Genomic DNA, 115,343 nt, shown 5'->3' on the forward strand with positions numbered 1-115,343 from the left:
ACGCGGCTATACTCAATCTGCAGCTCGTTGCCACTGATTTCCGTTTCTAGCACCTCCAGAATGTTGCGCTGGGCTTCTACCCGCACCTGTTGCTGCGGGCCCTGCGTCAGGATAACCTCGCCGTCAATTTTCATCTCCACCCGGTTGAAGCTGCTGAGGGTGCGCTCCTCTGTTTCGGTGGGGCCCGTGCCACGTACCCGAGGGCCCGTGATGCTGTTGTCGCAAGCAGTCAGCAGGAGCGCCGACGAGAGCATGAGGGAGAGCAAGTTTGTTTTCATAGCGGTAAGCAGATATGTGGTTAGGTTCTGCTTATAGGAGTCATAACCTGCCCCGTACCCCTACGCCGGCTCAAAAAAAAGTTGAAAATATTTCTAACACGATGATTATCAACCCTGCAAAAAGCCCTTTGAGGTGTTCTCGCATGAGCCGCAGAGCCTTGCCCATCTGGTTTTCTACGGTTTTGGGTGCCACGTCCAGGGTTTCGGCAATCTGTTGGTAGCTAAGCCCCTCCTGCCGGCTCAGCAAGAACACGGCCCGGCACTGCGGCGGCAGCGTAGCCAAGGCAGCAGCTATAGCATGCTCGGCATCCTGCCCATCTAGCTGCTCGGCAGTGGTATTGGCGCCCATATCAGGCACGCTGGCATCGTCCCAGGCCACTTGCCGCTGGTGGCGCTGCTGATAGCGCACGGCGGCGTTCAGAGCCGCGCTGTACAAATAGGCTTTGTAAGTGGTACTGATGACCAGCGTTTCGCGGTTGTTCCAAATGCGCATGAATACGTCTTGCAGCACGTCTTCTGCCACTGCCCGGTCCTGCACCACCCGGAATACCACATTGCCCAACGGCCGGTAAAACTGCCGAAAGAGCAATTCCATAAAGGCCTCCCCATTGGCGCGCTGCAGCTCCGCCAGCCGGGTTTCAAGCGCATCATGAGTAGCAACTTCGGACATAACCGCGGAGAACGGGTGGTATCTGGGGTGGCGCTAGGCCACTTTCGCCCTGCAAAGCTACAGTTCCCGCCATAATATAGCCGCTGCTTAGTATAGTCTTGTTCTTATACTACTTCATTTCTGTACAGCAGGTAGCTTACAACGGCCAAGCCCCAACGCGAAAGAATCGCGTTGGGGCTTGCAAAGTGGCCTAGGCGGCTGAGCGAAGTACGTTTTCCCCTACTTGGCCTTACTCGCCGTTCGTGAGGGAGTCACGTACATCTCGCACGGCCCCGGCCACGGCAGTAGGCACTACTACATCGGGTTGCAACAGGCGCAGCAGACGCTGGTATTTGGCCCGGCCTTCGGCCAGCATATGCGGGGGCACTTCAAACACAAATAACTCGAAGGGCTCTACCTTTTGCACTCCTACCAGTAGGAACCGGTCGGCGCGTAGCGCATCGGAGTAGAAGGCTGCCTGACGGTCGTAGTCGTAGCCGCTACACTGCGCCACGAAATGGCTGTAGTCGCGGGCTAGCGTGGTTTTAAAGTCAATTATAGTGTAGGGTTCTCCCGGCCGGTCAATAACCAAATCGGCACGGAGCTTACAGAGCGTACCGGTCGTAGGTTCAGTGAAGATGCAGCTTGGCTCAGGGGTTCCAACTTCTAATAAGTGGTTTACTTCCGCGTTGAGCTTCACGCCGTCTACCATCCACCAAATGAGGGTATCGTTGATGCCGGGCAAGCCAGGTTCGTACAGCTCAGGCTCCAGTAGAGCCGTATGAAACGCCGTACCCAGGCCTAGCGCCCCAGAGTTAGACGTAACAGGACGTGGCGGACGCCCATATAAAGCATCACGCAGCCGAGACAAATCGGAATTGGCTATGGCAGGCAGAGCCCGGTAATCGTCGTATGGGATGCGCAGCAGATCGGGCCGCGGAGTGGCAGTAGCAGTGGAATCAATCACGAAACTAGAACAGCAGAGCCCACAAAAAGGCTCCGAAAAACAAGAAAGGCAGGCTTTGAATCAGGAGTATACGGATTTTCTTGGTAAGCACCGCCGCACGGGCACCACCTGTGCTACCTCATAGCCCCAGGATATGGCCTAGCGCATGCTCAAGCAGATGATTTAAAGTCCGTATCCGCTATGCCAATCAACTATTGCTATAACCGCTTGCCTCCAAAAGCATGAGGTGCTTTCCGCACTTTGCTAGGCCACTCCCCACCCGCAGCACATGCATCAGTTTTTGAACAAACGAAAGCCCCCACTCCGTAACTCCGATAAACTATCGAAGCATGGAGTGGGGGCTTACACTGTAGCTCTACCGAGCTGAGGAGTTACTTAGCTACTACAATGCGCTGGTTGAGAACTTCTGTTTCGGTAGTCAGACGCAGAATGTAGGTGCCAGTGGGCAAACTAGAAGCTTTAAGAAGTGCCTGACGGCTTACACCAGCTTCCATTGTTCCGGCGTATACCTGCTGCAAACGACGGCCCTGCATATCAAAGATTTCGACGGTTGCATTACCTGCCTTGGCCAACGTAAACTCGATAACGCTTTCGTAGGTGACGGGCATTGGGAAAGCTACGAGCTCCGTTTTAGCGGCACCCATGCTTACCTTCTGCTCTGGCATACCAGACAGGGTAGCATTCGAAGAGCTGCTGGCAGTCAGGTTAGCCCCTGGGATGAAGGGCGACAGGTAGCGACCAGGGATTGGACCTTCCATGGCACCGCTGGGCAGTTGCCAGGCAACTGATACGTAGTCGTCGCCAACCTGCTCCTTGTGCAGAGCTTCCACATAGTACCGGCGGCCAGCTACTAAAGCTACCGGAGCCGATTGCTGCGAAGCATACTTATTCCATACTCTCCAGCCCGTGCTGCTGCTTGAGAAGGCAATACGCTTCTTATTAGCAGGGTTATCATCGGAGCTGATGTAGAGTTCTGTAGCTTCATCACCGGCAATCCAGAAGATGTAGTTACCCGTCTGCGGAGCGCAGATGTAGCCACGAATACGGGCACCGTAGTTGTTTCCAATATTACGGTCGCTCTCGAAGATAGTGAGCTGACTGGTGCTCGATGGCGTGTTCTGGACGGGGATATTGCTGATGTTCTTGCCATTCACGTTGTTCCACTGCTCACGCAGAATAGTGCCGGTAGCAGAGCAAACTGTCGGAACAGGCGTAGGGGTTGGTGTCGGCGTGGGAGTCGGCTCAGGCGTGGGGGTAGGCGTTGGTGTAGGAGTTGGGGTTGGCGCGGTGGTGCCAGCAACTACTACGAACATCGGCGTTTCCGTTACCTGCAACGTCAGCTGGCCGTTCTGCAGCGTCACGCGCTGTGGCGTCATCGACTGGGCACCGCTGGTTGGGCGGTATACATCGGCGTAGGTAGCTGTTCCTAGATTCAGGGTGTACTGCGCCGTGCGGCCTTTTTCGTCTGGTACTACCAGCGCATAGGCAGAGTTGCCATTTAACTCGTAGCGGTCTACAATAGGGTCAGCATTCAGCGTCTGTTTGAACACGTACTCCCCCAACAATTGATTGGTCTGGTTGAGGTACTGCGTAGCCAGGCGTGGAGTACGGTCAGCGTTAGTCAAACCCATAGTGGCAAACTGCTGTGAGCTACCGGGGTTATCATCATAGAGCTGATAGAAGAAGTTACGCTCAATTCCTAAGCGAGCATACATCAGAGAAGTACGCAGGATCCAGTCGGCCTGAGTTTCTACAATGGAGCGGTTACCGACAGCAATGGCTTTGAGGGGGCTACCCTGGTTCGTGTCGAAACCAGTTTCAGTTACCCAAACCGGCATGCTGCCAGCATAGTCTCGGGCCATTTGCATGAAGCTCTGCCCGATAATGGCAGCACCCGAAATTTCAGGAGCTTGACCGCGCGTTGAGGTTCCCGTCTGGGAGCAATTATCGTTGTTAGAGTACACGTGATAGTTAATCACGTCCCAGCAGAGGTTCACGCTACCATCGGCCTTATAGCCGCGGTTTTGCTTACACCACTCAATCATGCCCTTTACATAGTTGGGATCTGGAGCAGCTAGGCCTGCCATTACCACTTGCATGTTGGGGTCAGCATTTTTTACGCCTACGCCGGGGCCCATAGTGTTCTTGTGGCCATCGTAGTAAGCGGAGAGGTTTGCTGCATATTGAGCGGGGCTCTGGTAAGCCTTTGCACCTTTCCACCACTTGTCGCGCTCGTTGTCGCACTCCATGTACTGAATCAGGTTCAGGCCAATTTTCACCTGGTTAACACCATCTCCCGTCCAACGGGGCGTGCTGTTTACGCTGAGCAGGCTGGGATTCACGTTAGGGTTGCTGCCATAGCGGGCGGCAAACTGGAAGGCCAATTTAGCTTGCTCTATATAAGAGGTAGGCTTTCCGAAGTCATTGCCATACCGAACGGGCACGTTCTCGCTGTCACGCTCTGACTCCGGCCAGGAGGCCAGCATCCAGCTAGGAACGGTCTTGATGCAGGCCAGTACTTCCACCCCTTCGGCCTTAAGACGGGCGTACATTTCATCGTAGCCCCAGCCACCGTTATAGCTTGGGTTGAAGGTATAGCTACCTTCCTTCGCCTCCAAACGCTCCCAATCAAGATAGTGACGGATGCCGCTGAACTTCTTTATAGCAGGTAAACGAAGAGGATCAACCTCCCACGGGCGGTTAGGATCTTCTACATCCCATTCAAAGGCATTTACTGCAAACTGCTGCTTAAGCTTACGCTCACGGGCAATGCCATTAGTTTGAGTAGGAACTGGTATTACTGTAGGCACTGGCTGCACTGTAATGGGCTGCGCCACATTGGTTGCAGCCGTAAACGAGCCACTAGCGGCCTGTGATGCCGTGATAGTAGCAGTACCAATAGCTACTAGGCTTGCCATCCACTGCCCCGAGCTGTTCGAGACGGATACCACCCCTGGATTAGAAGAGGTGAATGTAATTGGCGAGTTGGTATTGTTGCTGGTGGCCGTAAGAGCAAAAGGTGCAGCACCAATGATTTTCGTACCTAAAGCACCAAAGTTGATAACGGACTGTACCGAGACTGGGTTAGTGTAAGTTGGTGCAATAGTAGATGCTACGCCATACACCTGAACTTTCTGCGGAATGTTATTTCCAATCTTGTGAATGATGATAGCATCGGCTGGCACTGCGGGACTAACCGACATGTCTACCCATTGCAAATACTGCTCACCCGTAAATTTCCCCAACAAAACTTTTTGGGTTCCGTATAGAGCATATACAGTAGCTGGATTGTCCGTAAAAACGCCCTGATGATCATACAAACGAATTTGAGTAACGTTCGTTTGCTGGGTTAGCTTTAGTGTTACATCAATGTACTGGGAGTTGATGGGCATCCATACTTCCTGTACCAAACTACTCAAGTCGTCATTCAACCAAGGTGAATAGTCTTGACCTGTGAAAACACTAGGGCTAATGGAGGTAACTGCGACGCGAGAAGCTGTTTGCTGACCATAAGCAGTAACAGCCCAAAAGAAACTTACCAGCGAGGTAAGCAAAGAAATTGGCTTGAAAGAGTTTGCCATTAGTTAATGGTTAGGTGTTTGGACACGGAGGCGCAGCAGCTCCAGCTTGTGGGGTTGCGGATCGCTGATCCGAGCGTAGGTTGTGTAGGTTGTGGTAGCTGGATGCCACCGAAAAAGTACAATGCCCTTCAAGTCAACACCTTGCATGCTAAATAGAGCAGCAAGACTTAAATCAGCAGCCAGCAACTTGGCTTTTTACAATCCCGGTTAACCCCCCTGTTAATCAGACAGCTTAATTTTTTGGCTGTTTACCGAGTCGTGCACTCGGCCGTCATTCTCATTCCCTCCCTTTTCTCTGCCTCTAATGAGGCGATAAATGTCCTTTTGCGCATTAAGGACATTCATCTTGAAGCGCAGTAATCTGATTTTTGAGGGATGCTTGCCTGTTAAAGCAAGTAGCGGTAAGCCTTTACTGCTACTCCCTGCTTGTTTTAATGAAACAACGCAAAATTTGCATTATTTCACTATTACTAAGTTCATAGTATTTTACTGTCTATTGAACTTTTATTGCAGACTGGTCTCTGCACAAAGATATATAAAAGTACTAACCCAAGTACCCGTGCTTTGAAAAATATTTAATATTTCTGTCTAACAGCCATTTAAAGCATATACAGGCCCTAAATGCAACCTTTTTCTATCACTTTTCCGCAAGAGCTCATACCCTCACAATATGATTTTATTCATAATGTCTATACTTATTATTTTTCATTGATATTGAATTTATAATATAGCATTCAAGCAGCAAACTCATTTTATTGTGTACTACTGATATATTCTTACTTCGTACACGAGCAATAAAGCTGAACAGTATGAATGAGAGATGCCAGTAAATCAATATTCATGTACCTACTTATAATAATTCGTCTTCGTACACCAATAGAAACTGTAAAGCAGTATATTAACTTCTCTAGGCACAGCAGTACCTATCTTGTATTGACAGCTAATTCCCAATACGCAAATGGCCTAGTACCGAAAATATCCAAATACCTATTTTGATACTTAGACTTCGATATAGAGTACATTAGGCCACAATATCTTCTATAATTATAATTTCCTCTCTGCTCGTATAGTTACCCCTTAAAAGTCAGGTTAAGAGCAGTCATACCCCAGATTTATGATCCATCCTAGATAACCTACGTTGCTACAGACAATGCAGGGCTTAAGCATATTGTACAGGTTAGGTAGTCGAGGGCATAAAAAAAGCTACGGGCAATCCGTAGCTTTTCTCTTCATTTAAACAAGCGAATACTAAGCCATAACGCGCTATCCGTTTGAGGCAAAGCCAGGGTAGAGCGTCATGCCTCCATCAGCAAAAAGAGTAACACCCGTAACGTAGTCCGACTCATCAGAGGCCAGCCATACTGCAGCTTTACCTATATCGGAGGGTTCACCAATTCGGCCGTATGGTATTAGGGTTAGTAGTTTTTCGGCGGCTTCGGGCGTATCCCAGGCTTCTTTGTTGATAGGAGTCTTGATAGCGCCGGGCCCAATACTGTTAACCCGGATTTTGTGTGGGGCGAGTTCTTGGGCAACGCTTTTCATCAATAGCATAATCCCCCCTTTACTGGTAGCATAGTTTACATGACCGGCCCATGGAATCACCTCATGCACTGAACTCATGCAGATAATTTTTCCCGTAGCGGCCGAAACTTCGGGCTGTGGCCCGCGGCGAATAAATTCTCGGGCGGCCTCGCGGGCGCACAAGAACTGCCCCGTTAGATTTACGGCTATTACTTTCTCCCATTGCTCAAGCGTCATATCGAGGAATGGGGCATCTTCCTGAATACCGGAATTATTTACCAAGATGTGAAGCGTACCAAACTCCTCTCTAATCTGGGCGAACATGCTTTGCACATCAGCTTCTTGGCTCACATCACATTTAATAGCGACAGCCTTACCACCAGCTTTTTCAATAGAAGTTACTACCTCTTCAGCCCCCTCGGGGCTATGGGAATAGTTTACGACTACGGTAGCCCCTTCAGCCGCCAAAGCGAGACTAACTCCAGCCCCGATTCCGGAACTTCCGCCCGTTACGAGGGCAATTTGATTGCGAAGACGTTGGGTTGATGCAGATGTAGACATAGCTCAGAGCAACTTTAATGGTTGCTCTATAGACTACCATACGCGCTTCTGGGTTACAAAAAAGTAAGCCGGAAGGCCTAGCATGCTGGGCTAGTGGCCTAGCTAACCTATGCAATCACCCTTTGCTATGCATTGCTTCACAACTTGCGAAATCCTACTAAGCCTGACATCAACTGACTCGGATCAGTAAATAAAAAAGCCTTGTTTGCTACTTGCAAACAAGGCTTTTGAAGTGATTCCGCTGGGATTCGAACCCAGGACCCATACATTAAAAGTGTATTGCTCTACCAGCTGAGCTACAGAATCGTTTCCCTTTGTTCGGTGGTGTTCTCCGTGGAAGGGATGGCAAAAGTAGAAGGTCAATTCGGCTTGTGCAAGTCTTGCTTTGCATTAAATGATCTGAGTGGGGCCATTAACTGCCTATTCCAGCTCCTAAAAAGCTCAAAAACAGAAGGTAGAGCAGAGTAAAAAAATGGAAAAATATTTTCTCGCTTATACTATTTCCTCCCAATCGGTAAGTCAACGAGGCGGTATAGCTTCCATCGTGCCCAAACCTACGCCTGCACCCAGCTGCTCAGATATCGGCTAAATGCGGCGCAACCACGCGGCTGCTTCCTGCTCGTCGCCGAAGATATGATAGACCAAGATGCCTTCCCGCGTCTCGTTCATCACTAGCTTCATTGATAGACGAGCAAATACGTCTTCGGGCAGTAGAACAGCTGCCAGTAGTTCGTGGCTTACTGCTTGGGGTCCCGTTAACCATGTATCCCGGATCCATAGCCGCTCCTCTTGCGTGAATTGCGACATCTGCCGTTGATCGGTCAACATCTTGTACCAGCCCCGGCGGCGCAGTAGCTGGGCCAGATGCGTAAGAAAGGCTTGCAAGTCGGGGAAGGCTCGCTTACCCGACTTGTACTGTACGAACGCATAGCTGTCCGCCTGTTCGTACAACTTTCCTACTGCATTCTCAAAATACAGTGAACTGGCTAGAAAAGGCATGTAAACAAAGCTAAAATCGGGGGCTAGCGCCAATGATTTATGCTAGACCAACAAACGAAGTTAACCACTCCCCTACCCTGCGACAAGCCGAACAGCAGCACTTTTAGCTATATGTACATGCACAATACATAAGAAACAGGGCTTGCAAAGCGTTGCTAAACGCCTATTCCTAGGTTAATGCAGGAGCCAATAAGTTCATAGGTGCGTGCTCACGGATGCTGCGCAGCCAACATATTGGCAAATAAAAAAAGCCCCTGACGGTTGTCAGAGGCTTTTGAAGTGATTCCGCTGGGATTCGAACCCAGGACCCATACATTAAAAGTGTATTGCTCTACCAGCTGAGCTACAGAATCGTTTTCTTTGCAACGGCGAACGTTTTTCGCTGATTGTGGCACAAAAGTAGTGGGCTACTCTATATACTCCAAACGTTTTGCAAAAAACACGCGCTATTTTTTTCTGCTTTTTTGCCCTGCTTTGCGGGTTTTGCATTCAAGCTTCTCAGGCCCAACCGGTTAATCAGGCTTTAAAAACAGCAGATTCTTTGTTCGAGGCAGGGCAAGTTGCTCCAGCCTACAGGCAGTATCGCTTAATTCGGGAACACCAGGAGCAACAATCGGCGCGGCAACTGCTCCGTATGGCTTACGTGCAGGAGGGCTTAGGCCACTATCCAGCGGCTTTATATTATCTGAGCGTAGCACAAGCTGGATCGCCCCGGCATGCTAATTGGCGCAAAATGGTGGCGCTGGCTCAAGCTAATCGCCTAACTGGCTACCCGGATACATGGCGTCAAAGCTTGGCCATTACTTTTCAGCGTTACTACAACCGGCTGCTCCAAGCGTTACTGGCCGTGGCAGTAGTGATTGGTACCTTGTTGCTGGTACGCCGGAAAACAGCTGGCAAGGTATGGTGGACCATGTATGGGGTGTATCTGTTAGGCGTTACTGTTTTTCTTAATTTATTGGCTCCCGCCCGAATAGGCCTAGTGGCACGTCCGCACGCGGCCCTAATGGCAGGCCCCTCAGCCGGCGCTGCTTGGCTAACCACAGCCGCCGCTGGCGACCGGTTTGAGGTGCAGAGCCAACAGGATATCTGGTACCGAGTTAAGTGGCAAGGCCAGGACGCCTATATCCGGCGCCCCGATTTGCTGCTGGTTCAGTAATGACCACCGATAACCAGAAAAGTCCCACAAGTGAGGCCTAGGCTTCTCTTGTGGGACTTTTCTGTGCTTACCTCTACCTACAGTGGCCTAGGCCTGCTTCGTTCGAGCTAGGTACATTTACACATTAAAGTCAGGCTCTTCCTTGCGAAAATGGTTCAGCACAAGCTTATCGGTGAGGCCTGGCAGCCATTTATTCAGAAACACAGTCAGCTTGCCCTGGCCGGTGAGAACCAAGTCGCGGCGGCGGTGCCGCACTGCATCTACCAGGTAGCCGGCTACTTCTTCGCTGCTCATCATCTTCTGCTCATCGCGAGGCGACTCGCCCTGCTGGGAGCCATCGGCAGCTAGTGCGGTGTTGCGAATATTAGATGCCGTGAAGCCTGGGCAAGCTAGTAGCACGTGTACCCCCTGCGGGAGGAGTTCCGTCCGAAGTGCTTCCAGAAAGCCATGCATGGCAAATTTAGAAGCCGAATACCCTGTACGTCCTGGCAAGCCCCGGTAGCCGGCAATGCTGCTAATACCTACAACGGATCCTTTCAGTTTGGTAATGTGCGGCAGGGCAAACTTCGTGGTGTACACAGTACCGAAGAAGTTAGTCTGCATCAGGCGCTCAATTACCGCCAAGTCGGCATCCCGAAAGAGAGCCCGCATGCTGATACCGGCGTTGTTAATGAGTACATCTAAGCGCCCAAAAGCGGCCACGGTCTCCTCAACGGCGCGTTGTGCCTCTTCCTGCACGCCTACATCGGCACGTACCGTGCGGTGGCTGATATTTAAGCGAGCTAGTTCCTGAGCGGTGTCCTGCAGGCGGGCTTCGTCGCGGCCGGTTACAACTACGTGGGCACCCGCTTGGCCAAATGCCAGGGCTGTGGCCCGGCCAATGCCGGAGGTACCGCCCGTGATAAGTACTACTTTATCTTTCATGAGGGGAAGGAGAGCTGGACTACACTGCCAGCCGGAGAAGATGCAAAACTACAGCAAATATTTGCAGCAGACTTGGGGCTTACGTCTCGTTTACGCCTGCATCTTGCGGACGAAAACAACTGAGCTATACCCTCTAACTACCGACTCAGAGTATTGTATTTTGCGCGTCGTTGTTCCTACATTTAAGTTCTCCTATTTCGCAGCTCTATCGACTTTCTATGACCCAACTTTTACGTGCTCCCTGGGGCATATTAAGCCGCTGGCTACCCCTCTTCTTTCTCTTTGTTGGCCTGACTTCAACCAGTGCATTGGCTCAGTGCCCACCGGCAGCCAGCGCCTGTACCCCAGGCTCGGCCCCTGCTACTAACGCTGCTTTTGTCATGGGCATTTTCAACGTTACGCTGGCAGGCATTAATAACACCACATTGGGTAATGTGGAAGGCTACAAGGACTATTCCTGCACCTATACTGCGGCGCTGTTAGTAGGTACTGATGTTCCGATCAGTATTAAAACCAATACCAATGCCGATGAGAATGTGCGCGTGTGGATTGACCTTAATAACGATGGGACCTTCAACACCACTACGGAGCTAGTTTTCAGCTCTAATGCTTCACGCACGCATGCGGGTACTATCCGGCTTCCGCTCACTACTGTCACAGGAGTACGCCTGCGCCTACGCGTAGCGGCCGACTATACCAACTCCCCTATTCCTACGCCTTGTTCGACCCCTCTATATTCACAGACGGAGGACTACTCTGTGCTGCCCAGTGTGAGCACAGTTGCTCCGGTTGCTGAATTTGTAGCGGCCCCTATCCAGACCTGCTCCGGCACGGTACAATTCACCGATCAAAGCCAGAATGCACCAACCACTTGGCTTTGGAACTTTGGCGACGGCGCTACCAGCACCCTACAGAATCCTAGCCACCAGTACACCACTGGCGGCACGTACACGGTAGCTCTAACGGCTACTAATGGTAACGGCAGCAACACCCGGACCCGCACCAATTACATCACCTTCGACAGCGCGGTGCCAGTGGCTGCAGCCTGCACCCCACAAACCCAAGCCTACTGCTGCAATTACGGCATTACCCAATTTACGCTAGGCCCTCTCACCAAGACTTCAGCCAATGGGCAAGCTGGCTATGAAGATTTCACTTGCGCTAGCAAAGCTACACTCACGGTAGGCAACCGCTACCCCATTAGCATCACCACGAACCCAACTTCGGCTCAAGATACCCGGGTATGGCTAGACTTGAACAATGATGGGACGTTTACGGCGTCGGAGCTGATTTACCAGGCGTTGAACACGATCAACCCTAGCGGTACCCTCTTGGTCCCTAGCTCCACGGCTCTAAACCAGCCCCTGCGGCTGCGGGTAGTTTCTGATTATGTAGGCTCGCCGTTTACGGCTTGTGGAGGCGTGCAGTACGGCCAAGCCGAAGACTACACTATCACGCTGCAGGCCAATAGTAGTGCCCCAGCCACCGACTTTACTTCAAACTTTGTGGCTGGCAGCTGCCAAACTACGGTGCAGTTCACTGATCAAAGCCAAAATGTACCTACCCAATGGCTTTGGAACTTCGGTGATGGTACTACCAGCACCCTACAGAATCCTAGCCACCAGTACACCGCAGCGGGTAGCTATGCGATATCGCTGACGGCAACTAACGCCATAGGGGCCCAAACGAAAACCGTAGCCGACTATGTGCTTGTGGTATTGCCCTGCTTTCAATACTGCACTTCCACGGGGCAAAACCAGAACTTCTGGATTACTAACGTGACGCTGAGCGCCTCAAACAATACCCTGTTCAGCAATACCTCTGGGGCTGATGCTAATGGGTATGGCAACTATGTAAACCAGCGGGTGCCGTTAAAGCTGGGGCAGACATTCACCCTCAGTGTGTCGAGCAACAGCACTTCGCAGCGGTATACCTCCGTCTGGATTGATTGGAACCGGGATGGCGCTTTCTCAACGGGTGAACTAGTGGCTTCTACCATAGGAAACAACCCCTCTTCCATCACCTTTCCAGTGCCTAATCAAGCCACGCTGGTTGGCTTCACCCGCATGCGCGTGATGGCCCGGCTGAACGCCAACCAGACGAGTGCCTGCCAGCTGAACCAGGTCAATGCCGAAACTGAAGATTACACTGTAGCTATCACGGCGCCCGTGACGGCAGCAGCCACTGCTAAAGAGCTGACTGGCCTAGAAGTGTTTCCAAACCCAGTGAGTGCTGATCAAGCTCATGTGCGCTTGCTGGATGCAACAGCCGCTGGGCGCTATACCGTGCACATTGAAAACTTAGTGGGCATGCGGGTACTGGACACGACCCTGCGGCTGCAACCCGCACAAGATGCTGACCTTGATGTGCGTAGCCTCCCAACCGGCCTCTATATCCTACGCTTGCAGGGCCCGAATGGGCACACTGCAGTGCGCCGTCTGGTTCGCAACTAGTTAGCTAAGCCTCCTTAATACCTCGTGGCTCCCACCTCCGGTTAGAACCTACTGGCCTAGAGGAGCCTACTCTTCATTATGTTTTCCTTTTTCTATGCGAACAGCTTTACTCCGTAGCTGCCTTCTAGTACTACTATTTTTGGTGATGGGAGCATTACCTGCGGCAGCAACCCATCTGCTAGGAGGAGAGATGAGTTACCGGTACTTAGACGCCAATGGGCCTAGTAGTGCCCGGTATCGCTACCGCGTAACGGTACTCATCTACGTGAATGCCGACCCCAGTACCTCACAGGTTGCGGCTGGACGGGAGGCTATTGAAGTCGGTTTCTACAACAAATCGCAGAACGGCAATCTAATTACTCGCCTCACGCTACCTCGGCTTAGTAATAACATCATCACCCCAGCTCAACCGGGCGGTTGTACTACCCCAGGCACGCAATCATTACTGGTTCGCCTCTGCCGATACGAAACCATTGTTAACCTGCCAGTTTCGTTTGATGGATACTATGCGGTGTATAGCGATGGAAACCGTAATGCTGGCATCACAAACCTGCTGAATTCAGACCAGTATGCTCAGCAGATTTACGTGGAAATGGCGCCGCCACTGCTGCCCAACTCCTCCCCTACTTTCTCGGATACTGCAGTAGCAGTAATTTGCCAGGGCGATACCAGCATTCTGGTTAATAACGCCGTTGATCCTGATGGCGACCGGCTTATTTATTCCTTCAGCCGTCCCTATGGTGGTACGCAGACGGGCGGAGGCGCTATTTTGCCCGCAGTCTTTCAGGGCACTCCACCTACCGTTCCGTATAGCACAGGCTATAGCCAAACCAACCCTTTTGGGCCCGGGCCTGGAAGCTATGCTTACTTAAACGCCAGCAACGGCTTAAGCCGCTACGCCGCGCCGCGTTTGGGAGCTTACGTAGTGGCTGTGGAAGTGAAGGAATACCGAACCATTAATGGGGCGGAAGTATTAATTGGCTCTACCCGCCGCGAAATACAGCTGGTGGTCAGAACCTGCCCGGCTAACAATTCACCCGCTTTCACCTCAGCCTCCCAGGCCACGCATATTTATACCGTGCAGGAAGGCCAGCCAGTAAACTTCGCATTAGCGGCTACTGATCCGGATGGCAACCCCATCAACCTGAAAGCGAACAGTGTGCTTCTAGATGGCCCTGGTGGCTACGACGCTACGTTCGGGGGTAATGCTGGTACGGTCGTCCCGGGAAATCCTACGGGTAGCGCCACCATTCAGGGCACCGGAGGACGCGTGAACACACAGTTTACATTTAATACTCGCTGCGGTAATGCCCGAGCTACACCCTATGATGTAGTAGTAACGGCCACGGATGTGGCCTGCGGGGCGAAGAGTGTGGCCGATATCTTTCAGATTTACGTCACCAAGGCCGTCGGGCCAAACCGCATCAACGGAGACACGCTAGTCTGCGACCGGAGCCAGGCGTTTGCTTACACTGCGGCCGGGCCAGCAGCTAGTAGCTATACCTGGATTGTGCGCGGCGGCACTATTCAAGGCTCTAACACGGGTAGCTCGGTACAGGTACTATGGGGCTCCAGCGGAGTAGGCCGAGTGGTTTTGCGTGGGGTTTCAGCCTTTGGCTGCGCCACCGACTCAGTAGTGCGCAACATTGATTTGCGCCCCGCCAGCACTCTGGCAGTGTCGCCTAGTGTGAGCATTTGCTTGGGCAGCACCACTACTCTTACTGCTTCTGGCAGTGGCACCTATACCTGGACGGGCGGTGGACAGACCTTTACTGGACCAAGCATTTCTGTTTCGCCTACTCAAACTACCACCTATACGGTTACCTCAACCACTGGGGTGTGCACCACTTCGCGCCAAACGACCGTCACCGTAAACCCGGCCGCCGTTGCTAACGCGGGTGCAAACCAGGGGGCCTGCCCCGGCAGCACAGTTACGCTGGGGGCCGCAGCTATAACAGGGTATACGTATCAGTGGAGCCCCGCTCCTGGCCTCAATAGCACAACAACCGCCCAGCCGGTATTCACCATACCCACTACCGCTACTGCCGGACAGGCCTACACCTTCACGCTTACTGCTACTACGGCCGAAGGCTGCTCCGCTACGGGTACGGTACGTGTTACAGTAAATCCGCCCGCAGTAGCCAACGCTGGCCCAAACGCCACCCTGTGCGACGGGCAGCGTGTGACGTTGGGTACTCCGGCCTTGCCAGGGTATACGTATCAGTGGAGCCCCGCTCCTGGCCTCAGCAACACTTCCGCGGCTCAACCGGTCTTCACGGCTACTAACCGCACGCAGGCCCCACTGACGCTCACGTTCGTACTCACGGCCAGCGCGGCACAAACCTGTCCTGCTACCAGCACCGTGACGGTTACTGTCAATCCGCGCCCCGAGGCTGATAGCATCCAAGGCAGCGTTTCGGTGTGCCCAACAGTTCAGGGAGTGGCCTATGGCATCAAGAACTCTCGTTTCACGGCTTATCAGTGGCTGGTAACGGGTGGTACTATTGCTAGCGGGCAAGGTACCAGTGCCATCACTGTAAACTGGGGAGCGGCAACCTCCACGGGTTCGGTAAAAGCTTTCCAGCTGAATACGTTGGGTTGCTCTTCTGATACCGTGACGCTACCTGTACGCGTGAATCAGCAGTTGGCCACTCAAAAACCCACTGGCCCGCTGCAAGTATGCCTCTCCGATGGCCCCTTCACCTATCAGACGAGCTACACCAACGGCTCTACCTACGCCTGGCAGATCATTGGTGGCACCCAAGTAGGCACCAATCAGGCGTCGGTGCAGGTAAACTGGACCCGTACTGGCCTAGTAAAGCTGGTGGTTACTGAGTCGAGCAACCCCACCGGCGGACGCTGCTTTGGGCAGAGCGATACGCTCTACGTAAACGTGCTGCCTTCGCCGGCTACTAACCTGGCTGTTGCGGGCCCGAGCCGCATTTGTGCGGGCACTGGTAACATCACCTTCTCGCTGCCTGGCGCAACTACCTCTACCTACGCCTTTACCTTAAATGGGGCGGCGGTTACGGGCAACGGCAACTCCATTACCCTGCCCACCCCAGCAGCCAGCGCTGCGGCTTACACCCTTACTATTCGGGAAACGAATGCCAACGGGTGCGTAGGCCAGCCCTACACCAAAACTTTCCTGGTAGTGCCGCCATTAGCTATAACGGGCCCCGCCAGTTACTGCCCCGAGTCACGCACCGGACTGGCCTACGCGGCTACTTCGGTGGCCGGTGGCGCCTACGCGTGGACCATTACGGGCGGCACTATCACCAGTGGGCAAGGCACCAGCGCCGTGCGAGTTGATATTCCGGCTGGCACAACTACCGCTACGCTTTCCGTGACAGAAACCACCAGCACCAGTTGCGCCGCCACATTCACTATCCGACCAGACAACGCAACAGTGGCATTGAACACCGCCTCGGTGGAAGTAGGTGACGACCGTAAGATTACGCTGGCGCTGAATGTGCCCAACAATACCGGCAACGGCAACCGGGTGCAGATTCTGCGCCGCGACGCGGGTAGTACGGGAGCATACACCACCGTAGGCAACACTGCTAACACTGCCACCACGTTTACGGATAACGCAGTAGATGCGGATGCTAAAGCCTATCAGTACCGCATCGACCTAACCAATGCCTGTGGCACCGTGCTTAATAGTCAGGAGCACACCACCATCCTAACCAAAGCCACTGCTACGCAAAGCACGGGCGGACGCAATGTAGGCCAGGCTCAGGTTAGCTGGACGGCATATCAGGGCTTTACGGTGAAGGAATACCGGGTACTTCGGATGGCTGATAACGGCGGGGCCGAAGTGGTAGGAACCGTTCCGGCCTCTACTCTGCAGCTTACGTTGCCAACAAGTGCCGTGGGGTTCAATCAGTGTTTTCGGGTGCAAGCCATCAGTACCGATGCTACGGCCCGTACCTCTAACTCCAACGATGCCTGCGTGAACTTCAATAACCCGCTTGCCTTCTACAACATCATCACGCCCAACGGCGACGGTAAAAATGACGTGCTGACCATCGATAATGTAGCACTATACCCCAACAATACCTTTACCATCTTCAACCGTTGGGGCAAGGAAGTCTACTCCACCACCAACTACCGCAACACCTATGGCGGACAAGATCAGGGGGCTGGTATGTACTACTACCTGTTTAAACTGCAGGATGGCACCACCTACAAAGGCTGGTTTGAAATAGCTAAGTAAGTGGCAATAACCCAGCGCAAGGCGCCGTTCGGCAATGGCCGGGCGGCGCCTTTTTTATTCTCTACAGCTACTATTCTAGCCATTCTATGCGTCTGCTCTACCTGCTTCTTTTGCTCTTCTTACCACTTACAGTGTCTGCTCAAGCTCGCCTCAACCTGAGTTTTGAACCAGATGCTAATGTTCACCAGCCGCTGCTTCTTTGGGTCAGCCGCCATAATGGAGTAGCCCCTCGGGAAAACCAAGTACTGAGGGTTGATACGGTGACCAAAGCCGCTAGTGGGCGTGGCAGCCTCTTACTAGATGTCAGTCGGTTTGATGAACCCGTAGGTGGTGCATTTTATACCAGCATTGCGCCGGTAGATTCCATGCGCGGCCAAACCGTAACTATCAGCGCCAGCATGCGCACCGAAGGATTCACCGGCAAGGCTTTTTTATACGCTCATGCCCAAACGGATAACAGTGGGGAGAATTTAGCTAGCAATGACAACTTCAACTCTCCGGCCCCACCAGCTAACTCCGGCTGGCAGCGGGTACAGATACAGCTGCCCGTGCCCACTGCCGCAACCAACTTACTCTTTGGCCTCCGGTTTCAGGGGCAGGGCAAGGTATGGCTCGATGAGGTGCGAGTGGAATGGGGCAACGGGCAACGCTACCACGACCAACTGCTCCCTGGCACCGAGCCACTGGTGCAGAGCGTGGCCGCCCGCCGCGCCAACTGGGACTTTGAACTACCTAGGCCACTACTGCCTGACTCGCGCTACCTAGCTCAGCCTGACTCAGTAACTCCGGCTCACCACGGCGGCCACAGCCTACACCTGCGCCCTGCTGCCGGCTCAAGAGCTCCTTATGCCTACCTAGGCCAGGTACCGGTTGATACAGCGCTGCGCGGTAAAACCCTGGTAGTTCAAGGATACGTCCGGGGAGCAACTGCTCCGGCGGCTTCCTTTTACTATGCCCTCCTCAACGAAGATAACCGCACCGCCACGCGCCGGGGTGCGCGCAGCCAACTTCAAGAGTTGCCACTACCTTCTGCCACAGCTTCCTCTACGGAGTGGCGGGCGTTCAGCGTGTCGATACCCATTACCTGGAATCAATATTTCACGCAGCTGGCACTGGGGGTGCATCTCGGCAACACCGGCGAGTTGTGGATAGATGATCTGCATCTGCTTATTAATGGCAAGCCTTATGCCCCACCCGCCGACCCTGCCGCTGTGGCCCTGCCTACTGCGGCGGAGCTAGCCTGGCTTCGGCAGGCGGCCCTACCACTGCGCACTGTGGCGGCTGATGGTGGCGACGTGAAAGACCTGACCGCTTTCGGAGCTTTAGCTGGTAAAGCGCAGATTATAGCCTTAGGCGAGGTGACGTATGGCTCGCGGGAAGTAGCCCAGCTGCGGCACCGGCTCACGCGCTACCTGGTAGAGCAAAAGGGCGTACGAGCCTTGGCACTGGAGACCGATATGGGCGCCTGTTTGGCACTGAATAACTATTTACAAACTGGGCAGGGCAATCCGCGCCAGCTCCTAGGCCAGTTAGGCACCTACAACTCCGTTGAGACCCTGGCGCTGGTGCAATGGCTACGGGCCTATAATGAGCGCGCTACCACAAAGGTGCAGGTATGGGGCCTAGAGTGCCAACGTCCAGCCGAAGCACTGACCTGGCTGCGGCAGCTATTGCCGCAACGTGCGCCCGTACCGCAGGCGCAGTTAGAGCAGTTGGCTTCGCAACTTCGGGAACTGCCCACTGCTGGCATTCGCCTGAACCCATTCACCATGCCTGGCACTACGGAGCCGCGCTTGCTAGCCGTTCGTAACACCATCCGGGAAGTACGACAGGGCTTTGATGAGCGCAACCGCCTACGGGCTGGCGCTGAGCTACCGCTGGCTGATGCCGCCATTCAGCGCCAACTGTTGCAGCAATTAGAGCAGTACACCACCCTCCAAACCCTGGACCCTGATTTGGTTCCTGCTTACCGAGGCGCCAGCCTGGCCGAGAACATCTACTGGTGCCGTACCCAGCAGCCAAGTGGCAAACTGCTGGTGCTGGCTCATAATACTGTGGTGGCAGCTACTGGCACGGCGGGCCAGCTCTTACGCGCCACTTACGGGCCAGAGTACGTGACGCTGGGTACAGCCTTCGCCACCGGTAGTTTTCGGACAGACGATGGACAGGGAGGTAAGCTAACCGTAACGCCAGCCGCTGCAGCCGTGCCAGGCAGTTATGAATATTATTTCCAGACGGCCAAACTGCCTCTCTCCTACCTCGACCTGCGCACCCCTGCACTGATGCCCGGTACTCAATGGCTGTACCAGAACCTGCTGTTGCGCGATGTAGGCCACTCTCTAGCTCCTGTCTCCTTCTTCCACCACGATCTGCGGCGAGAATTTGACGCTCTACTGTTCATCCCGGCCACCACACCACTCCAGACCATTCGCTAGGCCAGTTAGCACAGCTCCAAAGCCCAAGCTCGCCCAGAGACAAATCCGCGAAATCCGGGAAATCCGTCTCAATCCGTGCTTACCTTTGCGTTTGTGAGGAAATCAGCAAAAAACATTCCGGCGGAGCTGCTCCGCGAAGTTGAAATCACCGATATGGTGGCCGAAGGCAAGTGCTTAGTGCGCCGCGAGAACCTGGTCATTTTCGTGACGCAGGTAGCTCCCGGCGACGTGGTAGACCTGCGCGTGACAAAAGCCAAAAAGAACTTTCTGGAGGCCGTGCCCACCAAGTTCCATAAGTATTCTGACCTGCGCGTAACGCCATTCTGCGAGCATTTCGGCACCTGTGGGGGCTGTAAATGGCAGCACCTGGCCTACGAAACGCAGCTTAAATTTAAGCACCAGCAAGTAGCCGATACGCTGCAGCGCATTGGCAAAGTGGCACTGCCCGAGATACTGCCCATCCAGGCGTCGCCTGACCAAACCTACTACCGCAACAAGCTCGAGTACACGTTTAGCCACAATGGCTGGCTTACGAATGAGCAGATTGCCAGCGGCCACAATTACGAGCGGCGCGTGCTCGGTTTCCACACCCCGGCCCGCTTTGATAAGATTCTGGACATCAACCACTGTTGGCTGCAGCCCGACCCGAGCAACCAGATCCGTCTGGCCGTGCGCGATTATGCCCTGGAGCATGACCTGCCCTTCAACAACCTCGTAACCCAGGAAGGCTTCCTACGCAACCTCATCATTCGGACGGCTAATAGCGGCGACCTAATGGTGATTTTGCAATGCTATTATGCCCATGATGCGCTGCTGCCCCTGCTGGATTTCATTTACGAGCGGTTCCCACAGATTACGTCGCTCAACTACGTACTCAACGACAAGGGCAACGAGACCTTCCACGACCTAGAGGTGGTGTGTTACAAAGGTGAGCCGTACATCCATGAGGAGATGGAAGGCTTGCGCTTCCGCGTGGGTCCGAAGTCCTTCTACCAGACGAACTCTGAAGGGGCCTACAACCTCTACAAAATCACGCGCGAGTTTGCCCAGCTCACCGGCTCAGAGCTGGTGTATGACCTTTACACCGGCGCTGGCACCATAGCCAACTTCGTGGCTCGGCAGGCCAAGCACGTAGTGGGCGTAGAGTATGTAGAGTCGGCCGTTAAGGACGCCTACATCAACTCCGAAATCAACGGCACCACCAACACGGAGTTCTACGCCGGCGACATGAAGGACGTGCTCAACGCCGAGTTCATCGAGAAGCACGGCCGCCCCGACGTTATCATCACGGACCCGCCCCGCGCCGGCATGCACCCCGACGTAGTGTCCCGCCTACTGGAAATGCGCGCCCCACGAATTGTGTACGTCAGCTGCAACCCCGGCACCCAGGCTCGAGACCTAGAGCTACTGGATCAGGCCTACAAAGTAGTGAGAGTGCAGCCCGTAGATATGTTCCCACACACCCACCACGTAGAGAATGTGGTGCTGCTGGAGTTGAAGTAAGGTGATGTTTGGGATAGAAGAGTGGAATGCTGGTACCACAACCGGCGTTCCACAACTACTCTGCCCCGCAGAACCGGTTGCTCATTGGGAAGGAATAAATGTTCCATCTAGTGGACGAATTGTTGAGTCTGATTTTCGCAGTTCGGGTAATCTGAAAGATCCTGCCACCGATTATGATCTGGCCTGTTCCATTGCTATGCTTCCGCAAGAAGCTGGCTTGATTACCGTTGGTCAGGGTAAGGCATTGGTTGTATGCGGAGAAATACCGTTTGCAGCTTGGCTTCCTGCCAACAGCTTCTTGGGAGGTTATATTCTTGTTCCTGAGTTTTGGACCAAAACAGAAGCTGATTGTCAGGCTATCCTACTTGGAATTGAGGATGCTGCTTACTCAAATACTGGCCTAGCATTGACCTCAACAGGACTAGGCTTTATGCTCTTTGCTGCAACTGATTGCAGTACCGATTCTGATTTTGAAAATATCCATGCAGATTGTCCGGCAGGAATATATGGGGTAGCTACCCACGTATATGACGCTCCTGACTTTCAACTTCGAATTATACGCTTAGAGCAACTACTGGAGTAGAGACTGTCACTCAGCTTAAATAACCAACACTACCTATATTAACTCGGCCACCCTATCTCGCTCGACATTTACCATCTTACTTCATGCGCAGAATTGAGTATCTCGATAGTGTCCGCGGGCTGGCCGCTTTTGCGGTGGTTATCTATCATTTCACGGGTTGGCGCTGGGCTGAGGCGATGGAGTTTAAGCTGGGCGCTATTCTGTTCAACGGCGCCGATGCGGTATCCCTGTTCTTCGTGTTGAGTGGCCTAGTGCTTTCTTGGAAGTACTTCCACCCCAATGAGTCATTGGCCATTGATGGCGCGCATTACCGGCCTTATGTTATCAACCGGGTGGTGCGGTTATACGTGCCTTTTCTGGCGGCTCTGGCCGTGTACTACTTATATGGTCATCGTCACGACCCGCTCCGCCAATTAGCAGTCGAGTTCGTCAAAAACACCTACCACTGGTTTGAGGAAGCCTTATTGGTGCGCGGAAAGCATGACATCTATGGCCCAGGCTGGACGCTGGAAGTGGAAATGGCGGCCTCGCTGTTCGTCCCATTTTTAGCCTTACTTCTGCGCCGTAGCCGGCAGCTGTTTGTGGGCTTCATGCTGGCAGTGCTCTTCATCGGCTCAGGCCTGATTTTTTGGGGTATTCAGCATTTCTGTCTGGGGATGCTGCTGGCGTATTTCTTCCGCCAAATAGAGGCCTACGACATGCGGCAAGCCTCGTGGTATCGGTACCGGCACTTACTTTACATCGGGGTGTTTGCGCTGTTTTCTATTCGGCACATCACGCGCATTTATCCTCTGGGGGAGAATGTAAACTACTGGCTCGGCATCTTCCGACTCGATCTGTTTCATTTTACTGGTCTAGCCTCGGCCCTGATTCTGGCATTCATCATCAACCGGCCGCGGGTGCAGAGCTGGCTGACCACCAAACCGTTGCTATTTTTAGGTCGCATCTCATATAGCGTGTATCTGGTACACTGGTTTTTTGTAGCCTATGTGATGGATCACTGGGACAAGCTCACCGTGCACCTTTCCACCTCTACTCAATCTTTTTGGGGTATGTTGGGCTTCACAGTTGGGGCTACTCTGCTCACGGCAACGGTGTTTAACGTACTAGTTGAACGCCCAGCTATCCGGTTAGGTCGTAAACTCTCGGACCGCCTCACTCCTCGGACCCAGCGGGTACAACATGCTTCTTAACTTTGCTTTTTCATGGACTACACCAACGACCCTGAACTGAACGGTAAATACCTTGGCACTATTACCAAGGATTTCGCTACCGTTTCTGATACCCTGAGCGAGGCTTCTTCCCAGATCCGCAAGCGGGATATTTCGAAGTACCCTATTTTCGTTTTCGCTCGCCAAGAGGTGCCGCTGGGTGGCCTACTAATCAATGCTGATGAGGCGAACCTGGAATGGCACGTTTTCGCTAGCTACCTAGAGCTATTTGTACAGCAGGGCATTGTAGGCCAGGAAGGCATTGAGGCTTTCCAGAGCACCTACCGCGACGCCGACGAGTATTGCTGCCTTTTTGTGCTGGATGAGGAGTTTACCAACTTCGTGTACATCCCCTATCCCGAGGACTAACATAAGCCTTGCGAGCGGAGCAGTTCTTTTAGCAGCTAAAAGTCATGGAAACAGAAAAGGCCTTACTTCCACTGAGAAGTAAGGCCTTTTGCATAATTCAGAAGGGAGCCAGGACGAAGGGAGGAAAACTCCCTCGTCTTCGCAATTCCATTAATGGCCTAGAAGCTTATACTACAGCGCGCTTCTAACCGAAGTGCTGGAAGCCTTGAGCACGCAGGGGCACCGGCTGGCCAGTTTTGGTGATGAGGTTTGCGCCTTCGCTCTTCTCTACCATGTGACCGATGATGGTGATATCGGGGTGATTTTTGATTTTGTCGTGAGCAGAGAGGGGAACGGTGAACAGCAGTTCGTAGTCCTCGCCGCCGTTGAGCATGCACATGATGGGGTCGAGGTTGAACTCCTCCGCTACCTCCAGTGTAGGATTGGCGATGGGCAGATTCTCCGTGAAGATGCGGGCGCCCGTGCCGCTGGCTTGGCATAGATGCAATACCTCAGAAGCGAGGCCATCCGAAACATCGATCATGCTAGTGGGCGCCACGCCCAAGTCGCGCAGTTCATGTACTACGTCCATGCGGGCTTCGGGGCGGAGCTGGCGCTGCAGCACGTAGGGATATTTGCTTAGTTCAGGTTGCGTTTCGGGGTCAGCTTGCCATGCCTGCTTTTCACGCTCTAGCACCTGCAGGCCTAGATAAGCGCCGCCTAGGTCGCCGGTTACACAGATTAGGTCGTTGGTACCGGCTCCGCTACGGCGCACAGCTTTGCCCGCCTCCGCTTGGCCCAGCGCCGTGATGCCGATGGTAAGGCCTGAGCGGCTACCCGTAGTGTCGCCTCCTACCAGGTCCACATTATAGGCCTCGCAGGCCAACCGTATTCCCTCATAGAGTTCTTCAACCGCCTCAACAGAGAAACGAGCAGGCACACTCAAGGCCACCACGATCTGCGTGGGCAGCGCATTCATGGCGGCAATATCGGAAACGTTTACAGCTACAGCTTTGTAGCCCAAATGCTTGAGTGGGCAGAACGTCAGATCGAAGTGCACACCTTCCACCAGCAAATCAGTGCTGATGACGATTTCCTGACCGGCTGGAGGTGCCAGTATAGCGGCATCGTCGCCAATGCCTAGGACAGTACTAGGTTGGTTGAGGGTAACGGTATTCTGGATTCGGCGAATCAGGCCGAATTCGCCGACTTTATCGAGAGGGGTGATATCACTCATGCTGAGAGGCTTAGGCTTGGGGTGCAGGTTCCGGCGGGCGAGCTGTAGGCCACTGGCGGGCAGCAAAGGTACGACGACAGCCTGTAGTGAGATACCACGAGCCTATGTGAGCCTACTGTTCCGGCTGTACCACTGTACTGCGTACGGGTTAACTACTAGGCCACCTTTCTGGTTTTCATGCGCACAATTGATAGTCAGCTACTGGCTTAAATCTGGCTCCTAGCCGTTTGATTATTGATTGTTTTTGCCAAGATTTTCGTTGGCATCTTGCTGCAACTTCACTTCCTCAATATGAAAAACATTATTTGGCTTCTGGTAGCACTGGCCGTGGCAATTAGTGGCTGTAACCGGAGGCCTAAAGCAATTGATCCGGCCTCGAAGGAGGCGGTTAAAACGCAAGTCAATATTCTGCGTGATACTGTGCAAGCGCGCTGGTCGGAGATGGTAGCTAGCGACGACGACAAGCTGCGCAACACCCAACAGGTACTAACGGCACTAAAGGCCCAGCCCGGCACCGACCCCGCGCAATTAGATGGTTTACAGCGCGCCACGACCCGCCTCAAAACCATACGCTACGATCAGCAAACCATGGCTGAATCGGCTCGAATCGATGCTTACGACAGCGCTCAGGACTCGGTATTGCAGATTGTATACCGCATTGCGTTGCCTACTGACCGGCAGCCCGCCGCGCCCATTAAAACCCTTACGGATAAGATTCAGGATGCCGACGGCGAATTAGTTGGCTTTCGGGTTCGCTACGATCAGGCAGCCGTGCGCCTTAACAATTACTTGCAAGTACATGCTACTGAACTTAATCAGCTAGGCGGCCAATACAGCAAGCTAAAACCCCTCCCCCTGTTTACGCTACAGTAGTGGAGGCCTAGGACCCAGATGCCTCTTATCTTCTATTGTAACTCCGGCGGATATCTGCCGGAGTTTTTTTAACACTGATTATCAGATCATAGCAAAATTATTTCTACAGCATACAACCTTCTTCGCCTCTTACAGCTCATGCATGTAGAACCCCACAATTCTACTCCTTTCATTCATCCTTACCCCACTGTTTTTATTTAAAGCAATTGCTACCTTATAAGAAAAGGCGACCGGTTCCCCGGTCGCCTTTTGCTTTTATTTAGGCTTACACTACTGGCCTAGAGGCGCGTCATCTCGTCGTGCACGAAGTCGGCCAGTGTGCGTAGGTAGGTGGTCGAAAAGTCGAACCGTATTCCGGCCGCCGCGTAGATTTCGCCAATTGGGGCAGTATATCCCAAGGCCAGTGCCCGCTTGTAGGCCTCTAACCCCTCTTGTGGGTTTTGGCGGTAGTTGCGCCACACGGCAATAGCGCCTAATTGCGCCATAGCATATTCAATGTAATAGAAGGGCACTTCATAGAGGTGAAGCTGCTTCTGCCAGAGATAAGGCTTGAAGTTTTCTAGTCCTTTCCAGCTAACGGTGCGCTGGTTGAACTCATCGAAAATTTCCGTCCAACGCTGGTGACGCTCTTCCTCCGTGTGCTGCGGGTGCTCGTACACCCAGTGCTGAAACTTATCGATAGTGGCTACCCAAGGGAAGGTTTCCAGTACGCTTTCCAAGTGAGTTTTCTTGGCCCGGCGCAATTCATCGGGGTCAGTGAAGAAGACGTCCCACTGATCCATGCTCATCAGCTCCATGCTCATAGAAGCCAGTTCGGCTACCTCAGATGGTGGGTGCTTGTCGGCGGAAAGCGGCAAGCGGCGGGTCAGGAAGCTGTGCACCGCGTGGCCACCTTCGTGCAACATGGTCACCACATCACGCAAGGAACTGGTGGCATTCATGAAAATGAATGGCACGCCGGTTTCATCGAGCGGATAGTTGTAACCGCCGGGGGCCTTGCCCTTACGAGACTCCAGATCAAGATGGCCCATCTGCCGCATAGTGCGCAAGCAGTCGCCTAAGAACGGGTCGAGGTTCTGAAATACCGTGATGGTCTTCTCTAGCAGTTCCGCTCCCGTTTCAAACGGCCGCAGTGGGGCTTTGCCCGACACGTCCACATCCAGGTCCCAAGGGCGCAGCTCTGGCAAGTTTAGGTCTTGACGGCGCTCTAGGTCAATATCGTCGATGAGCGGTACTACCGTCTCCCGAATTGCCTGATGAAAGTCAAAGCAGTCTTGCGGAGTGTAATCAAAGCGACCTAGGGCAGCGAACATATAGTCGCGGAAATTGGCGAAGCCAGCATTCAGCGCCATGCTATGACGCAACCCAATGAGCTCTGTAAACAGCGCGTCTAGCGGCTTGGCATCCTGAAGCCGGCGTGCCTGAATAGCCCTCCACGCTTCTTCCCGCACAGCTCTATCCGTCTTCTTCAAACGGTCGGCGGCACGGGGAAGAGTTATTTCTTCTCCATCCAATGTCACCGTCATAGCGCCTACGGTAGCAGCATATTGCTGCTGCTTGGTGCTGGTTTCGGTCTTGAGCGGAATGTTTTCGGAGCGGTAGATTTCCAAAGCTTGGCGCACCGAGCGAATGAACACGCGGTACTGCGCTGGATCGAGGTCAGGCAGGTAAGGCGAAGCTATCAGCTTCTCGTTTAGCGCGTGGTCGTAGGGCGCAACGTGGGGCTCAATTTCGCTCACGAAGTATTGAAAAGCCTCAGCTCGTGCCTGCTCCTGCGTGTCGCAGGTCATGCGGATGTAACGCCAAGCCAGGTCTTCGCTCAGCACAGACTCCAGCTCTGACCGGTCTAGCAGCCAACGCTCTAGCTCCTGCCCCGAGCCGATGGCCCGGTCGCGGAGCTCAATAAAATACGGTTCAATTGCAGCCCAGTCGGTAACGGTGAACGACTCGGGCAGATACTGCCGGGGCGGACGCTGCGTATTGGTAGCCAAGTCGGCAGCAGTGGTGGCGGAAGTTGGTATCATAGAAAGGTTTTGTACGCGAAAACCCGGGGGGCGGGTTAGAAAAAAGGGGCCAAGTGGCTACTTCCTGCTAATCTATTTCAATGACTACATCACTTGTTAGGGGGTGGCCTACACAAGTTAACACGTAACCCTGACTGAGTTCCCGGTCTGAGAGTCCCTCACGCTCATCGAGGTGTACTTTACCCGACAGGCACTTACCCCGACAGGCCGTGCACAAACCAGCTTGGCATGAGTAGGGCAAGTCAATATCCTGATCAAGTGCAGCTTCCAGAATGGTCTGGTTGGGCTCCACTTCAATCTGATATTCAGAGCCCTCGTAATTGATGGTGACAGTGCGAGTTACGATTTTTCCGTCGTCCTCGGCCGTTGATACATCTCCGTGGCCGTTGGGCTGAGCGGCAGAAGCTTCCGCAGTATCAGCAGCAGCTACGAAACTTTCACGGCGAATACGGCTGGCGGGCACGCCCAGCAGCTCTAGGGCCGCTTTGGATTCCGTCATCAGACCCTCTGGGCCACACAGATAATACTCGGCCTGCTCGGCCGGAAACTGGTGGCGCTGTTCCAGAATGCGCAGCAGCATTGTGCGGTTCAGGCGCCCCGTATGCTGGTGGGCTGCTACCGGACCGGTGGGCTGGCTGTACACGTGCTCTACCTGGAACCGGTTAGCATACTGCTGCTCCAATTGGCGTAGCTGCTCCCGGAAAATAACTGATTCCTCATTGCGGTTACCATAAATCAAGAGCACGTAGCTCTTAGGCTCTTCCTGCAATACGGCCTTCAGCATGCTCATGAGTGGGGTAATACCTGAGCCGGCTCCTACCAGCACAAAGGAGCGCGCTGAGTTAGGCGCGGGGTTTAGGGTGAAGTTGCCAATAGGCGCCATCACTTCCATCTGCTGGCCTACGCGCACCGTGTCAAGCAGATAGTTACTCATCAATCCGCCCGGCACTCGCTTTACCGTCACGGCTAAGCGTGGCGCTTCGCCAGGAGTACTGCATAACGAATACGCGCGGCGCTCCTTCTTTCCTCCGGGGCCACAAGGCAAAATCAGGGTCAGAAACTGACCGGGCTCACTAGCTACGGGCTGGCGGTCAGGGCGTTCGAAGTGAATGGTAACGGCGTCGGAGGTTTCCTGGGTGAGCTCGACTACGTTGAGCGTGAGGTACTGACTGCTCATAAGGTGGTGAGGGGTACTAGAAATCGGGGAGATGAGGAATTATTAACAACTCAGGTGGCCTAGGGTTAGCTAGGCTCACAAAGTACGGGATTCTGTAGCGGATGGCTTAGCTTGCGCGGGTCTTCAACAGAGTATAAAATCTTGCGTTGGAGGAGTGGCCTAGAGCTTCCTTTTGATTCCTAGGCCACTTACCCTCTCCTCTCACCTCTTTTCACAGTATGTTAGCTCAGATTCTGGAAACTCATCAGCACGAGTTTGCGGCCGTGCTGCCCGTTGACCTCAATGCCCCCGATGTAGCCCGACTCGATTTTTCGGCTACGAACCCGTTACTCCAGAATGCGAACTTGCGCGATACCGCCGCTTTCGAGGAGTTGGTTAGCCAACTGCTAGAGGCGCAAAATGCACATATTGGAGTAGGCGGCTACCTCGAAAACCGCGTTATCTACCGGCGCAGCGAGCTATTTGGCGCTCCTGATCCGGCCGTTCCATCCCGCTCCCTCCACTTGGGAGTAGATGTTTGGCTGCGGGCGGGCACACCCGTTATGGCTCCGCTAGATGCAGTGGTGCACAGCCTCCAAGACAACGACAACTTCGGCGACTACGGCCCTACGGTTATTCTACAGCACCAGCTCGAAGACACTGTTTTCTATACCCTCTACGGGCATCTCACCCGCCGCGAAACTTTACTTCTCCGCCCCGGCATGGCCATTGAGAAGGGCGAGGTATTCACGGAAGTAGGCCCTGCCCCAGAAAATGGCGACTGGCCCCCTCACCTCCACTTCCAAATCATCAGCGACATGCTAGGCCTGTCGGGTGATTTTCCCGGCGTGGCACTCCCTGCTGAACGCGAGAAGTGGGCCGCCCTCTGCCCCAACCCTAACTTGATTCTGCAAAGCCAGTGGCTCTAGGCCAGTCTGTGACATACCAGCGCAACGGGTCTTGTAACCAACATCACTTGTAGGCCACTCTGTGGATACTAATTGCAAGGTGGCTGCTACCACAGCGCCCACAAAAAAGGCCCCGCACTGTTGTGCGGGGCCTTTTGCTTGGCTAGTGAAATAGGGTTATTGCTTCACAAAGCGGCCAAAGTAGGTCTGCTGGGCGCTGGTTGCGCGTACCATGTACAAACCAGCTTTCAGGAGCCCTACCCGCTGGCTGAGTTGCTGGCTGAGCTGCTCAGCACGGCCAGCTCCCGTGAATACCACGCGGCCATCGGCAGCGGTTACATTCAGGGTTAGTTCACCTACCTGCGTTGGCAACTGCAGATTCAGGCTATTGTGCACCGGGTTGGGGCTGATAGAGAGCTGCTGAGCCAGACGCACCGGCTTGGTGGCCGTAACCGTGCCGAACACGTAGCGGGTTTGCACGGGGTAGTGGTCAGAAGTGGTGTTGGCATAGTTCGGAATCAGAGCAGCTAGGCCAGTCTGAATTTCGGCGGAGTTTGCCAGGTAATTCGCGGCTAGCTCATTAGAAGCTACAGCGTGGTCAATTACGTCGTTATAGCTCGCCGTCGATTTCTTCTTGGCTATGCTCAGCGGAAGCGTCAGAGCTTGATAGTTCGTGGCATCATCAACAAACGCTTTGTACGAAGACTCGGTCGTGGTCAAACCAGTAGTAATAGTCTGATCCAGGTCGTCGTTAAAGTCACCTAAAATCACAAACTTAGAAGTAGGATAGTCCGTGTCTAGTTTGGCTTTGAGAGCGGCAGCTGCATTCTTCCGGCGCTCGTATGAGGTGGCAGTCGGTGCTGTGTTGGCTTTGGCATGAATCAACACAAACATCATCCGATTGGTGGCACCATTTAGTTCCACGTCAGCCTCCATAGCATACGGATAACGACCTGAAGACCAATAAGTGTAGGAATCGCAGGTGGTTACTTGTCCAGGGCACTCCAGCAGAATGCTGAAGGTTGGGTTTTTAATAACACTGGTGCGGTACACAAATACTAGTTTTTGGCTCGTAGCAAAAGTGCCGTTCGAGACAGCTGACGAAACGGAGTACTTATAGCCACCCAACTGCCGCACTATAGTGCCTAAACGTACGGTGTCCACTACTTCGGCCAGGGCGAATACATCAGCATTGAGGCTTGTTAGCATGGTCTTCACATTTTCCTGTTGCAAGTTCTTGTTAGCAGGCCCTTGACCAGCTTCCGCAGAACCAAACCATTCAATGTTCCAGTTTACTACCTCCAATGTGTTGGCTACATTATATGTGTTGCCCGTTAAGTCTACCATCTGGGAAGTAACCCCTGCGCTAGCAATAGTTAAAGAGCCTGTGTAAGCAGTATTGCCCTGAGTTGGGCTGAAGCGCACTGTGATGACCTTTGGGGTAGCGCTCGACTCTGAAGCTGCAAAGCTTACCGAGTTGCTGAACGTAGTGCCGTCTTTCGACACCTGAAAACCAGCACCAGCAGCAGTTACCATAGCATCCGCCGTAAGGTTTCTCAGGGTCAAATTGAGCGTTTGGGTAATAACTGAACCATTAGGGCGGTACCCGAAGGCTAATGAGGCCGTATTGACGAACAATGCTGCTGGAGGCGGGGTGCTGGAGTTGCGCAGACGAATATCGTCGAGCGTCCAGCGGGCAGCTTCTTCGTTGCTAGAAGAATACACAAACGCTACATATAGCGTAGCCGATTTGAACGCCGAGAGGTCAATGTTATCGGTCAGTGTCCAAGTATCAGAGCCTACTTCGGGAAAGTTAGCGGCTACATCGGTCCAGGTGACGCCTGCTGCGGCGGGGTCTCCGGTGCCAGAGTAGTTAGTCGATACCTTCAGGCGCAGGGGAGCACCATTGAATGCCACGCGGCTATAGAACGACAACAACGGATACGTAAAGGAAGAAGTGTTTAGGGCTGGCGAAATAAGCCAGTCCTCGTTAACGATGCTGGCTTGGTTAGCAAAGCCGTTGGCTTGCAGTCCGTTTGGCTTATTGAGCTTGCCCGTAGCATCAGCTGCATTGTGTCCAAACGTAGTACAAGCCCAAACTTGGGGGCCGGCCACGCTAAATTGTGTCCAGCCTTCAGTCGGAGCGCTAGCACAATTATCAAAGGTATAGAGCAGGTTATTTGGGTCGAAACCCGTACCGAATACCGCTTTCGTTAGCGTAATTCCCCCAGGGGTAACGTGCGTAATGTTGCCGGAGAAGGTCCCCGCTGCCGTGGGCAATAAACGGACATATACCGTTTGAGCCGAGGCTAACTCAGTGGGTATGAAAGTAAGAGTCGAGGAGAAGGCCGCGTTATCTTTGGAAAGCTGGAACCCGGCTGGTGCCGTCACCGTCACATTATCGGTAAGGTTCACGGCGCTTAACTGATAACTCTGGGATGCGCTTGCTGTGTTTACTAATTGAGCAGCAAAGGTCAGCGGCGTAGCAGGAACCGAAAGGGCAGGTGCATTTGGAGAAATGCCTTCCCACGAGAGGGAAAAATCATCTACCCCTATCCCGTCATCGGAGCCGGCGGCGTTGAAATCATTCCACCGAATCCAAACGGTAGCCCCTACGGGAATATTCAGCCCCGATACTGTGGCGTTCATCGTGGCTGTATGCAGTGGGGTGCTGACCCCGTTTCCAGCCAACGTTGTGCTGGCTAGGTTGGTGTAGTCCAGCGCATCCACATCTACCCAGGTTCCGGTAGAGAGGGAGGTTGCATTAAGACTATATTGAAAGTCCAGCCGGTCGGCGCGTGTTGTGCCGCCAATGCGCCACGTCTCCCCAGTATAGCCAACCGTAAGGTTAATAAGGGTGGTGCCTGTGTTATTAACGAACGAGGCACCAATGGCAGGAGTTAGGCTGCTGCTTAGCAGAGTACCGAAAGCGCGCTCCGTAGAGGCGTCGGCCCCGAAGCTATATGTATTGCCGGAGTTAAGTGAACCGTTGCTAGCAGCATAATTAGCGTCCGCAGTTGTTCCGGTTCCAGCATTTACCTCCAATAAATCCCAGCCGGTTGGTAAAGTGGTTTTAGCGTTGGTCGTACCAGTGGTTGCCAACGTGTTGAAATCTTGCGCGTACGGTGCAGTTTGTAACGATATCTGCGCCGCTACATTGCTGCTCAGGCCCAGAGCCAGCAGCAACGCAGGTAGCACACGTGTTGAATAGTTGTTCTTCATGTAAGAAGGCAGAGGGTGAAAGAGAGAAATTCAGACGATGTAAAGTACAAAAGTACCTGCAGCAATTGGGCTCAATGTTACCTCATTGTTAACAAATAGGCAGAGAAAAAGCCCATGCCTTACAAGGGTTGTAAAGCATGGGCTCTCAAAAGGGAAAATTTTCCTATATTCTAAAAACTCGCGTCTTTGCTAGTCAAACTTGATAGCTGTAACGGGCTTGATACGGGAGATGAGATAAGTGGGAATCAGCACGGCCAGCAACGAGGTCAGAAAAGTGGCGGCATTCAAGACTACAATGATAAAGGGGTCCCAATACACCGGTACCCGGTCCATATAGTAGTTCTCAGGATCAAGCGGAATGGGGTGAAAGAAGTACTGAATGGCACAGAACCCTAGGCCTACTAAGTTACCATACAGCATGCCCCGCAACGTCAGGCTCAGCCCCCGGAAGAAGAACATGCTTCGGATTTGGTTATCGGTGGCTCCAATGGCTTTTAATACCCCAATCATATTGGTGCGCTCCAGAATCATGATGAAGATAGTGGCCACCATGTTGAAAGTAGCCACGAAAATGATCAGGATCAGGAAAATGACCACGTTCCGATTGAGCAGCTGCAGCCAGTCGAAAAGCTGGGCGTATTGGTCCGTTATTTTATCCAGCTTCAGGTCGTAGCGGAGGTTCTCATACAATGTATCCGCCACTGGGTCGAGGCGGTTAAAGTCCTTGAGCACTACCTCAACCCCACCCACCAGCGTATCAGGCCAAGAGTACAGTTCCTGCACCTGGCGTAAGTCACCGATTACGTACACCTCGTCGAACTCGTCTAGGCCAGTCTGATAGATGCCGCTCACGGTGAATCGCCGGACGCGAGGGGGGTTCTGAATAAAATAGAACAGCGCCTCGTCACCGGGTTTCAACCGCAGCTTGTCCGCAACTTTGCGTGAAAGCAGAATGTCATTACTGGCTGAGTCTGGGAATTCGATAAACTTGCCCGCTACTAGGTTCTGGCGCATCGGCGAGGGGCCAGATTTCTCATCGATACCCTTCAGTACCACGCCTAGCACCTCCTCCTTGGTCTTGATGATGGCGGCCTTACGAGCAAAGGGCTGCAGGGATTTTACCTGTGGGTTGCTCTTCAACTCCTGCAGTAGCTCCGGCGTGGAGATGGGCGCTACCTGCAGAGAATTGTTGGTATCGTACTTGCTGATCTGCAAGTGCGCCCCAAAAGAAAAGATTTTGCTCTGAATCTCATTGCGGAAGCCTTCCAAGATAGCAAACGATACCACCATCACCGCCAGCCCCATGGCAATGCTGATGATGGCTATCTTTGTCACCGACGAGGTGAAAGAACCGGAGTCGGCCCCGTCAATCTTACTAGATATGTACTTCGATACGTTCACTGGCGTAAAGCTACGTGAACCCGACCAGTTTTCCAGCCCGTCTCCTGCCCATGTTTCCAGCCTTTTCTACCAGTCTGCTGAGTCTTTCCCTCCTACTCACCGATTGTACCCGTCCGGCAGCCACTGCCACTTCGTCGACCGCTGATACTATTGCTGCTACGCAAGGCCCTAGTGCTGCTGCTGCTGCTGCTGCTGTGGATGCCCCAAGTAAAGACGCAGCACTTCGCGTGGGTGCCGAGCAGTTTGACCGCTACCTTCCGCTGCTGAAAGGAAAGCGCGTAGGCCTGGTGGTTAACCAAACGGCGCGCGTAGGCAAGGCTTTTCTAGTAGACACGCTGCTGGCGAAAGGAGTAGGAGTGAAAGTTATTTTCGGACCAGAGCACGGGTTCCGGGGAGAGGCCGCCGATGGTGCTACTATCAAGGATGGGAAAGATGCCCGCAGTGGCCTACCGGCTCGTAGTCTTTACGGTGCTACCAAAAAGCCCACGCCCGAAATGCTGAAGGATGTAGATGTACTGGTGTTTGACATTCAGGATGTTGGCACTCGCTTCTATACCTTCATCAGCACTATGCACTATGTAATGGAAGCGGCAGCGGAGCAAGGTAAAGAGGTCGTAATTCTTGACCGCCCCAACCCCAACGGCTGGTACGTAGATGGTCCGGTGCTAGAGCCCCAGCACAAATCGTTTGTGGGAATGCACCCGATTCCTGTAGTGCACGGCCTCACGGTGGGCGAGTTGGCCCAGATGATTAATGGAGAAAAGTGGTTGGCAGGTGGCAAGCAATGCCGCCTCACAGTAGTGCCAGTGCAGGGCTACACCCACGCCACCTACTACGAGCTACCCGTGCGCCCATCTCCTAATTTGCCCAATGCCCATTCCGTAGCGCTCTACCCAGCTATCTGCTTGTTTGAGGGTACTGATGTGAGTGTAGGCCGTGGCACCGACTCGCCATTTGAAGTCATTGGCGCGCCTACGCAGCCTACTACTCGCCCCTACCGCTTCACCCCTAAGCCCAATACAGGCTCACCAACGCCACCCCAAAATGGCAAAGTATGCTACGGCCAGGATTTGCGCCAAACCGGCAATAACATAGGCTTCAGCCTGAAGTATTTGCTGGACTTTTACCAGCAGAGCACCGATAAGGAGCACTTCTTCGGCAAGTACTTTGAGCAACTCAGCGGCACACGCACGCTGCGGGAACAGGTAATTGCTGGTAAATCAGAGGAAGAAATCCGTAAGTCGTGGGAGCCGGCGCTAGGCCAGTATAAGATAATGCGCAAGAAGTATTTGCTGTATCCTGAATCGTAGAACCTAGTCATTAATTACCCTGAGTGAGGGCTTATCCACTGCTGAGCACGTAGCAAATTTGTTTGCTCGTTCAGACAAGGATAGGCCCTCACCTGCTGTAAGGATGGTAGGTTTCATACTTTTGCTGTCATGACACCAACACCTGCCGCTCCGCTCCGCATTATTTTCATGGGCACACCTGAGTTTGCCGTGCCTACGCTTAACGCCCTGCTTTCCTGGCCTGGCTGCCAGGTAGCAGCCGTCATTACGGCTCCAGATAAGCCCGCGGGGCGTGGCCGGCAACTGGCCGAGTCAGCGGTGAAGCAAGCAGCAGTGCAGCACGGCCTGCCAGTACTGCAGCCTACCAATTTGAAGGATCAAGAATTCCAGGCAGAACTACTGGCCTACGCTGCTGACTTGCAGGTGGTGGTGGCCTTCCGGATGCTGCCTGAGACGGTATGGAACATGCCACGCTTGGGCTCCATTAACATTCACGCCTCCTTATTACCTCAGTACCGCGGGGCGGCTCCTATCAACTGGGCCCTCATCCATGGGGATACCCAAACGGGCGTCACGTCCTTCTTCCTACGCCACGAGATTGACACCGGCGACTTGATCTACCAAGATGTGTTTGACATTGCGCCGGAAGATGATTTTGGCTCTCTGTACGAGAAGCTAAAGGCAGCCGGGGCAGCACTTGCCTTGCGTTCTGTACAGGCCATTGCGGCAGGTACCGCACCCAGCATGCCTCAGCCGGAGCTGCCTAACCTGCGCCCAGCGCCTAAACTCCAGAAAGAACTAGGCCGCCTCGACTTTACTCAGTCGGCTCCCTCGCTGGCCAACTTAGTCCGTGGCCTCTCCCCTATCCCTACTGCCTTTACCCAACTGCCCGATGGCCGGACACTGAAGGTGTTCAAGGCGCAGCCCCTCGATGATGAAGATGCCAGCGGCCCCGATACTGGCCTACCGGGCACTTGGTTTACCGATGGCCGCACCTACCTGCGCGTGCAAACCAGCCATGGCCTCCTCGACCTGCTGGATGTGCAACTCGAGGGCAAGAAACGCATGAGCATCCCAGATTTTCTGCGTGGCTTTAATGTAGACCTTCTAAACGCAAGCAAGTAAGCTACCGCTCTAGTCCTTACGTACTACGCATCACTCGTATGACCAATTTAGTAGTAGCCGTAGCCCAGAACGGAATAATTGGGGGCGATAACCGCCTGCTGTGGCATCTGCCTCTTGATCTGAAGCACTTCAAACAGCTTACCCAGGGTCATCCTATTATAATGGGTCGGCGCACGTATGAGAGCATTGGGAAACCCTTGCCTAATCGTACGAATATTATTGTAACCCGGCAACCAAATTGGCAAGCCGATGGCTGCGAAGTGGCTTATTCAGTTCCTCAAGCCCTGGAAATGGCGCGCGTCCTAGATGAACAGGTGATGGTAATTGGCGGAGGCGAAATCTATCGTCAGGCTTTGCCCGCGGCAGAGGTAGTATACTTGACGGAAGTTCATCATGACTTTGAAGGCGACGTAACCTTTCCGGAACTTTCTCCGGTTGAGTGGCGCGAGGAAACCCGGGAGCGACACGAACCCGATGAGAAGCACGCCTACGCCTTTAGCTTCGTGACACTACGGCGCCGGTAGGTCAGTCTCTGAGCCTTTAACACGACTTGCTTGACAGGCGCGTTTTTAGTTGAACAACCCCACGCTAGGCCAGTAATTCTATAGCCACTTAAATAGAGCTAAGCCAAAGTCGGCAGAAGATCTACCTAGGCCACTAAAGGCGCTAGAGCTAAAGCAAAAGAGGCAGCCGGTTTGGCTGCCTCTTTTGCTTTAAACATCCTTCGTGCTTAGCGCAGAAGTACCAGCTTGCCCCACCCTTGCTTGAAGGCTTTGTCAGCCGAGGTAGCCCGATGCTCAAAGGTGTTCTGTGGGTCATCGAGTACTACCCGGTACAAGTAAGTCCCATTCGCAAGTCGGTCCCCGAATTCATCTGTGCCATCCCAGGCGTAGTCCGTCATGTTGTTGCCGACGCGCAACGCGCCCATCTCGCTCATCATGATTTCGCGTACCACACGCCCAGTCAGGCTCATTATCTGAATCTTGATGTTACGTGGCACCTCGCTGCCCGTGATAGTAAACACGAACTTCGCCTTACTAGTAATTGGGTTAGGATACGGAAACACATTGGAGATACCGGAGGTCGTGATAACCTCGAACGTAATACGGTATGGCTCCGAACCCGCTAGTTTGCCGGAACCATCTTTCCCCTGCACTTCCAAGGTATAGATGCCATCCTTTAGCGGTGTGGTATTGCCAAGCTGCACTTCCAAACGGGCTAGGCCCTGGCTTGAGTCGGCGGCGAAGACCACGTTAGCAGCATTCAGATCTAGTGGCACCGAAGTACCCCCACCAGGGCTAGATAGGAACAAGTTAAAGGCTGTCCGATCTTTCACGGGGCGCAAACGGTCTTGGTCGCGGAGCTGCACCGTAATCAACGGCTTCGCTGATACAATGTCGCCGTTTAACAGGTGACGGCCATCGAAAGCTACATCCAGCACTGGCGGTGTATTGCGGTCTTCTACTTCGAAGGCTGGTATGCCTTGTTCATTATTGAAGTAGTACAGTTCAGGCTGCCGATTAGGGCTTGATGATTGGTTAGGGTTGAGCACCACCTGACCCGACAACTTGCCTATTAACTCCCGCACATCCAGCTCTACTTGGTAGGTGCGCTGCGTGTGCGCTGTCAAGGCCGCACTGGGCAGCTTAATATATTTCTCGCGCTGGCCGTTGTTATCGTTGCGCACGAGTATGTAGGCCACTAGTGGTGCTGTAAAGTCGAAGTCGGCTACGTTCTGGAAGGTTATAGGAACCGTAACCTTACCCTGTTGTGTCGCCTGTTGGGTCAGGGTGGCTGCCGTCAGGGCTACTGCTTGGGGCCGTACAACACCTTCTGGTACCCCTTGGTAGGTAATTAGCCATTGTTTCAGCTGCGGTGCTGGGCCGTTGCCCTTAACAACTGCTTGCAGCTGCAGATACGGATAGGTAGTGGCAGAAATAGCACTTAAATCCAGCGTACGGTTGGTCACGTTAGGATTCAGAACCACTGCATTATTAGAGGCATCGATCCCAATCAAACGCAGCGTATAGCTTCCAGAGGGGCTGGTCCGGATAGTATGAGAAAGTGTTTCCCACTGGCGGGCCGGGCCGATACGCGTAGAGGTAATAGTAGCCTGCTGGCTGCCAGCATCAAATACCCATTGCCCACCAGGAGCCGATACTGTAACGCCGGTATTCTCGTCGCGGAGGAACTGGCCTACGTGACTCTGTGACCAGCCACCACTATTACGGCCATTTATGATCCGGAATGAACTGGTAGCCCAACCGGCATCCTCGCTTTGTTGGGGGGTGTGGAAGCGCAAGCGCCAGTACCATACCACACTATCCCGGCTAGCTTGCGTAGGCACGGTCACACTCCACTCCGGCACCATCACCGCTCCAAACGTCGTGCGCTGTACCAGAGGACTATTGAATGTCTGTACGGTATCGAGTTCCATGTCGTACTCGCGGCTCACCGTAGTAGCTAAATTGCTCTGCCCTACCAAACGTACCGTACGAGAGCCAACAATACCAAATTCAGGTGGGCTGAGAGTTGTAACTCCACCCGTTAAGAAAGCATAAGTGGCCGTCCCGCTATTGTTGTCCTCACGTAGTTCATCAATCAGATTGCGTGGGTCTACTTCTGCCAGGAAAGTATTTTGCCCTGAGATGTCCCCAATATTTACGTTCGGAATTGTTAGGCTATAGGTAGTGTCCTGTCGTGCTTGCGGAACGATGAACACGGGCAATGGCAACGTAGTGGTGCCAAACGTACGAGTAACTTTTATCTCCAATGGCCCCGTCAGGATGCGGCCAGGATTGGCTACCCGTACCTGCAACTGGAATTCCGGCGCATTAATTGGCACTACAGCAGGTGCCACCTGCACATTGGTTACCTGGAGGTCTGGCTTGAGTGGAGAGTACAGCTTCAAGGCGGGGTCACCATGCCAAACGGTATTCATGAGCATAGCAGTGGTAGCACTAGGAGCAGTGTTAGCTCCCTGCAACCGGCGAACTGCTTCTTGCTGGATCTCTGCAATAGGCTTACCATACCACTGCTGATCGGCAAACAGCAGGTTCATCATCTGGGTATGCAACTCATGCAGATCATAGGCAAAGCCTAAATCCGACTCGCTCATAAAGCCAATGAAGCCTTTGTCAGCAGCCAACAAATATCTTTCGCCGCCGAAAGAGATACTGGCAGTATAAGCGTTACCAGCTGAACAGCCACTTACATACATTACTGGGTACTTACCCTTATTCGCAATACTGGGACTATTGATATCCGGAATCTCCCAATCTAGATTAGTGGGGGCTCCGTGTCCATAGTAATTGATAAAGGCAAGGCCAGCATTTAAGTCTGGAGCCCAAGGAATAGGTACTCCACCCGGTGTCGTACCTGGAAAATCGGCTCGTAAGTAATGCTTTACCACCCGTCCGCCAAATGGGGGCTTGCGCAAAATTTCGGCGTATTTTTCAACGAAGGAGGCAAATAACTGACGTTCACCAGGTTTATCAGTTCCGCCTGACATATGCAACACATTCTTGCGCCAGTCGGCGTAAACAGGCACCTCGTGTTCTTTAAGCTTATTCAGGTAATTGAGAACCTGTTGTGAGGTTTGGGCAGCAATACGCCCCGTTGCCATGCGAGCAGCGTATTCATTGTTTTGCCAGTTAGCTGTGAAGAACGCATCAGATATGGCACGAGTGCTAGCAGGAACTAAGTCCAGAACTGGGTTATTGCCTGAGCAGTCACCATAGAATTTTGGATATTGACGATGATAAGCTCCACCACCTGGCACTGATCCACAGCCAATTCCTTCGTTTGTTCCAAGGCCTTTACCAAGTAAAAGCAACGACATCGGCCTTGTATTTCGAGCTAACATCCATTGCGCGAACTGCCGAATGGCTAGAGCAGACTTTTCACCATAATGAAATTGATCATACAGTTGATCAGATGTAACTACTAAAGTATCATAGCTACCACCCGCCTGAGATGCCCGGTATTCTGCATAAGCGCGTACAGGATTATTGACGCTACCAACAGGATGCATCAGTACTCGGCTACTTACAATTAGAAAGTTGTGGGAGGCCGGTGTAATCTGACGGAATTGCACTCGCTTCCCTCCCACTGGCACTAGAGCCACATCCGTGTTGGCTAGCAGCAGAGAGCGAGTCCGCCCGTTGGCATTAGGGAACACATAGCCGCGTTGGTTATTACCCAATATCTGTCCTTCAATGCGTTGCACATTATAAGGATCCGTCACATCATAGCCCCGCACAGAGCTCTGCACAGAGTCGAGGGCGTAATATGCGGGCCCATTCAAGGTTGAATCACTAGCAAACAGCACTTGGTTCCGCTTGGAAGACCAACGGCTGTTTTGCGAGAAGGTAACGCGTAAGTAGGCCACACGCGCTATATCCCCACGAGGGCTGCCTGTAGCAGTCTGCTTTACTTGTATTCTAATTTGTCCATTGCTGGTCCTGTCTGAAAGAAGCAAAGGAAATGTCTGCCGAGCGAAGCCAAAATCTGAGAAGCTAACCGTTCCAAGTACACGAGGTCCTCCTGGCGTTAAAACAGATACTTCTGAGCGATGAGCCCCAGTTGTCTTACCAACTAGCTGAATATCTAGCCTTGGTGTTTGACCACCGGACGAAACTGACCAAATTGAATCTACAGTAAACCAATTCTCCTGTCTATTCAGGGGATTTACATACCCTCCACTACCAAATTCATCGCTGAAGAAACCTTCGCCTCGCTCGGCCCAGGGTTGATACACGTTTGCTTCGTCATTTACGGTATTTGCCCGGAAGGCTTCTACGCGCAGATTTTGCTGCAGCCGCGAGCTATGCGGGGTAGTACCAGTTAGGTTCGACTCGGACATGCGCTTGCCGTTGGCTACACCACTCCACGTTAGAAAGTACGAGGCTGTATCCGTGAACAAGCTGTAGTACGGCTGGGCTTGGTCTGCCGCACTGCGAAACATGCCTCGGTCTAAGGCTGCATCATTACGCTGCCCGAAGAACTCAACGAAGGTGGTAGGATCTAGCGTATTCTGGTTACCACCCACATAAATGGCCACTTCCTTACCGCGGCGCCACAGTTGCAACCGCTGGGGGCTTACCCCGTTTGCACCTGCTTGAGTGAGATATTGGTAGTTCAGCCGGTACAACCCCGTACGAGCCACTTTAACCTTGTAATACTGCTGGCCTGGTACAATCCACTCGTTGCCATACGGCCCCGACTGTGCTTGCACTGCGGTAGTACCGCACAGCAAAAACGCCACCACAATAGCCACCCATCTTGCCAGCCTAGTTGTCTGTAAATGGTAAGGTTGTTTCATATAGTATCCTGTAATGTGCTTATCCTGCTTAGCAGCGTGGCTCTAGACCACGTTTACCCAGGTGTATTCTTTATTTAAATCCGTAGCCTAGAGAGACGATGATGGAATTGGCCTGAGAACGTTGACCTAGCTTCTCAACTGCCAGCCGCGAAAGGGCCATGTCGAGCCGTAGGCCACTCAGGGCTACTCCTACGCCTAGGCTAGGCTGGGCTTTCCATTCGTCTTGGCCAGTGAAAGTTTTGATCTGTTGAAAGTTGCCAATGCCGCCACGTAAAAACACCAAGCTGTTGTAACCCACTTCTAGGCCAGCTCTAGGGTCAATGCTTACTGCGCTGCTAGAAATGAGGGTATTCCGCTCTCCATCGGTGGTGGCTTCCAGATCTACGGCTGCCAAGGCGGTGAACTGCCCCGGCAACTTCACCGTGCGCCCTACGCCTAGCACGAGGCGAGGCAGCGTAATTTCAGTGCTGCTTTTTGGAATAGGGTCGTTGGTAATAGCTGAGCCCTTGAACTTATCAGCGTCCACCGACCAAGCATTAAATGTGGTGGTGATGTCGCGAGCCATTAGGCCTAGGCGCCAGTTGCCCCTGTTGTATTGCACGCCGGCATCTACTCCGAAGCCCCAGGCGTTGGCAAACTCCCCTACGTTTCGGTAAATAACCTTCGCGTTGGCTCCAACCTGTAAGCCTTCGATATTGGCTACCTTATAGGCATACGACAGCAGCAGGGCGTAATCAGCCACGGAGAAGTATCGAATTCGGTCGTATTGAACGTATCCGTATTCATTTACTAGGTCGCGCGTATCGGCAATATCGTCTACGCCGAGCCGGATAAGACTAATTCCAATGGCACTTTTCTCGTCCAGAGGCATAGAGAAAGCAGCGTAGTCATTTTTCACGATACCGGAGAAGAGCTCCGAGTGCATAAGCACAGCATCGTACTTGTGCTTTTGGCCTAATAAGCCAGCCGGGTTCCAGTAGCCAGCAGTGGCGTCTTCAGCCAAGCTTGCCTGCACTTTGCCCATGCCCAGGGCCCGGCCTCCTACCCCAATGTTGAGAAATTCATTGCTGTACTTAGGCGTCTTGGTTTGAGCTAGCGCCGGAGAAAGCACTCCTAAGCTGAGGCCCACGCCCAGTAGTAGGGCGGCACTTCGGGTAAAGTGAGGCATAGAGGTTAAAACAAATATTCCGATAGGTAGGTGAAGCCGCAGCAGCAACGCAAGATACTCATTAATAGTGCGTGCCAGCTCTTGTTGATCAGTTATCGTTGATTTACAGCGGTTAAAAAACTCAATATAGTTCTACTAAGCACTAGGTTATCAGCCGGGCTTATTTTCTACCCTGCAGCTCTTCTGCTCAATTATTCCGCAGAGGTTCAAATGGCTAGGCCCATATAATGTGCTGTCGCATCCAGCAATGGTATTCAGTATTTCTAGAGGCCAGTTCTTTACAGACCACTTTTTACACGCCTGAAAGCGCAACAAAAATTTATTTCCAACAGTACCTTGTGTTACATAGTACCTTTTCATATCTTTGACTCATTCTTCACCGATATCTGCCTCAGCCCATGAAAGTCGAGAACACCCAAGTGCAGATGCGGAAGGGCATCCTGGAGTTCTGCATTCTGGAAATCATCGCCCGCGGAGAGGTCTATGCGTCAGACATGCTGGAGGAACTTACCTCCGCCCGCATGATCGTGGTCGAGGGGACGCTCTACCCACTCCTGACGCGCCTCAAAAACGCGGGATTGTTAGATTACACCTGGAAAGAATCTACCAGTGGTCCGCCCCGCAAGTACTACACCCTCACTGAAGCTGGCCAGGAGTTCCTGCACCAGCTTCGTCTCACCTGGGAGGAAGTACAGGATTCCATCCGCATTATCCGCCAGAAGCCTCACTCCAACGGTAGCGCCACTGTGGAAGTCCTGCTCTAAGCAGGCCCGCCCGCTCCCTAGTTTTTCCCGAATAGTTGCAGCACTGAGATGAAAAAGAACATCAGCATCAACCTTCAGGGCATGATCTTCCACATTGAGGAAGATGGCTACGAAGTGCTCGGCCGTTACCTGGCGGAAGTGAAAACCCACTTCAGCGGTTATCGAGGCCATGAGGAAATCGTCGCCGACATCGAAAGCCGCATCGCCGAGCTCTTCGCTGCCCGCCTATCAAGCCTTAAGCAAGTCATCACCTTGGAAGACGTGGAGGCCATGACGGCCAAAATGGGCCGGGTAAGTGACTTCCAGAGCGCCGACGAAGCCGAAGACGACGAGGAAATCCTCGCCGAAGCCGTGGCAAGCGGCACTGCCCAAGGAACCTACACGGGCACCCGAGGCACTGGTAGCGGCTACTCTGCTGGTTCTGGCTACACTACTACGGGTGGCGGCACTACCACGCCCCCAGTAGATGAGCCCGGCACCAAGCGCCTGTACCGCGACATGGCCCACCGCAAAGTGGCCGGTGTGGCGGCTGGCCTTGGAAACTATTTTGCCGTAAATCCTCTCTGGATTCGGCTGGGCTTTCTGGCCTTGATGATTGTATTGCCAATTGCATTGGATAATACTCCCTTCGAGGGGTTCAGCGAGAAACTGCCGGCCATATCCACCTTAACCTACATCGTGCTGTGGATTGTACTTCCTAAGCGCTATGATGCAACACTCGCAGATGAAGATTCCGCGTTCAAGAAGCTCTACCGCGACACCGATAATGGTAAAGTAGGTGGGGTTTCCGCTGGACTAGCTGCCTACTTCCGAGTTGACGTGGTTCTCATCCGGATCCTATTCATCGTAGGCCTGTTTGCGGGGGGCTTTGCCCTTCCCCTTTACATAGTGTTATGGGTGCTCTTGCCGGAGGCGAAAACCGCCTCCGACAAGCTCCGTATGCGCGGCGACGCCGTTACGCTCTCGGCACTTGACAACAATATCCGGAACAACCCTTATGCAGCGGGGTCAGAAACCGGCACGGTGAATAACCGCCCAGTGGGTACTTTTCTGGAAGATTTCTTCACTAATATTCGCCCCCTGATAAACTCGCTGGGGTCCCTGATTCGGGTGTTTGCAGGTGGTATTTTGGCCCTAACTGGCTTCGGAATGCTGCTGGCCGTGACCATTGGCCTGGGAATAGGCCTAGGAATAATCTCTGCTTCCGATGGCCTTGATTATGGCCCGCTGCAGCCTTTCCTGCTCTTTAATGACATTTCGCCCTGGGCGGTACTCGCTTTCTTCTTAGCTACCGGTATCCCTGCATTGGCCCTGATGCTGTCTGGTATTGGCCTGCTGCTGCACCGCTCAGTGCTCTCACGTACGGCATGGCTGTCACTGCTAGGCCTATGGTTGCTGGGTGTAGTCGGTAGCTCGGTGGCGGGCATCCGGTTGGGCCGGGAGTTCCAGCGCGAGTCGGAAGTTACCCAAACCACGGCGCTTGGTGGCCTCACCCGCCCCCGGTTGGTGCTGGAACGCCGCCAGCTCGACGACGACAAATGGGTGGACCTCGACATTGTGGGTATTGACAGTGCGCAGGCTCCCCGCCTGGAGCGCATCATCTCGGCCAAGGGCTCTACCGACTCGTTGGCGCGGCGCACGGCAGCTACCTCGGTCATGCACAACCTACGAGTGCTTAACGACTCGACGCTGAGCGTTGATGACCACTTCACGTATCAGCCTAACGCCCGCTACCGAGACCAGCACATGCAACTGCGCCTGCTAATGCCTCGCGACCGGACCTTCCGCATGACGGAGCAGTTTGCTGATTGGCTAAGAGAAGAGGATTACGTGAACGGACGTGACCCTTACCACCCCGAGAAGTTCCTCTACCGCATGAACGGCAATAAAGTGGAGTGCATTAACTGCACCGAAGCTGACCTGCGTGGTGGCCGTGATTCTGACGACGAAAACAGTGATGACTATGATCAAGGCCGCGAGGACCGCGAAAGTGACGGTGATGTGAACCTTAGCTTTGGCAGCGTTGAGCCGATCAACACCGACGAAAGCTCTTACGGCTCAGAGCGGCAGCGCTTTGATGAAGCCGACTTCGACCACGTGAGCATAGTAGGTGGTTACCACGTGGTGGTGCGCCAGAACGCAAACTACAGCGTGCGAGCTGCGGGTGATGGCCAAGCACTGCGCGACATCAAAGTAGAGCGTAATGGCCGGGAGCTGACCATCAGCCCCCGTAACCGCGACCTATTTGACTCTCACAACAGCGACGAAGACGAGGTGTTGCTCATCATCGAAACTCCTGAGCTTAATGACCTGGGATTAGTAGGTGGTACTCGGGCAGAGGTAAATGGCTTTAACTCCGGCGACCTGCGCGTGCAGCAGGCCGGGGGCAGCCAGCTCCGCTTCCGCGGCGACATTAAGGAGCTGAAGTTGGAACTGGCTGGCGGCTGTCAGGTTGCCTTACAAGGCACCGCCGACAACCTAAAAGTTAGTGGTACTGGTGCCTGCGAAGTTGCCGGCGCTGAGTTTACCGCTCGCCGCGCCGATGTGGATGCTATTGGCGCAAGCAAGGTGCGGGTGCACGTAACGGATGAACTGAAAGCCAATGCCGTGGGAGCTAGCTTAATTGAGTATAGCGGCCGCCCCAGCAGCGTTAAGCGGGAGGCCATTGGTGCCGCCTCAATCCGGGCTGTAGACTAGCATTTTTACGCTGCTAGGCCAGGGTGAACTTACACCGAGCCATCCTGGCCTAGCAACTAACGGCCTGTGCTTTAGCTGGCGCCCTTTTGAGCCAGCTGTTCATCTGGCATTGTAACCCTCAAGGCCTTCATGCGTTTCACATCTACAAACGCAGATATTTCTCCCGCATTTCTATAACGTCTAAAGCAACTGTTTGTCCCGCGCGGGCATCTGTGCTTCTAAAGACGAAATTTAGGGGTCTAACTAGTGAGTGAAAGGTGAGACCCGGAGGAAGCTATCAGCCTACCCCCTGCTGCAACAGGATGGCTATAGCTTCCTCCTTTTATTTTGCAGCTACCTAAGCTAGTAGCATTTCCTACTGAACACCACAAGGAGCTTACCACGCCAGTACAAGCCGCTAGGCCTGTTGCTGTTGCTGGGTAAGCTCCTTGCTATTTCTATGATGCGGTGAGTGTTTAGGCTTGCACCGGGGTCAGACCTTTACGCTGGCCTAGCTCCAACAGTAGGGCAAATGCCTCATCGTATTCATTACGAACGTTGCCGTCTAGGATGGCTTCCAGCAGCGCTTCCTTCAGCTCTCCTACCGCCCGCGAAGGCTGCAGATTGAACGTTGACATAATGATTTCCCCGGTGATAACGGGCTTAAAGTTGCGTAAGTGGTCTTTCTCCTCTACTTCCTTCAGCTTCTGCTCCACCACATCGAAATTGCGCAGGTAGCGCGCTACTCGCTGGTGGTCTTTGCTCGTGATATCGGCTCGGCACAGGAGCATCAGGCGGTCAATATCTTCGCCGGCCTCAAACAGCAAGCGGCGCACGGCCGAATCGGTTACGATTTCCTTTACCAGCGCAATTGGCCGCAAATGCAGGCGCACCAGTTTCTGTACCTGGCGCATCTCTTCGCCCAGCGGCAGCTTCAGATCAGTGAAGATATTGGGTACCCAGCGGGCGCCTTTGTCTTCGTGGCCATGAAAGGTCCAGCCGACGCGCTTGTCGTAGCGCTTGGTGGCAGGCTTAGCAATATCATGCAGAATAGCAGCCCAGCGCAGCCACAAGTCGCCGCCCGCGGCCACTACATTATCCAGCACTTGCAGGGTATGGTAGAAGTTATCCTTGTGCGCGTGCTGGCCTACCTTTTCCACCCCATACAACTGCGCCATTTTGGGGAAGATGAGGTGCAGTAGGCCACATTGGAACAGCAGCTTGAAGCCATAGCTAGGCTTCGGGGCCATAATAATCTTGTTCAGCTCTACCGTAATCCGCTCCTGTGACACAATCTTGATCCGGTCCTTATTGCGGGCAATGGCATCGTAGGTATCAGGCTCGATATCAAAATTGAGCTGGGTAGCAAACCGCACTGCTCGCATCATGCGCAGCGGATCATCCGAGAACGTGATATCGGGGTCAAGGGGCGTGCGGATGATGCGCCGCTGCAAGTCGCCCATGCCATCGTAGCGGTCTACTAGGGCGCCGAAGTCTTGAGGATTCAAGCTCAAGCCGAGCGCATTAATGGTAAAGTCGCGGCGGGCCAGGTCTTCGTCTAAGGTACCCGGCTCCACTTCGGGCTTACGGCTCTCAGCACGGTAGCTTTCTTTACGGGCCCCAACAAACTCTAGCTCAATCTCGGGCGTGGGCAGCATAGCCGTTCCGAAGTTCTTGAACACCGTTACTCTAGGCCGGTTCGGCAGCTTCTTGCCTACGGCTTGCGCCAACTTAATTCCATCCCCAACGCACACCACATCCACATCCTTGCTCTGGCGCTCCAGGGCCAGATCCCGCACATATCCGCCAATCACGTAGGCCGGGTATTGAAGTTCACCGGCAGCTTCGGCAATTGTTTGGAACAAGGGTAAGTCAGGCAGCTGTGGGGTTTTCATGCGTAACGAGTTAGGCCACAAAGGTAGCTACTGGCTCGTAGCAGTACCCAAACGCTTTCCGTTGCTGGCATTCTTCTGCCTAGGGCAGTTTACCCTAGTGGCCTAGCGTACTCCTATGTAGTAGGTAATATGAACTCTTGCCGGTTAGCCGCATCTGCTAATCTCGCAGCACTTCTAGGCCACCATCCGGCAGCAGCCGAACCACGCGCGAAGGCTGGGCTCGGGTAGTATCCTCCTGCCGCCAGCGCACGACGTAATCAACGCCTCGCACAATTTTGGAATCAACTTCAGCATAGACGGCCGGAGAGGGCTCTCCGCTTACGTTAGCCGAGGTAGACACCAACCCATGGCCCAGTCGGCGCAGTACTTTCTGACAGAACTCATCATTCTGCACGATGCGTAGGCCTATTGTGCCGTCGGGAGCCAACAGGTTAGCCGCCACTCGGTGTCCGGCGGGCACTACGTAGGTTGTAGGCCGCTGCTGGGCTGCCAACAACTCCGGCAAATTGGCGGGCACGGCAGCGGCATACCGGGCAAACATCTGCTCATCGGCTACCAGTACAATGGCCGCCTTCTCCGCCGGACGGTTCTTCAGGTCATAGATCTTCTTGACGGCCTGCGGCACTTCTGCGTCGCAGCCTAGCCCCCATACAGTATCGGTTGGGTACAGCATTACCTGTTGCATCAGCAAAGCGTCTACTGCCGATTCTACCTCTTCCCGAAAGAATTTTGTATTCATAATCTTGGGTTGTATTCTCATTAAGAGAGCTGTGCCTCTTCTCTGCCGCCCTTTAGTTGCTAGTCAGGCTAGCCAGCTAACGTATGGTTCAAAGTCAACTTTAGGCTAAACTGTTTCCTTGCCAGCTAGCAGTGGCCTAGCATATGTAGGGAAGAAGCCTAGGCCAGTACTGATTTCTATATCGACTGACACAGCTCCACGAGGACACCATTGGCACTCTTAGGATGGATAAAGCAGACCAACTTGTTATCAGCGCCCCGCTTGGGCTCTTCGTTTAGAAGCGTAAACCCTTCATTGCGGAGGCGTTGCATCTCCGCCCGAATATCATCTACCTCAAATGCTACATGATGAATGCCCTCGGGCTTCTTTTCTAGGTAGCGTGTAATAGCGCTGTCGGGCGAGGTGCCGGCCAGCAGCTCAATCTTGGAACCACCTACTTGAAAGAATACCGTATCTACCGCTTCGCTGGCCACATGCTCGCGCTTATAAGGCTCCTGGCCTAGCAGAATTGTATAAAGAGAGGTGGCGGCTTCTAGGTCCTTTACGGCCAAGCCTAGGTGTTCGAGATTGACGAGCATAGCAGGGGGAAAAACCAGCAGCGCTTCATAGCGCGGCTTGTTTGGATTTGTTCTACTTTTGTGCAGGCAAAGTAAAACCAGTTTCCTGGTTTTCGTGTTCTACCTGCGAATGATTCTCCGCTGAAACTGACCCCCGAGCCATGCTCAAGCTACCTATTTACCTCGACAACAACGCAACCACTCCTCTCGACCCCCGGGTTCTGGAGGCTATGATGCCGTACCTGACCGAGGTGTTCGGCAATGCCGCTTCTCGTAACCACCCTTTCGGCTGGGCAGCTGAAGAGGCTGTGGATTACGCTCGTGAGCAAATTGCCGGCCTGATCAACTGTGATCCTAAAGAAATCATCTTCACTTCGGGTGCTACCGAGTCGGACAACCTAGGCATTAAGGGTGTGTTCGAGATGTACTCTCAGAAGGGTAACCACATTATCACCGCTACCACCGAGCATAAAGCAGTTCTTGATACCTGCAAGCACATTGAGAAGCTAGGTGGCCGCGTAACCTACCTGCCCGTTGATGCCGAAGGCCTTATCAGCCTGGCTGATCTGGAAGCTGCCATGACGCCCGAGACCATTCTCGTAACCATCATGTATGGCAACAACGAGACGGGTACCATCCAACCCATCCGTGAAATTGCCGCTATTGCCCACAAGCACGGCGCTCTGTTCATGACGGACGGCACGCAGGCAGTTGGCAAAATTCCAGTTGACGTAATTGCCGATGGCATCGACCTGATGGCTTTCACGGCTCACAAAATGTACGGTCCTAAAGGTGTAGGTGCTCTGTACGTGCGTCGTAAAAACCCACGTGTTAAAGTAACTGCTCAAATGGACGGCGGCGGGCACGAGCGTGGCATGCGTTCGGGTACCCTCAACGTACCCGGCATTGTAGGCCTCGGTAAAGCCTGTGAGCTTTGCAAGCTGGAGATGGAAGCCGATACGCAGCGCCTCTCTACCATGCGCGACCGTCTGGAGCGTGAGCTTCTAACGTTGGAAGAAAGCTACGTAAACGGCTCGCGGGAGCACCGCCTGCCGCACGTTGCCAACATCTCTTTCAAATACGTTGAAGGTGAAGGCCTGATGATGGGAGTGAAAGACTTAGCCGTGTCATCTGGTTCGGCCTGTACTTCAGCCTCTTTGGAGCCTTCTTACGTACTTAAGGCCCTGGGCCTCAGCGACGATCTGGCTCACAGCTCTCTGCGCTTCGGCCTCTCCCGCTTCACCACCGACGAGCAGATCGATTACGCTATCAACCACGTAAAAGAAGCAGTAACCAAGCTCCGCGAGATGTCGCCGCTGTGGGAGATGTTCAAAGAAGGCATCGACCTGAATTCTATTGAGTGGGCTGAACACTAGAATATCAGCTACCAGTTGTAAGTTGCCAGTAGCCAGAGTTACTTCTGGTGCTGGAACTACAGCTGGCAACTCGTCACTGACAACACACAACTCATAAAGCCATGGCTTACTCCGATAAAGTAATCGACCATTACAGCAACCCCCGCAATGTGGGCACGCTGGATAAAAGCAAAAAGAACGTTGGTACTGGCCTAGTGGGCGCTCCTGAGTGTGGCGACGTTATGCGTCTGCAAATTGAGGTAGACGAAGCCACAAACACCATCACTGACGCCAAATTCAAGACGTTTGGCTGCGGCTCGGCTATTGCTTCTTCTTCGCTCGCTACTGAGTGGCTGAAAGGCAAAACCGTTGATGAGGCGCTAGCCATCGACAACATGGAGATTGTGGAGGAGCTAGCTCTGCCACCTGTAAAAATTCACTGCTCAGTACTGGCCGAAGACGCAATTAAGTCCGCTATCAGCGACTACCGCGTAAAGAATGGTCTTCCAGCACTGGAAGAGTCGAAGTCGCACCACTAATTGTGAGCAACTAAGAATTAGGAGCTAGCAGAACTGCTACTGATCGTTGATGATGGTAGTTCTGCTAGCTCCTATCTTCTAGCTCCTGATTACTTTATGGACGTTACTCCTTCTGACGTACACGTCGAGAGTGCACGAATTCAGCAGCAGATAGAAAAGTATCTGGGCATGGGCTCGGGCAATCTGCTTTTCGAGTTTCGCCAGCTTGATGGTCAAATGCGGCTCGACCTGATAACGGTCAACCCTCGCCATCAGCAGAGCTTCCTGTTTCGTTATGAAACGGGGTACGATAAGCTGGATTGCCTGCGTAAGATGCTGGCCTACGTGAAGAGCTACCGCGATACCGAAAGCTCTTACACCATTCAGTGGGGCACCCACGGCGACCGGGAGCTACAAACGTCTTACTTCAGAGCTCGTAACGCCTATGAGGCGCTTGACAAGCTTTACTTCGGCCGCGATTTGAATACTATTACAGTGTTCAGCGTGGTGCTGAATCCTTCTTCCTAGTTGTTTGTTATATACCTGCGATGCACCGCTGCTTCAATAGTTCTACGAGTGCACAGGCATAACAACCCCCAATTGCCCAGTAACCATGATTACCGTTTCTGATAAAGCGAAAGAAAAAGTTGAGAAGCTCATGCACGACGCTGAGCTGGATGCAACTTATCGGCTCCGGGCTTCAGTAGCCGGGGGTGGCTGTTCTGGCTTGAGCTATAAGCTTGACTTCGACAATGAGGTAAAGCCTATGGATCAGGAGTTCGAGGACAAAGGCATTCGGGTGGTAGTTGACATGAAGAGCTTTTTGTATCTTGCAGGCACCCAGCTTGACTTTTCTGATGGGTTGAATGGCAAGGGTTTCTATTTCGATAATCCTAACGCCTCCCGTACCTGCGGATGCGGAGAAAGCTTCTCTGTATAACCCGCCTATTATCCTTAAATCAGCAGAGGCCTACTAGATGCAAACGGTAGGCCTCTGCTGCTTTTGGGCATACAAAAAGCCCCAGTTGCTACAGAGCAACTGGGGCTTTTTCGTCAAGACATAGCTTGCTATTGCTTCTTAGGAGTTTCCTCAACCAACTTATCAGCTTCTTTATTCTGCACAACAGCCGTATCCCCTTTTTCGGGAGCTATATCAGATTTGACATTATCCGCTGCATTGCTAGTTGCATCTGCTGCTTTATCTGCGGCATTGCTTGCATCGTTGGCTGCGCTTTCGGCAGTAGCCTCTGCATTATCCTGAGTCTTCTGTGAGCAGGAAGAAGTAGCAAATGTGGTGAAAGCGGCTACTGCTAAGAGAGTTTTGAAAGTCGTTTTCATAGGGAGTTTTACCTAAGTGGTTATTGACTGGTAGTGTACGGCAGTTTCCTTATGCTGGTTAAGCTTGTCTACTTATTGATTTGGTGCTGTATGCTTATAGAGGAGCTGTACCCTTCAACAACAAAAAAGCCCTTCCGTTTGGAAGGGCTTTTTTGTTGTTGAAGCACTAGGCTTTTAAAGCTCTTTTACTTCTTTACAATACGCTGAGTGATTTTAGCATTGCCTTCACCTACCGTTACCAGGTAAGTTCCGTTGCGCAAATCACGTACGTTTAACTGACCATCTGCACGCAACACTTCCGTGCGGATAACACGGCCGGAAAGGTCGGTGATGGTTGCCCGCACACCTTCGGTTGAGCCAGCCAGTTGAATGTTCAGGATATCTTCAGCAGGATTAGGATACATGGAAACCTCTGCAGAACCAGCGTTGGTTACTGCTACAGGCGAGCTGTAAGAAGTAGTACCATCGAAGTCAACCTGCTTCAGACGGTAGTAAGAAGTACCTGCCAGCGGAGCGGCGTCAATAGCGCTGTAAGAAGTAGCCTTCTCAGTGCTGCCTTGGCCTGCACGAGACAGGATAGACGTGTAAGTACGAGCATCCTGGCTGCGCTCAACGTAGAACATACCGTTGTTCTTTTCAGTAGCCGTCTTCCAGTCTAGAGCTACTTGCTTGTTGCGCAGCTTAGCCGTGAATGAAACCAGTGTTACAGGCAGCGGTGTGCCAGGAGCGATAATACCTTCAATTACCGTAGGCACAGGCGGAGACAGATAGTTCTCTGCACCGGAAGCAATTACGTTTACTACGTTATCGATGTTGTTGAACTCGAAAGTGAAGAAATAGTAAGTAGTTGCAGGATCTAGGCCATCTATTGTAGCCGTTGCATTTGGGCCTGCATATACAGCAAAGTAGCCCGGAGCAACCTGAGGACCTTGACCGTAAGTCTGGTTACCTGTAGTATAGGAGACGCCATCTGCAGGCTGGTTGCTAGCAGGCAGAGTAGCATTAGTACTAGCTACGATGAGGCGGCCTTCGCCATAACCTAAAGCGGCATAGTTAGCAGGCAGGTTGAAAGTAACTGTGGCGGTGGCACCGCTACGCACTACACTAGCCGTGCTGCGCAAAGTAGGCTCAACGTCAATAGGAAGTCCTGACAATAAAGAGTTAGACTGGAAGGATTGAACACCCTTATTGTCAAAGTCGTTGCTTTGGAATTGAAGCGTGGCAGTACCAGGGCCTAAGTTGGTAGGACGGTAACGAACGTAGATTGAACGATTAATGCTATATGTAGAAGCATTAGGTGTCAGCATCAATGTATCAGACGTGAAGGTTACGTTATCACGAGAGAACTCAAATTGAGAGATATTTGACGGATTAAACGTAGGGTCAGCACTCAGCAGTTTCGAAATGGTAATGGGCTGCAATACACGTTCAGCTACCACTGTAATAGCCTGAGAAGCTGATACTTTGTTAAGCACTATGTTAGTAACTGGCTGGAACCTGTCTTGTAGTATTACTGAAGGCTCACTAGTGCCTTGCACACGAATAGCTACTGTTCTGGCTGGTGAGCTAACGTTTGCAATGCTTGAGGACACAACAAGAGCAGAGGATGGGAAAAACCGCACATACACAGTTACTGCGGTGACTTCGGTACCACTGTTTCTTACAACAGTAATACTGTTGCCTGTAGTTGTGATGCCCGAGAAAGTATCATCAAGTGATACTTGAAAGAATTGTGGAGCAGTTATGGTTATGTCACGTAATAAGTTGGTACCAGTGACCGTATAAGATTGTACTGCCGAGGGGACACCTGGAACGGTAGAAAAAAGGCTAAGGTTAACCCGAGAAGGGTTAATCACTGACTCACCTGTTGTGTTGTTAACACCAGTAAGATTTATTACTCGTGAAGTTGCTCCAGTGCTAGATGCAGTAATGGTGCCACTGAAGTTTCCTTGAGCAACTAAATCAACTAGTTGTACTTCAATGGTCCGGATAGATACAATCCCGTTAACTGGGTTGATAGTTAATGGGCCTCTAGTAAGGCTACCACCTGCTGAAAGATCTCGGAGAGCAATGTTAGTATTAGAAGGAGTCAGCACAAGCGGCGCATTGAGGCCGGTAGCACCAACTTCGAAAGTTAACACTTGTGCAGAACCGCTACCTGAAATCTGACCGAAGTCCAGAGCAGTAGGGTTAGCTGTAATAGTAGGTATATTAGAAGGCTGTGTAGCTTGTCCGCTCACAGCTACTGTTGCAGTTGTAACATTTGGCGAAGCAATTGTTATGCCACCACTCTTATTACCATTGCTGGCGGGCTGAAAACGAGCCTCAATAACCTGGTTAATTGGAGTACCAGTAAAAGGAATAGTAATACTAGCAGTGCTGAATGTACCGCTAGGCAGGCGAATCTGGAAGTTGTTAGGAGGCGTTATAGTTACACTGCCATTGAGGTAGCTAGCATTAACAGTAAACGACTGAATAGCCGAAGCTAAGCCCACATTCGTATCAGGGAAAGAGAGCGAGGTAGGATTAACTGTCAAAGTAGCCGGTGCGTCGCCGGTACCAAATAGATCAACCTTGCGGTCAGTAGCACCTGCACTTGTCAGCGTTAAAAAGCCAGTATAAGGCTGCTTTTCAGTTGGAGCGAAACGCACATACAATGTTGTACTGACAGCTCCGTTTGTAGCAGGCAAAGTAACCACCGAAGTAAAGTTGCTATTGTCTAAGCTTACTTCGTAGCCAAGAGAAGGAGTTACAGTAATAGCCTCTGTAAGAGCCGTTGCGGTTACGGAAACTGATTTGGAAGCTGATTTGGTGTTAATCAACTGTGTGCCGAACACCAATGCCTCCGGATTTACCACGATGTTAGGAGTACCAGCTGTACCAATGCCTACAACGTTGATAAAATTCGAGAAAACTGGTGTATTACCCCCTTGGGAAGTAGCATACAATGAGGCATTATAATCCGTCTCTTCAGTTGGCGCAAAACGAAGGTAAATAGTAGTAGATAAAGAGTTTCCACTACGTGTAAGGTTCAGGTTACTTGTACCAAACGTTACGTTGTTAATACTCCCCTGAAAGCCATTAGGAATTACAACAGTCACGTTTTGGGTAATTCCGCTCGCCGATACAGTGTACGAATTGGAAGAAGAAAATTGTCCAACAGGTATACTTCCGAAATTCTGCGGATTACCAGGGGTAACTGGAGTTATTGTCACAGTTTGGGCAAGGCCTGTAAAGGGCAAAGCCAATAGTAACAACAGCAGTAACCGCATGTGCGGTCTTAGTACCTGCTGTATGGTACTCATGTAAGAGTTTTTCATATATTGAGTGAAGGAAATGGTTACAAAAAAAGGGGCTCAAGGGCCGAAAAATGGGAAATTAAATTATGGATTACATGACGTGCTTACGTAAGAAGCAAATACATAGATTGTAATTATTTCCATTTTATATAAGATATTTTAAATAGTTTCTTGTCTGTAAAAACTACAAGTTCTGATTAGCGTCACATTTCATGCCAAGAAAGGTATATAGATCCTTTTCAACGGTCAATCTTGGCTTTTAAAAGACTAGGGGGCCTATTTTGCGGTTAATCTCATTACAAATGTGAGAGATTATCTCCACAGTTCTAGAGTCCTAACCAAAATAAAGTGCTGTATAGCTTACTCCGCCTTTAAATACCTATCATATAACGATATTATACAATGCCTTAGCTTAACCACTTGAAGATCAAGGCTTAACTATTGCTACCTGACTATATACAGTAAATTCACTGAATTGAGAGGGTGCCCTTTCTCTTTCTACCCTTTACCATGCATATAGAGCACAGCTGTTTCTTGAGCAATACCCGTTGTCATACCGCCCTGATGGCATCTGTGCTGCTAGATGTGCCCAATAACATGGGGGAGAAACTCTGACAGATTGTTGATGAAACCAAGCTCACGTCGGTACCCTATTCCGCAGGCTTCTCCTGCCCAGAATACACCTGCTTGGTACAAACGCTTTTGACTATCAGTGGGTAGCTGCGCATACTGTTGGTATACTGTCGGCTGGTGAGCATAGTCTCCCGGTACCACGGGCACACATGCCCCTTCCTGCACTTCCGCTACATCCTGTCCTTCACGCCCAAATACAGGCTTGCGCACATAGTGCCCAGAAGGCGGCTCCTGTAAGCTGGCCTCTAACAGAAGTGGATGCTGCGGATAACACTGCCAAAGCCAAGCTAAGATGGCTTTACTCTGAAATAACAATGTGTAAGCAGGGTTGGCAATTATTAGGTCTCGGCTTAAGAGCAACTGGCTTAAATCTGCCGTAAGCTCTGGCTCTTCTTCAGCCAAGATTTCCCAGGGCACAAGCTTGAAGAGGAAACTGAACCGCTGCCACTGGTTGTCGGGTAGTTGTACCCAGGCGCCTCGCTCCTCCCCTTCTACTGACACCTGCACTTCGTCAATTGTACAAATGTGCGTGTGCATAAAACCAGCTGCTAGCGCCGCTTCTGCTACCACAGCGCAATTGGCTGCATCTTCGGCACTTTCCGGCAGGTGCACTAATAGCAAGCTAGGCTCCAGATCTGAGTTAAGCTCAAGCCACTGGCCTAGCTGGGTTTGTAGGCCTTCAAAAAGCCCGTTGGCTTGCCGGTCGTCTTGACCTAGGCCAGCAGCTACTAAGCTGGCCCATTGCACAACTGCTACTTCTGGAATGCTGGTAGCAGTGTCGGCATTAAACTCTAGAAGCTTGGGGCCAGCGGGAGTTTGGGCTATATCAAATCGACCATAGAGGTGCCAGTGCCGGTCGTCGTTCCAGGAATGGCGCACGGCTGACCACAGGTTCTGAGGGATGGCTAGCAGGCGCAGCAGATCATCGGGAATAGGATCTGGGATGCTCTGCACCAATAGCTCATATAGTGTATCGGCTGCTTGTAGTAGTGCTTCGGCTTCCGGCTCGGGGAGCTCTACAGCCTCCCGGGCAACATAGTTCTGGCAGGCATCTTCCATAGCCCACTCCCAGCCTAGGCCCTGCAAGGCGGGAGCTACCTCACCGGAGAGGGGCCGCAAACGAATTGTAGATGAGAAGGGCATCTGCAGGGGATTATTGTAGAACTTGATCAGCCACCGAAACCACGACCACCAAACCCACGGCTACCGAAGCCCGAGCTACGGCTTGAGCGCGGAGCACTGCTTCGGATGGTACTACGGCCGTAGCCAGTACTGCGCGTGACGGAGCTGCTAGGGCGGATACCACTGGAGGCAGGTTCTGAACGACTACCGGCGAAACCACGACCATAAAATCCGCGGCCTTGGTCGCGCTCGTCGGCAACACGGCCGCGCCAGCCCATATTTCGCTGCATAATTCCTGGGTTAGCATAGTATGCGGGTTGCGGAGTCAGAAACCGTCCGGCCATGTAGCCTAGGCCACTCCACATGAGCACATCCATCATACTAGTGCCCCCAACCCGGTTTTCGGGGTACTGGCGGCTATAGTTCTGCATTTGCTGCTGCAAGGCTTGCCCCTGCAACGTGTCTACCTTGCCATCGAAGTGCTTTAGAATAGCAGCTACTTCTTCTTTACCGGCTGGTTTCTCAGCCGTAATCTTCCACTCCCCAGGCTTTACTTCGGTCATTTCCGTTATCACTCCCTCGGAGTAAGAATCCCCGGCACCCCAATCTCCTTCCGCCGTATTTTCGGAATCAGAGTTTGAAGAGCAGGCCGGTAGGCCTAGGCCCAGGCTGGCCGCCGCCGTAATGAGCAACACGTTGCGGCGCCAATCGCCGAGGGAGAAAAAGGGTTTGTTCATAGGGGTAGTGGTAGCTGATAAGCAATAGAGTTAACCCTCAGTGGACTTGGAATCAAGCATTTTCAGGAAGCATGTGGCTAGCTTTTCCTGCATCATCTGGAAACAACAAGTTACTCCCACAGTGGGTAATGCTCTAGATGCACCTCTTTGCCAAAGAATATACGGGTGCTTTCCTCGAAAGAACGAGTGAAATCTGATACATAAAAGTGGTGTACTGGGGGAGTTGGCTGCGGCTGTGCGGCTAGGCCAGTGTCCTGCAGATACTGCTTTACGTGAGCGGCCACCACATCGGAGGCATCTAACACTTCCACTCGGCCCCGGTAAAAGTCCGCTATTTGCTCTTTGATGAGAGGATAATGCGTGCAGCCTAGTACCAGCGCCTCTACTCCATCGAGAACTGGATTGGTGAGATAGGCCTGGATGATGTTGTCGCTGATATTGTTTTCAAAGAAGCCCTCTTCAATCATGGGCACTAGCAAGGGAGTAGCCAAAGATTGGAGCTGCACCCCGGCGTCAAGGTCATCTATTTTTTTCCGGTAGACATTGCTGTTAACCGTTTGCTTGGTACCAATAAGGCCTACATTGCGGCCGGCATACTCGTGGCCTACGTGCGCCACAATGGGGTCAATTACATTAAGGACTCGGGCTTTTGAGCCTACGTACTCGCGCACCAACTCATAAGCGGCCGCCGAGGCCGAGTTGCAGGCAATCAGAATCAGCTTGCACTGCTGCTTAAGCAGCAAGTCACAGATTTTTACCGAGTAAGCCTGGATTGCAGCTGTGCTTTTGTCGCCGTAAGGCAAGTGGGCTGTGTCGCCGAAGTAGATCAGGCGCTCATGGGGCAGTACGCGGTTTACAGCGCGGGCCACCGTGAGGCCGCCAATACCGCTGTCGAATACGCCAATGGGGCGCGTGGAGAGGTCCGTTGCAGTTGATGCCATAACGAAGCGAAGGTACAGGGATCTGGGCGATGCGCGAGCAATTATGCTGCGGCACATCCGATAACTGGGGCCTTTGCGCATCCATTCCTTTTCCTATATTGGCCCCATGAGTAAGATTCTGGAGGAAATAGATCAGGCCCTGGCCACGTTCGATTCCAGCCGAGGCCGCCCCGTTGCCATCGAGTTGGGCGAGCGGAAGTACACCCAATTAGTGTTAGATGTGGCCCACCTGCATGCAGCCGGCGGCGAGCTGACTCACAACACTGGTCGGCCTTTGGCTTACCGTGGCCTAGAGATTTTGCGCGACGACCTGCATGTTGATCGGGTGCGGGTAGTGTAGCACGGGCGTGAAGTATCCTTCCCATACGCCTTCTTCCTCGTCAAACGAGACAAACTCTTCTGAGCGTTGGTTTTTCCGCAGCCTGCTAGGCCTACTGGGCCTTGTGCTGCTGGCCCGCCTGACGCTGCTATTAGCCGGGGGCGCCTTAGCTTTCCCCGATGAAGACCGCTATTTAGAATCTATTAAGGCAGCCCAGTTACTGCTAGCGGGTGACCCAGAGGGAGCTGCGCTACACCTAGCCAACACCCAGGGCCGGCCGGCCGATGCACTGCTACGCCTGCCTGTGGCTTTCGTGCAGGTCTTTTGGCAACAGTTAGGAGGGCCGCACCCAGAGGCTCCCCTCTCCTTGCTGTTGCCTCAGCTCATGAACTACTTGGTGCTGGTAGGCAACGTACTGCTTCTCTATTTACTAGGCCTACGCTGGCTGCCCAAAACTTCCGCCCTCACAGGCTGCCTCCTATACGCTGCCTTGGTGAGTTCAAATCTATACCTGCGCCATCTTCTTCCTTACGACCTGGCGCTGCTCGTACTTTTGGTAGCGCTCGTAATCCTAACGAGAAACAGTAGGCCAGTTACTGTTAGCGGCACACGTCAACTTGGGTTGCTAACCGGTGTACTTGGTTGGTTGGTGGTAGCCATTTACCCAGGGTATTATTTTGCGCCTGTGCTTGTAGGGCTATTCCTCTTGGCGCACCTTCCCTCACCACGCTGGCTGCAGGGCATACTATGGGCAGTTGTTGGGGCCCTGTTCGTCATTCTACTACTTGAGCTCATCACCCGATACGGCCATATCTCTTATCTGCGGTCCTTGCAAACCCTGGGGCCCAGCATCATTCAGGGCGACTTCAGTGAAGGCTTCTCCTTTTCAGGCCGGTATTTATGGCAGATAGAAGGCGTATCGGGCATAGCCCTGGTACTACTGGCCCTACCGGGTATGGCATTGCTAAGTCGCACCCGCACAACTGAGACTAGGCCTATGCTGCGCGCTCTTGCTTGGGGTCCGCTCGGCCTTTGGCTGCTGCACGCTTCCCTGGCCTACTTCGCTCACAAGTTTGTTTTCTATGGGCGCATTCTCCATTTCTTCGTGCCCTTTTTGGTCTTGTACGCTGTTTCAGCGCTGGCGTGGCTACCTCCCGTAGGGCGTAGAGTGAGCCAGGCACTAGTAGTAGGCTCTACCCTTTTCGGGTTTTGCCATTTCCTGCATGCATATGGGGGCCTGGCTTACCCGCGTGACGTGCTAGCCAAGCTGGCCGTTCAGCCAATTGACCACCTTACTTATATGAACGAGGGTGGCCTAGGCCATTCCTGGGATTTTAGCCCGCCGCCCGGTTTGGCCAGACCAGCCGCTGTGCCTTCCTCACTACTACTTGTTAATTTTACTTATCCGTATCCGATGCCCCTTACCGGATGCGCTGCAGTTGCGGCCCCTTCAGGTGGCCACCTACTCTATGCGGGCCCGCACTTTCTTACTTTCCCCGCTTACGCTTTTGAAGGCTTCACGCCAGCCGAGCGCCAGCACTTGCGCTCCTGCAACTTTCAGTGCCGGGTTTACCAAAGGTGAGTTGGAGGCCTACGGCCTGCCGTATTAGCTCTGCGCAGCTGGCTCTTTTAAACTCACCACCTCACAATTTCAGCACTTCACAATTTCGCCACTCGTACCTTTGCGGGTATGAATTTGCTTTCTGCTGAGAACCTCTCTAAAAATTACGCCGACCGGTGGCTGTTCCGGGAATTGAACTTCGGACTGCAGCAAGGCCAGCGCGTGGCGCTGGTGGGCATCAACGGCTCGGGTAAGACCACGTTGCTGCGTATTCTGGCAGGCCTAGAGCCGCCGGATACAGGCGAAGTAAGTGTGCGCAAAGACATTCGGGTGTCGTTTCTGGGCCAGCAGCCGGTGTTTGATGAGTCGCTAAACGTAGAGCAAACCATCTTCGCTAGCCAGAACGATACGCTTGCGGCCATCCGCGACTATGAGCACGTGGTTAACGACCCCAACCATTCCTCCAGCGACCTACAGCGGGTGATGGAGCTGATGGATACCTATAACGCTTGGGATTACGATGCGCAAGTAAAGCAGATCTTGGGTCGCCTAGGTATCCTTGGTGATCTGCTGGAGCGCCCCGTTAACAAGCTCTCGGGTGGGCAGCGCAAGCGCGTGGCCCTGGCCCGGGTGCTGATTGAGGAGCCTGATGTATTGATCCTAGACGAGCCCACCAACCACCTGGACCTGGCCACCATTGAGTGGCTGGAAAACCGCTTGGCCTCGCCCTCCCTCACCCTGTTGATGGTGACTCACGACCGTTACTTCCTCGACAAGGTAGCCAACGAAATTGTGGAACTGGACCAAGGCCGCGTGCACCGCTACCAGGGCAACTACTCCTATTTTGTAGAGAAGAAAGCCGAGCGCGAGCAGATGGAAACCGTGGAAGTGGAAAAGGCCCGCAACCTCCTCCGCAAGGAACTGGAGTGGATGCGCCGTCAGCCCCAGGCCCGTGGCACCAAGCAAAAAGCCCGCATTGATGCCTTCTACGAAACCCAGGAGAAAGCTAAGGGCCGCATTAAGGGCCCTGAGATGGAGCTATCAGTAAAGACTACCCGGCAGGGTGGCAAGATCATCGAGGTGGAGCACCTGCACAAGCAATTTGGCGGTAAGGTGGTGCTTGATGACTTCAGCTACGTGTTCAAGAAGAAGGACCGCATTGGCCTTATTGGGCCAAACGGGGCTGGTAAGTCGACGCTGCTGAACATGCTCACGGGCAAACTCACCCCTGATTCGGGGGTGGTAGATGCCGGCCAGACCACAGTGTTCGGCTACTACACCCAGACGGAGCTGGAATTCGACCCTAACCAGCGCGTTATTGATATTGTGAAGGAGGTGGCCGAAGTGGTAGAGATGGCCGATGGCAGCCAGGTAACGGCCTCGCAGTTTCTGCAGCACTTCCAGTTTCCGCCAGCCCAGCAGTACACGCTGGTAAGCAAGCTGAGCGGAGGTGAAAAACGCCGCTTGCAACTGCTGCGCGTCCTCATCAAGAATCCCAACTTCCTGATTCTAGACGAGCCGACCAACGACCTCGACATCATCACGCTCAACATACTGGAAGACTTCCTGCTCAACTTCCAGGGCTGCCTGATTATCGTGTCGCACGACCGGTACTTTATGGATGCCTTGGTGGAGCAGGTGTTTGCGCTGGAGCCCGGCGGAAAAATCAGGCAGTTCCCCGGCAACTACACCGACTACCGCGAGTGGCAGAAAGACCAGGATGCTGAAACGGCCGCTAGGCCACCCAAGGCTACGGCCTCAGCTGCGCCCGTGGCCGTGCCGCCTACTCCGGCTGCCCCGGCCGCTGCCAAGCGCAAGGCAACCTTCGCAGAGAAGAAAGAATACGAAACCCTTGAGAAAGAGCTGGAGCAGCTTGAAACCCTGAAACAGCAACTCATTGAGAAGCTAAACTCTGGCACCGGCACGCACCAGGAGCTAGCCGACTGGGCCGCGCAGCTCAAACGCACCGACCACGACCTGGACACCAAAGGTGAAAGATGGTTAGAACTGGCTGAGTTTGTATAAGTGGCCTAGGTAGTTGAAGCCTTAGACAAAAGCCCCGCTGTTTTCACTACAGCGGGGCTTTTGGTTTTAGTACACTCCCACTAGTTCATCTGGCAGCACTGCCGTACCATCTTGTGCCACGGCAAAGGGCCAGCTCCGACGCACGGCACTGAGAGGCACGGGCGCAAACACATGCGCGAAATGCTGCTGCCGGCTTTCTACCCACTCTCGTTCTACGCGCACCTGGGCAGTCATGAGCATATCTTCATCCCATTCCAGCAGCACTAACTTTGCCTGGCCAGCGTAGTAGCGGCGGGCCGTTTCTAGTACTTGGTGCCGCTCTGAACAGTGAATAAATCCTTCAGCCGCCAAATCAGCGCTAGTAAAGAACCCGGTTTCTTGCGCTTGCTGCCAGTCAAATAGGCTGGCAATTCGGTAAAGCATTTGAGTTCGTATTAAAGTAATAGAGGCTGTTACGCGCAGGAAGGACCTTGCCACGCGGAAGCGACGGTCGAAATCACGACTTGCTTCTGCCTGACAAGGTCCTCCGTTTTGCGTCAGACGCCAGAATCTTATACGCGCTTAGGCTAGTGGCCTAGGCGGTCCAGAGGTCTTGCTGCACACTCTTACCAACCGTTAGCACGATGCGCGTGGGGTTGGGCACCAGCGTGATACGAGCCTCTTTGCCGGGGTACTTCTCTGAGTCGACCCACACGCCTTCTTTGGGGGAAGGCTTACCGCCGGTGCTGGAGGGCAGGTAGGCAGTAGGCAGCAGCACGTCGGTATCGGAGTTCAGATCGTTGTGCACTTTTTCTAGGGCCTCTTCCAGGAAAGGGCCATATTCATCGTTGAAATCGTCTTCCAGGTCGTGCAGTTCCTCCTCTACGTCATCGTAGCGGGCATCGTCATAAGAAAGCTCGTGCAACGCCTGTTTCTTTTCGATGAGCGCAACCAGGGCGCGGTTGAGTTCTTCCTTGTTCATATCCACGGGCAATAGGAATGGTTCGGCGCAAAGGTGCGCAGGTTTCGGGAAAATCCCATGACGGGACCGTTCGTTTACGTGGCCTAGGGAAAGGAGGTGCGTATCCGGGTATTCATGTATTTTTACCCAGCATTATCCTCCACCCCACCCAACCGCGAGTATCCATGGAAACCATGACTTCGCCTGCCGTGCAGGCTCACCCGGCCCACGACTTCTTGCCCCTGAACGGTACCGATTACATCGAGTTCTACGTTGGCAACGCTAAACAGTCGGCGTATTATTACCAGGCTGCCTTTGGCTTTGAGCTAGTGGCCTACTCCGGCCCCGAAACCGGCGTGCGCGACCGGGCCAGCTATGTGCTGCAGCAGAACAAGATTCGCTTCGTGCTGACCACCTCCCTGCTGCCCGATTCCGATATCACGCGTCACGTAGCTGAGCACGGCGACGGAGTGAAGGTAATGGCCCTATGGGTTGACGACGCCCGCAAATCGTACGAAGAAACCACCAAGCGCGGCGCTAAGTCGGCTTTCGAGCCCTATACCATCACCGATGAGCACGGCGAGGTGACCATGGCCGGCATCTACACCTATGGTGAAACCATCCACACGTTTGTGGAGCGCTCCAAGTACAACGGCCCATTCCTGCCGGGCTTCCAGGCCAAAACGAGCTTGGTTCCGCAGGGCGTGCCCGTTGGCCTGCAGTACGTAGACCATTGCGTGGGCAATGTGGGCTGGGGCGAGATGAACCAATGGGTGAAGTTCTACGAGGATGTGATGGGCTTTAAACTGCTCATCACCTTCGACGATGACGACATCAGCACTGAGTACTCGGCCCTCATGAGCAAAGTGGTGTCAAATGGCAACGGCTTCGTGAAGTTCCCCATCAACGAGCCCGCCGAGGGTAAGAAGAAGTCACAGATTGAGGAGTACCTCGACTTCTACCACTCGCCCGGTGTGCAGCACATGGCCCTTATCACCCATGACATTCGCACCACGGTAACGGAGCTGCGCCGCCGCGGTGTAGAATTCCTGACGGTGCCTAGCACGTATTACGATGACCTGCTTGACCGCGTAGGCCACATCGATGAAGATCTGGACAGCATTAAGGAACTGAATCTGCTCGTGGACCGCGACGAGGAGGGTTACTTGCTGCAAATTTTCACCAAGCCGGTAGAAGACCGCCCCACGGTGTTCTACGAAATCATTCAGCGCAAAGGCGCCAAGAGCTTCGGCAAAGGCAACTTCAAGGCGCTGTTCGAAGCCATTGAGCGTGAGCAGGCTTTGCGAGGCAACCTCTAGGCCACCTCTCTGATTTACAGATTTCCACAGCCCCGATACTACAAGGTATCGGGGCTGCTTTGTTTAGCTAGCCTAGTATTCTAGGCTTTCGCCTCCCTCCCTATATAGAGATAATTTAAACTCATCTTTTAGGCATCCAATAAAAACCTCTTTTCTTTACTCCCGTTCTCAGAACCCTATTCTTTCAACGACCTGTTATGGCGCTTACTTCCGAAATCCAGCAAAAGATCAATAACTGGCTGACCGACAGCTACGATGCCACCACGCACGCGGAAATCCGCGAGATGGTAGCCCAAAATCAGGAAGACTTCCTGAACGACGCGTTTTACCGGAATCTGGAATTTGGTACGGGTGGCCTACGCGGTATTATGGGAGCCGGGTCCAACCGCATGAACCGCTATACCCTGGGAATGGCTACGCAAGGCCTCTGCAACTACTTGCTGCAGGAGTTTCCGGGCCAGGAAATTAAAGTGGCCATTGCCCACGACTCACGCAATAACAGCCAAGAGTTTGCCCGCATTGCCGCCGGTATTTTCTCCGCCAATGGCATCACGGTGTACCTCTTTAATGCCCTGCGCCCCACGCCGGAGCTGTCGTTTGCCATTCGCCAGCTGGGCTGCCAGAGCGGCTGCGTAGTAACGGCTTCGCACAATCCCAAGGAGTACAATGGCTTCAAAGTGTACTGGAACGACGGTGCGCAGGTAGTAGCTCCCCACGACAAGAACATCATCGAGAAAGTAAATGCCATTCACTCCGTTGCGGAAGTGAAGTTCCAGGCTGATGAGTCGCGCATTCATCTCATTGGCGAGGATATCGATGCTGCTTACCTAGCCAAGGTGAAGGAGTTGAGCATCAACCCCGCCGCCATTCAGCGCCAGCACGACCTAAAAATCGTGTACACGCCGCTGCACGGCACGGGCATTACGCTGGTACCGAAGGCCCTGGCCCAGCTTGGTTTCACCAACGTGCACGTAGTAGAGGCCCAGGCCACTCCCGACGGCAACTTCCCCACGGTGCAGTCGCCGAACCCCGAGGAGAAGGTAGCCATGCAGATGGCCCTAGACCAAGCCAAAGCGCTGGATGCCGACCTCGTAATTGCCACCGACCCCGACGCTGACCGCGTGGGCATTGCCGTGAAAAACACGCACGGTGAGTGGGTACTGGTGAACGGCAACCAAACGGCGGCCCTGCTGACTCACTACTTGCTGTCGGCTCGCAAAGGCGCCGGCAAAATGACGGACCAGGACTTCATCGTCTATACCATTGTAACCAGCGACGTGCTGGGCGACATTGCTCGCGCCAACGGCGTGACGGCCTACCAGACCCTAACGGGCTTCAAGTACATTGCCGGCATCATCCGTGACTTGGAAGGCCAGAGCAACTACATTGGGGGTGGTGAGGAAAGCTACGGTTACATGATTGGCTCTTTCGTGCGCGATAAGGATGCTATTTCTGCCTGCGTAATGCTGGCCGAGATGGCGGCCGTAGCCAAAGACAATGGCCACACGCTGTACCAGGAAATGGTACACATGTACGTGAAGTACGGCTTCTACAAGGAGCATCTGATTTCGCTGACCAAGAAAGGCCAGCGCGGCGCTGAAGAAATTCAGGAAATGATGCGCGACCTACGCGCCAACCCACCCGCTACCATTGCTGGCCTGCCCGTGGTAGAGTTGCGCGACTATAAAACCGGTAAAATCCGGGATCTGCGCACTGGCCTAGAGTCGGAGACTGGCCTAGAGAGCAGCAACGTGCTGCAATTCATCCTCGAAGATGGCAGCAAAATCTCAGCCCGCCCTAGCGGCACCGAGCCCAAAATCAAGTTCTACTTCAGCGTGCGTCAGCCCCTGGCCTCTGAGGTAGACTTTGACCTCGCTGACCGTTTAGCCGGCGAGAAAATCCAGCGCATCATCGACGATATGCAGTTGAAGTAATCAGCAATTCCTTCTGATATTTGCACAGCCCAGCCACTCAAACAGGCTGGGCTGTTTTATTACCTACTACTCGTATAAGACTGCTACTATCGCAACAGGCGCCTCCCATTCAGAGAAGCCTTCAACTATTTTCTTTTTAGGAGGCCCAAAAATTCTTCTAGCATCTTTCTTCGTAGTGGCTGCAGCGCTCCTGCTATACTCAGGTGTTTTTCACTTAGCAATGGTGGCCCTGATAAACGCAGCGTTCTGCTTTTCAATGAGAAAAGGGATTGAATTAGACCTGGGAAGTCGTCAGTACCGTTTGTTTACATCCCTGTTTGGTTTCAGGGCCGGGGACTGGGAAAAGCTACCTTTAGTACAACACATTACCATGAAGTACTTTTCAGATCTGGTTACTTCGGGCAAAGAGTGCCGCATCCGCACCGACCAGCACAAGCGATACATTGTTATGTTTTCCGTGTCAGGCTCATCTCAGGGAGTGATACTTCAGGATACATTGAGTTACGACACTGCATCAAGTCTGACAAAGTTCTTAGCTGAATCTCTCAATGTGGAAGCTAAGCTATACGACAGCGTGTAACTTGGTTGCTAGAAAAGCTAGCGCATTCTTACTGTTGGTATCGCTGCCAATAGCGGGATATTAGCAGTAAGTATAAGAGCTAAGGACAAGGCCAACAAGCAACATTCCTGCGTTCAGCTCACTGTATTAACAACGATATAGAGTCGTAGCAAAATTTTCTTTTAGAAATCAAACTGTATAGTTCAGTTTTCTTCCAATTTATACTTGCTTAGCAAAAGCTCTATTTAGTTACAATGCGTCTTTATTTCACCGTACTATTGACCTTATTCAATATAGCTGCATTTAGCCAGGGCTTACCAGGGTACATTGTTACGTTGAGAGGTGATACACTTAGAGGCATCGTGCGGGAATCAAGCCAACAGTCTAGTATCAGTCTTTTTATCCCTCATCAGCAAGAAAGAAAGTTTACAGCGGCCGAAGTACGGGGCTACGGATTGTTACACAATGCTTTAGTACAGAGTTATGCAGTAAAACGGGCTTCGGGTCAGCTAACGTACGCATTCGTTCTGCCAGAACAGGAAGGAATTATCAGTGTTTACTCCTTTGCTGATGAGTTTGGGTTGTTACTGAAGCCTACAAAAAACGACACACTGTATGAGCTCACTGCCTCCAACTGGCATCTGATGCTACATCGCTACCTAGGCCAGTGCCAAGCCATGGATTTCACAAGTGCTGACTTTTTAAGTAAGCCTTATACAGATTTCAGAGCTCAGCAATATATAGCTCAGTATAACAAATGCGTAGAACCAAGTTGGCGCCCTACAGCCAACCATCGTTCCGTATGGTGGCCGGGAATAACGGCTTATACTTCTCGATTCAGTGCCAGCCGAGATTCTGAGAATTCTTCTAACCAACTACAGCAGCCAGTTGGTTCTGGCTGGCAAGTAGGCTTAGATTGGACAACCCTGCGGGCGAGCGGTTTGCAAACTTCCCTGGGCGTTAGCTACACATACTTGAGACTTCCTACTTCTGAATATGCAGGCCAGCGCTTCTTCACTACTCCTTTACTAGCTGCTGGTATCAACCTCAGCCAGCGCATTGCCAAACCTAATGGGCTCGGTGCAGTTGTGGGAGGCGGTTTAAGGTTAGGCTACAGTGAAGGAGTTGTAGCAATGGTGTACCAAGCAAAGGTCGGTGGATTGCTTCCTTTCGGTCGACGGCAGGAGGTAGAGCTAGCCGGTACGTTTCAGCGGTTTATGGACGTAAACTGTATTGGTTTGCAGGCCGCTTACACGCTGTTCAAAAAGTAGCAGTCAGATACAGGAAACCTCCTTGTGAACTGAGATCAAGAGTAATTTTGATGTGAATACCACATTAAGTATTTATACACGATATTTTCGATTGGACTATCGAAAATCGTTTGGTTCAATTTACTCTCTATAGTGAAGTCATCCTTACTCCTGTTAGCCTTAGGGCTAACGACCATTCCTGCATTAGCACAGCGCGCGGGAAACGACTATATAGTAACCACTGCCGGCGATACGCTTAGAGGGCGTCTTCAACTGACAGGAAGCAGATTGCAAACTCTCATTTTAAGGCGTACCGGCCAAGCACCCACCACTTTCTCTCCTACAGCAGTAGTGAGTTACGGTGATGAAAATAGTCTATTGGGCCAGAGCAAACTAATAGGTCCACACGCTAGCACTCCTGAGTTTGTTACGCCTTTAGTTCAGGGATATACTAGCCTGTATGTCGGCCAGACTGACAATGGCAAACAGGTGTTTTACATTCAACCAGCTGACTCTACTTACCTCGTAGCGGTGCCTCCACAGTCCAGTCAGCTTACGTATTTGCGTTTGTTACCTGATTGCCCAAGTCTAAAGCTAGAGTATTCGGAGACTTTGCGACGTTACTCCTACAATTCGGGTGGAATGTCGCGCCTAATAATGGATTATAATGCCTGTCGCAAGCCTCAACAGACAAGTCTGCAGTTAAAAAAGTCAGAGGGGTCGCACGTTTCAATTGGCGTTAAAGGAGGTATCAACTCTTCCAGCTTTCGCAACTTTCCCAGTGCTTACACCAAGTCTGCAGCTACTGGCCAGGGTTATCAGGTGGGAGTACTGCTCAATTTGTCCGGCAAGACTCGGTTTTCTACTCAGCTTGAAGCAGTATACATCCATTTGCAAGGCAAGTCCTCTGCCAACCAGGTGTATAATGGTAATGCCTATTATAACACGGATGAGCGTTTATTAATAGACTATGCCCAAATACAAGTACCCCTATTATTTCGCTACACCCTGGGCAACAGCACCTTGCGCCCCTTTGTGAATGCCGGCCCTATCTACGGAATTAATTTTAGCGATAAATCTGCTCTGATGTACCACAATTACGTCGATGGGACCACAACACAAATCCCACCAGCTGATGAAAAGATTTCACTTAAGAGTCAACGGACCAATAGCTTGGGCCTAACAGGTGGCGCCGGATTAATGTTACGCCAGCCTTCCTTACCCACGCTCATGTTGGATTTACGATATGACTACATGATTGATGGCAACACTAACAACACCACTCCTAACCACCAATCTTTGCGCCTAGACCTGAGCGTGCTGTTCTAGGCCACTTTACTCCCGGCGCCTGTCGTCTTTCGTACCTAGGATAAATAAAATCAGGAGCAGAAAGGCAGCAATACCTAGGCTGTACCACGTTACGAGGGGCAGGCCGCGGAAGTAGCGCATCTGACCTGCTGGGTAGTGACCTAGCAGACTCAGGCCGGCAAACAAAATCATGGCCACTGAGATGGCCGCCAGGATGGAGCGGCTCACGAGCTGGTCGGCTTTGCGCAGGAGCAGTTGGTAGCCGCTTAGCTCCACGCGCACCCGCAGGTCGCCGCGAGAGATTTTGCGCATGATCTGGCGCAAGTCGGTGGGCAGGGTTTGCAGCAGGGCCAGCAACTGGGCACCCGTGTACTGCGCCTCGCTTAGTACATTCTCGGGCGAGTACTGCTCCGCAATGATGCGGGCACCATAGGGCCGCACGAAATCGAACGTATTAAAGCTCGGGTGCAAGACTTTACCGATGCCTTCCAAAATCACGAGGGCGCGCAGAATGAGGAATACCGCGCCGGGCACCTGCAGCTTGTAGCGGTAGATGATGCCCTGAAGCGCATCGGCGAGGTCCGACATGCTCATCTCCTTTACATCCAGGCTGGCAAAATCATCGATGAGCTGCGCCAAGTCGCTCTCGAAAGCGCGCATGTCGGGGATTTCGGCGGTAAGGGCTAGGCGACGGAAATTTAGGGCCATGCTACGCGCATCCTGCCGGGCCATGCCGATGAACACACCTGCAAAGGCGTATTTCTGCTGCTTGGTAAGGCGCCCTACCATCCCAAAGTCAATGAGCACAATGGTGCCATCGGGCCGCACCAGCACATTACCGGGGTGCGGATCGGCATGAAAGGCTCCGAACTCAAATATTTGGGTTAGGTAGATGTCCATGCCCGTTTCGGCTACCTTCTCAGGGCTCAGACCCCAGGCCAGCAATTGGGCTTTGTCGGTGATTTTGCACCCGCTCACGTACTCAATCACCAGAATTTTGCTGGTACTGATTTCGCGGTAGGGCCTAGGGATGTAGAAGGTTTCATAGCTCTCGTAGAGCTTACGAAACTGCTCCATGCTGCGGGCCTCGGAGGTGTAATCCAGCTCCTTGGTCATGCTTCGCTCGAAAGCATCTACAATATCCTGAGGGTTGGAGAGGCCCTGCTTGCGCAGGAAAGGGGCCGTTAGGCTCACTAGTTCGCGCAGCAGGCTAAGGTCGGTGCGCACTTTTTCCTGCACATCGGGGCGCTGCACTTTTACTACTACTTCTTCTCCCGTCATCAGCCGGGCGCGGTGCACCTGCCCAATGCTGGCTGAGCCCAGTGTGTCTTCCTCAAACTCCAGAAACACGTCCTGCAGTGGCTGGCCTAGTTCCTGCTCAATAATACGGCGGGCCTGCGCCACCGGGAAAGGTGGCACGTTGCTCTGCAGTTTCTCAAACTCATCAATGAGGGGCTGCGGGAGCAGGTCGGCGCGGTTGCTTAGGGCCTGGGCCAGCTTGATGAAGGTAGGGCCCAACTCTTCGATAATCATACGAATCCGCTGCCAGCGCGTGGTTTCAAACACCGGGTACTGGCCCTCTTGCCACGACTTACGCCGACTTTTAGGCACCAGCCGACGCAGCGCCGTACTGGTAACTACATCCTCAAAGCCGTAGCGAATAAGCACCTCCGCTACCTGCCGGATGCGCGCGAGGTTGGAAATCGTATTTTTAAACATGCCTTGCAAAATCGGAATAAAACCCGGACCTCCCGCCACTTAATCAGACGAGCTACAGTTTCGGCGGCATTAGCTCCTTTTCTGGTACTATTTTGAGCAGTTGGAGGAAATAAAAACCCCGTTTACCAAGCGTAAACGGGGTTTTACTGCAGTGTATTGGTCAGTTACGATAACTGGCTGCCATTGCTAGAGGTATTATCGTTGGGGGAAATAGCCTTTTTAGCCGCTGTTTTATTGGCTTTCTCCTCCTTGCTCTCGCCACCCTTGCTAGCAGCTGATTCTGAGGCTTTAGCAGTGGTATTGCCCGCTTTGGTAGTGGTAGCTTTTACAGCCGCGGCTGTCTTAGCAGCAGTTGTAGTACCCTTCACCGAAGTTGAGCTAACCTTGGCGGCCGCCGGAGAGGTTGAAGGCGACGATGTTTTGGTGCCTCCGCCCTTCACGGTACGCTTCAGCTCCTCCACGTCGGCATTGGTGGCAATACCGGCGCTTTTCATTAGCCGAGAAGCTAAACCCTGGAATTGCTTTTCCATCTCCTGGCGCTTGGTATCAGTATTCTTCCTGAGGTCATCCATAATCCGGGCTCCCTCCTGCTCTGAGAGTTTGCTCTCTTTAACCAGCGTATCGATGGTTTTCTGCACTCGGTCGTTGGTGAGCGAAACCAGACCAACTCCGGCATTGATGAATTTCTTAAACAGGTCTTCCATAAGAAGGGATGGTTAAAAAAGGTGGGAAAAGGATGAGAAACGAAAATGAGAGGCAGGTCTTAAATAGTATGCAAGCCTACTACTTTCAACAAACCTACGAAATGACTACTATATAGTTAAACGCCGGTATTGACTTTTTCTTTCGTGCCATTTTCGTCTAACTCAATAGTTTACCAGCAGTACACCCTACAGGGCCTAGGCCTAGGTTAAGCGGCCACTGCTGGCTGTGCGCCGCCTTTGAATTTCTGATCCTCCCACACCTGGCGTGAGAAAGCAGCCACTTGGTCGAGGGCTTGGCGGGCTTCTGGTACGAAGCGCCAAAACAGGTGCCACCAGTGCACCAGCCCGTGAAATACCTGCAGCGTAATGGGCACGCCAGCGGCCTGCGCTTTGGCCGCAAAGCGCATGACATCATCGCCGAGTACTTCCGAATCAGAAATTTGAATTAATAATGGAGGCAGCCCATGAAGCTCCGCATTTACTGGCGATACCAACGGGTGGGTAAGCGGCTGGTGGTGGGCGTACATAGCACCCCAGTTATTGATTTCCAAGGCTTCGAGCACCTGGCTTTCCTCGTGGGCCACGCGCCGAAGTAAAGGAGCAGGCAGGACTAAATCCGTCCAGGGGGAGAGGCCTACAGCCGCCGCGGGCATAGGAAAGCCGGCTTCACGCAGGGCCAGCAGCAACGCCAAGGCTAGGCCACCGCCAGCTGAGTCGCCGGCTACCAGGATATTCTCAGCCTGGTAGCCTTGCTTCAAGAGCCAGTGATAAGCCAGGAGAGCATCGTCGAGAGCCGCGGGGAAAGGGTATTCGGGAGCTTTGCGGTAGTTGATAGCCAGCGCGTTGAGCTGGCAGCGTTGGGCCAAGGTGCCTACCAAGCTACGGTGGGTATTGAGTGACCCCATCACATAGCCGCCGCCGTGCAAGTATAGCAGCACTCGTTCAGCAGATGCTCCTGCGGGGCGCACCCACTCAGCCGCCATACCCTCTACCTCCACATCGGTAAGAAACACGTTCCAGGGCATCATTTGGCCTAGCGATAGCGCTTCAACTGCTAAGCGCATGGTGGCTAGGCGGGGCCGATACTTAGCTAGCGGGCCGGTAGCCGCCGCCAGGAGTTGTTTGAGGAGGAGATGCTGGGTGGAGGGCATGTAGATCAGTCAGTAAGTATCGAGCGACGCAGAACCGAGCGTGGGCACTACGGCTGGCAAAGTCAGTGCCGCTGCTATTGAGCACTAATGCCCCTGCGGTTCTGGGCTGCTATCGGTTATTTCCCCAGCTTATGGCCGCGGTACCCCCGAATAGCAATGGGAATCCATCCTAGTACGGGAATAAAAAAGGTGAGGGTGAAGGGATTGCGCCAAATCATGCGCCAGTACGCTCCAGGGCTGCGCAGGTCCAAGTCAAAGTCGCGGCGGCCGTTGCGCACGTATTGGCGCTCAAACTCCTGAAACAGGGCCGGCCAGGCCCAGGGCAGGAAAAACGGGAAGAAGCGGCGGTTTTCCTTCATGCGCTGCCACAGTTCTCGCCAGCGGTAGGGCTGCTGCCCGTGCTCCTTCACGGCCACATCCATCTCCTGCTGCATGCGTTGGCGCACCTGCTCCGACAAAGCCTCATAATCGGCCCTATCCAGTTCGTCTACTGGCTTAGTGGTTAGCTCGTAGGGCTTGATGCGGGTGCCCAACACGAAAGTGAGCTTTGCCGGGTAGGCCATATAGAAGAACCAGGGCTGCAACAGCACCATCAGCAGAATGGGCCCCATAGGGATGAAGGGTATCCCAATTTTTTTGCTGAGGCGGTTTACCCAATCCCAACTGTACGTATAGGGATTCAGGTACTCCCCATTGATGGTATAAAACGGAATAATATCAGTATGGTGCTGAATGCCGAGGCGCACGATGCTGGTTGCCAGGCGCTGCAGCTTGTATTTACGGTTGAAGCCCTTGCCAATACCCGGCACGCCCTCGGGGTAGAGCATCAGGTTATGGTCGTTGTAAAACATCATCGTCTCGAAGTTGAGCGTAGTGGCATCCACGCAGCCGCTCTTCTTCCAGAAGTCCTTGACCAAAAATGGGTTCATCAGCACCGACTGCGACAACATGGGTGCCGAGAGTGGCCTAGGCAAATGGCGCAGATCGGGCAGACGGCGCCACATGTGCGAGAGGGCCACAATGGCATCCCAGGGGAAAGCCATGCCTGAGTGGTTGGAGGCAAACAGCAAAGGCCGCACGGGGTTATTGCGCTGCGGAAACTCCTCGAAGCCCACCAGCTTCGACCGAAACCACACCCGATCGAGCAGCTGCAGGATGTTCCGATCCAGCGTTTCTACAAAGTCCTCATCGAAATAATCGGAGTAGATGTGCTGGTTCGCCAGAATGGCGGGGGTCGGCTGGGGCAGCGCGGTGGGCGGAGAAGCCGTGGGCATTGGGCGGGAGAGGTAGTGGGATGCGGAGTTCCTAATGTAGGTAATTTGCGAATGAAGCCGGTAGGTAAAGCCTGCCTCCGCTTATACTTACCTGCCGCTGCTGCCCTAGGTTCCGGTACGGTGCTAGGCCACTCCGGGCAATTAGCAACTTTTTACTGCCAGAACTAGCCGCTGTTTCATGCGCGAGGACGGCCTATATCTGCCGCTGTAGCCGCAGCGCCGTGGTAAACAACGTGCCGGATTGCCGACGCACTACTAGCAACAGCAATCGATTGTTGTAGGAGCGAAAAAGGTTGTTAACCTGGGTCATACTTAGCTGCGCCGTCGGAATCAGGTTGATGGACACCAGCTCATCGTTGGGCTGCAGGCCAGCCAAGGCTGCCGGCGAATCAGGCTGAATTTTCCCGATTACGTAGCGACGCAGCTCGGGCCCGGCCGCCACCAGATCGAAGCCGCTCATGTCGTGCTCGAATGGCTGCCGAAAGGTACTATTGGGACGTAAGAGCAAGCGGTTGTGGGTGTAGTCGATAATCACCACAAACCGCTTCAGCAGCTCAAAACCCAGGTTACCGTTGCGGAAAACATCGGCCCGTTGGGCCACATCAGCGGCGTCGGGGAAAGAGGTGAGCAACGAAGGCACCCGGTAGCGCCCTAAGCGCAAGGCGGTTACGCGGCCTAGGTAACCATTGATGTACCCATTAAGGCCGCGGCCCAACTGGGTGCGCAGGTGCTGAGCGGGAAGCTTCAGGCGCTTGTCAGAAGTAGTTTCCAGCGAGAGGGCGTGGCCCGCGCCCGTATCGAGCACCAGCTTAAGGGGGAGCGTCAGGGAGTCGTTGAGCGTAACTGGCAGGGTAACGTAGGTTTTGTTGCCCTCCATATCAAGCGGAATGTGCGCCCACCGCCGACTACGCGGCGTCCGGTAGGTGTCGGGATGGTGAAATACTACCTCCTGCTCTTGAGGCCGAATTTCTACCACGAAGCTGCGAAATATATCGGCCCCCAGCAGACCGTGAATAGGCATGCCCACGTACCCGGATAGATTAAGAATGTCGCTTGAGAGCATTAGTAGCGACAGGGAGGGGCATTGAATTCCTTTTAACTCTACCTGCACGCTATCTACCATGTAGGCCTCTAGCGGCTCCTCCTCGCCTGCCCCGGAAATAAGAAAGCGCTGCTTGGGGTTCAGGCGCAATTGCTGGCGGAGGCTAGCATCCGTAATTAGAGAGGTATTAATGCCCGTGTCAAGCAGGAAATTGAAGGGCCCTTGTCCGTTTAGGCGGAGCGGAATAACCACCAGGTTCCGCTGCATAAAGACCGGAATTCTAACCTTACTCTCCTGCGCCGTGGTAAAGTAGAATGGGCCAGGCTGGGCTTTTGCCGGCCGCAACGTGGCCGCATAGAAACAGCAAACCAGCAGGAAGGGCAAGCGCAGACATCCCGCTCGTATGCGGCTCCAGAGCAGCCCTATAAATACGTAGCGTAATGGCATAGGGAAGGATGTGCAAGCTGGGTAAGTTACTCAAAAAAAGCACCTACAGCCACTGAATCCCATCTCTATTTTCAATCCAACTAACCGAGAATTTTCGGCTTTAGCGTACTACTAGGCCAGGGCCAAGCTGCCTATTGTTCGTCAGTAGCTAGTGGCTCCCAGGTGCCCTGAGGCGCGTAGTGCAGCTGCCCCGCCTCAATATGTAACGGCGCTTCTACATTGTTGTGGTATAGCTGCCCCGTTCCTAGGCCTTGCGGAAAGCCCGCTTGGGCATATGAACCAGCAAACTGGCTAATGGCATTCAGCCCAACGTTGGATTCCAGAGCGGAAGTAAGCCAGGAAGCAATACCGCGCTGCTCAGCCGCCGCTTGCCAATCAAGAGTGGCGCGTAGGCCACCTACTAGGGTGGGCTTTAAAATAATGTAAGCGGGCCTAGTTTGCTCCAGTAAAGCCTCCTGCTCCTGTGGGTCGGTAACGCTAATCAGCTCCTCATCCAAGGCTACTGGCACCGGAGACTGTTGGCATACTTCCCGGAGTGCTTCCCGCTGCCCCGCCCGTATGGGCTGCTCAATAGAATGCAGAGAAAACTCGGCCAGGCGCTCTAGCTTGCCCAGCGCTTCTTCAGGGGCAAAGGCCCCATTGGCATCTACGCGCAGCGTTAGGCGCTCAGGGCCAGCCACAGCCCTAATTTCGCGCAGCAACTGCAGCTCCGTTTCAAAATCCAGGCTGCCAATTTTAAGCTTAAGACAGGAATAGCCTTCCTGCAGCTTCTTCTCAATTTGCTGCCGCATGAAAGCGGCATCGCCCATCCATACGAGGCCATTGATGGGAATACCAGCTTCTCCGCGGCTGAAGGCATTGTCATACAGGCAGCGCCGGCCGCCATGTAGCAGGTCCAGCGTTGCGGCCTCCAGGGCGAAGCGCAAGGAGGGCCACTCTAGGCCTATCAAAGCTGCCGCCTCCTCGGGCAGCAGGTCGCGCAACTGGCGGCGGTTAAACTCCCGGCAAAAGCCCTCCAGAGTGGCTTCAAAATCTGGTCGATGATCGGGGCTGAGGCCGGCAAGCGGGGCGGCTTCGCCTAGGCCTACTACTTCCGGTCGAGTGCTGTCGTGCAGGTGCAGGTAGTGGGCCACATGCTCTGTGAGGGCGCCCCGCGATGTGCGGGCCGGAAAGTTGAAACGTAGTACACGGCGGGAAGTACTCAGTTGCAGCATGCAGGTAGACTTGAGGTGGGAAGGCGGGAGGATTACAAGCGTTGACGGCTCCAATTGTTTCTCCGGGGCAAGACCTTGCTATACGCTCCCAGGCGTCGGATAGATGAGAAGCGCCTAAACGAAACACAGCCCCTACACTTAGTGTAGGGGCTGTGTTTTGGCGGCAGCTATGTAGCAAGTTATGCGTATAGCTACCTATTATAGCTTGGCGGTTTAGCTTGCGGCAGTATCTTGGGTGCTCCGTCCGCGGCTAGCCTGCCCACCTTTGCGGCCGGCTGCGCGTGCTTCTTCGGAGGTAAAACGGTGCCCACGGCCACTCTGATGCGACGCCCGGCCACCTTCGCTGGCAATGCGGCGCTGCTGGGCAGGGTCCATGGCGGCAAAGCCGCGGGCCCGCTTAGCCGGAGGAGTTTCAGAATTGGATTTTGTGGAGCGCGGTGAACCAGTTGTAGGAGAGTTGTTCATCATAGCGGTGACAGTATGTGGAAAGGAAAAGTGGTTACGGGCCGATCTAACAAGCCTTTAGGCTCGCTAGTACTGCATCAAGATGATGGTAATACTGTACAAAACCGCGGCCTTATTGTAAAATACCGCTTTGTACTGATCAGCTTGTCGGTAGTAATACCTAGCCTTACTTAGTCATACCGTTCAGTTGCGTATAACCCGCTATACTCCCGGTTTCGTAACCAGATGGTTGAGTTTATAGTTACTTGCGTACGTCTACTCCCCTGCCTTATGTCTACTCATCCTCACCCGGTTGCAGCTCCTGTCTCTACCGAACCTACATCCCTGGCCTCGCGCTTCCAAGCAATTCGTCATCAGTCAGTTGAGCTGTGCCGCCCCCTACTCCCCGAGGATACGGTAGTGCAGCCCGTGATTGACGTAAGCCCCCCTAAGTGGCATTTGGCGCATACTACGTGGTTTTGGGAGACCTTTCTACTGCGGGAGTATATGCCCGGCTACCAGGTCTTTCATCCTGACTATGCCTTTCTGTTCAACTCCTACTATAACTCGCTGGGCTCACGGGTAAACCGCGCCGACCGGGGTACGCTCTCTAGGCCACCACTCAACGATATATATACGTACCGTACTTATGTGGATGAGCACATGGAGCAATTGCTGGCGCTGCAGGATACACTGCCGCCTGCCTTTGCGGAAGTGCTGGAGCTAGGCCTGCAGCATGAGCAGCAACACCAGGAGCTGTTAGCTACCGATATCAAGTACATATTGAGTACTAGTCCGCTGGCGCCGGCCTACCAAGCGGCTCCCACCTCCCGGTCAGTAGATGCGGCGCCACCTGCCGCCTGGCTACCGGTGCCGGGTGGGGTGCACCAGGTAGGGTTTGAGGGCGAAGGCTTTTGTTTTGATAATGAGCTTGGCCGGCATAGCGTATATGTAGCCGACTTTGAGCTGCAAAATCGGTTGGTTACCAATGCCGAGTTTCTGGAATTTATAGAGGCTGGCGGCTACCAGGATTTCCGCTACTGGCTGGGAGAAGGCTGGGACCTAGTGCAGAGCCAGCACTGGACGGCCCCCTTGTACTGGGTGAAGCTGGACACAGGGTGGCACCGTTTTACGCACCACGGCCTGGTACCCGTAGAAATGGCAGCTCCCGTCACGCACGTCAGCTTTTATGAGGCAGATGCGTATGCCCAGTGGTGCGGCCTACGCCTACCCACGGAGCAGGAGTGGGAAATTGCGGCCCGGCACTTTGGCGCTACAGCCGCAGGCGGTACGTTCCTAGAAAGTGGCCTGCTCGATCCGCAGCCCATCGCCCCAGATGCTTCCCCTGAACAGTGCCACCAGCTTCTCGGCGACGCCTGGGAGTGGACTTACTCGCCCTACCACGCTTACCCCGGCTACCACCGCGCAGCGGGCGCCTTAGGCGAATACAACGGCAAGTTCATGGTGAACCAGTTAGTGTTGCGGGGCGGCTCCTGCGCCACGCCCGAAAGCCATATCCGCATCACCTATCGTAACTTCTTCCACGCCGATAAGCGCTGGCAGTTCACGGGTATCCGGCTGGCCCGCTAGGCCTCCCTAACTGCTCTTTGCCTTTCTTCCGGGTATTAAGGCTGTCTCTCACCGGCCCCACACCTCTTTCCCAACACCTCATGGCCTTGTTTAGGCCAGTCTCCTATGAGCTCTCTCCTCGTGAAGTCGCCCACTACCGCTACTACCGCGCCCCCTACACCATCGCCCACGCTGGCCGAGCATGTGCGGGAAGGTTTACGCAAAACGTTTAAAACCCTCTCGTCGATGTACTTCTACGACGACGAGGGCAGCCGGCTGTTTCAGGAGATTATGGCGCTGCCAGAGTACTACCCTACCCGTACCGAGTACGGCCTCCTGCTGGAACACGCAGCGGCTATTTGCGACGCCCTGCGCCCCGCCACGGGCGAGCCATTCTACCTGCTGGAGTTGGGGGCCGGCGACGGACTGAAAACCAAGATTTTGCTGCGCCATCTATTGGATACGGGTGCGCACTTCACCTACGTGCCAGTGGATATTTCCACAGCCGCGCTGGATGGCTTGTCGGCTACGCTGCAGGCTGAGCTACCTGGCCTAGCGGTGGAGCCTGTAGTGGCCGATTACGCCGATGCACTGACGCTGATGGCTTCTCGCCCAGGCCGCAAAGCGGTGCTATTTCTGGGCTCTAACATCGGCAACTTCCTCCCCAACGAGCGGCAGGCGTTTCTGCGGCGGCTGCGGCAGCCCCTTACTTCGGATGACCGTTTGCTGATTGGGTTCGATTTGCAAAAAGATCCGCGCCGGATTCGGGCCGCCTACGACGATACCCAAGGCATAACGGCAGAGTTCAATCTGAACCTGCTGCGCCGCCTCAACCGGGAGCTGGCGGCCGACTTCGACCTCGCCAGCTGGCAGCACTACACCGATTACGACCCTCTGACCGGGGCAGTGCGCTCCTTCCTGGTCAGCACCAAAGCGCAAACGGTACACCTGGCCGCCATCTCCGAAACGGTGGAGTTTGCGGCCTGGGAAATGATTCACACAGAAAACTCCTACAAATTTACCCGCTCCTTAATTGACGCGCTAGCCGCTGATGCGGGCTTTACCATGCAGGGATTCTTTACCGACGCTCAAGACTTTTTCTCAGACGTTATTCTAATGCCCCGAGCTTAACAGCCAGGCTAACACTGCTTTGAAATGGCCGCTAGGCCACTCTCCAGCCCTAACTACTCACGCCATGTTCAGCGGGAAGTTGGGGCTGTTTGCTTGGTTAGTGAAGTACCATCTGATATACAGAAGCCTTATAGTGTCTTAGCAATTACTACCAGAAAACACGTCGCGCTGCTAACAGGGCTAGTGCTACCTTGCGCATCTGCTGTACTTCTTCTGACTTTTTTACCTCAGTCTTATGCTGGAAATGATTAGTCTGGCTTCCGGCTACGGAAATTTTACGGTACCTGCCGCCGCTAGCGAAGCAGCCGTACGCATCATTGGCGCAGGCCCGCTTCCCGTGAGCGAGGCAGCGGGCTTACCGGCTCTGCGGGAAGCGTTGGCCCAACGCTACACTCGCCCGGTAGCAGCTAACCAGGTGGTAGTCACACCGGGGGCAAAGTCAGCGCTATTTGCGTTGTTTAAAACGCTTCTGCGCCCTGATGAGGAAGTACTCTTGCCGCTACCCAACTGGTTTGGCTTTGAGGGACTGATTGAGCGCGCTGGCGGACAAGTACGCCATTTGCCTCTCTCCCCCGCCGATGACTACGCCCTGACACCAACTACCCTGGCGGCAGCCATCACTCCTAACACCCGCATCCTGCTCCTCTCTAACCCCAACAACCCCACGGGCCGGGTATACAGCCGTCGGGAGATGGAGGCGCTACTGGAAGTTACGCGCCGTTTTCCTGAGCTCTATGTGGTGTCGGATGAAATCTACCACCTCATCACGTTTGGGGCCAAGCCCGTGCCTTCTCTGCTGGACTTTGAAGACCCGCACCAGCGGCATGTGGTAGTCAATGGGTTCTCAAAGTCGCTGGCCCTGATTGGCTGGGGCGTGGGGTATCTGGTAGCTCCGCCAGCGGTAGCGGGTGCCTGCGCCGCCTGGCAGTTTGCCACCAGCGTGGCCGTACCGGCTCCCAACCAGCACGCTGCCTTGGCCGCAACGCAAGGTGCTGCCGCTATTGCCAATAAGTTGCTCACTCAACTGCAGCCCACTCGTGAGCTTTTGCTAGCCGAACTGGCCCATCTGCCGCAGGTGCCACCCGTACGGCCCGAAGGCACCTACTATGCCTTCCCTGATTTCCGGGCTTATCTCAACTCCAACTTACCAGCTGCTGAGGCAGCGGCTGAGCTAGTGACAAGTTTCCAGGAGGCCGGAGTACAGGTGGTAGATGGTAGCAGCTGCGGGGCTCCCGGCTTCGTGCGCCTCTCCTACGCCGTTCCGGAGAATGCCCTACGTGAAGCAATGGCCCGAATAGCTCAGGTACTGCAGAAGCGTCAGGCAGCAGTGGCCTAGCAGGGAGTATGGGGGTTTGCTGCCGCTGCTTCAAGGTCAATTCATAAACTCCACTAGGCACGGGTTATTCTTGCGCACGAAGAGTCTTGTCACGGCAGCACAAGGGACTAAGTCTGTCCAGCTGGCCTGATATCCCCCTCGCTGTACTCACGCTGACGTGCTAGTGTGGTAGGCGGGCAAGATGGGTTGGTAGTCCACCGAACGCCATTTGATTCAGGCTACGCTAGGCCAGTTATTTACCCGTTACATTTTCAATCGGGCGCCAGTTGCGCGGTATAGGAGTGGTACCTTTGCGGCACTTTTGTTGAACTTGCCATGCTCCTACCTACCCTTCGCCCCCATCTTCGCCCCACTCTTACGTTAGCTTATCCCGTGATGCTCAGCCAGCTGGGCCACGTGCTGGTTAACGTATGCGACAGTATGGTGGTGGGCCAGACCGGCAAAGTAGAGCTGGCGGCGGTATCGTTGAGCGTGAGCGTGTGCACCGTGGTGATGGTATTTGGAATGGGCCTGGCCATGGGTATCACGCCGCTGGTGGCCGCCGCCGATGGTCGCCGCGACATGGCTACGCTGGGGCGCTTGCTGGTAAATGGGGTGTGGCTCTGTACGGCGGCAGGCGCGCTGCTGGGTGGCCTAGGCCTGTTGCTGCCGCCCCTTCTGCCGCTCCTGCACCAAGAGCCCGACGTAGCCGCCCTCGCCGCCCCCTGGATTCGCGTGATTTTCCTGTCCTTGCTGCCTCTCATGGTTTTCCAGGGCTTCAAGCAGTTCGCTGAGGGCCTGGGCCTCACCCGCCAAGCCATGCTCCTCTCCGTGCAGGCCAACCTTCTCAATGCGTTCCTCTGCTACGCCCTGGTATTCGGGAAATTTGGCTTCCCTAACCTCGGCATGATGGGTGCGGCCTGGGCCACGCTGATTGCCCGCACGCTGATGGCCGCGCTAATGGCCGCCTACGTACTGCTGGCGGCTCGCTTGCAGCCCTACCGCGAAGCGGCGGCCCTCAACCTGCTCCCCGATGCTACCAGTTTGCGTCGCCTTATCGGTTTCGGCTCACCCATTGGCGTGCAGATGATGTTTGAAATGGGCGCCTTTAGCTTCTCCGCCATCATGATTGGGTGGTTGGGGGCTACTGAACTAGCGGCCCACCAAATTGCCATTAATGTGGCTTCAGTAACTTACATGGCAGCCAGCGGTATTGCGGCGGCGGCAACTATTCGGGTAGGCAATCTGCGGGGCAGCGGCAATGCCAAGGGTGCCCGGCACGCTGGCTACGCGGCTTACCTTATCACGTTTCTCTTCATGAGCCTAATGGGCCTGCTGCTGATAGTGGGCCGGCAGTATATCCCGCAGTATTACAATAATGACCCCGCCGTAATAGCCCAGGCGGCCGGGCTGCTACTTATTGCGGCAGCCTTCCAGATTTCTGATGGCCTACAAGTGGTGGGGTTAGGCGCCTTGCGGGGCTTAGAGGATGTAAAGGTGCCCTCGGTGGTGGCACTACTGGCCTACTGGGCCGCCGCGCTGCCGCTTGGCTACGTGCTGGGGTTCCCGCTAGGGCTGGGTGCTACGGGCGTATGGCTAGGCCTGCTCACGGGCCTGACGCTGGTGGCCGGGTTGTTGCTCTTGCGCTTCCACCACCGCAGCCGCACGCTGGCCACGGCACATCTGAACGAAGTAGTATCCAGCGTGCGTTAGCCTTCTACATTTGCTACTAAGCCAGAAAAGTCCTGTTTACCTTATGCTTCTCTTACGGAAGCTGAGGATACCAGGCTACTACTGGCCCGCAGCAAGTTGCTTTGCTTATTCGCTTTCCTGACTTCTATTTGTCGCCGATGCTGTCGACCTTTTCGCTTCCCCTGTACCTGCTAAGTGCTCTAGGCCACTGGTTCCAGGGCCCGCCCGCCCCCGCCACTGCGGCGGCTCCTGCTACCATTGAATGGCGCGCCGACCGCCGCCTAACCTGGGAAGACTTCAAAGCCCGCCCGAACACTGACCGGCTGGCGGCCCTCACCTCTTCTACTATCGATGCCAAAGTCGGCTGCGTCGATTATCAGTTCTCGGCGCAAGTGCGGGCTATCTTCGTCCCTGCGGAGTCGTGGGTACGCAACCCGGCCACGGCAAGCCCTAACCTGCTGCGCCATGAGCAGCTGCACTTTGATCTTACGGAGCTACACACCCGCAAGCTACGCCAGAAGCTGAGCCTTGTGAAGCTGGACTGCCTGCACCTGCAGCCGGCCTTCAACAACATCACCAAGTTGGCCTTTCTGGAGTGGCAGCGCGAAGAAGCCAAGTACGATGCCGACACCAACCACGGCCTAAACGAACCGCGCCAGAAAGCCTGGGAAGAGCAAGTGCAACAGAAGCTTCAGCAGTATGAAGCCTTCGCACTGAAATAGGCGAAGTGGGGAAGTTGCGAATGGTTCGAGTGGTAGAACAGGCTTGTATACTCTAGCACGCCATTCTGACGAAGGAAGTATCTTGTCAGGAACGACTGGCCTAGCATCTCGTGCTTACGTGAGTAGATCCTTCGCTCTGCTCAGGGTGCCATGCGTTTTCGTGCTTTACTTCGCACCTTCACGACTCACTATTTCACCCTTCACCACATGATCACCTGGGCTGACTTTGAACGCGTAGACTTGCGCGTGGGCACCATTCTCGAAGCCCGAGAATTTCCGGCCGCCCGCAAGCCGGCGTATCAGTTAGTAATTGACTTTGGCCCCGAACTCGGCCAGAAAAAGTCTAGCGCGCAAATCACCCACCATTACCAGCTAGCCGAGCTAGTGGGGCGGCAGGTGCTGTGCGTGGTCAACTTTCCGCCCCGGCAGATTGCCAATTTTATGTCGGAGGTGCTGGTAACGGGCGTAGCTGATGCGGAGGGCCACATTGTGCTGACGTCATTTCCGGTACCCGTGCCCAACGGCAGCCGCCTGATATAAGTGGCCTACGGGAGTTCGGGCTTCACGCCAAACTTCTCTTCGCGCTTGCCCAGGCTATCAATCACAGTTTTATAGATATCGTCGAGGTCTTTGTCGTGCACGGCGTAGTAGCGGTAACTCTGCTGAAAGGTAGAGTCCGTTACGTCGAAGCGCTTAAACAGGTCCTTTTTCTGCTGCAGAAACAGGGCCCGGGCCGAGTCGGAAGGTAGAGCCGAGGCATCTACCTGCGCCTCCAGAATATGGATGTTAACCAGTAGGCTAACCATCTTCTCCTGGGGAAGCAGCTTGCTTGGGGGCGCCACATCTTCGGGCTTCTGGCACGCCGTAAGAAAGGAACACAGAACCAGTAGCAGACAAAGGAAAGTATTTTTCACAGTCGCAAAGTTAGGAGGAACGCGTAGTTTTAGCCCAAATGAATCCTGCCACTCCTTCTCCCTTCCAATACCTCGTCCGCCGGCTTCGCCAGATGGAAATCCGCATTTTGAAGGCGGTGGACGCGCAGTTGCAGGGAGACTTCCATTCGGTGTTTAAAGGCACTGGCCTAGAGTTCGACGACGTACGGCTTTACCAGTACGGCGACGAAGTGCGGGCCATCGACTGGGCCGTTTCCAGCAAGGGCCACGGCACCTTCGTGAAGACCTACAAGGAAGAACGCGAACAGCAGGTGCTTTTGTTGCTCGATGTGAGCGGCTCGCAGCAAGTGGGCGCTGCCAACCGCCGTAAGATTGACGTGGGCCGTGAGATTTGCGGGGTACTGGCGCTGGCCGCCGCTCGGCAGGATGCGCAACTGGGCATCCTGGCCTTTTCAGATCAGAAGGAGTTTTACTTACCTCCGGGCAAAGGTATTCGGCACGCCTATGCTCTTATTAAGCGCCTGTTTTCGTTGGAGCCGCAGAGCCGCCAAACAGCCGTGGGTGCCGGCATCAAGCAGGCGCTAGGCCTGTTAAAGCGCCGCACCATTGTACTGCTGATATCGGATTTCATTGACACCAACTACGAGCGGGAGCTGACCATGCTGGCCCGCAAGCACGACCTGGTAGTGCTGCAGCTCTTGGATCAGCGGGAGCGGGAGTTTCCGCCCCTGGGCATCATCCCGCTCCACGATCAGGAGTCGGGCCGCACAGTGTGGGTCAATACTTCCTCCGAAGCTTTCCGGGCGCGTTACCGGGCCACCTACGAGCTCAACCGCGAGCAGATTGGCCAGATCTGCCGACGGCACCGTACTGAATACCTTTCCATTGCTACCGATACTGATTTCATACCGCAGCTGGTTCGGCTGTTTCGGCGGCGCAACCAACGGGGCAGCCGTGGGTAAGGCGCAAGCTAGGCGGTTAGCACGCTGGGCGGCTTGGCTAGGCCTGTACTTGTTGCCTTGCTTAACGGCAATGGCTCAAGCGCCACCCGATACCCTACCCCAAGGCCGCTTTCTGCGGCCCGAGGCCCGGGTAGGTGAGCTAGTGGAGTACGAGCTGCGCTATGAGCATGCCCCTGGCCTAGAGGTCATCTTTCCTGACTCGGCGGCAAACTATGAGCCGTTTGAGTTCGTGGGCAAGCGCTACTCTCCCACCCGCACGCGCAAAGGCCGCAGCCTCGACCGAACCGTGTACCGGCTGCGCACCTTCTCCCTCGACTCAGTGCAGCGCCTGAGCTTGCCTGTTACAGTGCTTCGCGGCCCCGATACCCTGGCTATTTCCTCGGTGCCCGCGCAGCTACGTCTGGTGCGCACTGCCCCGCCCGTGGTGCCGGGGCAGGTGCCTAATCTGCGCCAAAACCTCAGCCTGCAGCCCGTAGAGCCACAGTTCAATTATCCCTACTGGCTTGCGGGGGCGGCTTTGCTACTGGCGGTGGCCGGCGGCGTGGTGCTAGGGTTTCGGCGCAAGCTGCGCCTGCGCTACCGCCGCTACCGCCTGCGCAAAAACCACGCGTACTTCCTGGCCCAATATGCGCGCCATGTGGAGCGTTTCACGCTTTCCCGCTCGCTTACCAACATGGAGCGCGCTATCACGCTGTGGAAGAACTACCTCTCCAACCTCGAAAACAACGCCATCAACAGCCTCACCACCCGCGAAATTGTGGCGCATTACCAAAACGATTCCGACGTGCGCCTAGCCCTAAGCCTCGCCGACCGAGTAATTTATGGCAACCAGTTTTCAGAGGATGATACGGAAACCGATTTGGCCTTTGTACTGCTCCGCGACTTTGCCGACCGGCAGTATGAACGCGTAGTGACGAAGATGGTGCAGCCGTAACCGCCATTTCTCAGCTTTAATACGCCTTGCTCTTGTCTGTATTCAGTGCACGCCTTCAGCCGTGATTCCAGCTGATTCAGACTACTTTTGCGCCTTCCGCCTCTCCCGCTTCCCTCATGCAACAACTTTGGCAGCAGCTGTTCGCCCCCATTCTGGATAGTGTGCGCTACGCCACGCTCGCCAGCTACACCTGGGCTGAGCCGCGCTTGCTGCTACTGCTACCGTTTGTGCCGTTGCTGTTTGTGGCGCGCTGGGTGCTAGCCCACCGCCGCCGTTCGCGGTTAGGCGTGGCGTTTGTGCGGGGGCAAATCCCGCGCGACTGGAGCACGCTGCTGCGTTTCTTGCCCGATGTGGTGCTGGCCCTCAGCCTTGGGTTTGCCATTGTAGCCTTAGCCCGCCCTCAGCGCACCGATGAGCGCGTGGTGCAGAATGGCGAGGGCATCGATATTTTGCTGTTGCTGGACGTTTCGGCCTCTATGGAGCTACAGGACCTGCAGCCTAACCGCCTGGAGGCCGCCAAGCGCGTAGCCCGCGACTTTATTGCGGGCCGCCAGGGTGACCGAATTGGTCTGGTGGTGTTTGCCGGTGATGCTTACTCTCTAGCGCCCCTCACTACCGACTACGAACTGCTGCGCGACAACCTACGGGATATCCGGCTGGGGATGATTGCCAATGATGGCACCGCCATCGGGACGGCGCTGGGCGTAGCTACCAACCGACTGCGCAGTTCTCGCTCGCGCTCCAAAGTGTGCATCCTGATATCAGATGGGGAGAATACAGCTGGTAGCCTCGACCCGCTGACGGCTGCCCAACTGGCTCACGCCTACGGACTGAAAATCTATACCATAGGCCTAGGCCAGGATGGCATAGTGCCCTACGGCAAAGACGAAAATGGCCGCCCCCGCTACGTAGAAACCCGCCTCGACGAAACCACCATGCGCCAAATTGCGCAGGCTGGAGAAGGGCAGTTCTTCCGGGCCACCGACAATGCCGGCCTTTCACAAGTGTTTCGGCGCATCAATCGGTACGAGAAATCAGAAATCAAGCAGACCCGTTACCGCAACACCAAAGACTATTACCGGATTTACCTGTTCTGGTCTCTGGGGCTCTGGCTGCTCTGGCTAGGCCTCAAAAACACCTTCCTTACCAACGCGTTGGAGGATTAAGCAAACGTTTTGATATTTAGTCAAATCTGTTAACAATGATCATTTTTAATTATTTATTTTATAGAATGACAAGGACATTTTTAGCTTCACCCCGAATATATCCTTTGACATTTATAACATTAATTGAAACCTTCTTATTTGTTGCAATTACTCAACGCTTATTTTCTCTTCTAAATATTCAATATATATCACTTGGCTCAAGTCCGGTCGGATTGGTGAAAATATATTGGGGTTGCTTAACAATGATTTTATATACAGCCAATTTCTTCTACTATTCGGAATCAAGAATAGAGAAACTAGAATTGAGATGGTCACTTGATTCAGCAGCAACAAAAAGAAGAAAATCATTTTTATCTTTATTAATAATTTTTATCATATTTTATCTATCGATTGCACCCTTTATTAATTTAAGAATAGTCTCTAATTAGATATAATTAACTCCAACTAAATTATCCACACACTAAAACATCAACACATCTTGGGATGTCCATAGCCGATAATATTCACCGGATTCAGCAGGAGCTTACGGGTACTTCCGCCAAGCTGGTAGCTGTCACGAAAACGCACCCCGTAGAACTGCTGCAGGAGGCCTACGATGCCGGTAGCCGCATTTTTGGCGAGAACCGCGTGCAGGAGATGGCCGCTAAGCAACCAGAGCTACCCGCCGATGTAGAGTGGCACCTCATTGGCCACCTGCAAACCAACAAGGTGAAATACATAGCGCCCTTTGTGCACACCATTCAGAGCCTCGATAGCCTGAAGCTGCTGCAGGAAGTAGAGAAGCAGGCCGCCCGCTACCAGCGTGAAATCAGGGGGTTGCTGCAGTTTCATATTGCCAAGGAGGAAACTAAAACCGGCCTGTCCTTGGCGGAAGCCGAGGAGATCCTGCAGTCAGCAGAGTTCCGGGCCATGCGCCACGTTCGGCTAGCCGGCGTGATGGGCATTGCCACTAATACTTCCGACGAGCATCAGTTGCGCCGCGAATTCCGAGAGCTGCGCGGCTACTTCGATAAGCTAAAGTCCTTGTACTTCGCTGAAGATGACGCGTTCCGGGAGGTATCTATGGGCATGAGCTCTGACTACCGGCTGGCGCTGCAAGAGGGCAGCACACTCATTCGGGTAGGCAGCGCTATTTTTGGCGCCCGGTAACCTGCCATGCCGACCGCAAGGAGGAATCTGGGTTATCCTATGATGGCTTGACCCAGGTTCCTCCCTGCCGCGGCGGCTTGACAAATGGCCTAGGCCACTCCCTCTCAACTCCAACTTATAACACCCTTACCGCATGACGGCGAAAGTAATTCTTCAACTGGCGGCCCTGCTGGGTGCCCTAGGCGTAGGCATTGGCGCATTTGGTGCGCATGGCTTGCGCAATATTCTAGAAGCCTCCGGCCGCTTTGATACCTTTGAAACAGCCGTGCGCTACCAGTTTTATCATGCCTTGGCATTGCTGGCCATTGGCATTTTGTACCACGTGCGCCCCGAGCTGCGCGGGCTGGGCACCACGGCGTGGCTGTGGCTGGGCGGTATCATCGTATTCAGCGGCTCGCTGTACGTACTCTGCCTCACGGGCATCACCAAGCTGGGCGCCATCACCCCCATTGGCGGCCTCCTGTTCATTGCCGGCTGGATTACCCTGCTACTGGCCGCTCGCCAACTCTAGGCCACTCTACTGCGCTGAGAAGCGGAAAGCCGCCGGCGTAAGTCCCGTTTTGCTCTTGAACAGGCGGGTAAAATACTGCGGATACTCGAAGCCCAGCTGAAACGCCGTTTCGTTGATGGTGAGCGAGGTACCCAGCAGCAGCTGCTTGGCTTTGTTAATTAGGGCTTGATGTATGTGCTGCTGGGTATTCTGGCCGGTCAGGGCCCGCAGCATATCACTGAGGTAAGCGGGCGACACATGCAGCGCATCGGCGAAGTACTGCACGGTGGGCAGCGGGTGCTCTTCTCCCTGCCCGAAGTAAGCGTTCAACTGCTCCTCAAAGCGCGTGAGCAGGTCGTGCTCCGCCGGGCGGCGCGTCAAGAACTGCCGGTGATAGAAGCGGTTGGCGTAGCTGAGCAGCACTTCCAGCTGCGACACCAGCACGTCCTGGCTAAAAGCATCAATGGGCTGCTCGCACTCCCGGCGGATGTTTTCGATGAGCCCAACCAGCATATCTTCTTCGCGGGCGGCCAAGTGTAATGCCTCATGCACTTGGTAAGAGAAGAACCCGTAGGTGGCCATCTTCTTGCCGAGTGGGTACTTGTGCAGCAAATCGGGGTGAAAAATCAGCATCCAGCCCGTTATCTCCGAGATGTCAATGGTGTCATTTGCCTCACACATCTGCCCCGGCGCATAGAAAGCCAGTACCCCATCGTTGAAATCGTAAGCCTGGCGCCCATAGTGAATAACTCCTTTCAAGTTTTTCTTGAGGGCGATAATATATAGCTGCCGTAAGGCAGGCATGGTGGGCGGTATCAGATGGCGCGTCTTCTCCAGATCAACAACCGCCAGCAACGGATGCACCGGACTCGGGAAGCCGAAATGTTGCGTGAATTCTGAAACGGACTCCAGCAGGCGAAATTCTTTGGCGGGTTGTTTCATATGGCTAATTCGGGTTACTAGAGAGAAAACGCGACAGAAAGGCTAACACCTCCGGGTACAGTTCCTCGTGAAAGCGCCCCCGGTCGAAGCCAGGTGGATCTTGTGAAGGGGGAAACGCTGGGCTCACCCGGGCCGGTGGAAATGGGCTCAGAAAGGAAAAGTGGCCGGCATTATGTATTACCCGCCAGGTCACTTGCTCTGCATCGGGCACGCCCCGCAACACTAGCTGAGCGTGAGCCGGTGGTGTGTGCTCATCCTGCTCACCCACGAGCAGCAACATAGGTAGGTGCACTTGCTGCAAGCTACCCGCCGCCTCAAACCATGGCACGGCCGGGGCCAGCAGTACCACGGCTTTCACACGCTCATCAGCAGGCGGAGTTGGGATAGGATGGCGTTGCCCATCTGGCGTACCATGGGGGCCAGCAACGGGCTGCCCCCCCAGCAGGGCCAAGGCCGTGTACGCGCCCAAGGAGTGCCCAATAAGTGCCACCTTACCAGGCTGGAGGGCCGGCGCAAACCGTGGGTCATGAGTTAGCTGGTCGATAGCTAGTTGCAGATGACGAGGCCGGGCTACGAGGTTTTGCAGAGTATTGGCCCAGCTGTTATCGTCGCGGTTGTTATGGGGGTGCTCTAGTAGGCCTACCACGTAACCATGCCGCGCCAAGTAGTGGGCCAAGTTGCGATGCACTAGCCCAGAACTGCCGGTACCATGCGAGATGAGCACCAGCGGATATGGCTTGTCTATGATTGGGGCATCCGGCGCCACATCTAGCTGGTACAGGCCAACAGGTACTAGCTGCCCTGGCGTGCGCGTGGGGTAGAGCACTGCCACCGGAAACGTCAGTTCTAGCTGCGTATCGGTTACTATTACCGCGCAATAACCTACGGAGTCTGCCATTATTCAGGAATCAATGCAGCTAAGTAAGCTATTGCGCGGTAAATGCAGCCGTTGTTACAAGCCCTCTGGGTACGCCTCTCCTACTGAGCTGCCCACGGGCATGATGGCGTCTAGCTCCGTTAGCTCACTGCTGGTAAGCTGAATATCGGCTGCCGCGATATTAGCCTCCAGGTATTTTCGGCGCTTGGTGCCCGGAATGGCCACCACGCCCTGAGCTAGTACCCAGGCCAATGCTAACTGCGCCGTAGTTACGCCCTTGTCGTGGGCCAGCGTTTGAAGCTTTTCAACCAAGGCCAAGTTCTTGTAAAAATTTTCGCCCTGGTAGCGCGGGAAGAACCGGCGCGAGTCATTGGGCTCAAAGTCGTCGGGCGTTTTGATTTCGCTCGATAGAAAGCCTCGGCCCAGTGGTGAATACCCCACGAAGCCAATGCCCAGGTTTCGCGCTGCTTGCAGCACCCCGTTCTCCTCCACGCCACGGTCAAAGAGGGAGTACTCCGTTTGCAGGGCCGTGATGGGGTGCACGGCATGCCCACGCTGCAGAATATCAGCCGACACTTCCGACAGGCCTAGGTAACGCACTTTGCCTTCTTCAACTAAGCGGCTCATGGCTCCTATTGTTTCTTCAATCGGCGTATTTGGGTCGAGGCGGTGCAGGTAATACAGGTCCACGTACTCGGTGCCGAGGTTGCGCAACGAGCGTTCAATAGACTTGCGCACGTATTCTGGGCGGCCGTTGTAGCGTCCAGGTCCGGCCCAAGCTTCATTGTCGTCTATTTCAAAGCCAAACTTGGTAGCCAGAATTACCTCTTGGCGGCGGCCGGCAATGACTTTACCTACCAGGCGCTCATTGAGCATGGGCCCGTACAGGTCGGCGGTGTCTAGCAGGTTTACGCCCAGCTCTAGCGCCCGGTGCAGGGTAGCTAAGCTCTCGGTTTCATCTGCCTGCCCATATACGCTCATGCCGTTTATGCCGCCCGTCATGCCCATGCAGCCTAACCCCTCAACGGGTACTTCCAGCCCTTGGCTTCCCAAGGCTACTTTTTTGATGGTGCTCATACCTATGTTTTCAGAGTGAACTTTGCGTCTAGTTGACCTTACAAAGGTCTGGCAGCTACCCTACGGCGGAGCTATACAAACTGCGGCTTCTGCAATACAAAACGCCGACTGCCGCCGGGCTCTAGGCCACTACCTACCGCCCCCTTGCACCGTGTGCCCCCCAAAAATCCCGCGGTTGACGGCGGGAGTGAAGATGTTATAGGGGAAAGTTGGCTCGAGGGCGCTGGCTTCTTGCAGCTTACCCAAGTGCTCAGCACTCAGGCGCACATCCAGCGCGGCCAAGTTGTCGTGCAGCTGTTGTACCCGGCTGGCTCCGATAATGGGCGAGGTTACGCCGGGCTGGGCCAACACCCACGCCAGGGCCACCTGCGCCAGGGGGCGCTCTGCCTGCTCCGCTACTTGGCGTAGCGCGTCTAGCACCCGCCAGTTGCGCTCTGTAAAGAGCGTATCGCCGAAGGGGTTGGGTCCGCTGAGCCGCCCCTCACCGGTAGCTCCCGTATCTGCGCGCGTATACTTACCAGCCAGAAAGCCAGCCGCTAGGGGGCTCCAGGGCGTAATGCCTAGGCCACTGTTCAGAGCGGCGGGCACGTGCTCATGCTCAATGTTGCGCTCTACCAGCGAGTAGGCCAGCTGCATAGCAATAGGCCCGGGCACCGCGTGGGCAGCCGCCAGAGTAGCGGCCTTGGCAGTGTACCAAGCGGGCATATCAGAGAAGCCAAAGTAGCGGATCTTGCCAGCACGCACTAGGTCGCCTAGTGTTTGCAACACCTCCTCTACTGGCGTCACCATGTCCCACACGTGCAGCCAATACACATCTACATAGTCGGTTTGGAGGCGACGCAGGGAGCCTTCCAGAGCCCGATAAATGTTCTTGCGGCCGTTGCCGCCGGCGTTGGGGTTGCCAGGCTGAGCGTTGAAGCCAAACTTAGTGGCCAGCACCACTTGGTCGCGCAGGTGCCGCTCCTTCATATACCTGCCTACCAGCTCTTCACTACGCCCGCCAGCGTACACATCAGCAGTATCCAGGAAATTGCCACCGGCCTCCACGTAGGCATTAAAGATCTGTTGGGAAACGTCATCGGCTGCCCCCCAACGCGGGGTGCCAAAAGTCATGGTGCCGAGCGCCAAGGGGCTGACCACAAGACCCGAGTGGCCTAGGGTTCGAAAGGAAGTAAGGTTCATAGAGGAAGCGTTAGAAAAAGCCTTTCGCTGACGGAGCAAAAGCCTGCTTCTCAAAGGTCCGCCTCCTTGAGCAACCCAAGACTACACAAACTGCAGTTTCCTCAACACAAAACGAGGCTAGCGCGCCACTTGAATATGTAGGACCATCCTGTTGAGCCGTTCGGGGTATCTCGTGTGCTGATACTTACTGCCCGCGTATGTCCTCCTGATAAAGAAATGGATCTTCTGACGATAAAACGACAGGCCTAGCGCTTCGGCTGACGTTAGAAGATTATTCATCGCCGCTTAACCTGCGGACTGCTCAGGATGACGTGCCAGAATGGTGCTCTAGGCCAGTTTGCCTCCTACTCCAATGCCTAGCGAGACGCCTCAATGAACTCAACCGGACCGCCTTTAGCACGCGTTTCCTAGTATTGCTTGCAAACAAAAAAGGTGGCCTACCACAGTTGGCAGGCCACCTCATTAAGGCGTGAAGAGGAGTGCTTCTTACGAAGACTTCTTCTTCATTTTGATTTTGTTGTCGCTCACTTTGGCTTTCTGCTTGCCGTCCTTCGCGTCCATTTCCGAAGGCGATACAGCAGCGGGAGTTACCGTAGAAGCATCAGCCGAAGCTGAATCTTTCACGTCGCCCACCAGAGAAACCATGGCGTTTCCGCCCACGGAGTTCGACTCAATGGTCAGGACTTTGTTCTGCATGCCCATTTTACCGGCGCTGTTGAACTTAGCCGAGATGGTACCAGTCTTACCGGGCATTACGGGCTCCTTGGTCCAGTCGGGGGTGGTGCAGCCGCAGCTCACGCCAATGTTGGAAATAACCAGCGGCTGGGTGCCTACGTTCTTGAACTTGAAAGTGTGGTCAACTACGTCACCCTGCTTGATGGAGCCGAAGTCGAACTTCATTTCCTCAAACTGGATTTGCGGACCAGCTACTTTGGTCTGGGCATTGGCTGGCTTCACGGCAGCCGTTTGTGCCTGCGCGGCGAAGCCCATCGTGGTCAGCGACAAGGCCAGCAAAAGTACTTTTTTCATAGTCGGAGGAGTTGAGTGCGTTGGAGTAAACAAAAATACGATTTTCAATAGCTGGGGCAAGATGAGTGCCATATTTCTACCCACCCGGTGAAGTTCTTATGAAGCCTAACGGCTAGCGCCCAACGTTGCGTTCCGTGAGGCAAAGCCCCTAACGCAAAAACCCGTTTTCAGTTACTCATTAGGCTCGTCGCCGATGAGTTTGGGGTTGAAGTTGAGCAGAAATAGCTTCTCTGAAGAACGTGTTACGGCCGTGTAAAGCCAGCGGGCAAACTCGCTGTTCACCATGTCTTCCTTCAGGAAACCATGATCCACGAACACGGCCTGCCATTGCCCGCCCTGAGCCTTGTGGCAGGTAAGTGCATAGGCAAACTTCACCTGGAGAGCGTTCAGGAAGGGGTCTTTACGCAGAGCAGCCGTCCGGTCTTTCTTGGTAGTGAGGTGGGCATAATCCTCGTTTACCGCGTCATAGAGGGCCTTGTTCTGGTCACTGGATAGCGCCGGGCTATCGGTGTGCAGGGTATCCAGCAGCAGCTTTACCTCTATATCTGGCTCGTCGGGGTAATCCACGAGGCGCACGCGGGCATCGGCGAAGCGGAAGCCAAACTCCTCGGTGCGCCGGATGATCTTTACCACCTGCACAAAGTCACCGTTGGCCAGGAAGCCAATTTCGGAGTCTTTGGGGAGCCAGTAGTAGTTGTTGCGTACCACCATCAGGTAGTCGCCCGACTCGATTTCATCCTCGGCCTCAAACAGCATGCGCCGGATGTACTGGTTGTACTGGTTGGCGTTTTTGTTGGAGCGGCAGATGATGGTGCTGTTCTCGTGCCCGAAGTTCTTGTAGGCCCACCGTAGGCCATCCTCCAGCTTGTCGCCCTGCATAGCGAAGATATCGGGGTAGCCTTTGGTGTAGAACTGAATGTGGGGTTGCTCCTCGCGCAGCTCTTCGCGTAGCACCGTGGCGTTCATCAGAATCCCCGACTGCTCAGCCTGGCGCATCACCTGGCGCAATTCCACCGACAGCACATCGGCCCGGAAGCGCTGCTGCAGCAAGGCGGGGTCGAGGGCGGGGGAAAGCAGCTGACCTACGGGCGGCAGCTGGGCCGTGTCGCCGATGAGCAGCAGGCGGTTGGTAGGCTTCTCGAATACGTAGTTTATCACGTCGTCGAGCAGACCGTTCTGCCCAAAGGCCTTCTCATCGGAAATCATGGAGGCCTCATCCACGATAAAGAGTGTGTCTTGGGTGCGGTTGGGCTGGCGCTGGAACGTGAGGCCCTGGCTGGGCGTACCGCTGGTTTGGCGGTAGATTTTCTTGTGAATGGTGCTGGCCGCTACCCCCGAGTAGGTGCTCATCACCTTGGCGGCACGGCCGGTGGGCGCCATCAGGGTGTACTTGCGGCCCATCTGATGCAGCCACTGCACTAGGGCACTGACTACGGTAGTCTTACCCGTACCGGCATACCCGCGCAGCACGAAGGCTTTACGGCCGGGCAGCTGATCTTTTAAAAACAGATCTAGCTGCTGAAACAGCAGGGCCTGGTCCTGAGTGGGTTCGTAGGGGAAATAGTCGCGGACGGAGGGAGTTCTGACGGAAAGCATAATGGCGTATTCAGAGGCAACAAAGCTACGCCCCTTTCCGCTCCCTCCCGCCGCCAGATTTTAGGTCATGCCTTTTGCCTGTGGTATTTTGCTATGGGCTTATGCTGGCAGGCGTAGCACAAACTCGGTGTATTGTCCTTCCCTTGACTCAACCACGAGCGTGCCACCGTGAGCTTTCACAATGTCGTGGCTCAGGGAGAGGCCTAGGCCAGTGCCCTCCCCGATGGGCTTGGTGGTGAAGAAGGGCTTAAACGCCTGCTGTTGCACTTCCGGCGACATGCCGCAGCCGTTGTCGCGCACCCGAATTTCTACGCTGCCCGGCAGCTGGCGCGTGCTCACGCTGATGGTGGGCTCATAGGCGTCGGCTTCCGTTTGTCGGCGCTGCTCTACGGCGTAAAAGGCGTTGGTGCAGAGGTTGAGGAGCACTCGCCCCAGATCCTGCGGCACTACGCTCACGAGGGGTAAGTCGGGGGCCAATTCCATAGAGAGCGTCGCCTTGAACTCTGGTTGCTGGGCCTGTTGGCTTTCGTAGGCCAGGTGCAGATTCTCGGTTGCTAGTTCGTTGAGGTCGGTGGCTACGCGCTGGCCAGTGCCCGCCCGGGAGTGGTCTAGCATACCCCGAATGATGGATGAGGCCCGCATGCCATGCTGACTGATTTCCTGAAGGTTTTGCTTCAGGCCCAGCAGAATTTCCTGTTCTAGCCCCGCCCCAGGAGCCTGGCCAGTTTGGTGCATGCCATCTACCATGTTGGTGCTGACCTCCGCAAACTTCTTCATGAAATTCAGAGGATTCTGCAGCTCATGGGCAATTCCAGCCGACAGCTCACCTACAAAAGCCCACTTCTCTGATTGCACCAATTGGTTCTGCGCCTGGCGCAGTTGGGCCAGCGTGCGCCGCTTAATCTGCAACTGCCGGTAGGCCAGTACCCCAAGGCCCGCCGTCAGCACAATAGCAACTCCCGCTACTATCAGTAGCGTGTTGCGCTGCTGAATGCGTACAGCCTGTATAGCCTGGGCTTGCCGCAGGTCGGCAATCTGTGCAAGGCGCGCCTGCTCCTGCCGCTCAGCCTCATACTGGGCCAAATGGTGCGCCCCCTGCGAAGCGTTCAGGGTATCCGTTAGGTTGATGTAAGTCCGGGTATACGACAGGGCCTTTGCTGGCTGCCCCTGCTCATCGTAAAACCGAATGAGTTGCTGCAAATACTTAGGCCGCAGCATGGTGTACTTCACAACGGTAGCCTTGCGGTAGGCCTCCTGCCATCTGGTTTCTGCCTTAGCATGCTCATGGCGAAGGCTGTGGTACTGGGCCCACGCTTCGTCGAGGGGGAACTCACCGGGTCGCCCCGTAATGGGCATCTGCAGGGAGTCGGAGAGGCGTTGCGCCCGTTGGAGAAGCGGTAGTACCGGTTGCGTCTGCTTCTGTTGCAGCAACACGTTGCTCTTCTGTACCAGAGCGTAAGCCGTGTACTCTGCTTTCGTTTCCGTCGTGTGCTCCGCAAAGTATAGGGCTTGGTTAGCATACTGCAGTGCTTTGGGCAATTCACCGATAGCGGCTGATAACCGGCTAATGGCCAATAGAGTATAGAAGCGCTGCAACCCCTGCGTTCCGTAACGCTTTTCCATCTCTACGGCTTGCTGCATATAGGCCATAGCTTTCTGGTTGTTGCCCCAGTCAGCGTAGGCCGAGCCGGCAACGATTAGCTCATTAACCTGAAACTTCCGATCAAACTTCGCAAATAAGTCGGCGGCCCGCAGATAGCAGCTGATGGCGCGGTCATGGTCGCCGCGGTGCCGATAAGACCCGCCTAGCACCAGATAGCAGGCCGCCAGATTTTCCCTGTTGCCGTGGAGTTGGTAGTAATTCAGCTTCTGCTGGAAATAAGCCAAACGCTCGTCTGATTGCTGCAACTGGTTATACAGCGGGGCCAGATCAATTAGTAGGTGTGGTATCGGGTGCTGGGCCTGATCAAACAAGGTTACGGCCCGGTGCATTGCCTCCATTGCCTGGCCTAGGTCTTTACCCTCCAGCCATAATGCCACCCCTTTGCGCAGCTCCCGATACGGAGCGTCAGCGAATAGCTGTGCCCGCTGGTTCAGCTTCAGCAGTTCATCTAGCAGCGGAAGGGCCTCCTGCCGGCGCGGAAGTTCGGTTAGATCCGTGATATCGAGCAGGTGCACTAGTGTACGCAGCCGAGCCGTATCCGCGGATTGCCGCTGCGCCACCTGCTTCAGCGAATCATAAGGCGCCGTCCAATATGCGTGTTGGCCCAGTACGGGTCCGGTAAGCAACAGGCAAAGGGCAGCAAAAATCCATTTCATGAGTAGCATTATCGGCCGTAGCAACAAAGAGGCTGCTACTGCCAGACGACAAGATAGAAGAATCTGCGGGCTATAAGGAGAGTTTTAGCAAGCCGCCACTTCTACTGTTCAACTTGTTTTGCCGATGGGTCCATCACGGCCATGGTAGCCGTGGCTTTAGCAATAAGTAGCTCATCACACCATACTTCTGCCTCACAGAAATGTAGCCGACGACCCGCTTTTAGCACCCAGCCCACGGCCCGTAGCTTTTTACCTACGCCCGGATGCAGGTAACTGGTTTTCAGCTCAACCGTAACAACTCCTTGCCCCTCGGGCACGAGCGTAACGGCCGCAAAGCCCGCTGCCAGGTCGGCCATGGTGGCTACTAGGCCACCGTGTGCAAAACCGCTGTGTTGCTGGTGCTGTTGTTCCAGCATGAGTTCGGCCTCTACCCGGCCGGGCTCAATAAGGGTAAGATCGGCACCAATGAGGTGCATAAAGTGCTGGCGCGTAAGCCGGCGGCGAATTCGGTCCTCCAGCGACTCGGCTGAGGAAGATAAATAGTCACTCATGAGCCCTAAAGATACGGCAGAGACCCTCAGCAACGTTCAGAGCATACTGCTCGCTTTTCGGAAGAAAGTTGAAATTTGCCGTCTTCAATCTTCCCTCCTGTTCTAGTCCCCGACCACCTACCTATTCTACCCTATGGCTGATCCTATCCCTTCCCTGCTGCCCGAACCTGATTTACTACAGGCCTACACGGGGCAAGTGCGCGTGCGCATCTGTGGCCTACTGGTGCGCAATGGGGCGCTGCTCCTTGCTGCTCACCGCGGCCTGCTGCCCCAGGATGCTCCGTTCTGGTCGCCACCCGGCGGGGGCTGGCAGTTTGGGGAGAGCCTGCAACAGTGCCTGCAGCGGGAGTTTGCCGAGGAAACTGGCCTAGCCGTAACGGTGGGCCGCTTTCTGCACCTGCATGAGTTTAAAAGCCCCACCCTACAGGCGCTGGAGCTGTTTTTTGAGGTGTTGCCCCTGGATGAAGATGCCGAGCCCCAGCTAGGCACCGACCCCGAACATAGCGCCGAGGCTCAACTTCTTACGCAGCTGCAGTTTGTGACGCCCCGCCAGCTAGGCCAGTTTCTGCCCACTCAGGTGCACCCCGTGCTACGCGACATCATCAGCACCGACGACGTATTCATTCCCCAGATTCGGTTTCAGCGCTAGCTCGTCTGCGTTGCTAGTGGCCAAGTAAGGTGGGTGGCCTAGCACTAAAGTGCTACACAGTTTGCGGCGGCGCAGCTGGCACTTGCGCGGAGGCTCTGTACCTTTAGCCCAACCTTTAGTTGTTTACCCGTGTCTGCCGATACTCTTGTTTCTTCCGCCGCGCCTATGCTCCACCCTGTTCCCGTTGCTCAGTACCGTCTGCGCGACGAAACCCTGGACCTCTCCAACCTGGCGGCGTATAACCTATACCTTACCGTAGGAGCGGCCGGTTTGCGCATTGGCGTAGCCGATGTTCGGCGCAACAAGTTTGTGGTGCTGGAAGATTATCAAACGACCTCTGATGCTACCTTATCGGGGCAGTTGCAGGCACTGGTGGCCCAACATGATCTGGTAGGCCAGGCTGGCTGGAACAAGGTGCGCCTAGCCGTTCAGAACCGACATTTCACTTTGCTGCCCGCTCCTCTTTTCCGGGCCGGCGACGAAGCTGCCTATCTACGCTTACACCATACGCTGGACCCTCAGCTGGAAACCGTGCACCATTACACGCACGCCAGCCTGGAAGTAGTGAGCCTCTTTGCCGCCGAGAAAGCTCTTACGGAGTGGTTCCTCTCCGCCCACCCCGAAGGGCGTCTGCTGCATCAAACCAGCGCCCTGCTCGAAGGCGTTGTTCACCAGAGTGAGCAGTCGGGGCCCCGCCGCGTGTATCTCAGCATTGGCCACCAGGAAGCTACCCTACTGGCCGTGCGCGACAAGCAGCCCGAATTTTGCAACGTATTTCCGTTTAGCACCCCCGAGGACCTGATTTACTACACCATTCTGGTGATGCAGGAGCTTCAGCTCAACCCCGATCAGGATTCCGTGGTAGTTTGGGGCGACTTGATGCACGACTCAGAGCTGTTCACCATCCTGCGCAAATATATTCGCAACATCCGCTTCGGCAACCGCCCCTTCGACCTGGGCTACAGTTACCGGCTGAATGACGTATTTGAGTACCGCTACTTCGAACTCTACGCCCTGCACCTCTGCGAATAGGTGAAGTAGTAAGTTTGGCGTGCTACAGCACCACCTAGGCTACTTGCTCAACACCTGCACAATTTCACCTTTCCCCACTTCGCCTCATGTCTCGCATTGCTTTGTTTCCCGGCTCTTTTGACCCTTTTACCAATGGGCATCTGGACGTGGTGCGGCGGGGAGTAGCGTTGTTTGACGAGGTGATTATCTCAATTGGCAACAACAGCAGCAAGCAGCGCTACCTGCCCGTTGAGCAGATGATAGCCTTAATTGAGAAGGTGTTCCAAGATGAGCCACGGGTTTCAGTTTGCTCCTACAAAGGGCTAACGGCCGACTTCGCTCGCGAAATTGGGGCTCGGTATCTGCTGCGGGGACTGCGGAATACCACTGATTTCGAGTACGAGAATACCATTGCTCAGGCCAACCGCCACGTCAATTCAGACTTAGAGACAGTGTTCCTGATTACCTCTCCCGCTCTGGCAGCCATTAGCAGCACCATTATTCGCGAAATTCACCGCTTCGGGGGCAACGTCGATGATTTTGTACCCTTCCAGCTGCCTGCCGCCAAAGAACAATAAGGCGTAAGCAGGCTTCTGATACAAGCACTTGCTCTCATGTATCAGTTACGGGCCACAATGCGCAAGCCGGCTACTTTCTCCGAGCTATCCGATTCTGTGAAGGGCAACACGATGTAATGAGGAGAAGTTAAGCTGATGTTGCCCCGCTGCATCAACTCCTCCTCATTTGGGCCTACCAGTACAATGTCCCGCACTTTGCGCGTACGGGCATGAAACGCTACCACAATTGTTTGACCATTATGGTCAAAGGTGTTGATCCACCCTTCCCCGTTGGTAAGCCGAAGCTGCTCGGCCGTGGGCTCTAGCCCTCTTTTGTCAGCGCTGGCTTCGTGAGCGGGGCCGAGCACTTGGCGCAATTCATCAATTGAGAGGCCTATAAGCTGCGCCACGTCTACGGCCACGGGCTGAGCGGACTTAGCAGGACGAGTTTTGACCACAGCCGCAGTTTCTACTGCCGACTGTGTACCCATGCAGCTCACCAAGGCCACTGGCAGTACCCCAAGTAGCACGAATGCGTAACGGTTTAAGCGCATAGGCTATCCGCTTTGTATTACTTGGCAGGCTCCTTATTAGCGGGCGTTTCGCCGGCCACATCGCTGAGGTAATGGCGTACCACTAGCTCAATGCTGGCATACGAGTCGTGGAGCACGGCTAGGGCTTGCTGAGGCGTCATCCAGCGCACTTCCTCAATGTATTCCTCCGCCTGGGGCTTCATCAGCGAGTCGTCGAGGCAACGCATGATGTACCAGTTGGTCTTCTTGAGGATTTTGTTGCCGTTGTAGGCATAGGAGTGCCAAGTGCTGGGCAGCTCTTCGGCCAGCTCCACCTTTATGTTGCACTCTTCCTCCACCTCGCGAAGCGCCCCAATACCAGGGTCTTCCTCTTTTTTGAGCTTACCCTTGGGCAAGTCCCACTTGCCGAGGCGGTAAATCATCAGCACCAGGCCATCCTTCACCACTAGGCCACCAGCGGCCTTCACGATTTTGAATTGGTCTTTGAGGTGCAGAATCAGACGCTTTTTCTTGCGGGCCAGCAGCGTCAGGGACTTCAGCTTTTTCAGCTTTTTCACCTCCATCAGCCGCAGGAGCCGGTCGATGAACACGTCCGTGACGTCGCGCACGAGCACATCACCTACCAGGTCCTTCGAGATAAATTCATCCTCGGGGCCCAGAATCAGGTCGTACTTATGCTTATATATTTTCTCGCTGTTCTTTTTGATAATCAGCGGGATATCGTTGATGAAGACGTTCATCGCGGGGTAATCAGGAGGGGCAAAAGAAAGTCCAGGCGGGTATGCTGCAAAACACAGCATAATTCCCCGAAAAACGAAAACATCTTCCGGGTCGGGCAAGATACGGGATGTAAACCGTTGTGTTGTGCCAGCGGCCCGCTTATGCAGCAGGTGAAGCACATACATTTTACTGACAACCCCAAAGCGCGGTTGTGCGCCGTACATAAGAACGCCATCCTGAGCAAAATACAAGATCTACTTACGCATAAACGAGAAGATATTTCTCTGATCGTTCACGCGAAAAAAGATCCTGGGTTCAGCTCAGGATGACGAGTAAGATACGGAAATGTATGGCTACTGGATAGACAGCGGATTGCGGGCCTGTCGAATTCGAAACTCGAACATGCGAGCAATATTGCCAGCTTTATAGCAGGCTTCGTCGGCTTTGGCGCCGGCAAAATTTTCTCTGACGGTGCTGGTAAACAACCCCAGCCAGCGCTCAAAGTGAGGTAGCGCCACCGGCAGCCCCAGGTGCTTTGGGAAAGGGCGCCCCCGGTAGCGGGTAGTGCCCAGCAGCACACTGCTCCAGAAATCGTACATATTGGGCAAATGCGCCTCCCAGTGTACCTGTGCCACCGTGTTGAAAATGGGGCTCAGCAGCTCATCGGCATTCACCTTATCGTAGAACGTATCTACCAGCCGCTTAATATCGGCCTCAGTTTGGATATCGGAGAGAGCAGTAGGTTCGGCAGACATAGAAGGACAAGAAAATCTGCGGCGCTAGGCCACAGTAGCAGTTTTAGATTGTGGTTCTGGCGCAGTAGTGGCCGTAGCCGCCTGAAATGCCTGGCTGCCGGTTACCAGCAGGGTTAGCAGCTTAAATGCATCGGCCACAATATAGAGCAGGTGCAACTTAGAAGGCGGAGCTTCGTGTCCGGCCAGGAGCATGCCCGCCCGCACATCCAGGGCAGGCAGCAGCCAGAGCGTTTGCAGCAGCAGCACGAAGCCTAACAGGCCTAATCCCAGCCACACGGCACGCGGGGCTCGCAAAATACGCGCCGCCAGCAGGCTTGCCAGCAAGAGCACCAGCTCAACCCGGTTCAGGGCGTGAAATACAACGCGCCCAATACCTACACCCAAGGGGATAGTGATGTGCGGGGCAGTGAACTTCAGCGGAGCTTCCATAAAGGAAATAGCCGCCACCATACCGGCCCACAGAAACAAGGACAGCACCAGTACCAGCGACCAAACAGAACCAGGAGTGCGCATGAGCAGAAACGTTAGGAGATGTTGCCCCACCCTAGCTCTCGCAGCGGGCAAAGAGTGAGGCAATAGGCCTAGGCCACCTTTCAACAACGGCCCAAAGATGCAGGTTCGGGTGCATCTCTTTTGCTGACTATTCTCAATTGAGCTCCTGACATTCGTCATCCATTGGGGTACTGTGGCACCAGACCTTTGAGCTGTTCATCAGTACCTGCCTGCGCGTGCCCATTCTGCTTGCTCCCGAACCTGTTACCCGCACCACCTGCGCCCATTGCGGCGACGAGTGCGCGGATGATGCGCTGATTTCCCACGGTCAGAGCTTCTGCTGTGCCGGCTGCCGTACGGTGTATGAGCTGCTGGCCGAAAACAACCTCTGCTCCTACTATAACGTGAGCGAGCCACAGCCCGGCCAGAAAATACCGGCCGTGGAGCTGCCGGGCCGCTTCGACTACCTCGACTCCGAAACCGTGCAGACTCAGCTGTTGGCCTTCCGCAGCGATACGCGCGCCCGGCTCACGCTCCAGATTCCGCAGATGCACTGCGCCTCTTGCATTTGGCTGCTAGAGCGTCTGTACCAACTCAACCCCGGCGTGCAGGCGTCGCAGGTAAACTTTCTGCGCAAGGAAATAGCCATCAGCTATAACCCCAGCCAAACCACCCTGAAAGAGGTGGTGAAGCTGCTGGCAGCCCTGGGCTACGAGCCCCAGATTACCCTGGCCGAGCTCGGGCCAGCGCAGGCTGCCCCCGACCGTACCATTTACTACCGGCTGGGGCTGGCGGCGTTCTGCTTCGGCAACGTGATGCTGCTGGCCTTCCCCGACTACTTTTCTTTCACGGAGGAGCTAGCTACCAACTTCGGACAGTTCTTTGGCTACCTGAGTTTGCTGCTGGCGCTGCCGGTACTGGCCTACAGCGCGCGCGGCTTCTATGAGTCGGCTTGGCAAGGGCTGCGGCACCGCTACATCAACCTCGATTTTCCCATCAGCCTAGGCCTGTCGGCGCTGTTCCTGACCAGCGTGCACGATATTGTTTCGCACAGCGGCCCCGGCTACCTCGATTCGTTTACGGGCCTAGTGTTCTTCATGCTGATTGGCAAGTGGGCCCAGCAGCACACCTACGACGCCCTGCGCTTCGACCGTGACTTCACCTCCTATTTCCCGGTGGCCGTGACGGTGCTCACGCCGGAGGGCGAGCGAACCACATCGGTAAAGGAGCTGCGCGTGGGCCAGCGGATTCGGGTGCGCCACCAGGAAGTGGTGCCTGCCGATGCCGTGCTGATGCAGGGCGCGGGCCAGATCGACTACAGTTTTGTATCGGGGGAGAGTGAGCCGGTGGCGAAAGTGGCAGGGGAGCTGGTGTATGCGGGCGGCCGGCAGGTGGGCGAAAGCGTGGAGTTGGAAGTAGTCCGCGAAGTATCGCAGGGCTACCTCACTCAGCTCTGGAACAACCCCGTTTTCCAGAAAGCCGAAAAGCAGACGCTAGAAACGTACGCCAACACGGTAGGCCGCTATTTCGTGGCCCTCACGCTGGTGCTGGCCGCTGGTGCCATGCTGTACTGGTACCCCCGCGACCAGCAGATGGCTTTGCGGGCTTTCACCTCGGTGCTGGTTATTGCCTGCCCGTGCGCGCTTTCCCTGGCTACGCCCTTTGCGCTGGGAGCGGCACTCCGGGTATTTGGGCGACGCAACTTCTACCTCAAAAACTCGGCGGTGGCGGAAACGCTGGCCCGCGCCAATACGATTGTGTTTGATAAAACGGGGACGCTCACGGAGGTCTCCCGCTCGCAGGTGGAGTACTACGGCACGCCGCTTACTACTCAGCAGCAGGCCCTGGTGGCTGCCGTGGCCGGCCACTCCACCCACCCCCTCAGCCAGCGTCTGGCCCAAACACTAGGCCACCCCGCCCGCCTGCTGACGGAGTTCCGGGAGGTGCCCGGCCAGGGCGTTTGTGGCGTGATGAACAACGTGCGAGTGAAGCTGGGCTCAGCAGCCTTTGTGGGAGCCAACCCTGCTTCCACAGCTTCGGCGGAAGTTTGTCCGGGGGCATCCCGGGTGTACGTGGCCCTCAATGAGCAGCCTATGGGGTGCTACGTGCTTCTGAACGCTTACCGCCCGGAGCTGCCAAAGGTGCTACAGGAGCTCACTCCATCCTACAACCTGGTGGTGCTTTCCGGCGACAACGATGCCGAGCAGGGCCGCCTGCGGCAGCTGTTCGGGCCTAAGGCAGAGCTCCGGTTCTTTCAGTCGCCGCAAAGCAAGCTTGAATACGTGGCGGAGCTCCAACGCCAGGGCCGCCGCGTGGTTATGCTCGGCGACGGCCTCAACGATGCCGGTGCCCTCCGCCAGGCCGATGTGGGCATTGCTCTTACCGACAAAATCACCCACTTCTCCCCCGCCTGCGACGCCATCTTGGATGCCCGCAGCTTCGGGCAGTTGGGCACCTTCCTGCAATTCTCACGCAGCTGCATGCACATTGTGCTGGCCACGTTCGGGCTGTCGTTTCTCTATAATGGCATCGGCCTTACGCTGGCCGTGCAGGGCCGCTTCACACCCATTGTGTCGGCCATTCTGATGCCCATCAGCTCGCTCAGCGTGATTCTATTTGCCACACTGCTGGTGAAGCTGGCGGCCCGCCGCTGGAAGCTGTAAACCATCTGGTATTGGCAGACCAATTGTAGAGACGCGACACTTCGCGTCTCGGCGTTGAACGACTGGCCTAGAACAGAAGGCTAAACAACATCAGCAATGAGGAGACGCGAAGTGTCGCGTCTCTACAACGGCTAGGCCACTCTCTCCCATGACTATCATCTTTCTGCTCATCGGCATAAGCCTTACCGTTGCCATAGCCTTTCTGAGCGCCTTCCTGTGGGCCGTGCGCTCCGGGCAATACGACGATACCTACACGCCTTCAGTGCGGGTACTGTTCGAAGAGGAAACGACTGAACCAACTCCGCCACGGTAAGAGCCTTACTCTAAATTATGTGGTCAGGTAACATAGCATTGCTAGTCTATTTCTGACAGATTCTATCAATCTATTTCCATTGAAAAGATAAAAGACATTGAAGCAGTTGTCGGGGCTAGCAAGTCCTCGTTACTAAACCAATCAAGATGAAAATGCTCCCCTGGGCGTAGATTTGATAAGCTCTCCAAAAATACCGTCAGTTTGTAAAATGCTTGAGAATTCCCTAAAAGCTTAAGTATTATATCATTTACCTGGACTGTAATTAATCCATTCGATTGATCAACCTGCTCTAACCACAATTGCCTCATTGCTGTCGGATAAGCACTGGGCTTGTACCTAAGGGAGAGTACATCCGGTGAGTATTTAGTCAGATGGTTAACTCTATTCACTAAACTGGCAAACTGAGCCGCAGTACCCGAAAGATCAATTTCGTACTGCGCCTCTTGCAAGCTTAAGTTGATGGCTATTTCGCTCATTGAAATAGAAAAAGTCTGCTTAAGAGCCTTAATGTATCTTCGAGTCCATTAAAGGAATAATAGGATTCAAATACCAGATACATGGAGGGCTTTACTTGTACCCGCTGTGGCGAAGTTCATGAAGATATCCCCATGTGTTTCGGCGCGGAATATCCTGATTATTATTTCAGTGTTCCTCCAGATGAAAGACAACTCAGAATTGAGCACACTGGCGACTTCTGCGTGGTGGATGAGGAACATTTCTTTATCCGAGCTCGAATTGAAATTCCAGTAGTTGATTCAGACGAGTTGTTCTGCTGGAATGTCTGGACAAGCCTAAGCGAAACCAATTTTCTGCGGGCAAATGAGAAATTAAATGACCCAGAACGAGTAAATGAGCCTGCCTACTTTGGTTGGCTTCAAACAGCTATTCCGGGTTATACCAACACGCTCAATATTAAGACACTGGTGCATACTCAGGTTGTAGGCATCATTCCTCGCGTTGAAATTATAGAAGAGAATCATCCATTGATAGCAGAACAGCAGCAGGGCATAACTTGGCAACGTGTGATAGAATTAGCTGAAACTGCATTGCATGGGTAGCGCTGCTATTATACAGCTTGCGCTTGCCAGATTCAGACTGCGCTAGGCCAGTGCTGCTGACAACTATCAGCCCTTCGCCTGACTTTCGTCATCTTTTAGAAAACGACCAACGGGGACCTTTGGAGAAGTAAATCACTCACTTCTTCTGCTATGATAGTTGATCCGAAACCGTTGGTGGCACGGCCCGAAACGCCGCCGGCGCGGGCGGTAGATACGTTCTTCTACGACAACCGCATTGTTCGGAATTTCGGTATTGCCACGGTGTTCTGGGGCGTGGCGGGCATGCTGATTGGCACGCTCATCGCCTTCCAGCTGGCCCGGCCCGAGCTGAACATGGGCACCCAGTACACCACCTTTGGCCGCATCCGGCCGCTGCACACCAATGCCGTTATTTTCGCCTTCGTGGGCAACGGCATTTTCACGGGGGTGTACTATTCGCTGCAGCGCCTGTGCAAGACCCGGATGTTCTCCGATAAGCTCAGCAAACTCCACTTCTGGGGCTGGCAGCTGGTTATTCTCAGTGCCCTGATTTCCTTGCCGCTAGGCATCACTACTAGCAAAGAATACGCCGAGCTGGAGTGGCCTATCGACATCCTGATTACCGTGGTGTGGGTGGTGTTCGGCTGGAATATGTTCGGCACCATTGCTAAGCGGCGCGAGCGGCACCTGTACGTGGGCATCTGGTTCTACATTGCTACGCTGCTGACGGTGGCCGTGCTGCACATCGTGAACTCGCTCTCTATTCCGGTGTCTTTCACTAAGAGCTACCCCATTTATGCCGGCGTGCAAGATGCGCTGGTGCAGTGGTGGTACGGGCACAACGCGGTGGCGTTCTTCCTGACCACGCCCTACCTGGGCCTGATGTACTACTTCCTGCCCAAGGCCGCCGAGCGCCCCGTGTACTCCTACCGCCTGAGCATCATTCACTTTTGGTCGCTGATCTTTATCTACATCTGGGCGGGGCCGCACCACTTGCTGTACACGGCCCTACCCGACTGGGCGCAAAGCTTGGGCGTGGTGTTCTCCATCATGCTGATTGCGCCGAGCTGGGGCGGCATGATCAACGGCTTGCTCACGCTGCGCGGCGCCTGGGATAAGGTGCGCACCGAGCCCGTTCTGAAGTTTATGGTGGTGGCCGTAACGGCCTACGGCATGGCCACCTTCGAGGGGCCCATGCTCTCGCTGAAAAATGTAAATGCCATTGCCCACTTCACCGACTGGATTGTAGCCCACGTGCACGTGGGGGCGCTAGGTTGGAACGGCTTCCTGACCTTTGCCGTGCTCTATTGGCTGTGGCCGCGCCTCTACCGCACGCCGCTGTACTCCAAGCGTTTGGCCAACACGCACTTCTGGCTGGGCACCCTGGGCATCCTATTCTACGCCATCCCGATGTACTGGGCCGGCTTCACCCAGGGCCTGATGTGGAAGCAGTTCAATGCCGAGGGCATGCTGCAATACCCCAACTTCCTGGAAACCGTGCTGCAGATTGTGCCCATGTACTATCTGCGCGGCATTGGCGGGGTGCTCTACCTGAGCGGCGTGTTCCTGATGATTTTCAACCTGGTGAAGACGGCCAAGGCTGGCACTTTGCTCGCCGACGAGAAAGCACAGGCCCCGGCCCTCATGCCCGCTGAGCTGGTAGAAGAACACCAGGGTGGCCATTGGCACCGCTGGATTGAGCGCCGGCCCGTGCAGCTGAGCATTGGGGCTACCATCGCCATCCTGATTGGCGGCGCGGTGGAAATGATTCCGACGTTCCTGGTGAAGTCGAACGTGCCCACCATTGCCTCCGTGAAGCCTTATACTTCGCTGGAACTGGAAGGCCGCGACATCTACATCCGGGAGGGCTGTAACAACTGCCACAGCCAGATGGTGAGGCCCTTCCGCTCCGAAACTGAGCGTTACGGCGAGTACAGCAAGGCGGGTGAGTTCATCTACGACCGGCCCTTCCTGTGGGGCAGCAAGCGCACCGGCCCCGACTTGCACCGCGTGGGTGCCAAGTACCCCCACTCCTGGCACTACAACCACATGATGGACCCCACCAGCATGTCGCCGGGCTCGATTATGCCGGCCTATCCCTGGCTGTTTGAGCAGAACATCGACTACTCCAGTACGCCCGCCAAGATTGACGTGCTCCGCAAGCTCGGTACGCCGTACCCCGCCGGTTATGGGCAGCAAGCCGTAGCCGACGCCCGCCAGCAGGCTGCCCTTATCAGCCGCGACCTAGCCAAGGAAGACATCGAGGTGAAATCCGACAAGGAAATCGTGGCCCTCATTGCCTACCTCCAGCGCCTGGGCACCGACATCAAGGTGAAGGAAGACCCCAACGCGGTAGAAGTAGTGGGTGTGCTGCCCGCCGAATAGCATTACCCCACCCCCAGCCCCTCCCCTCCGGGAGAGGGGTGCCAGACGCCTGCTGTTCCAGAACGCACCCCTCTCCCGGAGGGGAGGGGCTGGGGGTGGGGTCACTAATAAAAACAAACCACAATGGACAAGAACGTACTGCGGGCCATTGCCGGCATTGAGATATACCCCATCATCTCCTTCGGCATCTTCTTCCTCTTCTTCCTGCTGCTGCTGGTGTACGTGCTGCTCGTGAAGCCCCGCCATATGCAGACCATGAAGCACCTGCCCCTCCAAGACAATACCGACGACGCCACTCTCCGGCACGACCTCGAACACGGAATCATATGCTAAAGCTGCGCACCTTTTTTCTTATTGCGACTGGCCTGCTCATCGGCTATGCAGCCGCAGCCCAAACGCCTGGCGCGGCCCCGGCCGCCGAGAAACCTATGACCACTGAGGAAATCCTGTTCTGGATTCTGCTAGGCCTACTGGGGTTGGTATTACTAGTTGCCCTGCTCATGGGCATCATGATAACGGTGCAGATGCGCCCCCAGCTCCGCAAGGTGTACGAGATGCCCACCGTACGCCCGACCATGAGTGGCAAAGTGCTGGGACTGCTAGTCGGCGACCCAGTGCTGGTGAAGGGCGAAGTGAAGGATGAGCTCCTTGACCACGACTACGACGGCATCCACGAGTTCGACAACGACCTCCCGCCGTGGTGGAAATACAGCTTCTATGTGACCATCTTCTTCGGCTTCATTTACTTAGGCTACTACCACTTGGCCCAGGCAGCTCCGCTAAGTGAGGGAGAATACGCCGCCGAAATGCAGCAAGCCGCCCTGATGGTGTCCGCTGACAACGACGACCCCAACAAGCTCACTGACTATAAACCCTTAACCGCCGCCACCGACCTCACCGATGGCAAGGGCATTTTCGCCCAGAACTGCGCCGCCTGCCACGGCCAAAACGCCGAGGGCAAAGTGGGCCCCAACCTAACCGACGAGTACTGGTTGCACGGAGGCGAGGTAAACCACGTCTACAAAACCGTGAAGTTCGGGGTGCAGGGCAAGGGCATGGTGGCCTGGAAGGGCAAGCTCTCCGGCAAACAAATTCTACAAGTGACTTCCTACGTGCTCAGCCTGCAAGGCTCTAAGCCCGCCAACGCCAAAGAACCCCAGGGAGAGAAAGAAACAGCGGGCAAACCAGTAGCCAGCCGGTAATCCTAGCCTGGCCCCTCTGCTGAGGCAGTGGGGTCGGGGTGAGGCTATCAGCACTTTAGTACAACACCATGTCTACCCAAACTTTCCGCGACTCCATTGCCACTGTTGATGAACAGGGCAAGCGGGTGTGGCTCTTCCCAAAAATGCCGGCTGGTACGCTGTACCGGACCCGCAAATGGGTAAGCTACCTCCTCCTGACGCTGCTGTTTGCGGGTCCGTGGCTGCGCATCAACGGGCTGCCCGTGCTCATGCTCAACCTGCCGGAGCGGAAGTTTATCTTCTTCGGACAGATCTTCTGGCCCCAGGACTTCTTCATTCTGCTGATGGCCACGCTGGCCTTCCTCGTGTTCATCATCCTGTTCACAGTAGTGTATGGCAGGGTGTTCTGCGGCTGGGTGTGCCCCCAGACCATTTTTATGGAAATGGTTTTTCGGCGCATTGAGTACTGGTTTGAGGGTGATGCGCCCCAGCAGAAAGCCCTTGACAAGGCCGACTGGACCTGGAACAAAACCTGGCGCAAGGGTGGCAAGCACACGGTGTTCCTGCTGATTTCCTTCCTGATTGCCAACACCTTCCTGGCCTACATCATTGGCACCGAGGCGCTGGTGAAGATCATCACTGATTCGCCTACGGCCCACTTGGCTGGCCTAGGCACACTGCTACTATTCACGGCGGTGTTTTACGCGGTGTTTGCGCGGTTTCGGGAGCAGGTGTGCACCATTGCCTGCCCCTACGGACGCCTACAGGGCGTCATGCTCGACCAGGACAGCCTGGTAGTGGCCTACGACTACCGCCGGGGCGAGCCGCGCGAAAAGCTGCGCAAAAACCAAGAGCGCCGCGCCGGCGACTGCATCGACTGCAAGCAGTGCGTGCAGGTATGCCCCACCGGCATCGACATTCGCAATGGCACGCAACTGGAATGCGTGAACTGCACCGCCTGCATCGATGCCTGCAACTCGATCATGGACCTAATCAACAAGCCCCACGGCCTCATCCGGTGCGCTTCGGAAAACCAGATTGCGGAGGGCACCAAGTTCCGCCTGACGGGCCGCGTGAAAGCCTACTCCGGCGTGCTGGTGGTGCTACTGGGCATTCTGGCCGGCTTGCTGCTCACCCGCTCCAACGTGGAGGCCACCGTGCTGCGCACCCCCGGCCAACTCTTCCAGAAAACCGACCACGGCACTATCACCAACCTCTATAACCTGTCCGTCATCAATAAAACCAACCACGCTAGGCCTATTGAGCTGCGCGTGCTGGAGCCGGCTGGCGGCACGGTAAAACTGGTGGGCACCAGTGGCCTAGAGCTGCCGGCCCAAGGTATGGCAGAAGGCGTGTTTTTCGTGGAGCTGCCCCGCACCAATCTGCACGCCACCAACAGCAAACTGCGCCTGGGCGTGTACAGCCAGGGCGAACTGATAACGGAAGCCAAATCAAAGTTCCTAGCGCCAGCGCGGTAAGAACCTTCAGTAGAAAGTATCATGTCGATAACCACCACTCCCCAGTCTTCCCGCAGCTTCTGGCCTTACGCCATTGTGCTGGTGTTTGTGCTCTTCGGCAGCTACATCGGCTACATGGTGAGCCAGGCCATGCGCACCACCGTGGACCTCGTCAGCCCCGACTATTACCAGCAGGAGCTGCGCCACCAGCAACGCATGGACGCAGTGGCCCGCACCGCCGCCCTGCCCGCGCCAGTAGAACTGGCCTACAAGGCGGCGCAGCACCAGCTCACCCTGCAACTCCCCGTCGAGTTGGCTCAGGGCGCACCGCAAGGTCAGCTACACTTCTTCCGCCCCTCCGACCAGCTGCTAGACTTTACCCTGCCCCTTACCCTCAATGCCGCCGGCACCCAGCAGCTTAGCACTGCTCAGCTGCGACCCGGCTTCTGGCGCGTGCGCTTAGAACTGCAAGCCGCCAACCAGGCCTACTTCCTCGAAAAGGATCTGCTCATCAAGTAACCTGTTCGGCATAGGCCTTTTAGGCCAGTTCTCCCATCGGGGCTCGACCACAACTCGTCACACTCCCCCCTCTCCTTTTTCATTCCGCGCATCAAGCGGCGTAGGGGGCCGGGGGGTTAGGCCCCACCAGCACGATAAACTCACTCATTCACCACTTCACTCATTCACCGTTGCTCTGGACTGGCTTTATATTCGGGTTGTTGGGTAGCTTTCACTGCGTGGGCATGTGCGGCGCTATTGCGCTGGCGCTGCCCGGCCGCTTAGGAGCCGCCGGTCCTGACTGGCGCTACCTGGCCGGCCGGGTGTTGTATAACCTGGGCCGCATCACGACCTATTCGGTGCTAGGAACGGCGGCTGGCCTAGCGGGCCAAAGCCTGCAAATAGCCGGCTGGCAGCAAGCTTTGTCCATTACGTCTGGAGTGCTGATTCTGCTGCTGGTAGTGGTGCCGGAGCGCTATAAAGCTCAGGCCGCCCGCCCCCTCGGCCTCGATCGGCTCCTGAACTGGGTGAAGCAGACACTGGCTCAGTTCTTCCAGCAGCACTCGTGGCGGGCGTTTTTCTTAACCGGCGCACT

95 protein-coding genes and 2 tRNA genes (2 of these 97 cut by a window edge) are annotated in these 115,343 nt (G+C 54.4%); 50 read left to right on the forward strand and 47 right to left on the reverse strand.

The window, feature by feature from the left end:
* The 8 genes from EU557_RS15820 to EU557_RS15855 all read right to left on the reverse strand — a co-directional run.
* A protein-coding gene (locus EU557_RS15820; protein ID WP_135531431.1) for a head GIN domain-containing protein crosses the window boundary here: on the reverse strand, positions 1 to 278 show its start. 448 nt of this gene lie to the left of the window's left edge; only the first 278 of its 726 coding nucleotides appear in the window; the start codon lies at positions 276 to 278; the stop codon falls past the left edge of the window.
* Positions 279 to 348: 70 nt separating this feature from the next.
* Entirely contained in the window at positions 349 to 948 is a 600-nt protein-coding gene (locus EU557_RS15825) for an RNA polymerase sigma-70 factor (protein WP_135531432.1), read from the reverse strand.
* Positions 949 to 1,177: 229 nt separating this feature from the next.
* Positions 1,178 to 1,894, reverse strand: coding sequence for a PD-(D/E)XK nuclease-like domain-containing protein (locus EU557_RS15830; RefSeq protein WP_135531433.1), 717 nt, complete (start codon positions 1,892 to 1,894; stop codon positions 1,178 to 1,180).
* 371 nt (positions 1,895 to 2,265) lie between these two features.
* Positions 2,266 to 5,475, reverse strand: a complete 3,210-nt coding sequence (locus tag EU557_RS15835) for a T9SS type A sorting domain-containing protein (protein WP_135531434.1) — start codon at positions 5,473 to 5,475, stop codon at positions 2,266 to 2,268.
* Between the two features lie 1,263 nt (positions 5,476 to 6,738).
* Entirely contained in the window at positions 6,739 to 7,557 is an 819-nt protein-coding gene (locus EU557_RS15840; RefSeq protein ID WP_135531435.1) for an SDR family oxidoreductase, read from the reverse strand.
* Positions 7,558 to 7,790: 233 nt separating this feature from the next.
* Positions 7,791 to 7,863: transfer RNA gene (locus EU557_RS15845), tRNA-Lys, on the reverse strand.
* A 279-nt stretch (positions 7,864 to 8,142) separates the two neighbouring features.
* Positions 8,143 to 8,556 (reverse strand): hypothetical protein, encoded by a 414-nt coding sequence (locus tag EU557_RS15850; RefSeq protein WP_167855235.1) that lies wholly within the window; start codon positions 8,554 to 8,556, stop codon positions 8,143 to 8,145.
* 280 nt (positions 8,557 to 8,836) lie between these two features.
* Positions 8,837 to 8,909: transfer RNA gene (locus tag EU557_RS15855), tRNA-Lys, on the reverse strand.
* A 281-nt stretch (positions 8,910 to 9,190) separates the two neighbouring features.
* Between EU557_RS15855 and EU557_RS15860 the strand changes: the two genes are divergently transcribed.
* Positions 9,191 to 9,715, forward strand: a complete 525-nt coding sequence (locus EU557_RS15860; protein WP_135531437.1) for an SH3 domain-containing protein — start codon at positions 9,191 to 9,193, stop codon at positions 9,713 to 9,715.
* A gap of 117 nt (positions 9,716 to 9,832) precedes the next feature.
* Here the strand turns inward: EU557_RS15860 and EU557_RS15865 are convergent, their stop codons facing one another.
* Positions 9,833 to 10,639, reverse strand: coding sequence for an SDR family oxidoreductase (locus tag EU557_RS15865; RefSeq protein ID WP_135531438.1), 807 nt, complete (start codon positions 10,637 to 10,639; stop codon positions 9,833 to 9,835).
* 380 nt (positions 10,640 to 11,019) lie between these two features.
* Between EU557_RS15865 and EU557_RS15870 the strand changes: the two genes are divergently transcribed.
* The 7 genes from EU557_RS15870 (at position 11,020) to EU557_RS15900 (ending at position 23,412) form a co-directional block, all read left to right on the forward strand.
* Positions 11,020 to 13,092 (forward strand): GEVED domain-containing protein, encoded by a 2,073-nt coding sequence (locus EU557_RS15870; RefSeq protein WP_167855236.1) that lies wholly within the window; start codon positions 11,020 to 11,022, stop codon positions 13,090 to 13,092.
* Between the two features lie 145 nt (positions 13,093 to 13,237).
* Positions 13,238 to 17,311: a T9SS type B sorting domain-containing protein gene (locus EU557_RS15875; RefSeq protein WP_167855237.1), complete on the forward strand. Its 4,074-nt coding sequence runs from the start codon at positions 13,238 to 13,240 to the stop codon at positions 17,309 to 17,311.
* Between the two features lie 131 nt (positions 17,312 to 17,442).
* Complete coding sequence (locus tag EU557_RS15880) at positions 17,443 to 19,746, forward strand: erythromycin esterase family protein (protein ID WP_167855238.1); 2,304 nt, start codon at positions 17,443 to 17,445, stop codon at positions 19,744 to 19,746.
* A gap of 93 nt (positions 19,747 to 19,839) precedes the next feature.
* The gene (rlmD, locus tag EU557_RS15885) at positions 19,840 to 21,249 is read left to right on the forward strand and encodes a 23S rRNA (uracil(1939)-C(5))-methyltransferase RlmD (protein WP_342588250.1); all 1,410 of its coding nucleotides are present in this window, start codon (positions 19,840 to 19,842) and stop codon (positions 21,247 to 21,249) included.
* A 4-nt stretch (positions 21,250 to 21,253) separates the two neighbouring features.
* Positions 21,254 to 21,832, forward strand: a complete 579-nt coding sequence (locus EU557_RS15890) for a hypothetical protein (RefSeq protein ID WP_135531442.1) — start codon at positions 21,254 to 21,256, stop codon at positions 21,830 to 21,832.
* 83 nt (positions 21,833 to 21,915) lie between these two features.
* Positions 21,916 to 23,025 (forward strand): acyltransferase family protein, encoded by a 1,110-nt coding sequence (locus EU557_RS15895; protein WP_135531443.1) that lies wholly within the window; start codon positions 21,916 to 21,918, stop codon positions 23,023 to 23,025.
* Between the two features lie 12 nt (positions 23,026 to 23,037).
* On the forward strand, positions 23,038 to 23,412 hold the full coding sequence (locus EU557_RS15900) for a hypothetical protein (RefSeq protein WP_135531444.1): 375 nt from the start codon (positions 23,038 to 23,040) through the stop codon (positions 23,410 to 23,412).
* A 184-nt stretch (positions 23,413 to 23,596) separates the two neighbouring features.
* On the opposite strand, the gene thiL is transcribed toward EU557_RS15900, so the two are convergent.
* Positions 23,597 to 24,628: a thiamine-phosphate kinase gene (thiL, locus tag EU557_RS15905; RefSeq protein WP_135531445.1), complete on the reverse strand. Its 1,032-nt coding sequence runs from the start codon at positions 24,626 to 24,628 to the stop codon at positions 23,597 to 23,599.
* 291 nt (positions 24,629 to 24,919) lie between these two features.
* On the opposite strand from thiL, the gene EU557_RS15910 reads away from it, so the two are divergent.
* Entirely contained in the window at positions 24,920 to 25,501 is a 582-nt protein-coding gene (locus EU557_RS15910) for a hypothetical protein (protein ID WP_135531446.1), read from the forward strand.
* A gap of 278 nt (positions 25,502 to 25,779) precedes the next feature.
* Here EU557_RS15910 and EU557_RS15915 read toward each other — a convergent pair whose 3' ends face one another.
* Together EU557_RS15915 and EU557_RS15920 are read right to left on the reverse strand one after the other, a co-directional pair.
* Positions 25,780 to 27,525, reverse strand: coding sequence for a M3 family oligoendopeptidase (locus EU557_RS15915; RefSeq protein WP_135531447.1), 1,746 nt, complete (start codon positions 27,523 to 27,525; stop codon positions 25,780 to 25,782).
* A gap of 67 nt (positions 27,526 to 27,592) precedes the next feature.
* Entirely contained in the window at positions 27,593 to 28,702 is a 1,110-nt protein-coding gene (locus EU557_RS15920) for a ferredoxin--NADP reductase (RefSeq protein WP_135531448.1), read from the reverse strand.
* A gap of 218 nt (positions 28,703 to 28,920) precedes the next feature.
* Between EU557_RS15920 and EU557_RS15925 the strand changes: the two genes are divergently transcribed.
* Positions 28,921 to 29,610, forward strand: a complete 690-nt coding sequence (locus EU557_RS15925; RefSeq protein ID WP_135531449.1) for a peptidoglycan DD-metalloendopeptidase family protein — start codon at positions 28,921 to 28,923, stop codon at positions 29,608 to 29,610.
* A 156-nt stretch (positions 29,611 to 29,766) separates the two neighbouring features.
* Here the strand turns inward: EU557_RS15925 and EU557_RS15930 are convergent, their stop codons facing one another.
* Together EU557_RS15930 and EU557_RS15935 are read right to left on the reverse strand one after the other, a co-directional pair.
* Entirely contained in the window at positions 29,767 to 32,811 is a 3,045-nt protein-coding gene (locus EU557_RS15930) for a T9SS-dependent choice-of-anchor J family protein (RefSeq protein ID WP_135531450.1), read from the reverse strand.
* A 189-nt stretch (positions 32,812 to 33,000) separates the two neighbouring features.
* Positions 33,001 to 34,212 carry an ABC transporter permease gene (locus tag EU557_RS15935; RefSeq protein ID WP_135531451.1) on the reverse strand — a complete coding sequence of 404 codons (1,212 nt, stop codon included), beginning with the start codon at positions 34,210 to 34,212 and terminating at the stop codon, positions 33,001 to 33,003.
* A 50-nt stretch (positions 34,213 to 34,262) separates the two neighbouring features.
* Between EU557_RS15935 and EU557_RS15940 the strand changes: the two genes are divergently transcribed.
* From EU557_RS15940 to EU557_RS15950, 3 genes are all read left to right on the forward strand, one after another.
* Positions 34,263 to 35,522 carry an exo-beta-N-acetylmuramidase NamZ family protein gene (locus tag EU557_RS15940; RefSeq protein WP_135531452.1) on the forward strand — a complete coding sequence of 420 codons (1,260 nt, stop codon included), beginning with the start codon at positions 34,263 to 34,265 and terminating at the stop codon, positions 35,520 to 35,522.
* Between the two features lie 129 nt (positions 35,523 to 35,651).
* Positions 35,652 to 36,626 carry a methionyl-tRNA formyltransferase gene (gene fmt / locus EU557_RS15945; protein ID WP_135531453.1) on the forward strand — a complete coding sequence of 325 codons (975 nt, stop codon included), beginning with the start codon at positions 35,652 to 35,654 and terminating at the stop codon, positions 36,624 to 36,626.
* 38 nt (positions 36,627 to 36,664) lie between these two features.
* Positions 36,665 to 37,150 carry a dihydrofolate reductase gene (locus tag EU557_RS15950; protein ID WP_135531454.1) on the forward strand — a complete coding sequence of 162 codons (486 nt, stop codon included), beginning with the start codon at positions 36,665 to 36,667 and terminating at the stop codon, positions 37,148 to 37,150.
* 206 nt (positions 37,151 to 37,356) lie between these two features.
* On the opposite strand, the gene porU2 is transcribed toward EU557_RS15950, so the two are convergent.
* Both porU2 and EU557_RS15960 read right to left on the reverse strand, forming a co-directional pair.
* Positions 37,357 to 41,949, reverse strand: coding sequence for a putative type IX secretion system sortase PorU2 (porU2, locus tag EU557_RS15955; protein ID WP_135531455.1), 4,593 nt, complete (start codon positions 41,947 to 41,949; stop codon positions 37,357 to 37,359).
* A gap of 70 nt (positions 41,950 to 42,019) precedes the next feature.
* Entirely contained in the window at positions 42,020 to 43,117 is a 1,098-nt protein-coding gene (locus tag EU557_RS15960; RefSeq protein ID WP_135531456.1) for a putative type IX sorting system protein PorV2, read from the reverse strand.
* Positions 43,118 to 43,515: 398 nt separating this feature from the next.
* Here EU557_RS15960 and EU557_RS15965 point away from each other — a divergent pair, with 398 nt between their 5' ends.
* Together EU557_RS15965 and EU557_RS15970 are read left to right on the forward strand one after the other, a co-directional pair.
* On the forward strand, positions 43,516 to 43,881 hold the full coding sequence (locus EU557_RS15965) for a PadR family transcriptional regulator (RefSeq protein ID WP_135531457.1): 366 nt from the start codon (positions 43,516 to 43,518) through the stop codon (positions 43,879 to 43,881).
* A 48-nt stretch (positions 43,882 to 43,929) separates the two neighbouring features.
* Positions 43,930 to 46,578 carry a PspC domain-containing protein gene (locus EU557_RS15970; protein ID WP_135531458.1) on the forward strand — a complete coding sequence of 883 codons (2,649 nt, stop codon included), beginning with the start codon at positions 43,930 to 43,932 and terminating at the stop codon, positions 46,576 to 46,578.
* Between the two features lie 455 nt (positions 46,579 to 47,033).
* Here the strand turns inward: EU557_RS15970 and EU557_RS15975 are convergent, their stop codons facing one another.
* From EU557_RS15975 to mce, 3 genes are all read right to left on the reverse strand, one after another.
* Entirely contained in the window at positions 47,034 to 48,452 is a 1,419-nt protein-coding gene (locus EU557_RS15975) for a CCA tRNA nucleotidyltransferase (protein ID WP_135531459.1), read from the reverse strand.
* Positions 48,453 to 48,609: 157 nt separating this feature from the next.
* The gene (locus tag EU557_RS15980) at positions 48,610 to 49,191 is read right to left on the reverse strand and encodes an L-threonylcarbamoyladenylate synthase (protein ID WP_135531460.1); all 582 of its coding nucleotides are present in this window, start codon (positions 49,189 to 49,191) and stop codon (positions 48,610 to 48,612) included.
* A gap of 176 nt (positions 49,192 to 49,367) precedes the next feature.
* Positions 49,368 to 49,769: a methylmalonyl-CoA epimerase gene (gene mce, locus EU557_RS15985; RefSeq protein ID WP_135531461.1), complete on the reverse strand. Its 402-nt coding sequence runs from the start codon at positions 49,767 to 49,769 to the stop codon at positions 49,368 to 49,370.
* Positions 49,770 to 49,909: 140 nt separating this feature from the next.
* Here mce and EU557_RS15990 point away from each other — a divergent pair, with 140 nt between their 5' ends.
* The 4 genes from EU557_RS15990 to EU557_RS16005 all read left to right on the forward strand — a co-directional run bounded on the left by EU557_RS15990 (position 49,910) and on the right by EU557_RS16005 (position 52,561).
* On the forward strand, positions 49,910 to 51,124 hold the full coding sequence (locus tag EU557_RS15990) for an IscS subfamily cysteine desulfurase (protein WP_135531462.1): 1,215 nt from the start codon (positions 49,910 to 49,912) through the stop codon (positions 51,122 to 51,124).
* Positions 51,125 to 51,225: 101 nt separating this feature from the next.
* Positions 51,226 to 51,642: a Fe-S cluster assembly scaffold IscU gene (gene iscU / locus EU557_RS15995; RefSeq protein ID WP_135435181.1), complete on the forward strand. Its 417-nt coding sequence runs from the start codon at positions 51,226 to 51,228 to the stop codon at positions 51,640 to 51,642.
* 96 nt (positions 51,643 to 51,738) lie between these two features.
* Entirely contained in the window at positions 51,739 to 52,149 is a 411-nt protein-coding gene (locus EU557_RS16000) for a hypothetical protein (protein ID WP_135531463.1), read from the forward strand.
* Positions 52,150 to 52,234: 85 nt separating this feature from the next.
* A complete protein-coding gene (locus EU557_RS16005) occupies positions 52,235 to 52,561 on the forward strand; it encodes a HesB/IscA family protein (RefSeq protein ID WP_135435183.1) in 327 nt (108 codons plus the stop codon).
* 128 nt (positions 52,562 to 52,689) lie between these two features.
* On the opposite strand, the gene EU557_RS16010 is transcribed toward EU557_RS16005, so the two are convergent.
* From EU557_RS16010 to murI, 5 genes are all read right to left on the reverse strand, one after another.
* Positions 52,690 to 52,959 (reverse strand): hypothetical protein, encoded by a 270-nt coding sequence (locus tag EU557_RS16010; RefSeq protein ID WP_135531464.1) that lies wholly within the window; start codon positions 52,957 to 52,959, stop codon positions 52,690 to 52,692.
* Positions 52,960 to 53,144: 185 nt separating this feature from the next.
* Positions 53,145 to 56,279 (reverse strand): T9SS type A sorting domain-containing protein, encoded by a 3,135-nt coding sequence (locus EU557_RS16015; protein WP_135531465.1) that lies wholly within the window; start codon positions 56,277 to 56,279, stop codon positions 53,145 to 53,147.
* Between the two features lie 558 nt (positions 56,280 to 56,837).
* Positions 56,838 to 58,034, reverse strand: a complete 1,197-nt coding sequence (locus EU557_RS16020) for a glutathionylspermidine synthase family protein (protein WP_135531466.1) — start codon at positions 58,032 to 58,034, stop codon at positions 56,838 to 56,840.
* A gap of 26 nt (positions 58,035 to 58,060) precedes the next feature.
* Positions 58,061 to 58,750, reverse strand: coding sequence for a Cj0371 family chemotaxis-regulating polar lipoprotein (locus tag EU557_RS16025; protein ID WP_135531467.1), 690 nt, complete (start codon positions 58,748 to 58,750; stop codon positions 58,061 to 58,063).
* Positions 58,751 to 58,860: 110 nt separating this feature from the next.
* Complete coding sequence (gene murI, locus EU557_RS16030; RefSeq protein WP_135531468.1) at positions 58,861 to 59,691, reverse strand: glutamate racemase; 831 nt, start codon at positions 59,689 to 59,691, stop codon at positions 58,861 to 58,863.
* A 106-nt stretch (positions 59,692 to 59,797) separates the two neighbouring features.
* Between murI and EU557_RS16035 the strand changes: the two genes are divergently transcribed.
* From EU557_RS16035 to EU557_RS16045, 3 genes are all read left to right on the forward strand, one after another.
* Complete coding sequence (locus EU557_RS16035; protein ID WP_135531469.1) at positions 59,798 to 60,031, forward strand: hypothetical protein; 234 nt, start codon at positions 59,798 to 59,800, stop codon at positions 60,029 to 60,031.
* Between the two features lie 7 nt (positions 60,032 to 60,038).
* Positions 60,039 to 61,592 carry a hypothetical protein gene (locus EU557_RS16040; RefSeq protein WP_135531470.1) on the forward strand — a complete coding sequence of 518 codons (1,554 nt, stop codon included), beginning with the start codon at positions 60,039 to 60,041 and terminating at the stop codon, positions 61,590 to 61,592.
* A gap of 108 nt (positions 61,593 to 61,700) precedes the next feature.
* Complete coding sequence (locus tag EU557_RS16045; protein ID WP_135531471.1) at positions 61,701 to 63,596, forward strand: ABC-F family ATP-binding cassette domain-containing protein; 1,896 nt, start codon at positions 61,701 to 61,703, stop codon at positions 63,594 to 63,596.
* A 66-nt stretch (positions 63,597 to 63,662) separates the two neighbouring features.
* On the opposite strand, the gene EU557_RS16050 is transcribed toward EU557_RS16045, so the two are convergent.
* Positions 63,663 to 64,019 (reverse strand): DUF952 domain-containing protein, encoded by a 357-nt coding sequence (locus tag EU557_RS16050; RefSeq protein WP_135531472.1) that lies wholly within the window; start codon positions 64,017 to 64,019, stop codon positions 63,663 to 63,665.
* 151 nt (positions 64,020 to 64,170) lie between these two features.
* The gene (locus EU557_RS16055; protein WP_135531473.1) at positions 64,171 to 64,557 is read right to left on the reverse strand and encodes a hypothetical protein; all 387 of its coding nucleotides are present in this window, start codon (positions 64,555 to 64,557) and stop codon (positions 64,171 to 64,173) included.
* Between the two features lie 164 nt (positions 64,558 to 64,721).
* Here EU557_RS16055 and hppD point away from each other — a divergent pair, with 164 nt between their 5' ends.
* The 5 genes from hppD to EU557_RS16080 all read left to right on the forward strand — a co-directional run bounded on the left by hppD (position 64,722) and on the right by EU557_RS16080 (position 70,927).
* On the forward strand, positions 64,722 to 65,855 hold the full coding sequence (gene hppD, locus EU557_RS16060; protein ID WP_210116067.1) for a 4-hydroxyphenylpyruvate dioxygenase: 1,134 nt from the start codon (positions 64,722 to 64,724) through the stop codon (positions 65,853 to 65,855).
* A 197-nt stretch (positions 65,856 to 66,052) separates the two neighbouring features.
* Positions 66,053 to 67,789, forward strand: coding sequence for a phospho-sugar mutase (locus EU557_RS16065; protein WP_135531474.1), 1,737 nt, complete (start codon positions 66,053 to 66,055; stop codon positions 67,787 to 67,789).
* A 175-nt stretch (positions 67,790 to 67,964) separates the two neighbouring features.
* Complete coding sequence (locus tag EU557_RS16070; RefSeq protein WP_135531475.1) at positions 67,965 to 68,369, forward strand: hypothetical protein; 405 nt, start codon at positions 67,965 to 67,967, stop codon at positions 68,367 to 68,369.
* 233 nt (positions 68,370 to 68,602) lie between these two features.
* Positions 68,603 to 69,619: a hypothetical protein gene (locus EU557_RS16075; protein ID WP_135531476.1), complete on the forward strand. Its 1,017-nt coding sequence runs from the start codon at positions 68,603 to 68,605 to the stop codon at positions 69,617 to 69,619.
* Between the two features lie 132 nt (positions 69,620 to 69,751).
* Positions 69,752 to 70,927 (forward strand): porin family protein, encoded by a 1,176-nt coding sequence (locus EU557_RS16080; RefSeq protein WP_135531477.1) that lies wholly within the window; start codon positions 69,752 to 69,754, stop codon positions 70,925 to 70,927.
* Between the two features lie 6 nt (positions 70,928 to 70,933).
* Here EU557_RS16080 and EU557_RS16085 read toward each other — a convergent pair whose 3' ends face one another.
* From EU557_RS16085 to EU557_RS16115, 7 genes are all read right to left on the reverse strand, one after another.
* Positions 70,934 to 72,625 carry an ABC1 kinase family protein gene (locus EU557_RS16085; RefSeq protein WP_135531478.1) on the reverse strand — a complete coding sequence of 564 codons (1,692 nt, stop codon included), beginning with the start codon at positions 72,623 to 72,625 and terminating at the stop codon, positions 70,934 to 70,936.
* A 164-nt stretch (positions 72,626 to 72,789) separates the two neighbouring features.
* On the reverse strand, positions 72,790 to 73,329 hold the full coding sequence (locus tag EU557_RS16090; RefSeq protein WP_135531479.1) for a phasin family protein: 540 nt from the start codon (positions 73,327 to 73,329) through the stop codon (positions 72,790 to 72,792).
* A 206-nt stretch (positions 73,330 to 73,535) separates the two neighbouring features.
* A complete protein-coding gene (locus tag EU557_RS16095; RefSeq protein ID WP_135531480.1) occupies positions 73,536 to 74,480 on the reverse strand; it encodes an alpha/beta hydrolase in 945 nt (314 codons plus the stop codon).
* 116 nt (positions 74,481 to 74,596) lie between these two features.
* Positions 74,597 to 75,754 carry a lysophospholipid acyltransferase family protein gene (locus tag EU557_RS16100; RefSeq protein WP_245326292.1) on the reverse strand — a complete coding sequence of 386 codons (1,158 nt, stop codon included), beginning with the start codon at positions 75,752 to 75,754 and terminating at the stop codon, positions 74,597 to 74,599.
* A gap of 193 nt (positions 75,755 to 75,947) precedes the next feature.
* Entirely contained in the window at positions 75,948 to 77,243 is a 1,296-nt protein-coding gene (locus tag EU557_RS16105) for an aspartyl protease family protein (RefSeq protein ID WP_135531481.1), read from the reverse strand.
* Between the two features lie 131 nt (positions 77,244 to 77,374).
* A complete protein-coding gene (locus EU557_RS16110) occupies positions 77,375 to 78,457 on the reverse strand; it encodes an o-succinylbenzoate synthase (RefSeq protein WP_135531482.1) in 1,083 nt (360 codons plus the stop codon).
* A gap of 213 nt (positions 78,458 to 78,670) precedes the next feature.
* A complete protein-coding gene (locus EU557_RS16115; protein ID WP_210116068.1) occupies positions 78,671 to 78,925 on the reverse strand; it encodes a KGG domain-containing protein in 255 nt (84 codons plus the stop codon).
* A 267-nt stretch (positions 78,926 to 79,192) separates the two neighbouring features.
* Between EU557_RS16115 and egtB the strand changes: the two genes are divergently transcribed.
* The 6 genes from egtB (at position 79,193) to EU557_RS16145 (ending at position 85,870) form a co-directional block, all read left to right on the forward strand.
* Positions 79,193 to 80,491: an ergothioneine biosynthesis protein EgtB gene (egtB, locus tag EU557_RS16120; protein WP_135531483.1), complete on the forward strand. Its 1,299-nt coding sequence runs from the start codon at positions 79,193 to 79,195 to the stop codon at positions 80,489 to 80,491.
* 105 nt (positions 80,492 to 80,596) lie between these two features.
* A complete protein-coding gene (gene egtD, locus EU557_RS16125; protein ID WP_135531484.1) occupies positions 80,597 to 81,601 on the forward strand; it encodes an L-histidine N(alpha)-methyltransferase in 1,005 nt (334 codons plus the stop codon).
* A gap of 235 nt (positions 81,602 to 81,836) precedes the next feature.
* Positions 81,837 to 82,937, forward strand: coding sequence for a pyridoxal phosphate-dependent aminotransferase (locus tag EU557_RS16130; protein WP_135531485.1), 1,101 nt, complete (start codon positions 81,837 to 81,839; stop codon positions 82,935 to 82,937).
* A gap of 315 nt (positions 82,938 to 83,252) precedes the next feature.
* Positions 83,253 to 84,629 (forward strand): MATE family efflux transporter, encoded by a 1,377-nt coding sequence (locus EU557_RS16135; protein WP_135531486.1) that lies wholly within the window; start codon positions 83,253 to 83,255, stop codon positions 84,627 to 84,629.
* A gap of 137 nt (positions 84,630 to 84,766) precedes the next feature.
* Entirely contained in the window at positions 84,767 to 85,330 is a 564-nt protein-coding gene (locus EU557_RS16140; protein ID WP_135531487.1) for a DUF922 domain-containing protein, read from the forward strand.
* Positions 85,331 to 85,537: 207 nt separating this feature from the next.
* Positions 85,538 to 85,870 (forward strand): tRNA-binding protein, encoded by a 333-nt coding sequence (locus EU557_RS16145; protein ID WP_135531488.1) that lies wholly within the window; start codon positions 85,538 to 85,540, stop codon positions 85,868 to 85,870.
* 5 nt (positions 85,871 to 85,875) lie between these two features.
* On the opposite strand, the gene EU557_RS16150 is transcribed toward EU557_RS16145, so the two are convergent.
* Positions 85,876 to 86,244: a DUF4296 domain-containing protein gene (locus tag EU557_RS16150; protein WP_135531489.1), complete on the reverse strand. Its 369-nt coding sequence runs from the start codon at positions 86,242 to 86,244 to the stop codon at positions 85,876 to 85,878.
* 38 nt (positions 86,245 to 86,282) lie between these two features.
* Here EU557_RS16150 and EU557_RS16155 point away from each other — a divergent pair, with 38 nt between their 5' ends.
* The 5 genes from EU557_RS16155 to EU557_RS16175 all read left to right on the forward strand — a co-directional run bounded on the left by EU557_RS16155 (position 86,283) and on the right by EU557_RS16175 (position 90,945).
* Positions 86,283 to 87,185, forward strand: coding sequence for a DUF58 domain-containing protein (locus EU557_RS16155; RefSeq protein WP_135531490.1), 903 nt, complete (start codon positions 86,283 to 86,285; stop codon positions 87,183 to 87,185).
* A gap of 70 nt (positions 87,186 to 87,255) precedes the next feature.
* The gene (locus EU557_RS16160; protein WP_135531491.1) at positions 87,256 to 88,119 is read left to right on the forward strand and encodes a hypothetical protein; all 864 of its coding nucleotides are present in this window, start codon (positions 87,256 to 87,258) and stop codon (positions 88,117 to 88,119) included.
* A gap of 116 nt (positions 88,120 to 88,235) precedes the next feature.
* Positions 88,236 to 89,285: a VWA domain-containing protein gene (locus tag EU557_RS16165; RefSeq protein ID WP_135531492.1), complete on the forward strand. Its 1,050-nt coding sequence runs from the start codon at positions 88,236 to 88,238 to the stop codon at positions 89,283 to 89,285.
* 483 nt (positions 89,286 to 89,768) lie between these two features.
* Positions 89,769 to 90,434 (forward strand): YggS family pyridoxal phosphate-dependent enzyme, encoded by a 666-nt coding sequence (locus EU557_RS16170; protein WP_135531493.1) that lies wholly within the window; start codon positions 89,769 to 89,771, stop codon positions 90,432 to 90,434.
* A 133-nt stretch (positions 90,435 to 90,567) separates the two neighbouring features.
* Positions 90,568 to 90,945 (forward strand): DUF423 domain-containing protein, encoded by a 378-nt coding sequence (locus EU557_RS16175; protein WP_135531494.1) that lies wholly within the window; start codon positions 90,568 to 90,570, stop codon positions 90,943 to 90,945.
* A gap of 6 nt (positions 90,946 to 90,951) precedes the next feature.
* Here EU557_RS16175 and EU557_RS16180 read toward each other — a convergent pair whose 3' ends face one another.
* The 8 genes from EU557_RS16180 to EU557_RS16215 all read right to left on the reverse strand — a co-directional run bounded on the left by EU557_RS16180 (position 90,952) and on the right by EU557_RS16215 (position 100,497).
* The gene (locus EU557_RS16180) at positions 90,952 to 91,866 is read right to left on the reverse strand and encodes a helix-turn-helix domain-containing protein (protein WP_135531495.1); all 915 of its coding nucleotides are present in this window, start codon (positions 91,864 to 91,866) and stop codon (positions 90,952 to 90,954) included.
* Between the two features lie 4 nt (positions 91,867 to 91,870).
* Positions 91,871 to 92,764, reverse strand: coding sequence for an alpha/beta hydrolase family protein (locus tag EU557_RS16185; protein WP_135531496.1), 894 nt, complete (start codon positions 92,762 to 92,764; stop codon positions 91,871 to 91,873).
* Between the two features lie 54 nt (positions 92,765 to 92,818).
* Positions 92,819 to 93,820 (reverse strand): aldo/keto reductase, encoded by a 1,002-nt coding sequence (locus EU557_RS16190; protein WP_135531497.1) that lies wholly within the window; start codon positions 93,818 to 93,820, stop codon positions 92,819 to 92,821.
* 129 nt (positions 93,821 to 93,949) lie between these two features.
* Complete coding sequence (locus EU557_RS16195) at positions 93,950 to 95,002, reverse strand: aldo/keto reductase (RefSeq protein ID WP_135531498.1); 1,053 nt, start codon at positions 95,000 to 95,002, stop codon at positions 93,950 to 93,952.
* Between the two features lie 486 nt (positions 95,003 to 95,488).
* Complete coding sequence (locus EU557_RS16200; RefSeq protein WP_135531499.1) at positions 95,489 to 96,031, reverse strand: DUF1573 domain-containing protein; 543 nt, start codon at positions 96,029 to 96,031, stop codon at positions 95,489 to 95,491.
* A gap of 171 nt (positions 96,032 to 96,202) precedes the next feature.
* Entirely contained in the window at positions 96,203 to 97,627 is a 1,425-nt protein-coding gene (locus tag EU557_RS16205; protein ID WP_135531500.1) for an ATP-dependent DNA helicase, read from the reverse strand.
* A gap of 99 nt (positions 97,628 to 97,726) precedes the next feature.
* Entirely contained in the window at positions 97,727 to 99,946 is a 2,220-nt protein-coding gene (locus tag EU557_RS16210; protein WP_167855239.1) for an ATP-binding protein, read from the reverse strand.
* 101 nt (positions 99,947 to 100,047) lie between these two features.
* Positions 100,048 to 100,497, reverse strand: a complete 450-nt coding sequence (locus tag EU557_RS16215; protein WP_135531502.1) for a PaaI family thioesterase — start codon at positions 100,495 to 100,497, stop codon at positions 100,048 to 100,050.
* A 133-nt stretch (positions 100,498 to 100,630) separates the two neighbouring features.
* Between EU557_RS16215 and EU557_RS16220 the strand changes: the two genes are divergently transcribed.
* The 3 genes from EU557_RS16220 to coaD all read left to right on the forward strand — a co-directional run bounded on the left by EU557_RS16220 (position 100,631) and on the right by coaD (position 102,735).
* The gene (locus EU557_RS16220) at positions 100,631 to 101,146 is read left to right on the forward strand and encodes an NUDIX domain-containing protein (protein ID WP_135531503.1); all 516 of its coding nucleotides are present in this window, start codon (positions 100,631 to 100,633) and stop codon (positions 101,144 to 101,146) included.
* Between the two features lie 165 nt (positions 101,147 to 101,311).
* A complete protein-coding gene (locus tag EU557_RS16225) occupies positions 101,312 to 102,178 on the forward strand; it encodes a DUF3822 family protein (RefSeq protein ID WP_135531504.1) in 867 nt (288 codons plus the stop codon).
* 86 nt (positions 102,179 to 102,264) lie between these two features.
* Positions 102,265 to 102,735 (forward strand): pantetheine-phosphate adenylyltransferase, encoded by a 471-nt coding sequence (coaD, locus tag EU557_RS16230; RefSeq protein WP_135531505.1) that lies wholly within the window; start codon positions 102,265 to 102,267, stop codon positions 102,733 to 102,735.
* A 41-nt stretch (positions 102,736 to 102,776) separates the two neighbouring features.
* Here the strand turns inward: coaD and EU557_RS16235 are convergent, their stop codons facing one another.
* From EU557_RS16235 to EU557_RS16250, 4 genes are all read right to left on the reverse strand, one after another.
* On the reverse strand, positions 102,777 to 103,268 hold the full coding sequence (locus EU557_RS16235; protein WP_135531506.1) for a hypothetical protein: 492 nt from the start codon (positions 103,266 to 103,268) through the stop codon (positions 102,777 to 102,779).
* Positions 103,269 to 103,285: 17 nt separating this feature from the next.
* Positions 103,286 to 103,987, reverse strand: coding sequence for an NUDIX hydrolase (locus tag EU557_RS16240; RefSeq protein WP_135531507.1), 702 nt, complete (start codon positions 103,985 to 103,987; stop codon positions 103,286 to 103,288).
* Between the two features lie 333 nt (positions 103,988 to 104,320).
* A complete protein-coding gene (locus EU557_RS16245; protein WP_135531508.1) occupies positions 104,321 to 104,722 on the reverse strand; it encodes a group III truncated hemoglobin in 402 nt (133 codons plus the stop codon).
* Between the two features lie 24 nt (positions 104,723 to 104,746).
* Positions 104,747 to 105,235, reverse strand: coding sequence for a hypothetical protein (locus EU557_RS16250; protein WP_210116069.1), 489 nt, complete (start codon positions 105,233 to 105,235; stop codon positions 104,747 to 104,749).
* Positions 105,236 to 105,450: 215 nt separating this feature from the next.
* Between EU557_RS16250 and EU557_RS16255 the strand changes: the two genes are divergently transcribed.
* Both EU557_RS16255 and ccoS read left to right on the forward strand, forming a co-directional pair.
* The gene (locus EU557_RS16255) at positions 105,451 to 107,877 is read left to right on the forward strand and encodes a heavy metal translocating P-type ATPase (RefSeq protein WP_245326293.1); all 2,427 of its coding nucleotides are present in this window, start codon (positions 105,451 to 105,453) and stop codon (positions 107,875 to 107,877) included.
* A 148-nt stretch (positions 107,878 to 108,025) separates the two neighbouring features.
* The gene (ccoS, locus tag EU557_RS16260) at positions 108,026 to 108,190 is read left to right on the forward strand and encodes a cbb3-type cytochrome oxidase assembly protein CcoS (RefSeq protein WP_135531509.1); all 165 of its coding nucleotides are present in this window, start codon (positions 108,026 to 108,028) and stop codon (positions 108,188 to 108,190) included.
* A 65-nt stretch (positions 108,191 to 108,255) separates the two neighbouring features.
* Here the strand turns inward: ccoS and EU557_RS16265 are convergent, their stop codons facing one another.
* The gene (locus EU557_RS16265; RefSeq protein ID WP_135531510.1) at positions 108,256 to 108,666 is read right to left on the reverse strand and encodes a hypothetical protein; all 411 of its coding nucleotides are present in this window, start codon (positions 108,664 to 108,666) and stop codon (positions 108,256 to 108,258) included.
* A gap of 81 nt (positions 108,667 to 108,747) precedes the next feature.
* Between EU557_RS16265 and EU557_RS16270 the strand changes: the two genes are divergently transcribed.
* The 7 genes from EU557_RS16270 to EU557_RS16300 form a co-directional block, all read left to right on the forward strand.
* Positions 108,748 to 109,248, forward strand: coding sequence for a DUF2199 domain-containing protein (locus EU557_RS16270; protein ID WP_135531511.1), 501 nt, complete (start codon positions 108,748 to 108,750; stop codon positions 109,246 to 109,248).
* A gap of 150 nt (positions 109,249 to 109,398) precedes the next feature.
* On the forward strand, positions 109,399 to 111,612 hold the full coding sequence (ccoN, locus tag EU557_RS16275; RefSeq protein WP_135531512.1) for a cytochrome-c oxidase, cbb3-type subunit I: 2,214 nt from the start codon (positions 109,399 to 109,401) through the stop codon (positions 111,610 to 111,612).
* Positions 111,613 to 111,735: 123 nt separating this feature from the next.
* Positions 111,736 to 111,945, forward strand: a complete 210-nt coding sequence (locus EU557_RS16280; RefSeq protein ID WP_135531513.1) for a hypothetical protein — start codon at positions 111,736 to 111,738, stop codon at positions 111,943 to 111,945.
* Complete coding sequence (locus EU557_RS16285; RefSeq protein ID WP_135531514.1) at positions 111,939 to 112,814, forward strand: cbb3-type cytochrome c oxidase N-terminal domain-containing protein; 876 nt, start codon at positions 111,939 to 111,941, stop codon at positions 112,812 to 112,814. Before EU557_RS16280 ends, EU557_RS16285 begins: the two co-directional genes overlap by 7 nt.
* A gap of 68 nt (positions 112,815 to 112,882) precedes the next feature.
* On the forward strand, positions 112,883 to 114,271 hold the full coding sequence (gene ccoG, locus EU557_RS16290; RefSeq protein WP_135531515.1) for a cytochrome c oxidase accessory protein CcoG: 1,389 nt from the start codon (positions 112,883 to 112,885) through the stop codon (positions 114,269 to 114,271).
* A gap of 21 nt (positions 114,272 to 114,292) precedes the next feature.
* Positions 114,293 to 114,769 carry a FixH family protein gene (locus tag EU557_RS16295; protein WP_135531516.1) on the forward strand — a complete coding sequence of 159 codons (477 nt, stop codon included), beginning with the start codon at positions 114,293 to 114,295 and terminating at the stop codon, positions 114,767 to 114,769.
* 170 nt (positions 114,770 to 114,939) lie between these two features.
* Positions 114,940 to 115,343 carry the 5' portion of a sulfite exporter TauE/SafE family protein gene (locus EU557_RS16300; RefSeq protein WP_135531517.1) on the forward strand. The gene runs 331 nt beyond the window's last position, so the window shows 404 of its 735 coding nt (coding positions 1–404); the start codon lies at positions 114,940 to 114,942; its stop codon lies beyond the right edge, outside the window.

The sequence above is a fragment of the Hymenobacter wooponensis genome, from assembly GCF_004745865.1.
GTDB classification, from domain to species: domain Bacteria; phylum Bacteroidota; class Bacteroidia; order Cytophagales; family Hymenobacteraceae; genus Hymenobacter; species Hymenobacter wooponensis.

Bases quoted from the DNA above. Each gene is read 5' to 3' on its own strand.
- EU557_RS15870 (WP_167855236.1), top strand. From the start codon at position 11,020: ATGGGCATTTTCAACGTTACGCTGGCAGGCATTAATAACACCACATTG.
- coaD (WP_135531505.1), top strand. From the start codon at position 102,265: ATGTCTCGCATTGCTTTGTTTCCCGGCTCTTTTGACCCTTTTACCAAT.
- EU557_RS15895 (WP_135531443.1), top strand. From the start codon at position 21,916: ATGCGCAGAATTGAGTATCTCGATAGTGTCCGCGGGCTGGCCGCTTTT.
- EU557_RS16075 (WP_135531476.1), top strand. From the start codon at position 68,603: ATGCGTCTTTATTTCACCGTACTATTGACCTTATTCAATATAGCTGCA.
- EU557_RS15960 (WP_135531456.1), bottom strand. From the start codon at position 43,117: ATGCCTCACTTTACCCGAAGTGCCGCCCTACTACTGGGCGTGGGCCTC.
- EU557_RS16025 (WP_135531467.1), bottom strand. From the start codon at position 58,750: ATGAACAAACCCTTTTTCTCCCTCGGCGATTGGCGCCGCAACGTGTTG.
- thiL (WP_135531445.1), bottom strand. From the start codon at position 24,628: ATGAGTGATATCACCCCTCTCGATAAAGTCGGCGAATTCGGCCTGATT.
- EU557_RS16105 (WP_135531481.1), bottom strand. From the start codon at position 77,243: ATGCCATTACGCTACGTATTTATAGGGCTGCTCTGGAGCCGCATACGA.
- EU557_RS16215 (WP_135531502.1), bottom strand. From the start codon at position 100,497: ATGAGTGACTATTTATCTTCCTCAGCCGAGTCGCTGGAGGACCGAATT.
- EU557_RS16185 (WP_135531496.1), bottom strand. From the start codon at position 92,764: ATGGCAGACTCCGTAGGTTATTGCGCGGTAATAGTAACCGATACGCAG.
- EU557_RS15925 (WP_135531449.1), top strand. From the start codon at position 28,921: ATGTTAGCTCAGATTCTGGAAACTCATCAGCACGAGTTTGCGGCCGTG.
- EU557_RS16005 (WP_135435183.1), top strand. From the start codon at position 52,235: ATGATTACCGTTTCTGATAAAGCGAAAGAAAAAGTTGAGAAGCTCATG.
- egtB (WP_135531483.1), top strand. From the start codon at position 79,193: ATGTCTACTCATCCTCACCCGGTTGCAGCTCCTGTCTCTACCGAACCT.
- EU557_RS15825 (WP_135531432.1), bottom strand. From the start codon at position 948: ATGTCCGAAGTTGCTACTCATGATGCGCTTGAAACCCGGCTGGCGGAG.
- EU557_RS16050 (WP_135531472.1), bottom strand. From the start codon at position 64,019: ATGCTTTACCGAATTGCCAGCCTATTTGACTGGCAGCAAGCGCAAGAA.
- ccoS (WP_135531509.1), top strand. From the start codon at position 108,026: ATGACTATCATCTTTCTGCTCATCGGCATAAGCCTTACCGTTGCCATA.
- EU557_RS16270 (WP_135531511.1), top strand. From the start codon at position 108,748: ATGGAGGGCTTTACTTGTACCCGCTGTGGCGAAGTTCATGAAGATATC.
- EU557_RS16175 (WP_135531494.1), top strand. From the start codon at position 90,568: ATGACGGCGAAAGTAATTCTTCAACTGGCGGCCCTGCTGGGTGCCCTA.
- ccoG (WP_135531515.1), top strand. From the start codon at position 112,883: ATGTCTACCCAAACTTTCCGCGACTCCATTGCCACTGTTGATGAACAG.
- EU557_RS16115 (WP_210116068.1), bottom strand. From the start codon at position 78,925: ATGATGAACAACTCTCCTACAACTGGTTCACCGCGCTCCACAAAATCC.
- EU557_RS16225 (WP_135531504.1), top strand. From the start codon at position 101,312: ATGCTCCACCCTGTTCCCGTTGCTCAGTACCGTCTGCGCGACGAAACC.
- EU557_RS16165 (WP_135531492.1), top strand. From the start codon at position 88,236: ATGCAACAACTTTGGCAGCAGCTGTTCGCCCCCATTCTGGATAGTGTG.
- EU557_RS16145 (WP_135531488.1), top strand. From the start codon at position 85,538: ATGATCACCTGGGCTGACTTTGAACGCGTAGACTTGCGCGTGGGCACC.
- ccoN (WP_135531512.1), top strand. From the start codon at position 109,399: ATGATAGTTGATCCGAAACCGTTGGTGGCACGGCCCGAAACGCCGCCG.
- mce (WP_135531461.1), bottom strand. From the start codon at position 49,769: ATGCTCGTCAATCTCGAACACCTAGGCTTGGCCGTAAAGGACCTAGAA.
- EU557_RS15975 (WP_135531459.1), bottom strand. From the start codon at position 48,452: ATGAAAACCCCACAGCTGCCTGACTTACCCTTGTTCCAAACAATTGCC.
- EU557_RS16015 (WP_135531465.1), bottom strand. From the start codon at position 56,279: ATGAAAAACTCTTACATGAGTACCATACAGCAGGTACTAAGACCGCAC.
- EU557_RS16235 (WP_135531506.1), bottom strand. From the start codon at position 103,268: ATGCGCTTAAACCGTTACGCATTCGTGCTACTTGGGGTACTGCCAGTG.
- EU557_RS15900 (WP_135531444.1), top strand. From the start codon at position 23,038: ATGGACTACACCAACGACCCTGAACTGAACGGTAAATACCTTGGCACT.
- EU557_RS15860 (WP_135531437.1), top strand. From the start codon at position 9,191: ATGGCTTACGTGCAGGAGGGCTTAGGCCACTATCCAGCGGCTTTATAT.
- EU557_RS15915 (WP_135531447.1), bottom strand. From the start codon at position 27,525: ATGATACCAACTTCCGCCACCACTGCTGCCGACTTGGCTACCAATACG.
- EU557_RS16210 (WP_167855239.1), bottom strand. From the start codon at position 99,946: ATGAAATGGATTTTTGCTGCCCTTTGCCTGTTGCTTACCGGACCCGTA.
- EU557_RS16265 (WP_135531510.1), bottom strand. From the start codon at position 108,666: ATGAGCGAAATAGCCATCAACTTAAGCTTGCAAGAGGCGCAGTACGAA.
- EU557_RS16085 (WP_135531478.1), bottom strand. From the start codon at position 72,625: ATGTTTAAAAATACGATTTCCAACCTCGCGCGCATCCGGCAGGTAGCG.
- EU557_RS15990 (WP_135531462.1), top strand. From the start codon at position 49,910: ATGCTCAAGCTACCTATTTACCTCGACAACAACGCAACCACTCCTCTC.
- EU557_RS15840 (WP_135531435.1), bottom strand. From the start codon at position 7,557: ATGTCTACATCTGCATCAACCCAACGTCTTCGCAATCAAATTGCCCTC.
- EU557_RS15970 (WP_135531458.1), top strand. From the start codon at position 43,930: ATGAAAAAGAACATCAGCATCAACCTTCAGGGCATGATCTTCCACATT.
- EU557_RS16240 (WP_135531507.1), bottom strand. From the start codon at position 103,987: ATGAACGTCTTCATCAACGATATCCCGCTGATTATCAAAAAGAACAGC.
- porU2 (WP_135531455.1), bottom strand. From the start codon at position 41,949: ATGAAACAACCTTACCATTTACAGACAACTAGGCTGGCAAGATGGGTG.
- EU557_RS16110 (WP_135531482.1), bottom strand. From the start codon at position 78,457: ATGCTGCAACTGAGTACTTCCCGCCGTGTACTACGTTTCAACTTTCCG.
- iscU (WP_135435181.1), top strand. From the start codon at position 51,226: ATGGCTTACTCCGATAAAGTAATCGACCATTACAGCAACCCCCGCAAT.
- EU557_RS16295 (WP_135531516.1), top strand. From the start codon at position 114,293: ATGTCGATAACCACCACTCCCCAGTCTTCCCGCAGCTTCTGGCCTTAC.
- EU557_RS16130 (WP_135531485.1), top strand. From the start codon at position 81,837: ATGCTGGAAATGATTAGTCTGGCTTCCGGCTACGGAAATTTTACGGTA.
- EU557_RS16155 (WP_135531490.1), top strand. From the start codon at position 86,283: ATGAATCCTGCCACTCCTTCTCCCTTCCAATACCTCGTCCGCCGGCTT.
- EU557_RS16280 (WP_135531513.1), top strand. From the start codon at position 111,736: ATGGACAAGAACGTACTGCGGGCCATTGCCGGCATTGAGATATACCCC.
- EU557_RS15940 (WP_135531452.1), top strand. From the start codon at position 34,263: ATGTTTCCAGCCTTTTCTACCAGTCTGCTGAGTCTTTCCCTCCTACTC.
- EU557_RS15910 (WP_135531446.1), top strand. From the start codon at position 24,920: ATGAAAAACATTATTTGGCTTCTGGTAGCACTGGCCGTGGCAATTAGT.
- hppD (WP_210116067.1), top strand. From the start codon at position 64,722: ATGGAAACCATGACTTCGCCTGCCGTGCAGGCTCACCCGGCCCACGAC.
- EU557_RS16160 (WP_135531491.1), top strand. From the start codon at position 87,256: ATGGCTCAAGCGCCACCCGATACCCTACCCCAAGGCCGCTTTCTGCGG.
- EU557_RS15850 (WP_167855235.1), bottom strand. From the start codon at position 8,556: ATGCCTTTTCTAGCCAGTTCACTGTATTTTGAGAATGCAGTAGGAAAG.
- EU557_RS16065 (WP_135531474.1), top strand. From the start codon at position 66,053: ATGGCGCTTACTTCCGAAATCCAGCAAAAGATCAATAACTGGCTGACC.
- EU557_RS16190 (WP_135531497.1), bottom strand. From the start codon at position 93,820: ATGAGCACCATCAAAAAAGTAGCCTTGGGAAGCCAAGGGCTGGAAGTA.
- murI (WP_135531468.1), bottom strand. From the start codon at position 59,691: ATGGCATCAACTGCAACGGACCTCTCCACGCGCCCCATTGGCGTATTC.
- EU557_RS15980 (WP_135531460.1), bottom strand. From the start codon at position 49,191: ATGAATACAAAATTCTTTCGGGAAGAGGTAGAATCGGCAGTAGACGCT.
- EU557_RS16170 (WP_135531493.1), top strand. From the start codon at position 89,769: ATGTCCATAGCCGATAATATTCACCGGATTCAGCAGGAGCTTACGGGT.
- EU557_RS16140 (WP_135531487.1), top strand. From the start codon at position 84,767: ATGCTGTCGACCTTTTCGCTTCCCCTGTACCTGCTAAGTGCTCTAGGC.
- EU557_RS16180 (WP_135531495.1), bottom strand. From the start codon at position 91,866: ATGAAACAACCCGCCAAAGAATTTCGCCTGCTGGAGTCCGTTTCAGAA.
- EU557_RS15965 (WP_135531457.1), top strand. From the start codon at position 43,516: ATGAAAGTCGAGAACACCCAAGTGCAGATGCGGAAGGGCATCCTGGAG.
- EU557_RS16220 (WP_135531503.1), top strand. From the start codon at position 100,631: ATGGCTGATCCTATCCCTTCCCTGCTGCCCGAACCTGATTTACTACAG.
- EU557_RS16045 (WP_135531471.1), top strand. From the start codon at position 61,701: ATGAATTTGCTTTCTGCTGAGAACCTCTCTAAAAATTACGCCGACCGG.
- EU557_RS16285 (WP_135531514.1), top strand. From the start codon at position 111,939: ATGCTAAAGCTGCGCACCTTTTTTCTTATTGCGACTGGCCTGCTCATC.
- EU557_RS16250 (WP_210116069.1), bottom strand. From the start codon at position 105,235: ATGCGCACTCCTGGTTCTGTTTGGTCGCTGGTACTGGTGCTGTCCTTG.
- EU557_RS16095 (WP_135531480.1), bottom strand. From the start codon at position 74,480: ATGCCCTCCACCCAGCATCTCCTCCTCAAACAACTCCTGGCGGCGGCT.
- EU557_RS16135 (WP_135531486.1), top strand. From the start codon at position 83,253: ATGCTCCTACCTACCCTTCGCCCCCATCTTCGCCCCACTCTTACGTTA.
- egtD (WP_135531484.1), top strand. From the start codon at position 80,597: ATGAGCTCTCTCCTCGTGAAGTCGCCCACTACCGCTACTACCGCGCCC.
- EU557_RS16205 (WP_135531500.1), bottom strand. From the start codon at position 97,627: ATGCTTTCCGTCAGAACTCCCTCCGTCCGCGACTATTTCCCCTACGAA.
- EU557_RS16200 (WP_135531499.1), bottom strand. From the start codon at position 96,031: ATGAAAAAAGTACTTTTGCTGGCCTTGTCGCTGACCACGATGGGCTTC.
- EU557_RS16100 (WP_245326292.1), bottom strand. From the start codon at position 75,754: ATGCCCACGGCTTCTCCGCCCACCGCGCTGCCCCAGCCGACCCCCGCC.
- EU557_RS16000 (WP_135531463.1), top strand. From the start codon at position 51,739: ATGGACGTTACTCCTTCTGACGTACACGTCGAGAGTGCACGAATTCAG.
- fmt (WP_135531453.1), top strand. From the start codon at position 35,652: ATGACACCAACACCTGCCGCTCCGCTCCGCATTATTTTCATGGGCACA.
- EU557_RS15835 (WP_135531434.1), bottom strand. From the start codon at position 5,475: ATGGCAAACTCTTTCAAGCCAATTTCTTTGCTTACCTCGCTGGTAAGT.
- EU557_RS16090 (WP_135531479.1), bottom strand. From the start codon at position 73,329: ATGGAAGACCTGTTTAAGAAATTCATCAATGCCGGAGTTGGTCTGGTT.
- EU557_RS16010 (WP_135531464.1), bottom strand. From the start codon at position 52,959: ATGAAAACGACTTTCAAAACTCTCTTAGCAGTAGCCGCTTTCACCACA.
- EU557_RS15890 (WP_135531442.1), top strand. From the start codon at position 21,254: ATGTTTGGGATAGAAGAGTGGAATGCTGGTACCACAACCGGCGTTCCA.
- EU557_RS16020 (WP_135531466.1), bottom strand. From the start codon at position 58,034: ATGCCCTTCTCATCTACAATTCGTTTGCGGCCCCTCTCCGGTGAGGTA.
- EU557_RS16055 (WP_135531473.1), bottom strand. From the start codon at position 64,557: ATGAACAAGGAAGAACTCAACCGCGCCCTGGTTGCGCTCATCGAAAAG.
- EU557_RS15920 (WP_135531448.1), bottom strand. From the start codon at position 28,702: ATGAGCAGTCAGTACCTCACGCTCAACGTAGTCGAGCTCACCCAGGAA.
- EU557_RS16195 (WP_135531498.1), bottom strand. From the start codon at position 95,002: ATGAACCTTACTTCCTTTCGAACCCTAGGCCACTCGGGTCTTGTGGTC.
- EU557_RS16035 (WP_135531469.1), top strand. From the start codon at position 59,798: ATGAGTAAGATTCTGGAGGAAATAGATCAGGCCCTGGCCACGTTCGAT.
- EU557_RS15950 (WP_135531454.1), top strand. From the start codon at position 36,665: ATGACCAATTTAGTAGTAGCCGTAGCCCAGAACGGAATAATTGGGGGC.
- EU557_RS15930 (WP_135531450.1), bottom strand. From the start codon at position 32,811: ATGAAGAACAACTATTCAACACGTGTGCTACCTGCGTTGCTGCTGGCT.
- EU557_RS16245 (WP_135531508.1), bottom strand. From the start codon at position 104,722: ATGTCTGCCGAACCTACTGCTCTCTCCGATATCCAAACTGAGGCCGAT.
- EU557_RS15875 (WP_167855237.1), top strand. From the start codon at position 13,238: ATGGGAGCATTACCTGCGGCAGCAACCCATCTGCTAGGAGGAGAGATG.
- EU557_RS15865 (WP_135531438.1), bottom strand. From the start codon at position 10,639: ATGAAAGATAAAGTAGTACTTATCACGGGCGGTACCTCCGGCATTGGC.